Annotated in this window: 92 protein-coding genes, 1 tRNA gene and 1 pseudogene (1 of these 94 only partly in view); 59 read left to right on the forward strand and 35 right to left on the reverse strand. The window is 39.1% G+C overall.

The features are described 5' to 3' along the window. Positions 1-786, forward strand: the 3' end of a protein-coding gene (locus I6F47_RS12045; protein ID WP_197183931.1) for a beta-ketoacyl synthase. Its footprint begins 1,122 nt before the window's first position; only the last 786 of its 1,908 coding nucleotides appear in the window; its start codon lies beyond the left edge, outside the window; its stop codon occupies positions 784-786. Positions 787-967: 181 nt separating this feature from the next. After that, positions 968-1,993 carry an energy transducer TonB gene (locus tag I6F47_RS12050; protein ID WP_101164037.1) on the forward strand — a complete coding sequence of 342 codons (1,026 nt, stop codon included), beginning with the start codon at positions 968-970 and terminating at the stop codon, positions 1,991-1,993. A gap of 107 nt (positions 1,994-2,100) precedes the next feature. Here the strand turns inward: I6F47_RS12050 and I6F47_RS12055 are convergent, their stop codons facing one another. Beyond that, positions 2,101-2,517, reverse strand: a complete 417-nt coding sequence (locus tag I6F47_RS12055) for an MgtC/SapB family protein (protein ID WP_024590122.1) — start codon at positions 2,515-2,517, stop codon at positions 2,101-2,103. 213 nt (positions 2,518-2,730) lie between these two features. Between I6F47_RS12055 and I6F47_RS12060 the strand changes: the two genes are divergently transcribed. Further along, positions 2,731-4,254 carry a BCCT family transporter gene (locus I6F47_RS12060; RefSeq protein ID WP_331458554.1) on the forward strand — a complete coding sequence of 508 codons (1,524 nt, stop codon included), beginning with the start codon at positions 2,731-2,733 and terminating at the stop codon, positions 4,252-4,254. A 105-nt stretch (positions 4,255-4,359) separates the two neighbouring features. Next, positions 4,360-4,698 (forward strand): hypothetical protein, encoded by a 339-nt coding sequence (locus I6F47_RS12065; protein ID WP_121954833.1) that lies wholly within the window; start codon positions 4,360-4,362, stop codon positions 4,696-4,698. Here the strand turns inward: I6F47_RS12065 and fghA are convergent. Continuing rightward, on the reverse strand, positions 4,652-5,494 hold the full coding sequence (gene fghA, locus I6F47_RS12070) for an S-formylglutathione hydrolase (protein WP_197183932.1): 843 nt from the start codon (positions 5,492-5,494) through the stop codon (positions 4,652-4,654). The genes I6F47_RS12065 and fghA overlap by 47 nt on opposite strands. Positions 5,495-5,566: 72 nt before the next feature. After that, on the reverse strand, positions 5,567-6,688 hold the full coding sequence (locus tag I6F47_RS12075; protein WP_007375333.1) for an S-(hydroxymethyl)glutathione dehydrogenase/class III alcohol dehydrogenase: 1,122 nt from the start codon (positions 6,686-6,688) through the stop codon (positions 5,567-5,569). A 134-nt stretch (positions 6,689-6,822) separates the two neighbouring features. Between I6F47_RS12075 and I6F47_RS12080 the strand changes: the two genes are divergently transcribed. From I6F47_RS12080 to hflX, 7 genes are all read left to right on the forward strand, one after another. Beyond that, a complete protein-coding gene (locus I6F47_RS12080) occupies positions 6,823-7,695 on the forward strand; it encodes a LysR family transcriptional regulator (protein ID WP_197183933.1) in 873 nt (290 codons plus the stop codon). Between the two features lie 147 nt (positions 7,696-7,842). Continuing rightward, a complete protein-coding gene (locus I6F47_RS12085) occupies positions 7,843-9,060 on the forward strand; it encodes a lipoprotein-releasing ABC transporter permease subunit (protein ID WP_039490161.1) in 1,218 nt (405 codons plus the stop codon). Then, a complete protein-coding gene (gene lolD, locus I6F47_RS12090; RefSeq protein ID WP_182195546.1) occupies positions 9,053-9,751 on the forward strand; it encodes a lipoprotein-releasing ABC transporter ATP-binding protein LolD in 699 nt (232 codons plus the stop codon). Before I6F47_RS12085 ends, lolD begins: the two co-directional genes overlap by 8 nt. Beyond that, positions 9,741-10,985 (forward strand): lipoprotein-releasing ABC transporter permease subunit, encoded by a 1,245-nt coding sequence (locus I6F47_RS12095; RefSeq protein ID WP_165735013.1) that lies wholly within the window; start codon positions 9,741-9,743, stop codon positions 10,983-10,985. Before lolD ends, I6F47_RS12095 begins: the two co-directional genes overlap by 11 nt. Positions 10,986-11,102: 117 nt before the next feature. After that, positions 11,103-11,576 (forward strand): DUF1456 family protein, encoded by a 474-nt coding sequence (locus I6F47_RS12100; RefSeq protein ID WP_002960721.1) that lies wholly within the window; start codon positions 11,103-11,105, stop codon positions 11,574-11,576. Between the two features lie 373 nt (positions 11,577-11,949). Continuing rightward, positions 11,950-13,302, forward strand: coding sequence for an NADP-specific glutamate dehydrogenase (gdhA, locus tag I6F47_RS12105; protein ID WP_197183934.1), 1,353 nt, complete (start codon positions 11,950-11,952; stop codon positions 13,300-13,302). A 198-nt stretch (positions 13,303-13,500) separates the two neighbouring features. Next, positions 13,501-14,850, forward strand: a complete 1,350-nt coding sequence (gene hflX, locus I6F47_RS12110) for a GTPase HflX (protein ID WP_024592374.1) — start codon at positions 13,501-13,503, stop codon at positions 14,848-14,850. A 100-nt stretch (positions 14,851-14,950) separates the two neighbouring features. On the opposite strand, the gene I6F47_RS12115 is transcribed toward hflX, so the two are convergent. Together I6F47_RS12115 and I6F47_RS12120 are read right to left on the reverse strand one after the other, a co-directional pair. After that, a complete protein-coding gene (locus tag I6F47_RS12115) occupies positions 14,951-16,684 on the reverse strand; it encodes an AMP-binding protein (protein ID WP_197183935.1) in 1,734 nt (577 codons plus the stop codon). 185 nt (positions 16,685-16,869) lie between these two features. Continuing rightward, a complete protein-coding gene (locus I6F47_RS12120; RefSeq protein ID WP_007582681.1) occupies positions 16,870-17,316 on the reverse strand; it encodes a DUF3010 family protein in 447 nt (148 codons plus the stop codon). A 355-nt stretch (positions 17,317-17,671) separates the two neighbouring features. Between I6F47_RS12120 and thrS the strand changes: the two genes are divergently transcribed. From thrS to I6F47_RS12170, 10 genes are all read left to right on the forward strand, one after another. After that, entirely contained in the window at positions 17,672-19,582 is a 1,911-nt protein-coding gene (gene thrS, locus I6F47_RS12125; protein ID WP_007582683.1) for a threonine--tRNA ligase, read from the forward strand. A gap of 59 nt (positions 19,583-19,641) precedes the next feature. Further along, positions 19,642-20,202: a translation initiation factor IF-3 gene (infC, locus tag I6F47_RS12130; protein WP_002960714.1), complete on the forward strand. Its 561-nt coding sequence runs from the start codon at positions 19,642-19,644 to the stop codon at positions 20,200-20,202. A gap of 212 nt (positions 20,203-20,414) precedes the next feature. Continuing rightward, positions 20,415-20,615 carry a 50S ribosomal protein L35 gene (gene rpmI, locus I6F47_RS12135; RefSeq protein ID WP_002960713.1) on the forward strand — a complete coding sequence of 67 codons (201 nt, stop codon included), beginning with the start codon at positions 20,415-20,417 and terminating at the stop codon, positions 20,613-20,615. Between the two features lie 15 nt (positions 20,616-20,630). Continuing rightward, the gene (gene rplT / locus I6F47_RS12140; protein ID WP_002960711.1) at positions 20,631-20,990 is read left to right on the forward strand and encodes a 50S ribosomal protein L20; all 360 of its coding nucleotides are present in this window, start codon (positions 20,631-20,633) and stop codon (positions 20,988-20,990) included. Between the two features lie 505 nt (positions 20,991-21,495). Next, a complete protein-coding gene (locus tag I6F47_RS12145; RefSeq protein ID WP_197183936.1) occupies positions 21,496-23,313 on the forward strand; it encodes a M14 family metallopeptidase in 1,818 nt (605 codons plus the stop codon). Position 23,314: 1 nt separating this feature from the next. Beyond that, positions 23,315-23,956, forward strand: a complete 642-nt coding sequence (locus I6F47_RS12150) for an MBL fold metallo-hydrolase (protein WP_197110842.1) — start codon at positions 23,315-23,317, stop codon at positions 23,954-23,956. A 107-nt stretch (positions 23,957-24,063) separates the two neighbouring features. Then, entirely contained in the window at positions 24,064-24,522 is a 459-nt protein-coding gene (locus tag I6F47_RS12155) for an Lrp/AsnC family transcriptional regulator (protein ID WP_007375323.1), read from the forward strand. A gap of 129 nt (positions 24,523-24,651) precedes the next feature. Further along, positions 24,652-26,208: a SulP family inorganic anion transporter gene (locus I6F47_RS12160; RefSeq protein WP_010554472.1), complete on the forward strand. Its 1,557-nt coding sequence runs from the start codon at positions 24,652-24,654 to the stop codon at positions 26,206-26,208. A gap of 251 nt (positions 26,209-26,459) precedes the next feature. Then, the gene (locus I6F47_RS12165; protein WP_007582687.1) at positions 26,460-27,536 is read left to right on the forward strand and encodes a sensor histidine kinase; all 1,077 of its coding nucleotides are present in this window, start codon (positions 26,460-26,462) and stop codon (positions 27,534-27,536) included. Continuing rightward, entirely contained in the window at positions 27,529-28,353 is an 825-nt protein-coding gene (locus I6F47_RS12170; RefSeq protein WP_007582688.1) for a LytR/AlgR family response regulator transcription factor, read from the forward strand. The genes I6F47_RS12165 and I6F47_RS12170 overlap by 8 nt, the downstream gene beginning before the upstream one ends. Positions 28,354-28,421: 68 nt before the next feature. Here I6F47_RS12170 and pyk read toward each other — a convergent pair whose 3' ends face one another. Continuing rightward, a complete protein-coding gene (gene pyk / locus I6F47_RS12175) occupies positions 28,422-29,858 on the reverse strand; it encodes a pyruvate kinase (protein WP_007582689.1) in 1,437 nt (478 codons plus the stop codon). A gap of 377 nt (positions 29,859-30,235) precedes the next feature. Here pyk and gndA point away from each other — a divergent pair, with 377 nt between their 5' ends. Beyond that, positions 30,236-31,609 carry an NADP-dependent phosphogluconate dehydrogenase gene (gene gndA / locus I6F47_RS12180; RefSeq protein ID WP_010554474.1) on the forward strand — a complete coding sequence of 458 codons (1,374 nt, stop codon included), beginning with the start codon at positions 30,236-30,238 and terminating at the stop codon, positions 31,607-31,609. A 69-nt stretch (positions 31,610-31,678) separates the two neighbouring features. Here the strand turns inward: gndA and ansA are convergent, their stop codons facing one another. Together ansA and sppA are read right to left on the reverse strand one after the other, a co-directional pair. Continuing rightward, the gene (gene ansA, locus I6F47_RS12185; protein WP_007582693.1) at positions 31,679-32,689 is read right to left on the reverse strand and encodes an asparaginase; all 1,011 of its coding nucleotides are present in this window, start codon (positions 32,687-32,689) and stop codon (positions 31,679-31,681) included. Positions 32,690-32,771: 82 nt separating this feature from the next. Beyond that, complete coding sequence (sppA, locus tag I6F47_RS12190) at positions 32,772-34,637, reverse strand: signal peptide peptidase SppA (RefSeq protein WP_197183937.1); 1,866 nt, start codon at positions 34,635-34,637, stop codon at positions 32,772-32,774. A gap of 219 nt (positions 34,638-34,856) precedes the next feature. On the opposite strand from sppA, the gene I6F47_RS12195 reads away from it, so the two are divergent. The 7 genes from I6F47_RS12195 (at position 34,857) to I6F47_RS12225 (ending at position 40,233) form a co-directional block, all read left to right on the forward strand. After that, the gene (locus I6F47_RS12195) at positions 34,857-36,818 is read left to right on the forward strand and encodes an oxidoreductase (protein WP_197183938.1); all 1,962 of its coding nucleotides are present in this window, start codon (positions 34,857-34,859) and stop codon (positions 36,816-36,818) included. Between the two features lie 93 nt (positions 36,819-36,911). Next, positions 36,912-37,595, forward strand: coding sequence for an HvfX family Cu-binding RiPP maturation protein (locus I6F47_RS12200; RefSeq protein WP_197183939.1), 684 nt, complete (start codon positions 36,912-36,914; stop codon positions 37,593-37,595). Positions 37,596-37,725: 130 nt separating this feature from the next. After that, positions 37,726-38,274, forward strand: a complete 549-nt coding sequence (locus I6F47_RS12205) for an NAD(P)H nitroreductase (protein ID WP_007582703.1) — start codon at positions 37,726-37,728, stop codon at positions 38,272-38,274. Between the two features lie 203 nt (positions 38,275-38,477). Beyond that, the gene (locus I6F47_RS12210; protein WP_007582705.1) at positions 38,478-38,855 is read left to right on the forward strand and encodes a hypothetical protein; all 378 of its coding nucleotides are present in this window, start codon (positions 38,478-38,480) and stop codon (positions 38,853-38,855) included. A gap of 158 nt (positions 38,856-39,013) precedes the next feature. Further along, positions 39,014-39,104: transfer RNA gene (locus I6F47_RS12215), tRNA-Ser, on the forward strand. 52 nt (positions 39,105-39,156) lie between these two features. After that, the gene (locus I6F47_RS12220; protein ID WP_010554477.1) at positions 39,157-39,543 is read left to right on the forward strand and encodes a hypothetical protein; all 387 of its coding nucleotides are present in this window, start codon (positions 39,157-39,159) and stop codon (positions 39,541-39,543) included. 69 nt (positions 39,544-39,612) lie between these two features. After that, entirely contained in the window at positions 39,613-40,233 is a 621-nt protein-coding gene (locus I6F47_RS12225; RefSeq protein WP_007586200.1) for an FKBP-type peptidyl-prolyl cis-trans isomerase, read from the forward strand. A 370-nt stretch (positions 40,234-40,603) separates the two neighbouring features. Here I6F47_RS12225 and I6F47_RS12230 read toward each other — a convergent pair whose 3' ends face one another. Further along, the gene (locus I6F47_RS12230) at positions 40,604-42,973 is read right to left on the reverse strand and encodes a TonB-dependent receptor (protein WP_197183940.1); all 2,370 of its coding nucleotides are present in this window, start codon (positions 42,971-42,973) and stop codon (positions 40,604-40,606) included. A gap of 215 nt (positions 42,974-43,188) precedes the next feature. Further along, on the reverse strand, positions 43,189-43,578 hold the full coding sequence (locus I6F47_RS12235) for a YkgJ family cysteine cluster protein (protein ID WP_024590141.1): 390 nt from the start codon (positions 43,576-43,578) through the stop codon (positions 43,189-43,191). 284 nt (positions 43,579-43,862) lie between these two features. Between I6F47_RS12235 and I6F47_RS12240 the strand changes: the two genes are divergently transcribed. Continuing rightward, positions 43,863-44,042, forward strand: a complete 180-nt coding sequence (locus tag I6F47_RS12240; protein WP_197183941.1) for a hypothetical protein — start codon at positions 43,863-43,865, stop codon at positions 44,040-44,042. A 199-nt stretch (positions 44,043-44,241) separates the two neighbouring features. Then, entirely contained in the window at positions 44,242-44,670 is a 429-nt protein-coding gene (locus I6F47_RS12245) for a hypothetical protein (RefSeq protein WP_007586178.1), read from the forward strand. Positions 44,671-44,806: 136 nt separating this feature from the next. On the opposite strand, the gene I6F47_RS12250 is transcribed toward I6F47_RS12245, so the two are convergent. Next, entirely contained in the window at positions 44,807-45,802 is a 996-nt protein-coding gene (locus I6F47_RS12250; RefSeq protein ID WP_197183942.1) for an alpha/beta fold hydrolase, read from the reverse strand. Positions 45,803-46,086: 284 nt separating this feature from the next. On the opposite strand from I6F47_RS12250, the gene I6F47_RS12255 reads away from it, so the two are divergent. From I6F47_RS12255 to pbpC, 4 genes are all read left to right on the forward strand, one after another. Further along, complete coding sequence (locus tag I6F47_RS12255) at positions 46,087-46,560, forward strand: hypothetical protein (RefSeq protein WP_197183943.1); 474 nt, start codon at positions 46,087-46,089, stop codon at positions 46,558-46,560. A 27-nt stretch (positions 46,561-46,587) separates the two neighbouring features. Then, entirely contained in the window at positions 46,588-47,181 is a 594-nt protein-coding gene (locus I6F47_RS12260) for a DUF1287 domain-containing protein (protein ID WP_165743582.1), read from the forward strand. 65 nt (positions 47,182-47,246) lie between these two features. Continuing rightward, positions 47,247-53,171 carry an alpha-2-macroglobulin family protein gene (locus I6F47_RS12265; RefSeq protein ID WP_197183944.1) on the forward strand — a complete coding sequence of 1,975 codons (5,925 nt, stop codon included), beginning with the start codon at positions 47,247-47,249 and terminating at the stop codon, positions 53,169-53,171. 22 nt (positions 53,172-53,193) lie between these two features. Then, complete coding sequence (gene pbpC / locus I6F47_RS12270; RefSeq protein ID WP_231609219.1) at positions 53,194-55,533, forward strand: penicillin-binding protein 1C; 2,340 nt, start codon at positions 53,194-53,196, stop codon at positions 55,531-55,533. A gap of 79 nt (positions 55,534-55,612) precedes the next feature. Here the strand turns inward: pbpC and yfaE are convergent, their stop codons facing one another. The 5 genes from yfaE to ubiG form a co-directional block, all read right to left on the reverse strand. Continuing rightward, complete coding sequence (yfaE, locus tag I6F47_RS12275) at positions 55,613-55,885, reverse strand: class I ribonucleotide reductase maintenance protein YfaE (RefSeq protein WP_007583035.1); 273 nt, start codon at positions 55,883-55,885, stop codon at positions 55,613-55,615. Next, complete coding sequence (gene nrdB, locus I6F47_RS12280) at positions 55,885-57,015, reverse strand: class Ia ribonucleoside-diphosphate reductase subunit beta (protein WP_007583038.1); 1,131 nt, start codon at positions 57,013-57,015, stop codon at positions 55,885-55,887. The genes yfaE and nrdB overlap by 1 nt, the downstream gene beginning before the upstream one ends. 65 nt (positions 57,016-57,080) lie before the next feature. Next, a complete protein-coding gene (nrdA, locus tag I6F47_RS12285) occupies positions 57,081-59,363 on the reverse strand; it encodes a class 1a ribonucleoside-diphosphate reductase subunit alpha (protein WP_010552863.1) in 2,283 nt (760 codons plus the stop codon). A 408-nt stretch (positions 59,364-59,771) separates the two neighbouring features. After that, positions 59,772-60,452 (reverse strand): HAD family hydrolase, encoded by a 681-nt coding sequence (locus I6F47_RS12290; protein ID WP_165721554.1) that lies wholly within the window; start codon positions 60,450-60,452, stop codon positions 59,772-59,774. Continuing rightward, entirely contained in the window at positions 60,452-61,162 is a 711-nt protein-coding gene (ubiG, locus tag I6F47_RS12295) for a bifunctional 2-polyprenyl-6-hydroxyphenol methylase/3-demethylubiquinol 3-O-methyltransferase UbiG (protein WP_008171708.1), read from the reverse strand. Before ubiG ends, I6F47_RS12290 begins: the two co-directional genes overlap by 1 nt. A gap of 176 nt (positions 61,163-61,338) precedes the next feature. On the opposite strand from ubiG, the gene gyrA reads away from it, so the two are divergent. The 10 genes from gyrA (at position 61,339) to I6F47_RS12345 (ending at position 72,619) form a co-directional block, all read left to right on the forward strand. Further along, complete coding sequence (gene gyrA / locus I6F47_RS12300; RefSeq protein ID WP_121954985.1) at positions 61,339-64,038, forward strand: DNA topoisomerase (ATP-hydrolyzing) subunit A; 2,700 nt, start codon at positions 61,339-61,341, stop codon at positions 64,036-64,038. 321 nt (positions 64,039-64,359) lie between these two features. After that, the gene (serC, locus tag I6F47_RS12305) at positions 64,360-65,442 is read left to right on the forward strand and encodes a 3-phosphoserine/phosphohydroxythreonine transaminase (RefSeq protein ID WP_010552860.1); all 1,083 of its coding nucleotides are present in this window, start codon (positions 64,360-64,362) and stop codon (positions 65,440-65,442) included. Beyond that, the gene (gene aroA / locus I6F47_RS12310; protein ID WP_197103362.1) at positions 65,442-66,719 is read left to right on the forward strand and encodes a 3-phosphoshikimate 1-carboxyvinyltransferase; all 1,278 of its coding nucleotides are present in this window, start codon (positions 65,442-65,444) and stop codon (positions 66,717-66,719) included. The genes serC and aroA overlap by 1 nt, the downstream gene beginning before the upstream one ends. A gap of 106 nt (positions 66,720-66,825) precedes the next feature. Then, the gene (gene cmk, locus I6F47_RS12315; RefSeq protein ID WP_007583052.1) at positions 66,826-67,536 is read left to right on the forward strand and encodes a (d)CMP kinase; all 711 of its coding nucleotides are present in this window, start codon (positions 66,826-66,828) and stop codon (positions 67,534-67,536) included. 95 nt (positions 67,537-67,631) lie between these two features. Beyond that, positions 67,632-69,299: a 30S ribosomal protein S1 gene (gene rpsA / locus I6F47_RS12320; RefSeq protein ID WP_002961176.1), complete on the forward strand. Its 1,668-nt coding sequence runs from the start codon at positions 67,632-67,634 to the stop codon at positions 69,297-69,299. A gap of 67 nt (positions 69,300-69,366) precedes the next feature. Continuing rightward, positions 69,367-69,654, forward strand: a complete 288-nt coding sequence (ihfB, locus tag I6F47_RS12325; RefSeq protein ID WP_007583054.1) for an integration host factor subunit beta — start codon at positions 69,367-69,369, stop codon at positions 69,652-69,654. Between the two features lie 21 nt (positions 69,655-69,675). After that, positions 69,676-69,957, forward strand: a complete 282-nt coding sequence (locus I6F47_RS12330; protein WP_007583056.1) for a lipopolysaccharide assembly protein LapA domain-containing protein — start codon at positions 69,676-69,678, stop codon at positions 69,955-69,957. A gap of 2 nt (positions 69,958-69,959) precedes the next feature. Next, positions 69,960-71,096 (forward strand): lipopolysaccharide assembly protein LapB, encoded by a 1,137-nt coding sequence (gene lapB / locus I6F47_RS12335; RefSeq protein WP_010552858.1) that lies wholly within the window; start codon positions 69,960-69,962, stop codon positions 71,094-71,096. 350 nt (positions 71,097-71,446) lie between these two features. Continuing rightward, positions 71,447-72,151 (forward strand): orotidine-5'-phosphate decarboxylase, encoded by a 705-nt coding sequence (gene pyrF, locus I6F47_RS12340; RefSeq protein ID WP_197103360.1) that lies wholly within the window; start codon positions 71,447-71,449, stop codon positions 72,149-72,151. A gap of 93 nt (positions 72,152-72,244) precedes the next feature. Then, positions 72,245-72,619 (forward strand): hypothetical protein, encoded by a 375-nt coding sequence (locus I6F47_RS12345; RefSeq protein ID WP_007583062.1) that lies wholly within the window; start codon positions 72,245-72,247, stop codon positions 72,617-72,619. Positions 72,620-72,662: 43 nt separating this feature from the next. Here I6F47_RS12345 and I6F47_RS12350 read toward each other — a convergent pair whose 3' ends face one another. Both I6F47_RS12350 and I6F47_RS12355 read right to left on the reverse strand, forming a co-directional pair. Then, a complete protein-coding gene (locus I6F47_RS12350; RefSeq protein ID WP_024590152.1) occupies positions 72,663-73,496 on the reverse strand; it encodes a CvfB family protein in 834 nt (277 codons plus the stop codon). 2 nt (positions 73,497-73,498) lie between these two features. Beyond that, on the reverse strand, positions 73,499-74,827 hold the full coding sequence (locus I6F47_RS12355) for a DEAD/DEAH box helicase (protein ID WP_007583068.1): 1,329 nt from the start codon (positions 74,825-74,827) through the stop codon (positions 73,499-73,501). Positions 74,828-75,035: 208 nt separating this feature from the next. Here I6F47_RS12355 and trhO point away from each other — a divergent pair, with 208 nt between their 5' ends. The 3 genes from trhO (at position 75,036) to I6F47_RS12370 (ending at position 78,801) form a co-directional block, all read left to right on the forward strand. Beyond that, positions 75,036-76,043, forward strand: coding sequence for an oxygen-dependent tRNA uridine(34) hydroxylase TrhO (gene trhO, locus I6F47_RS12360; RefSeq protein ID WP_007583069.1), 1,008 nt, complete (start codon positions 75,036-75,038; stop codon positions 76,041-76,043). A 148-nt stretch (positions 76,044-76,191) separates the two neighbouring features. Then, a complete protein-coding gene (locus I6F47_RS12365) occupies positions 76,192-78,087 on the forward strand; it encodes a DUF294 nucleotidyltransferase-like domain-containing protein (RefSeq protein WP_197183946.1) in 1,896 nt (631 codons plus the stop codon). Positions 78,088-78,090: 3 nt separating this feature from the next. Further along, positions 78,091-78,801 carry a 3'-5' exonuclease gene (locus I6F47_RS12370; protein ID WP_165721556.1) on the forward strand — a complete coding sequence of 237 codons (711 nt, stop codon included), beginning with the start codon at positions 78,091-78,093 and terminating at the stop codon, positions 78,799-78,801. A gap of 242 nt (positions 78,802-79,043) precedes the next feature. On the opposite strand, the gene I6F47_RS12375 is transcribed toward I6F47_RS12370, so the two are convergent. Next, a complete protein-coding gene (locus I6F47_RS12375) occupies positions 79,044-80,624 on the reverse strand; it encodes a BCCT family transporter (protein WP_024590156.1) in 1,581 nt (526 codons plus the stop codon). Between the two features lie 895 nt (positions 80,625-81,519). On the opposite strand from I6F47_RS12375, the gene egtB reads away from it, so the two are divergent. Both egtB and egtD read left to right on the forward strand, forming a co-directional pair. After that, the gene (gene egtB, locus I6F47_RS12380; protein WP_197183947.1) at positions 81,520-82,791 is read left to right on the forward strand and encodes an ergothioneine biosynthesis protein EgtB; all 1,272 of its coding nucleotides are present in this window, start codon (positions 81,520-81,522) and stop codon (positions 82,789-82,791) included. After that, entirely contained in the window at positions 82,788-83,762 is a 975-nt protein-coding gene (gene egtD, locus I6F47_RS12385) for an L-histidine N(alpha)-methyltransferase (protein ID WP_165721558.1), read from the forward strand. The genes egtB and egtD overlap by 4 nt, the downstream gene beginning before the upstream one ends. Before the next feature lie 279 nt (positions 83,763-84,041). Here egtD and I6F47_RS12390 read toward each other — a convergent pair whose 3' ends face one another. From I6F47_RS12390 to pxpB, 6 genes and pseudogenes are all read right to left on the reverse strand, one after another. Further along, positions 84,042-84,929 carry a PhzF family phenazine biosynthesis protein gene (locus I6F47_RS12390; protein ID WP_197183948.1) on the reverse strand — a complete coding sequence of 296 codons (888 nt, stop codon included), beginning with the start codon at positions 84,927-84,929 and terminating at the stop codon, positions 84,042-84,044. Continuing rightward, positions 84,913-86,586: an asparagine synthase B gene (gene asnB / locus I6F47_RS12395; protein WP_007583083.1), complete on the reverse strand. Its 1,674-nt coding sequence runs from the start codon at positions 86,584-86,586 to the stop codon at positions 84,913-84,915. Before asnB ends, I6F47_RS12390 begins: the two co-directional genes overlap by 17 nt. 153 nt (positions 86,587-86,739) lie before the next feature. After that, positions 86,740-87,408, reverse strand: coding sequence for a pyroglutamyl-peptidase I (pcp, locus tag I6F47_RS12400; RefSeq protein ID WP_080670012.1), 669 nt, complete (start codon positions 87,406-87,408; stop codon positions 86,740-86,742). After that, positions 87,401-87,496, reverse strand: a pseudogene (locus I6F47_RS20775) (5-oxoproline transporter, DUF979 family subunit); the annotation flags it as partial. The gene pcp and the pseudogene I6F47_RS20775, both read right to left, overlap by 8 nt. A gap of 34 nt (positions 87,497-87,530) precedes the next feature. After that, positions 87,531-88,457: a biotin-dependent carboxyltransferase family protein gene (locus tag I6F47_RS12410; protein WP_197183949.1), complete on the reverse strand. Its 927-nt coding sequence runs from the start codon at positions 88,455-88,457 to the stop codon at positions 87,531-87,533. Beyond that, positions 88,450-89,115, reverse strand: coding sequence for a 5-oxoprolinase subunit PxpB (gene pxpB, locus I6F47_RS12415; protein ID WP_197183950.1), 666 nt, complete (start codon positions 89,113-89,115; stop codon positions 88,450-88,452). The genes I6F47_RS12410 and pxpB overlap by 8 nt, the downstream gene beginning before the upstream one ends. A gap of 256 nt (positions 89,116-89,371) precedes the next feature. On the opposite strand from pxpB, the gene msrA reads away from it, so the two are divergent. Together msrA and I6F47_RS12425 are read left to right on the forward strand one after the other, a co-directional pair. Further along, positions 89,372-90,661: a peptide-methionine (S)-S-oxide reductase MsrA gene (msrA, locus tag I6F47_RS12420; protein ID WP_165721562.1), complete on the forward strand. Its 1,290-nt coding sequence runs from the start codon at positions 89,372-89,374 to the stop codon at positions 90,659-90,661. A 134-nt stretch (positions 90,662-90,795) separates the two neighbouring features. After that, entirely contained in the window at positions 90,796-91,572 is a 777-nt protein-coding gene (locus I6F47_RS12425) for an amino acid ABC transporter substrate-binding protein (protein ID WP_024590164.1), read from the forward strand. Positions 91,573-92,611: 1,039 nt separating this feature from the next. Here I6F47_RS12425 and I6F47_RS12430 read toward each other — a convergent pair. The 9 genes from I6F47_RS12430 to I6F47_RS12470 all read right to left on the reverse strand — a co-directional run bounded on the left by I6F47_RS12430 (position 92,612) and on the right by I6F47_RS12470 (position 102,435). After that, positions 92,612-93,493, reverse strand: coding sequence for a LysR family transcriptional regulator (locus I6F47_RS12430; protein ID WP_024590165.1), 882 nt, complete (start codon positions 93,491-93,493; stop codon positions 92,612-92,614). 334 nt (positions 93,494-93,827) lie between these two features. Next, positions 93,828-94,484, reverse strand: coding sequence for a CoA transferase subunit B (locus tag I6F47_RS12435; protein WP_077537942.1), 657 nt, complete (start codon positions 94,482-94,484; stop codon positions 93,828-93,830). 14 nt (positions 94,485-94,498) lie between these two features. Further along, positions 94,499-95,197 carry a CoA transferase subunit A gene (locus I6F47_RS12440; protein ID WP_007580250.1) on the reverse strand — a complete coding sequence of 233 codons (699 nt, stop codon included), beginning with the start codon at positions 95,195-95,197 and terminating at the stop codon, positions 94,499-94,501. Positions 95,198-95,459: 262 nt separating this feature from the next. Further along, positions 95,460-96,356 (reverse strand): hydroxymethylglutaryl-CoA lyase, encoded by an 897-nt coding sequence (locus I6F47_RS12445; protein WP_121954423.1) that lies wholly within the window; start codon positions 96,354-96,356, stop codon positions 95,460-95,462. Next, positions 96,356-98,359, reverse strand: coding sequence for an acetyl/propionyl/methylcrotonyl-CoA carboxylase subunit alpha (locus I6F47_RS12450; protein ID WP_121954424.1), 2,004 nt, complete (start codon positions 98,357-98,359; stop codon positions 96,356-96,358). Before I6F47_RS12450 ends, I6F47_RS12445 begins: the two co-directional genes overlap by 1 nt. Positions 98,360-98,367: 8 nt before the next feature. Next, positions 98,368-99,138, reverse strand: coding sequence for an enoyl-CoA hydratase/isomerase family protein (locus I6F47_RS12455; protein WP_121954425.1), 771 nt, complete (start codon positions 99,136-99,138; stop codon positions 98,368-98,370). Positions 99,139-99,150: 12 nt separating this feature from the next. Beyond that, entirely contained in the window at positions 99,151-100,758 is a 1,608-nt protein-coding gene (locus I6F47_RS12460; protein ID WP_197183951.1) for a carboxyl transferase domain-containing protein, read from the reverse strand. Positions 100,759-100,768: 10 nt separating this feature from the next. Beyond that, the gene (locus tag I6F47_RS12465; RefSeq protein WP_197183952.1) at positions 100,769-101,944 is read right to left on the reverse strand and encodes an isovaleryl-CoA dehydrogenase; all 1,176 of its coding nucleotides are present in this window, start codon (positions 101,942-101,944) and stop codon (positions 100,769-100,771) included. Between the two features lie 56 nt (positions 101,945-102,000). Next, positions 102,001-102,435 carry a MerR family transcriptional regulator gene (locus tag I6F47_RS12470; RefSeq protein ID WP_008135264.1) on the reverse strand — a complete coding sequence of 145 codons (435 nt, stop codon included), beginning with the start codon at positions 102,433-102,435 and terminating at the stop codon, positions 102,001-102,003. Positions 102,436-102,765: 330 nt separating this feature from the next. Between I6F47_RS12470 and I6F47_RS12475 the strand changes: the two genes are divergently transcribed. From I6F47_RS12475 to I6F47_RS12505, 7 genes are all read left to right on the forward strand, one after another. After that, positions 102,766-103,947 carry a thiolase family protein gene (locus I6F47_RS12475; protein WP_197183953.1) on the forward strand — a complete coding sequence of 394 codons (1,182 nt, stop codon included), beginning with the start codon at positions 102,766-102,768 and terminating at the stop codon, positions 103,945-103,947. Positions 103,948-104,076: 129 nt separating this feature from the next. Next, positions 104,077-105,567 carry a CoA-acylating methylmalonate-semialdehyde dehydrogenase gene (locus I6F47_RS12480; RefSeq protein WP_165721568.1) on the forward strand — a complete coding sequence of 497 codons (1,491 nt, stop codon included), beginning with the start codon at positions 104,077-104,079 and terminating at the stop codon, positions 105,565-105,567. Between the two features lie 158 nt (positions 105,568-105,725). Beyond that, on the forward strand, positions 105,726-106,883 hold the full coding sequence (locus I6F47_RS12485) for an acyl-CoA dehydrogenase family protein (protein ID WP_010552837.1): 1,158 nt from the start codon (positions 105,726-105,728) through the stop codon (positions 106,881-106,883). Positions 106,884-106,893: 10 nt separating this feature from the next. Next, a complete protein-coding gene (locus I6F47_RS12490) occupies positions 106,894-107,685 on the forward strand; it encodes an enoyl-CoA hydratase (RefSeq protein ID WP_197183954.1) in 792 nt (263 codons plus the stop codon). Then, on the forward strand, positions 107,685-108,836 hold the full coding sequence (locus I6F47_RS12495; protein WP_197183955.1) for an enoyl-CoA hydratase/isomerase family protein: 1,152 nt from the start codon (positions 107,685-107,687) through the stop codon (positions 108,834-108,836). Before I6F47_RS12490 ends, I6F47_RS12495 begins: the two co-directional genes overlap by 1 nt. 10 nt (positions 108,837-108,846) lie before the next feature. Next, complete coding sequence (gene mmsB, locus I6F47_RS12500; protein WP_165721572.1) at positions 108,847-109,746, forward strand: 3-hydroxyisobutyrate dehydrogenase; 900 nt, start codon at positions 108,847-108,849, stop codon at positions 109,744-109,746. A gap of 9 nt (positions 109,747-109,755) precedes the next feature. Beyond that, complete coding sequence (locus I6F47_RS12505) at positions 109,756-110,535, forward strand: SDR family oxidoreductase (RefSeq protein WP_165721573.1); 780 nt, start codon at positions 109,756-109,758, stop codon at positions 110,533-110,535. A gap of 243 nt (positions 110,536-110,778) precedes the next feature. Here I6F47_RS12505 and I6F47_RS12510 read toward each other — a convergent pair whose 3' ends face one another. Further along, entirely contained in the window at positions 110,779-111,747 is a 969-nt protein-coding gene (locus I6F47_RS12510) for an integron integrase (RefSeq protein WP_197183956.1), read from the reverse strand. Between the last annotated feature and the right edge of the window lie 338 nt (positions 111,748-112,085).

The following is a 112,085-nucleotide window of genomic DNA, read 5'->3' on the forward strand; positions in this document are numbered from 1 at the left end:
TTAGCCCTTGAACTAGGCGCTGACATTATGGGCTGCGTACCAGATGTATTTGTAAATGCAGATGGCATAAAAAAATCAATCACGTCACCTGGCCCTGGTAACTATATTACCATGGCTAAATCGGCTGCTTTAGCAACGAGCCTTTTAGGCAAAGAAGCTTTGCAAGAACGTAGCTTTATTTTAGCGCATGGCTCAAGTACACCACTAAACCGCGTAACAGAGTCGCTGATATATCACAAAGTGGCACAAACGTTCGCTATTGATAATTGGAAAGTGACAGCGCCAAAAGCCTATGTTGGTCATACTATAGCTCCTGCAAGTGGCGACCAATTAGCGGTAGCTCTAGGTGTATTTAGCCATAATATTATGCCGGGTATTACCACAATTGATAAAGTGGCTGATGATGTTTACACCGATCATCTTGATATTCGTAATAGCCATTACGAATGCGCCGATATGGATATTGCTTTTATAAATTCAAAAGGCTTTGGCGGTAATAATGCAACAGCAACCTTACTTTCACCAAAAGTAACAATACAAATGCTCGCTAAGCGCCATGGCAATGAAGTTATGAGTAGTTACATACAGAAAAACGTGGCAGTTAAAGCCGCGCAACAAACATATCAAACTCAAGCTGATTTAGGCCAGTATGAGCTTATTTATCGCTTTGGCGACGGACTTATTGATGACAACGATATTGTAATAGACGAGCAAAGTATTCAGTTGCCTGGCTTTGAAAAAGCAATTACGTTTAGCACAACAAACTATTATCAAGATATGTTTTAAGCACACATACTTGTTAGCAAGGCGCTTTTTAAGCGCCTTTTTTAATGCCTCAAATATATTTATCTATTAAGTTTTTTCTAAGTGAAGCTCATTAAATGAACTAATTTTTTGTATTTACACTTGCTTTTATGTTGATCGTTTGTTTCTATTATATAAACACTATCTAGGATGGATAAAACTGATGAAAAAACTCATATTAGCGCTTTCTTTAACTTGTACTTTTACTCAACTCTCTGTTTTTGCAGATGACTTTGTTCCTGCAGAAGTGATTAATAAAAACTACGATCAGCTCACTAATACTTCTTCGCGCGCTTCGAGGTTAGAGGGGATTAATTTGAGCAGTTACGTGGTTGATAAAAGCGGGCAGGTTAGTGATATAGAAATTGTAGCTACGGTTGGGCAAAAAAAGTACCAAAGAGAAGTAATGGATTACGTGTCTAAGCTCAACTACAAAAGTGCAAAATTAAATGGTGAGACTATACCTGTAGCAAAAACCATTACTGTAAGTTCGCAAAATTTGCATATTAATTTTTCAAACGATAAAGCGTCTCGCGGCTTTTTTAATGATTATGAGCAAGCTAGTAAATTAATCGACGAAAAGAAATACGATGAAGCTAAAAGCCGTATCGATGAATTAGAAAATGAACATACAAAAAATACGGTTGAGATTGTTTTGCTTGCATGGCTTAAAAGCCAGCACAGTTATTTTGTGCAAGATTGGAAGAGCTTTGATCAGCATATCTACGAAGCGTTTTTATTTAGAGATAATCTACCAGATCAAATTCAAAAACGTGTGATTAAAAACGCTTTACAGTGGTTTATATCAAAACAAGATTATGTACGTGCTTATGATGCAATAGATGCACTAGGCAATATTGAATCCATAACCTTTACAGAGCAAAACAGGGAACAGTTGTTAACTCAAGTGAACGATATTTATAAAAACTCGGGAGATATTAAGCAACAATTTAGTTTAGCTTCAGAACAAGCTGTAATGCCTATGATGTCGAAGTCTGAAGTTAAATTAGAATCAGAATTACCACTGAGCAAAGTGCAACTTAGATGCGAAAACAAAGTCGTTGACTATGACACTAATACAATTGATAAAATTGTTATTTCGAAAAATGATTTGCGTTGTGGATTATTAATAAAAAGCGCTCAAGCACAAACAATTACACTTAAGCAAAGCGGTGAAAGCTTTTTATAAAAATTGTAACTCCCCACATATAAATTATGGGGAGTTATTGCATTAATAAGTTTTGGCTATTCAAATAATGCATTGGAATTTTGCTGCAATACTTATTAAAAAAACTGTTACTTAAACTTTTTTACATACCTAAGCGTTATAAAATTAATAATGGCAAGTAAAATGGCTATTTCGTAACGGCTGTAGGCTACAGCTATACCAATTAAGCCCATATTCCAAATACTGGCTGCGGTTGCTGTGCCGGAGGTTGATTTGTTATTTTTCAAAATTGCGCCACCGCCAATAAAACCAATACCAGTAATGATGCCTTGCAACATTTTTGATTGAGCTTCTGCGCCATCTAAAACCGACATAGCAATTAATGCATACCCACACGATGCAACAGCAACAAGAGGAAAGGTACGAAGGCCTGCGCCATCATTACTACGCTCTCTGTCGTAAGCCATGGGTAGTGCAAGTAGGTATGCAATACCTAAGTGTATTAAGTTATCGATGATTTCATTCCACTGTAAATCAATTTCCATTATTGAGCCTGTGCTGGTTAACTTTGTTAATAATAAGCAAACAGTAAGCCATGGCATAAATGACTATTAATCAATGAGTTATTGTTAATACCTGTATTTAACAAGAATTATTGAGGAAACTTTTACATGTTTTTATTACTATTTTACGCAATAGTTAATTTGATCTGAGTTTTAAAGCCCCGTATTCTTTTATCCAGACTAAAAGACACCTATGTGAATCTCTTGCCTTTAAATAAAACATTAAGCACACCCACTAAGCTTGAAAAAACAGCCTTACTATTTTGCGTTGGGTTATCTGTTATTGCTTTTTTATTTCCTGAATTACTCACAGAGCACTTACAACCCGCTATTAATAAAATTTTAGGTTATTTAGGGTCGCCATTTTTTATATTGGTAAACTTGTTACTTTTTTCTGTGATAGCTATTGCTATAAGCCCATTAGGGCAACGAAAAATAGGAGGAACGCAAGCACTTGTTGAGTTTAGTACCTTTGGTTGGCTTTCTATGTTGTTTGCAGCAGGAATGGGCTCAGGACTTATATTTTGGGGAGTAGCAGAGCCTGCACTACACACAGTTAACTCGCCTTTAAAGCAAAGCTTGTATCCCAACCACCAAACAAGTGGTTTGGCACTTACACTAGTTAATTGGGGCGCACATGCATGGGCGCTCTATGCAGTATTTGGCTTGGTATTAGGTGGGCTTACTCGTAATAGTGGTACAGCGGGCGATATTAGTGCTCCTGTGATCAGTGCAACTAAAGGCGTTATTAATCGGGCTTGGCAGTTACAGTTGAGCTTTAGCATTAAATTAATTGCCATACTTGCAATATTTTTTGGTGTCGTGGGCACAATTGCTAATTCAACTTTATTACTGCGTAAGGGGCTCGAGCTTGAGCTAGGGGTTGAATCGGCTTTATTTTCGGGGTTTATTATAATTTGTTTAATTGCGCTGCTTTATACTATCTCTGCAAAGTTGGGGCTTAAAAAAGGAATTCAAACTCTTAGTAAATTTAATGTGTTTTTAGCATTTGCACTTATAGCATGGCTATTAATTTTTGTGCCTATAGAGCCAATTATAGACATAGCAATAGGCGGTACATGGGGTTACATTCAGCTCATAACCACAGGAACATGGCAGTTTGAAAGCGTACTTAATGACCCAGCATGGGCAACAGGTTGGACATACAATTACTATTTTTGGTGGTTAGCTTGGGGCCCGTTTGTTGGTGTGTTTTTGGCAAAAATTAGCCAAGGACGGCCGGTTTGGCAATACATTTTAGGTGTTGTATTTGTACCAACTTTTGTGACAATTATTTGGTTTAGTGTGTTTTCTGGCTCTGCAATTGCGTGGGATCAAACGCACAATGCAGGAATTTTAGCGGCTATTAAAGCCGATTATACGCAAGGGCTGTTTGTATTCTTCGAGCAATTAGGGTGGCAAGGCGGTTTATTAATTTGGTCAAGTTTATTGCTGTTACTCATTTTTGTAGCCACATCAGCAGACTCTGCTGTTTTGGTTATTCGCCAATTAAGTGGTGCAAGTGAAGCTCAGACATGGAGCTTGTATGCTTGGTCGTTTGCACTAGGTTTATGCGCTTTTGTTTTGTTAGTACAAAACAATGAACCATTAAACAGAAGCGTTGCTATTATTGGAGCGCTTCCTTTTTTAATTATATTTATATTGCAATTAATTGGTTTTATTAAAGAGTTTACAAATGAACTAATCAATGAAGAATAAGTATTCATTTAAATATGCCATTACCCTTAACACATTTTTACAGAGTTATTTTAAAAAAAGGCTAAAATTAAGGTATTAGCCAGTAGTTAGCATTCAAGATGAATTATGCGTATTTTAGTTATTGTTGTTTTTTTACAAAGTCTACTCGGTTGTACCGCTGTAGGTGTATTGCTTGATAATTCAGCACGCTCGAGTAGTAGCTCAACGAACTCTGGTACTTTTGTAAAAGACGAAGAGAGCTTGAGTTTCTCAAAAATGGGATATGCAGTTGACTCCGCTATAGTGGAATTTGTAAAAGACGAGAGCAATCCAAAACAAACATGTAGGCAAGTAACAAAGAGTTTAAAAGAGTGTGTAGATGTTGATAAATCTAATCTACACACTAACGAATCTCATTCTAAGCTGTTAAAAACTGATGATGAAATAATAAGTGTTGGTCAATAAAGCTGCTTATAAAAAAGTAGCTATGATCGTAGCCTGCTTGCATTTCAAGTGTAAGCGGGTAGCCTTTTTTATCAGCAATAGCGACTAAGTTTTCTGGCTTAAGTTGCTCTTGTAAAAAGCCATCAGCATCACCTTGACTCACTAACATGGGTAAGTAATGAGCTTGCTCTGCGTTTTTCATCAGCTCGCAGCTATCATACTGTGCCCAAAGCGCCTTATCATTTCCTAAATAGCCAGTAAATGCTTTTAGACCCCAAGGACATTCAATCGGATTTACAATAGGGCTAAAAGCCGAGGCACTTACAAACGCAGTCGGGTTTTTAAGTGCAACCATTAATGCACCGTGCCCGCCCATAGAGTGACCACTAATTGCTTTTGTGCTTGTTATCGGAAAATGTTGTTCAATAAGTGCTGGTAACTCACTAACAACATAATCGTACATATTAAAATGAGTGTTGTAAGGAGCTTGCGTGGCATTTACGTAAAAGCCTGCGCCTTGTGCAAAGTCGTAACTGTCTTCATTGGGTACGTTTTCGCCGCGCGGGCTAGTGTCAGGCGCTACAATAGCAATACCCAGCTCAGCTGCTTTTTTAAATGCGCCTGCTTTTTGCATAAAATTTTCGTCAGTACAGGTTAAACCTGATAACCAATAAAGTACCGGTACTTTATTTGCTTCACTTGCGCCAGGTGGTAAAAATACGGCAAAGCGCATAGTGCAATGTGTACTTTGCGAGCTGTGAGTATATTGTTTATGCCAACCGCCAGACACTTTTACACTTGAGATATTTTCTAACATACTTAATCCTTAAAAGCCGTAAACTTAAAAGTATTACGGCTTATTAATAAGCTATTTTACGAATGCAGTTTATTAGTAATGAATGACTGTACGAATACTTTTGCCTTCGTGCATTAAATCAAACGCTTCATTAATATCTTCAAGGCCCATTGTATGAGTAATAAAGTCGCTAAGAGCAAATTCACCTGCCATGTAACGCTCAACAATTTCAGGAAGTTGTGAACGGCCTTTAACGCCACCAAATGCACTACCACGCCATACACGCCCAGTTACTAGTTGAAACGGGCGGGTTGATATTTCTTGGCCTGCACCCGCCACACCAATAATTACCGACTCACCCCAACCTTTATGGCAACACTCAAGTGCTGAGCGCATAACGTCAACATTACCGATACATTCAAACGAGTAGTCAACGCCGCCGTCTGTCATTTCAACAATAACTTCTTGAATTGGCTTGTCGAAATCTTTTGGATTAATTAAATCAGTTGCACCTAGTTTTGTAGCTAAATCGAATTTAGTGGTGTTTATATCAACACCAATAATACGACCCGCACCAGCCATTTTTGCGCCAATAATCGCAGACAAACCAATACCGCCTAAGCCAAATATAGCAACAGTGTCGCCAGGCTTTACTTTAGCTGTGTTGGTAACTGCGCCCATGCCTGTTGTTACACCACAGCCTAGTAAGCAAATCTCCTCTAGTGATGCTTCTTTATTTACTTTAGCGAGTGAAATTTCTGGCAATACAGTGTACTCAGAGAACGTTGATGTACCCATGTAGTGATAAATTGGTTGGCCATCTTTAAAAAAGCGTGTAGTGCCGTCTGGCATTAGGCCTTTACCTTGTGTTTCGCGCACGGCTGAACACAGGTTAGTTTTACCTGAAGTACACATTTTACATACGCCACATTCTGCAGTGTATAAAGGAATAACATGATCCCCAACTTCAACACTCGTTACGCCTTCGCCAACAGCATAGACAACACCAGCGCCTTCGTGACCTAAAATAGCAGGAAATATGCCTTCAGGATCTTGGCCTGATAATGTAAATGCATCGGTATGACACACACCTGTAGCGGTAATTTTTACCATTACTTCGCCTTTTTTAGGCATCATCACATCAACTTCTTCAACACTAAGTGGTTGATTAGGACCCCAAGCAATGGCAGCTTTTGATTTAATAAATTCAGACATGTGTTTTATTTCCTTTAACTGGCTATTAAAAAATAATTGTAGACCCAATTTGCTTGGGTGATGTGCTTATTGTATTTGTTTCTCAAATAATGATAATCTCAATTTTATTAAAACACTTTTACAGTATGGTAATAATGGCGCGTTGGAATGGAATAGATGAGTTTATAGCTGTAGGGGAGGAGGGCAGCTTTACTGCGGCTGCAAAAACGCTTGGGCTTTCGGTTGCGCATATTAGCCGCCATGTAACAGCGCTTGAGCAACGTTTAAATACACAACTATTAACTCGTACAACCCGTAAAGTGGTTTTAACCAAAGAAGGCGAAGTGTATTTACATCAAATAAAACACTTACAACACGCTATGGACGAGGCAACTCAAGGTCTTGCCACGCACCAAACTACACCAAAGGGTAAAATTAAGCTCACAGCACCAGTTATGTACGGAGAGAGCTTTATTATGCCCATAGTGCATAACTTTATGAAGGATCATCCCGAGGTAGAAGTTGTTGCCACACTAAGTAACGAGCAAGAAAACTTATTAGAAGGCGGATTTGATTTAGCAATAAGGCTTGGGCATTTAAAAGATTCGAGCTTAAAAGCGCGTAGGTTAAGTGCGCGGCGGTTTATTATGTGCGCGGCACCACAGTATTTAACTCGATTTGGTGAACCGCATACTTTAGGCGAGCTAAACAGACATGAATGTTTAATTGGGAATAGTAGCTACTGGCGCGTAAACGAAAATGGGCGCGATAAACACATTAAAATTGCGGGGCGGCTACAGTGTAATAGTGGTTGGGCGCTGGTGGATGGCGCAAAAAAGGGGCTCGGTATTGTACAGCTCCCAGACTACTACATTGAAAACGAAATTAACTCAGGGCAATTGGTGCCTATTTTAACACCCTATCAACCACAGCAAGAAGGGGTATGGGGCGTATATCCACCAAGGCAGTTTGTGGCCACTAATGTACGGGTATTGCTCGATTATTTAGTCAGCGGGCTTAAAGCTTAACCGCGAATTAATGGTTAAATACATATTGCTGTAAATATAGCCAAGTATCAGATTTTTAAATTATTTCTTACATTTTACGCCATACCCAAAGGCACTTTTTTCGTGCTACTATTGCTCAATACTTTTACGATAAGTGTTAAAAATAATATGTTTCAACCGGTTAGCTTATTTATAGGGCTTAGATATAGTCGCTCCTCTAAAGGAAATGCGTTTATATCGTTTATTTCATTTTTTTCTATTGCCGGTATCGCTATTGGTTTAATGGCATTATTTACGGTAAGCAGTGTAATGAACGGGTTTGAAAATAGCCTAAAAACTAATATGCTTGGACTTATTCCGCATGTTGAAGTTAGCGCAGGTAAACACACTGCCACCCAAATGAACACCCTAAAAACCGACCTCGAACAATCTCCTTATGTTGATCATGTAAGCTTATATCGCCACGGTGAAGCTATTTTGCAAACGAATAAAGACTTGCACGGCGTTTTATTACAAGGCCTTTATAACGATAGTGGTTCTTTGTATAAAATTACCGATAAAATAGTGCAAGGCGATTGGAAAACTGTATTAAACAAAAATTACAACATTGCTATAAGTCGTTATTTGAGTCGTAAATTAGGCGTTAGCGTGGGTGATAAGCTTCGCGTTATTATGCCTAATGCTTCAACGTATACACCTCTTGGGCGAGTACCCAGCCAGCGTTTATTTAAAGTTGCCGCAATATATGAAACCGGATCTGAGATAGATATGGCACTTGCGTTTACGAGTGGCGCTTCACTACAGCGGGTGTTAAAGCTGGATAAAAACACTGCACCAAATTTAAGTGTTTCATTGCACGAACCTTTTGAACTAGATGAATTTATTGAAGCAAGCCAACGTATTTTACAAGATCATAATTATAGTGATTGGCGCAGCACCCAAGGTACTCTATTTGCAGCCGTTGCTATGGAAAAGCGCATTATGTCTATGTTGCTTGCCCTCATTGTATTGGTGGCTGTATTTAATATTGTATCGGCATTAACCATGATGGTAAGCGAAAAACAAGGTGAAGTAGCCATACTACAAACGTTAGGTTTAACACCTTCGCAAGTGCAAAAAGTGTTTATGGTGCAAGGCTTATATAATGGCGTAATTGGTACCGCAATAGGCGCATTTTTAGGTGTAATATTTAGTTTATATATAAATGAGCTACTTGCATTAGTGGGCTTAAACTTATTGGCGGGTATAGAGCTTCCGGTAAAATTTGATATTTTGAGTTTAGTAATAATAGCGTTTGCCAGTATTGCTATGAGCTTTTTAGCTACCTTATATCCTGCGCGTAAAGCCGCAAAAGTAAAACCAGCAGAGGTATTACGTTATGAATGATTTAGTAATTAGTTGTGAAAATTTAAGTAAGGTTTATCAAGATGGCAGCAACCAAGTTGAAGTATTAAAAGGCGTTGATTTAGCGCTGCAGCAAGGCGAAATGCTCGCTATAGTGGGGAGTTCTGGCTCTGGTAAAAGTACGCTTTTACACATACTTGGCACATTAGATACCGCAAGCTCAGGTAGCGCTAAAATTAAAAACCAAGAAGTTGCAAAGCTTTCGCGAACAGAGCAAGCCGCATTTAGAAACAAAAATTTGGGCTTTATCTATCAATTTCATCACTTATTAATGGAGTTTAGCGCAGTTGAAAACGTGGCTATGCCATTATTAATTAAAGGCTTGAGTGCAAAAGAAGCCAAAGCTCAAGCGCTCGATATGCTCGAAAAAGTAGGCCTTGCACATCGCAGCTCGCATAAACCGTCTGCGCTTTCTGGTGGAGAGCGCCAACGCGTGGCTATTGCCCGTGCACTGGTTACAAAACCTGCGCTTGTGCTTGCTGATGAACCAACCGGTAATTTAGATAAACAAAATGCGATTAAAATTTACGATTTAATTAATGAGCTTAACCAAAGCTTAAACACCAGTTTTGTGGTAGTTACACACGATTTAGAACTTGCCGATAAGCTAGGCAAAATAGCTTATTTAGACGATGGAAAACTAGCTATTAAAGAGTCGCAGCATGTTGCTTAGTGCATTTTTAAGTAAACGTTTTAGAGCCTATTCAGGCCACAAAGATGAAAAAAACGGCTTTGTTAGTTTTATCGCTAAAGCGTCGACTATTGGTATTTTATTAGGTGTCGCGGTTTTAATTGTGGCGCTGTCGGTAATTAATGGTTTTGAGCAACAACTAGTACATAGATTGCTAAGCGTTGTGCCGCAGGTTGAATATGTAGCACCAAGTAGACCCATCGCGAATTGGTCGCAAAAAGTTGAGGATTTACAAACACAACCGCATGTAACAGGGGCTGCGCCATTTATTGCAGTGAATGGGATGGCGCAATATAAAAGCCAGCTAAAAGCGATAGAAATTCGAGGTGTTGAGCCATCGCTCGAGAGTAATGTATCGGCAGTAAATCAGTTTACCAGTGGTAAATTAGTGAGTCAGTTAGGCCTTGATGATGTAATTTTAGGTAAGCAAATAGTAAAACAGTTAGATGCAAAAGTAGGCGACAACATTACGTTACTTATTCCGCAAATAGGCCAAAAAGGTCAGTCATTATTAGCGCCTAAACGCGTAACACTTAACCTTGCAGGTGTTATAGAAATGGGCGGCCCCATTGATAGTACCGCTGCGTTTATACATCTTAATAAAGCTCAGCAAACATTGGGTTACGATGAAACTCAAGTAACAGGGCTGCGGTTAAGTGTTGATGATGTGTTTACGGCGCACCAAATAGCGCTAAAAGTGGGCCAAACTATTGACGACTACGTGTATGTTTCCAGTTGGTTTAGAACCCAAGGCAGCCTTTATCAAGATATTCAAATGGTACGTACCATTGTTTATATTGTGGTGTTTTTAATTATAGCGGTAGCCAGTTTTAATATTGTGTCCTCTTTAGTGATGGAAGTACGCGAAAAACAAGGCAATATCGCAATTTTAAAAACCATGGGCGCGAAAGACAGTACTATTTTAGCCACCTTTGTAATGCAAGGCTTAATGCAAGCATTTGTAGGCGTGGCACTAGGAACACTAATTGGTGTGGTATTAGCGCTTAATATAAGTGAACTTTTTACGTGGATAAGCCAATTATTTGGAGCTAATCCACTTGAGGGCGTTTATTTTATAGAGTTTTTACCAAGTAAATTAGTACTTGAAGACATTGGTATTACAGTGATTGTTACGTTTGTGCTTGCGATACTTGCCACTATTTATCCTGCATGGCAAGCAACGCGCGTAGATCCTGCCAAGGTGCTTGGTAACTAGGTATAAGAAGCTCAGATAAAAATTAATAGGGTGGTATTAGTAAACCTGTTAAACTAGGTGCTTATTTAAAATTAAGCAATAACTGCTTGGTTGCTATACCTCACTTTGGGATTTACTTTGACTAATAACGATATTTTACGCCGCATTCGCTACACTTTTAACTTAACTGATACTGCTATGGTCAATGTTTTTGCATCAGCAGAGCATACGGTCACCAAAGAGCAAGTAATTGCATGGTTAACTAAAGAAGGTGAAGAGGCTTTTACCCCAATAAGTGATACTGAGTTTGCTAGCTTTTTAAATGGGTTTATTAATACCCAACGTGGCAAACGCGAAGGTGAGCAACCAGAGCCTGAGAAAAAGCTAAACAACAATATTATCTTTATGAAGCTACGTATTGCTTTAAATATGAAAGCAGAAGATGTTATAGCAACACTTGCACTTGTTGATTTTGATTTAAGTAAACATGAGTTAAGCGCATTTTCTCGAAAAGTAGATAACAAACATTACCGTGTTTGTAACGATCAAATATTACGTTTGTTTTTAACTGGCGTACAAAAGCAGCACCGTCCAGAAGAGTCTGCTGAGTAACTGGTTTTAGCTAATTAGTTTTTAGTTAGTGGGTTTTTTGCGAGCGCAATGCAGTATAAAACCCATTAATTGTTATATTTTTAAACAAACCCACACCTAACCTAATACTTCTAAAATTCCCTTTTGAAAATATAAAAACTCACTTGGCACTGTTTTAATTTTAAATCTGTGAATTTAAATTCATCTTTAATAAATAAAAATCAAACTTCCAATCAAAAATAATTCACGTAGCTCGCGTTAAATATCTCAATTTTTCATGCTAAGGTAATAGTTAATTATATTAAATTAAGACCTTAAAGCATGAATCATAAACTTGATCACGTTTACTTTAACATCTGATAAATACTTTTATTATTAACACGGAAGAATAATTATGAATTATATCCATAGCACAATCGCACAATTAAAAAATAGTAGCCCTGCACAATGCGAGTTTTATCAAGCTGTTGAAGAAGTACTTGAATCACTCGAACCTATCTTAGAAAACTCAGAAAAATACAAAAAAAATGCCATTATACAACGCTTAGTTGAGCCCGAACGCCAAATTATGTTTAGAGTTCCCTGGGTTGATGACGAAGGCAATATTCAGGTCAATAAAGGCTACAGAATTGAGTTTAACTCTGCACTTGGCCCCTATAAAGGTGGCTTACGTTTTCACCCAAGTGTGAATGCCAGCATAATTAAATTTTTAGGGTTTGAGCAAATATTTAAAAATGCTTTAACAGGTTTACCGATCGGTGGTGGTAAAGGCGGGGCAAACTTTGATCCAAAAGGGCGCTCAGATGCTGAAATAATGCGTTTTTGCCAATCATTTATGAGCGAGCTCTATCGCCATATTGGCCCTACAACCGACGTACCCGCTGGAGACATTGGAGTCGGGGCGAGAGAAATAGGTTACTTGTTTGGTCAATATAAGCGTTTGACTGGGCGCTATGAAGGTGTTTTAACAGGTAAAAGCTTATTGTGGGGTGGATCGCTTGTACGAAAAGAAGCCACTGGATACGGCGCTGTTTATTTTGCTGACTACATGCTGCAAGCGCGCGGCGATAGCCTACAAGGTAAGCGCTGCTTGGTCTCGGGCGCAGGTAATGTTGCTATTTATGCCATGGAAAAGCTTTATCAAATGGGGGCAACACCAGTAAGTTGCAGCGACTCTCGTGGCACTGTGTATCATGAGTCGGGTATAGATTTAAATCTTATTAAATGTTTGAAAGAGCAATCGCGTGATTGCTTGAGCGTATATAAACAAACTCACCCCGATGCTATTTATATTCCTGTAAATGACTACCCTAAAGATGGGCATGCTGTTTGGCGCTTTAATGCTGCCGCTGCTTTTCCGTGCGCCACACAAAATGAATTAACACAGGCAGACGCTAACGCATTATTATCCGGCGGTTGTTTATTAGTAAGTGAAGGCGCAAACATGCCTTCAACAAAAGAGGCTATTGATTGCTTTATTGCTGCAAAAATTGCGTATGGGCCAGGTAAGGCCGCCAATGCTGGCGGCGTTGCAACAAGCCAATTAGAAATGGCGCAAAATGCGAGTATGCAAAGTTGGACCTTTGAAGAAGTTGATGAAAAGCTAAAACAAATTATGAAAAATATATTTGTTACCGCTAACGACACCGCTATAGAATTTGGTGAGCCTGGAAACCTTTTATTAGGCGCTAACATTGCAGGCTTTAGGCGCGTTGCAGATGCAATGATTGAGCAGGGTGTCGTTTAATATTAAAGCTGAACAATAAGGCTTTAATATAATGTGATTTTAAAACTAGCCATAAAATTGAGTATATTATGGTTAGTTTTAAATATTAACGCCATTAGTGAACTATAACCCTATAAAGCTGGGCTATAACAGCGTAGGATCAAGTTACTTTCGAATGAAAATTAGGTTTGCACTTTAGGTGCATTAAGACAAAAAATTATGCAACTAACTGCAAAACCATCACTTCCTAATGCGTTACTTATTTCTATTAGTACACCACAATTTAAAGGTGACGAAGCAACAGAATCGCTTGCAGAGCTTGCTCGTTTGGTAACTACGTTAGGCTTTAAAGTAGTAGGTACACAATCGCAAAAGCAAAGTTCTACCCAAAAAGTTAATGTACTGGGCTCAGGAAAACTAGCTGAAATAGCACACCTTACCGGCAATAAAGGGATGGTTGAAAACGAGCAAGAAGATGATTTACTTGATGAAGACCCTTTAACCGAAATATCGTCAGAAATTCCATCAGACGAACTTGATTTTGCATGTGCTGATGTAGTGGTATTTGACTGTGATTTAACGCCTTCTCAACTACGTAATGTTGAGAACCAGCTGGGTGTAGAAGTATTTGATCGCACCGGTATTATCATTGAAATATTTAGCCGTCATGCGCGTACTAAAACAGCAAAATTACAAGTTGAAATTGCTCGCCTTAATTATGTAGCGCCACGGCTTCGTGAAACATCAACAGGTGATAAAGAACGCCAAATGGGTAAAGGTGCGGGTGAAACCACACTTGAGCTAAATCGCCGTAAGGTGCGCGATCAATTAGCGGAATTAAAGCGTGAGCTTGTTAGTGTTCAAGATGTAATGATGGACAGACGTACGCAGCGCTCTGAGCTATTCTCAGTGGCTTTAATTGGTTACACCAATGCGGGCAAGTCATCAATGATGCGCGCAATTACAGGTAGTGATGTAGAAGGCGAAAATAAGCTCTTTGCAACGCTAGATACCACTGTTCGCGCGCTGTATCCGATTACGCAGCCACGTATATTGGTTTCAGATACGGTTGGTTTTATTAAAAAATTACCTCATGATTTGGTGGCTTCATTTCATTCAACGCTCGCTGAGGCACATGATGCATCGTTATTGTTGTATGTTGTAGATGCTTCAGATCCTTCTTTTCGTTCACAACTTGAAGTAGTACATAAAGTACTGGCAGAAGTTGGGGTGGAAGGCAGCAAAAAATTATTAGTACTGAATAAGTCAGACCAATTAAGTACTGAGCAGCAGCAGTCGCTAATGGATGAGTTTCCTGATGCGATGATGACCTCTACGCGTAATCCAGATGATATTAGTAAATTGCACAAATATATTATTGGCATTGCTCAAGAGGACATGATTGAAGAAGAGATTGTTATACCGTACACAGCCAAAGGTATCGTGGGCGAAATCCGATCGAGTATGAGTGTTGTTAAAGAAGAATATGAATACAGCCATATTAAATTAACAGTGCGCTCGAGTGCGATTGATTTAGAACGTTTAAAAAAGAGAATGTTAGATTTATAATAAATTTAGTATACAAAAAGCACAGCCAATTGGCTGTGCTTTTTAATCGTTACTTGAGGTAGATTTATTATTCAGAGTTCAGATTTTTTGTAGAGAAAAATTAGGAGAAGGCTTTGTCGCTTAGCTCTTCTTGCATTTGCTCACGCATTTTAAATTTTTGCAGTTTACCTGTTACTGTCATTGGATAGTTTTCTACAAAACGGATATGTCGTGGCATTTTAAAATAGGCTAGTTTGTCTTTTAAAAACTCACGAATTGCTTGCTCATCAAGCACAGCGTCTTCTTTTGGTTGGATCCAAGCGCACACTTCCTCGCCATATCTTTCATCTGTTATACCAAATATGGCAGCATCTTGAATGCCCGGGTAGGTGTAAAGTACTTCTTCTATTTCTCGAGGGTAAATGTTTTCGCCGCCACGAATAATCATATCTTTAATACGGCCAACAATAGTGACAAACCCTTCTGTATCCATGACACCTAAATCGCCAGAGTGTAGCCAACCGTTGTCATCTATTGTGGCTTTTGTTTTAGCATCGTCATTCCAATAGCAGCGCATTATACCTGCACCTTTACTACACACTTCGCCAGGTTGACCAATTTGTTGAATGTTACCCAACTCGTCAATAATTTTAACCTCGGTATGGGCAAGTGCGCGGCCAACCGTCGTTACTTGCCGCTCTATTGAAGAGTCTGTTTCGGTAATGTTGTTTATGGGGCTGCACTCAGTTTGCCCGTAAGCAATCAGTACTTGATGCATGTTCATTTGTGTTTGTACTTTGCGCATTACTTGCTCTGGGCATGTAGAGCCTGCCATTACACCCGTGCGTAAAGTACTTAATTCATAATCGTTAAAATTACTTAGCTCAAGCTCACTAATAAACATGGTAGGTACACCGTGCAGCGCTGTACATCCTTCTTGTTGAACTACATCTAGTGTGGTTTTTGCATCGAACGAATCACCTGGGTAAATGGCTGCTGCACCTTTACTAACACACAATAAGCTACCCAATACCATTGCAAAGCAATGATATAACGGGATAGGGATACATAACTTGTCATCGCTCGTAAAGTGCATAGATTCGGCGACGAATAGCGCATTATTTAAAATGTTTTTATGAGTGAGCGTTGCGCCTTTTGGGTTGCCTGTTGTGCCTGATGTAAATTGTATATTGATGTCTTGCTCAGCATTTAAGTTTGCACCTATTGCTTTTAATTCAAGCTCATGTGCTGGTGTTGGCAAGTTAATAACATCATTAAAAGAGTACATACCAGGAGATGCTTCATTGCCAATGCGGATTATATTTTTAAGAGTGGGCAGTGCTTTTAAATTAAGTGTGTCTTTATCGCAAGTTGCAAGTTCTGGAGCCAAACCATTGAGCATTTCTAAATAATCACTGCCTTTGAAGTTTGATGCTGTGATTAGAGTAGAGCATTCAACACTATTTAAGGCATATTGTAATTCGTTAGGGCGATATGCAGGGTTGATGCAAACCATTATTGCGCCAATTTTTGCCGTTGCAAATTGGGTTAAGCACCACTCAATATTATTAGGAGACCAAATACCAACACGCTCGCCTGTTTTCACGCCAAGTGCCAGCAACCCCATAGCAAGTTGATTAACTTCTTTTTGAAATTCTTTATACGTTAAGCGAATACCCTGGTGATGAACTACAACAGCTAACGCCTCTGGATTTTTGTCGACAATAAAGTCAAAGTACTCCCCGATAGTCGAATTTGTTAAAGGTGTGCTTTGTATACCTTTAAAATAGCTTTGCGATAACGGTAAGTGATTTATTTGTTCTACTTCTTTTACCGCAATAGTGTGTGTGTGCATTGCTCTCTCCATGAAAATGTGTGTGAGTTATGTAAACTACAAAGTTAAAATAAACACATATTGTCGACAAAGAGAAGTGCAGTTAGACTAATGTATAATTAGATTAATAAAATCTAATTATGTTTTTTAGATACAAAAAAACGCGTCTTACACTGTAAGTACGCGTTTTTAAACGAGCAATAACTTTACATTTCGTCGCTGCGGTATGTTTTTTTCATTATGTAAACGTAAGCGTTTACAAATGCATTTTCTTGGTACTTTTTAAGGCCTGTTTCTTCAAAATCAATAGGAATAGGATTACGCTTTACCTGTTCTTTAATTTCAGTTGTGGTAAATAAACGTACATCTAAATTGTCGATTAATTGAATCGCAGTTTCCATTTTGAATCCTTTTGCGCTGCCAGCAAATTTACCTTTAGGCTGACGCTCACGGATTGCAACAGAATCAATTTGGTAATCTTGCATTAGTTTTGCAAAATCGAATTGAAATTTACGCATTACTTCAGTGTCGTTACCGTTACCTAAGGTAAAGCGTGTTTGGCGCACATCGCGAATATCAAATACGTCATTATCTTTACTTAAAATACAAAGTAGTACATCACTACCGGTAATTTCTACACCACATGTTCTCATGTCTATTCTCTAAAATAACTTAATTACGCAGTATTATACGCAACACACATTAAAATGCGAGTGTAGGTATAGTTGTAGGTGCGTAATTAGTGCGTTGATGCTTTTATATTTTAATGAAATTATTTTTTTTGCTCTAAAAGTTACATTTTGTGCTCAAAACGGGTGGATTTCACCCCTTAAAACTTGTAATTAAATGCGCAGCACGCGACAATATATCTTTGTAGTTGAATAGACTCTGCATCTACATTTATTAGTCAATGCTTATTCGTAAAAGCGTTGTCGAGTCATTCTCATTTAATTTATTAAAAATACACGTGATACATTGTAGGTGTCACCACTGTAGCAAGGATTTATAATGCCAGTTATTACTCTTCCAGACGGAAGTCAACGTAGTTTTGAAAACCCTGTAAGCACGCTTGATGTTGCAAACGATATTGGCCCTGGTTTAGCTAAAGCGACCATTGCGGGTCGTGTTAATGGCGACCGTGTTGATGCATGTGATTTAATTAGTGAAGACTCTCGTCTTGAGATCATTACCGCTAAAGACGATGACGGCCTTGAAATCATTCGTCACTCTTGTGCTCACTTAATTGGTCATGCAGTTAAGCAACTTTTCCCAGACGCAAAAATGGCAATAGGTCCTACCATTGATAACGGTTTTTACTACGATATCGATATGGAACATTCATTATCACAAGATGATCTTGAAGCAATTGAAAAGCGTATGTTGCAACTTGCAAAAACCAACTACGACGTAGTGAAAAAAACAGTAAGCTGGCAAGAAGCACGCGATACATTTGAAGCGCGTGGCGAAACATACAAAATAGAAATTCTGGACGAAAACATCGCTAAAGATGACCGCCCAGGGTTATATCATCACGAAGAATATGTAGACATGTGTCGTGGACCTCACGTTCCTAACATGAAATTTTGCCAAAACTTCAAAATAATGAAAGTTGCGGGTGCATATTGGCGTGGTGATTCAGAAAACAAAATGCTACAACGCATTTACGGCACAGCGTGGGGCGATAAAAAGCAACTTAAAGCGTATTTAAAACGCCTTGAAGAAGCTGAAAAACGCGATCACCGCCGTATTGGTAAAGCGCTTGATTTATGGCATTGGCAAGAAGAAGCGCCAGGCATGGTATTTTGGCACAACGATGGTTGGAGCATTTACCGCGAGCTTGAAGAATTTGTACGTGAAAAGTTACGCGAATATGAGTACGAAGAAGTAAAAGGTCCAATGATGATGGACCGTTCACTTTGGGAAAAATCAGGTCACTGGGAAAAATATTCAGAAGCAATGTTTACCACTGAGTCTGAAAAGCGTGAATACGCGATTAAACCAATGAACTGCCCAGGACACGTGCAGATCTTTAACCAGGGTTTAAAATCGTACCGTGATTTACCACTTCGTATGGCTGAATTTGGTTGTTGTCATCGTAATGAACCATCAGGTGCACTACACGGTTTAATGCGTGTACGTGGCTTTACACAAGATGATGCTCACATTTTCTGTACCGAAGAGCAGATAATGGACGAAGTTTCAGCGTGTATTAAGATGGTTTATGATACATATGAAACATTCGGATTTGAGAAGATTGTAGTTAAGCTATCTACTCGCCCAGAACAACGCATTGGTGAAGACCATATGTGGGATAAAGCAGAGCTTGCTTTAGCCGAAGCACTTAAGCTAAACGATATTGAATTTGATTATCTTCCGGGTGAAGGCGCGTTTTATGGTCCAAAGATTGAATTTACTTTATACGATTGTTTAGACAGAGCGTGGCAGTGTGGTACAGTGCAATTAGACTTTGCATTACCGGGTCGTTTAGGCGCTACTTATGTAGCAGAAAATAACGAACGTCGTACACCTGTAATGATACATCGTGCTATTTTAGGTTCTATTGAACGCTTTATTGGCATTTTAACTGAAGAGTACGCTGGTTTATTCCCGACGTGGCTTGCGCCAAAGCAAGTGGTAATTATGAATATTACCGATAAACAGGCTCCTTATGTTAAAGAAGTTGTACAAAAATTAAATAAACTTGGAATTAGAGCCGCTGCTGACTTGAGAAATGAGAAGATTGGCTTTAAAATCCGTGAGCATACACTGAAGCGTATTCCATACTTGCTTGTTGTTGGCGATAAAGAAGTTGAACAACAAGAAGTAGCAGTGCGTACTCGCACAGGTGAAGACCTAGGCAAATTTAATGTCGATGATTTTGTAGCTAAAATTAGCGAAGAAATTAAAAATCGACAGTAAAAATCGAGCGTGTAAGGCATTAACAAACAGCCAATTACACGCTTATATTATTGATATTCTTGGAGGAACGTACTATTAGAGGCGGCAAGAAAGGGCAACAAACAGCTCAAAAAAATCGTATTAACGAAGAAATTACAGCGCAAGAAGTTCGTTTAATTGACATTGAAGGCGAACAAGCTGGAATTCAGTCATTACAAGACGCGCAAACTATGGCCGATGCAGCGGGTGTTGATCTTGTTGAGATCAGTCCAAACGCTGAGCCGCCTGTTTGTAGAATCATGGATTACGGTAAGTTCATCTTTGAAAAAAGCAAAGAACTAAAAGAGCAGAAGAAGAAGCAAAAGCAAATCCAGATAAAAGAAATCAAATTCCGTCCTGGTACGGATGAAGGTGATTATCAGGTTAAGCTTCGCAACTTACGTAAGTTCTTAGAAGCTGGCGATAAAGCTAAGATTACTATCCGCTTCCGTGGTCGTGAAATGGCTCACCAAGAAATTGGTATAGAATTATTAAACCGTATCAAAGCCGATTTAGAAGAACTTGCAGTAGTTGAGTCTTTCCCAAATCGTGTTGAAGGTCGCCAAATGGTTATGATGATGGCGCCTGTTGCTAAAAAATAATTTTTAAGCGATAATACGCACCGAAATTAGCTCAGGTCTGCAAGTAATATGCGAATATTCACCTGAGTTAACCGGTATTAAAGTAAGATTGCGGCATTTATGCTGGGTCTTCACCGGAACATGGCAGTAAGTTAGGCCTAAAAGTGGAGCTATAGAAATATATCTCACGCCTGCTTACTAATTTAAAAGCAATACAATTTGGAGTTATTGCAATGGCTTATAAGCTAAAAAGTCACAGTGGCGCTGCTAAGCGTTTCAAGAAGACTGCTTCTGGCGGTTTCAAGCGTAAACAAGCGCATCTTCGTCATATTCTGACTAAGAAAACTTCTAAGCGTAAGTTACACCTACGTCCTAAGATGATGGTTCATAAAAATGACCATGGTCTAGTTTCACGTATGTTACCGTTCGCTTAATAGGGGTTTTTAGAAATGGCAAGAGTTAAACGCGGCGTTGTCGCACGTGCACGTCACAAAAAAGTTTTAAAACAAGCAAAAGGTTACTACGGAGCACGTTCACGTGTTTACCGCGTAGCTTTCCAGGCTGTTACTAAAGCGGGTCAATACGCTTACCGTGACCGTCGTGCGAAGAAACGTACTTTCCGTCAATTATGGATTGCACGTATCAATGCTGCTTCACGTCAAAATGGTCTGTCTTACAGCCGTTTTATCAATGGTCTTAAAAAGACATCTGTAGAAATCGATCGTAAGATCCTTGCAGATATCGCTGTTTATGATCAAGTTGCATTCGCAGCGCTTGTAGAAAAAGCAAAAGAAGGCCTAGCCGCTTAAGCTTTTTCATATAAGTATTAAAAAGGAGCCTATGGCTCCTTTTTTTGTGCCTGTAATTTAATAACTTACACTTTTTTAATAACTTACACTTTTTTTATAGCTGAGCTAAATTAGTTTTCTCAAATTAATACCTATTTGCTTATATGAGCTCTATTTATCGATAAAAAAATACGTTAGAGCAGGGCTAAATTCACTATTTAGTTGTTCTTGGCAATTGCTCCATCATTGCTCACTCTCCTGGATCCATGCTGACGTATATCAGACATTTTTGACGCTGTTAGCGTCAGATGTAATCCTTTAAATTGATTAAGTATTTTTACGAGTTGGTATAAATAGTAATGTAATGAATTACTGTACATTAATAATGTTGTATAGCCTTAAAAGACAGGTGTGAATGAGTGACATGTAATTGGCTGCATTTTTTTGTTGAATCACCGCAGTTTCCTCATTATAAAAAATTTAGTTGATATAATTTATATAATTAAGGCGTTTGTTAGAGAATTTTATGTTTGCAAGTTTACTAGTTTTATCTGCAAGTGTGGCGTATGACGCACACTTACCTCCATTAATTGAGTGGCAGGGGAAAAGCGTAGAGCTTTTACAAAAACAAGGGCCGTTAACTACTGATTTTGAGTTGTCAGAAGGGGAAGCGTCGCCCGATTATGCAAATACAATGGCATTTGTAGATAGGTTAGTTGCTGCAAACCCTACTCAGTTTCAATCTCAAACCATTGGCTATAGTAATAGCAAGCGTGCAATAAAAATGTTGATTGCCAGTGAACAAGGTTTTTTTGAAGCAAGGCAAATGGCTAATAGCACTAAGCCAACTATTTTTATCCAGGCAGGAATACATTCTGGTGAAATAGACGGTAAAGATGCCATGTTTATGTTACTCAGAGATATAGCGACTGGTAAGCGCCGTGACATTTTAAAAAAGGTAAACATATTATTTATTCCTATTTTAAATGTAGATGGACACGAACGTAGCAGTGCATTCAATCGCATCAATCAACGGGGCCCTACAAAAATGGGCTTTAGAACAAATGCTAATAACCTTAATTTAAATCGTGATTTTACTAAATTAGATACCCCAGAAGTTAGAAGTGTTCTAAAGGTTATTAACGACTACAACCCAAATTTATACATTGATGTACACGTAACCGACGGCGCAGATTACCAATACGATGTGACTTATGGCTACAATCCGGTATTTTCAAGCGAGTCGCCTGCGGTATCTGATGCACTAAACCAGTTTTTTAAACCTCTGATTGACGATACGCTAGCTAAGCAAGGGCACATGCCAGGGCCACTTGTTTTTGTTATGGACAAGCGCGACTTTAAAAAAGGATTAGCGGGATGGGTTGCTACGCCGCGCTTTTCAAATGGTTGGGGTGATTTAAAGTCATTACCGACTATTTTAGTTGAAAATCATTCATTGAAGCCTTACAAGCAACGTGTATTAGGAACTTACGTATTTTTAGATGGTGCTATTACTGCGCTATCAAAGCACAGTCATGAATTAGCTAATGCAGTAAAAAAAGAACAGGAATTTGTTCCTAAACAGTTAATAGTAAAGCGTGGCTATTCCAAGCAAGCTGATACGATTGCGCAGTTTAAAGGTATTGAGTATTCATCAAGCATGAATGCGCTCTCAGGCCAAAATGAAGTGAAGTATTTGGGTAAAGTACATACATATACCGACTTACCTATTTATTGGCAAAAAGATGTACAACATACAGTTGAAGTACCTAAAGCTTTTTTTATTCCGCCTGTATATAGCAATATTATTAAGAAACTAAAGTTACATGGTGTCTCTATTAATAAACTTGAAGGGGCAAACACACAGCCTTTAAAAGTAGCAAAGGTGGCAGACTACACGTTTGATAAAGCACCATTTGAAGGCCGTTTTAGAGTGTCAGCAAGTTTTGATTATGTCCCTGCTATAAATGTAGATTTAGATGGTTGGTATCAAGTCAATACTCAACAAAAAGCAGGTGAGCTTGCTGTGCATTTATTGCACCCTGAAGCACCAGATTCGTTTTTTGCATGGGGGGAATTTAATACTATTTTTCAGCGTACTGAGTACATGGAAAACTATGCACTAATTCCGTTTGCACGCCAAATGCTAAAGGACAATCCAAAGCTAGCGCTTAAGTTTGATGAAAAGCTTAAAGATAAATCGTTCGCAAGCGACGCTGATGCGAGATTAAACTGGTTATATGAGCAAAGTCCATTTTATGATCAAGCGTACTTAAAGTACCCAATATTGATGTCATTTGAAGAAGAAGTTGTTATCCCGGATCAAAAAAGTAAAGAAATCTAATATGCAAATTATAACCATACCCGTCACTGCATTTGCACAAAATAGTCGTATTATTTGGTGTAGTGAAACTAAACAAGCCGTAGTCATAGACCCAGGTGGCGACCCTGATAAAATAGTAGCCGCCCTTAATGAGCATAAACTAGAATTAAGTGCTATTTGGTTAACGCACGGGCATTTAGATCATGTGGGTGGGGCTGATATTTTACGTAATCAATTTAACGTACAAATTATTGGCCCACAAAAAGATGAGTACTTCTGGTTTGAAAACTTACCTATGCAAGCACAAATGTTCGGGTTTAAACCCATTGAGCCTTTTTATCCGGATATTTGGCTAAACCATAACGACACCGTGAGCGTAGGTAAACTTAGCTTTTTAGTGAAGCATTGCCCAGGGCATACACCTGGTCATATTGTGTTTTATCAACAAGACAATGAATGCGTTATTGTAGGTGATGTTATTTTTAAAGGCTCAGTAGGGCGAACTGATTTCCCTAAGGGGAACAGAGAACAACTTATAGAGTCGATTAAGACGCATATTCTAACCTTACCTGATAATACTAAAATATTGGCAGGGCATGGGAGCGACACTACGGTTGGATTTGAAAAACAAACAAATCCTTTTGTGAGTGGTAAGTTTGGTTAAGTTACTTATTTGAAGTTTGGCAAACTGCATAAAAATTAAAAATAAGCAGACTGAGTTTTAAAATGGTTGTATAATTTAACCAGTTTATTTGATAAATAAGAAATAAAATGTCTCTAAATCACGTAGATCGCCAAATATTGGCACTTTTACAACAAGATGCTAGTTTATCAACCGCAGAAATTGCTGATAAAGTAGGCTTGTCTCAATCTCCATGCTGGCGTCGAATTGCCAAGCTAGAGCAAGATGGTTATATAAAAAGCAAAGTGGCTCTTTTAGATGAGAAAAAACTTGGCTTTGATATGCTTGTATATGCACATGTGCGTTTATCAAATCACGGTAAAAAGAACCTTGCTGAATTTGAAAAACTTATAATGAGTTATGATCAAGTAACAGAGTGTTACACCATGGCTGGAACAATGGACTTTATGCTACGCATAATTTCACAAGGCATAGAAGGGTATGAGCACTTTGTACGCGATAATTTACTAAGCTTAGAATATGTACAAGAAGTACATTCTAATGTAACAATGACATGTGTAAAACGTAGTACTTCCCTCCCTTTATAAAAGCACTTCTTTTAAAAGCTAAACCTCTTTTAGTTTAGTTTAACCACATAATGACAATTGTTAACTGAGCGCTAATTTGGTAGAATTTAGCGCTTTTTTTGATACCCATTACACCATTTGAGGAACTCAATGTTTAACTTACTCAGTAGGGCGCCTAGCTCTGCTAAAAACGATATTCTATCTGGATTAACTGTGGCGCTAGCCTTGGTGCCAGAAGCTGTTGCGTTTGCCTTTGTTGCAAATGTAGAACCTTTAGTTGGTCTATATGCCGCGTTTATCGTTGGTTTAATCACGGCTATATTTGGTGGCCGCCCTGGTATGATTTCAGGTGCAACCGGTGCATTAGCTGTTGTTATGGTAAGTTTAGTGCTTGATCATGGTGTTGAGTATTTATTTGCGACCGTATTGCTCATGGGCATACTGCAGATACTCGCGGGTGTATTTAAACTCGGTAAGTTTATCCGCATGGTTCCTCATCCGGTAATGCTTGGTTTTGTAAACGGCTTAGCTATTGTTATTTTTCTTGCTCAGTTAGGACAATTTAAAGTGCCTGATGGTATGGGCGGACAAGAATGGATGACGGGTAACCCGTTATATATTATGCTTGGTTTAGTGGCTTTAACCATGGCTATTATTCAGTTTTTACCTAAACTAACAACGGCTGTACCCTCTACATTAGTCGCTATTATTACAGTGACCGCTTTAGTCATTGGTTTGGATTTAGAAGCGCATACTGTAGTTGATTTCTTAAAAGGAATGACAGGCGACGAAGCTGCAACAATTGCAGGCGGTTTACCTCAGTTTCATATTCCTATGGTGCCGTTTACTTTTGAAACGCTACAAATTATTTTTCCTTATGCACTTATTTTAGCGGCTATTGGTTTAATTGAATCATTATTAACGCTTAGCTTAATTGACGAGATTACAGAAACTCGCGGTCATAGTAATAAAGAGTGTATAGGCCAAGGCGCTGCAAATATTACTTGTGGTATGTTTGGTGCTATGGGTGGTTGTGCAATGATTGGTCAATCAATGATCAACATTAACTCAGGTGGTCGTTCTCGCTTATCGGGTATAAGTGCTGCATTGATGTTGCTTGCGTTCATCATATTCGCTTCAAGCTTAATTGAGATGATCCCACTAGCTGCACTTGTTGGTGTTATGTTTATGGTTGTATTAGGTACGTTTGAATGGGCCAGCTTTAAAATGATGAAGCGTGTGCCTCTATCTGACGCTTTCGTAATAGTACTTGTATCGGGTGTGACGGTTATTACCGATTTAGCGATTGCAGTATGTGTAGGTGTTATTGTATCTGCATTAGTATTTGCTTGGCAGCATGCTAAGCACATATACACAACTAACTATATTGATGAAGAAGGCGCTAAAGTATATGAGTTACATGGCCCGCTTTTCTTTGGTTCAGTTAAAAACTTTGCAGAGTTATTTGATGTTAAAAATGACCCTAAAAATGTAATTGTTGAATTTAAGCATAGCCGCGTATCTGATCACAGTGCAATAGAAGCAATTGACACACTTGCTGATAAGTACACAAAAGCAGGTAAACAACTTCACTTACGTCACTTAAGTAAAGACTGTACGCAGTTGTTGCATAAAGCACGCGATTTGGTTGAAGTGAATGTGATTGAAGATCCAACATACAAAGTAGCATCAGACAAACTAGCTTAATTTACACAAAGCTATTTATATTTAAAAAGCGAAAGGTGAATAACCTTTCGCTTTTTTAGTGTATCTACTATTTGTTTGCGGTAAGACTATTAAAAAGCAAGGTAGGCTGTAGTGCTATGCAAACTCATAAATCTATATAATAAGACTATCTAATTTTATTAAAATTAGCCCTACATAGGTAAAAATAATAAAGAATAACAAGCGCCTATTTTATGGAATTAGTCTTTAACTATACGGAGTAAACATCTATTTTGAACTGGCAATCTTTAGTCGATAACAGACAGCGCTTTTTTTGGCTTTTGCAAATTGCAGGCTGGATTGGTTATGCGTTAGTAAATTATATTGGCTCTAAAGTATTTGAAATGCGTGATATATACGTATTTGTTATTTTATTAAATGCTTACGCTGGTTGCTTAATGACAGTACCGCTTAGGTATATTTACCGTAAAATTTGGAATGCCTCGCCTTGGGTATTAATGATTGTGGTATTTGGTGCCTCTTATGTAACAGGTACTTTATGGGCTGTCGTTCAAAAATTTAATTTGTGGGAAATATACCGCCATGGTTATAGACCAGAGGAGTGGTTTTATTACCTGCAGCAAGGCTTAGATTCTGTATATATTATTTTATGTTGGAGTGGTTTGTACTTTGGCGTTAAATATTATCAGTTATTACAAAGTGAGCGACAAAAAGCACTAAAAGCCACAACTATGGCACACGAAGCGCAATTAAAAATGCTTAGGTATCAGCTTAATCCCCATTTTTTATTCAATACACTTAACGCTATTTCTACTTTAATTTTGGTTAAAGAAAACAAAGATGCTAACTTAATGGTAGCAAGGCTAAGTGACTTTCTACGTTATACATTAAATACCGATCCAATAAAAAAAGTACCGTTAGAGCAAGAGTTGCATGCGCTCATGCTTTACTTAGAAATAGAACGTGTACGTTTTGATGAGCGATTAAAGGTAAATGTAGATATAAGCGAGCAAGCTAAAGAGGCTTTAGTACCGAGCTTAATCTTGCAACCTATTATAGAAAACGCGATTAAATATGCTATTGCCCATCTAACAGAAGGTGGAGTAATTGATATAAAAGCACAGGTATTTGCGAATGAGTTATTACTAGAAGTGGGCGACAACGGCCCAGGTACTGACATACTCGATGGCCAATTAGTTAACGCTCAAGGCGTAGGTGTCGCTAATACCAAAGATAGATTAAAAACGTTGTATGAAAATAATTATTCGTTTGTATTATCACATAATACGCCAAGTGGATTAAAAGTTAATCTGCGAGTACCTTTTGAGAAGGCTGTGAAAAATGACTAAAATAAAAACACTCATTGTTGATGATGAACCGTTAGCACGAAAAGGTTTAGCGGTAAGGCTCGAAGAATACTCTGATATTGAAGTAATTAAATTGTGTAGTTCAGGGGCTGATGCAATTGAAATGTGTCAAAGCGAGAAAATTGACTTGGTTTTTTTAGATATTCAAATGCCAGGTATGAATGGCTTTGAAGTAGCAAGAGCCCTTAGCGAAAGCTCAAAAGCATTACCAGCGATTGTATTTGTAACGGCCTTTGACCAGTTTGCTGTAAAAGCGTTTGAAATTCATGCTCTCGATTATATTTTAAAACCCGTTGATGATAACAGACTAAAACAGGCGGTAGAAAAAGTGCATACCTACTTAAAAACGCAGCAAGACAACGCCCATAAGAAAAAACTAGCGAGTTTTGTAGCCGGTATTACTGGTAACAATTGCGAAGAAATACTTAAAAAATTAGCCACTGGCGATATGCTAACAGACAGACGTTACCCAGAATCGCTTGCTGTAAAAGAGCAGGGTGAAATTATTCGAGTACCAGTAGCGACTATCCAATGGGTTGATGCAGCAGGTGACTATATGTGTTTACACTGTGAAGACGGACAAACGCATATTCTACGTAAAACAATGAAAGAGCTTGAGCAAGAGCTCGACCCTCAGTTATTTGTGCGTGTACATCGCAGCGCAATAGTAAATACAAAACAAATTAGTAAACTGGTTACACAAGTAAGTGGTGAGTATTTATTAGTACTTGAAAATGGCCAAGAATTAAAAGTGAGCCGTAGCTACCGAGATAAGGTTAAAGCGGCATTAGCAAGTTAAAGCCAACGCTTTTATTACAGACACAAAAAATGCGAGCTAAGCTCGCATTTTTTATATTCGGCGTTTAATTACGCAACAGTTACAATTTTCATTGTGTTAGTTGCACCCACAGTTTCCATTGAGTCACCGTGAGTAATAATTACTGTATCGCCAGACTGTAAAGACCCTTGAGAAACTAAAGTATCAAGCGCGGCTTTTACCATACCGTCTTTTTCAGTTTTTGTAGAATCAAAAAATACTGGGTAAACACCACGATAAAGTGCTGTTTGACCTAATGTACTGGCATGACGTGAAAGCGAGTAGATTGGTAAGCCTGAGCTGATACGCGACATTAATTTAGCCGTACTACCAGATTCAGTAAGTGTGATAATTGCTTTAACAGAATCTAAGTGATTAGCTGCATACATAGCAGAAAGCGCAATTGATTCAGCATTGTTAGAAAAGCGACTATCTAAACGGTGTTTAGAAACGTGCGTTTCTTTTTGCGATTCAGCACCTAAACAAACGCGTGCCATAGTCGCAACTGTTTCTTCAGGATAATCACCTGCAGCTGTTTCAGCTGAAAGCATTACAGCATCTGTTCCATCAAGAACAGCATTTGCAACATCCATAACTTCTGCACGTGTAGGCATAGGGTTATCGATCATCGATTCCATCATTTGCGTTGCTGTTACTACAGTACGGTTTAATGAACGAGCACGACGAATAATTAGTTTTTGCTTGCCCATAAGAGCAGCATCACCAATTTCAACACCTAAATCACCACGAGCAACCATTACAGCGTCAGACGCTAAAATGATGTCATCAACAGCTTCTTGGGTTTCAACGGCTTCAGCACGTTCAATTTTAGCAAGTAACTGTGCTTTTGAACCAGCCGCTTCAGCAAGTGAGCGTACGTAGCGCATATCGTCGCCACTACGTGGGAATGATACGGCAATGTAATCTACGTCAATTTCAGCGGCAGTTATTAAATCTTCTTTGTCTTTTTCAGTAAATGCTGGAGCAGTTAAGCCACCACCTAAACGGTTAATACCTTTATTGTTAGATAAAACACCGCCAACAGTGACTGTACAATGCACTAAATGCCCAGCTACTTCATCAACACTTAATTGAATAAGGCCGTCATTTAGAAGTAGTAAATCGTTAGGGCTTACATCGTTAGGTAATTCTTTATAATCGATACCTACAGAGTTTATGTCGCCTTCGCCTTTTTCCATTTTTGCATCAAGGGTAAATTTTGCACCCACAGCAAGCGTTACTTTACCTTCTTTAAAAGTAGAAACGCGGATTTTAGGGCCTTGAAGGTCAGCAAGGATAGCAATATGCTTGCCTAATCTTTTTGCAATATCGCGTACAGCTTGTGCACGGTCTTTATGATCTTGGGCAACACCATGTGAGAAGTTTAAACGTACTACATTAGCCCCAGCGATAATAATTTTTTCTAAGTTGTTATCTCTATCGGTAGCAGGTCCAAGGGTAGCGACTATTTTCGTGCGTCTTAGCATCAATTTCTCCTGTTTGCTTGGTGAAAGCATGTTGACGTTATTTTGTTGACTTAAAATATCTATATTAGAATAAAATATTTTAGTTATGTGCAAACTTCAAAGGTTTGCCACTATTTTATACAAAACTATTGTGTCATCATTATGACACCGGTGTCAGAATGCGTCAATGATCTTAATTTCAATTAGCTTTGCTTTTAGTCACCCCGAGACCATTGATGTTTGATATAATTACGTAGCTTATTTATCTGTAATAAAAAAGCATGTTGTATTGACTCATAATTAGTATTTTATGACTGTATGGGTATAATGCACGCGGTATTATTTAATTTATACACTGAATTTTCTAACCAAATAGTTGTTACCGAGGAGGACACTAGATGCAAGTTGCATTAGTAGGGTTAGGCGTTATGGGAAAAAATCTTGCCCTAAACTTGATTGAAAAAGGGATAACGCTAGTCGCTTATGACAAAAACCCACATGCGGGTGAAGAGTTACTAAGTTGTGCTAAATCTCAAGGCATGGCTGATAGGCTTCACATTGTCTCTGATTTAAGAGACATGGTAAGGCGTTTAGAGGCACCTCGTTCTATTTTATTACTTGTTCCTGCTGGTGAGTTAGTTGATACAGTTTGTAATGAACTTGTAGAGGCCGGCGTTAACTGTGACGATATGATTGTCGATTGCGGTAATAGTAATTATAAAGACGGTATAACGCGTAAACTTAAATACCAAAATAAATTTGAATTTGCCACTATGGGAATTTCTGGCGGTGCAGAAGGCGCTCGCCATGGTCCTGCAATGATGGCAAGTGGTTCTGAGGGTGGTTGGGAACGTATTGAGCCATGGTTTGAAAAAGTAGCTGCTAGCTATAATGGCGACTCGTGTTTTGCACGTGTTGGTCAATCAGCAAGTGGTCATTTTGTAAAAATGGTTCACAACGGTATTGAATACGCACTTATGCAACTTATTGCAGAAGTGTACCAATTACTTCGTTTAGGCACTAATCGTTCTCCAAAAGAAGTGGCTGAGATATTTAATGACTGGTCAGAAGGTCAATTAAATAGCTACTTACTGTCTATTTCTAGCCACATATTGTCACTTGAAAATCATAATAATGTACCGCTTGCGGACTTAATTGATAATAAAGTTGGCGCTAAAGGTACTGGTCTTTGGACTGCGCAAAATGCACTAGAACTTGGTATTGCAGTTCCTTCACTTGTTGCTGCTGTACAAGCTCGTCATTTAACTAATGCATGTAATACAACGGCTGCACAAGAGATGACGTATGCATCTAAATCAACTAACAATGTTGAAATTGATTTAGAAGAGCTAAAAGAAGCGTTCTTACTTGCAAGTTTACTAGCGTATCGCCAAGGTTTAGCGTTAATTAAAGGTGCATCACGTACTCATCAGTGGAAAGTTGATTTATCTAAAACGCTTCAAACGTGGCGTGCTGGTTGTATTATTCGTGCTGACTACCTTGATAGCGTTGCACAAGGTGTTGAATTTATTGATACCCTTGAGAAAGAGTCTAACTCTTTGCGCAAAATTACCGGACAAGCAATAATGACTGGTTTAGCATTCCCTGTATTGGGTGCTACACAAACGTATTTAGCAACATTAACCACACCGAGTAATGGGCATTTAGTTCAAGCCCAGCGTGATTACTTTGGTGAGCACGGCGTTAAAACCCATAGCGGTGAAACATGCCATTTAACTGACTTAGTAGATATCGACGCTAAAGTTAGGTAATAAACAGTTGTTTAAAACGATAAAGGCACGCTATTTAGCGTGCCTTTTGTATTTTAGGCGCTGTGAGATTTAACGGCTTAACTCACCACGTAAATTGTCTTGCATTAAATGACGAATCGTCTCTACTTCTAGCTTTTGGCTAAATAAATAATGTAATTTAGTTAAACACGCTTCAAGGGTCATATCGTATCCACTAATAACACCAATATTTAACAGTGCATTACCCGTTGCATAGCCGCCCATATTTACATGGCCTTTTAAGCACTGGGTTAAATTAACAATAACGACGCCACGTTTACTTGCTTCTTCAAGTATTGATAAAAAGTTAGGATCTTGCGGTGCATTACCTACACCAAAACTAAGCAACACCAAGGCTTTAATATTGCCATTAACTAAGCTTTTAACCACTTCTTGACTAATACCAGGATATAAATAAAGCACACCAATGGGTTGAGGTGTAATAGGGGTAACTTGCAGCTCATTTTCAACATAAGGACTAAGTTGGCCTTTAATAAGTTGAATACTAATACCCGATAACGCTAAGGGATCAAGATTAGGTGACGCAAATGCATTAAATCCATCGGCGTGGGCTTTAGTTGCTCTGTTACCTCTAAACAGTTGGTTATTAAAAAATAGACTTACTTCTGCAATTGGATAATTTGCCGCTAGATACATTGCATTCAGAAGGTTTACTTGGCCATCTGAGCGTAATTGAGAAAGCGGAATTTGTGAGCCAGTTACAATCACAGGTTTAGTTAGGTTTTCGAACATAAACGATAGTGCTGAGGCTGTATACGCCATTGTATCGGTGCCATGAAGCACAACAAAACCATCATAATCTTGGTATTTGTCTTTAATGTCATCAGCAATAAGTTGCCAATGCTCAGGAGACATATCTGAAGAATCTATAAGAGGGCAGTATTCGTGAATATCAAACAAAGGCATTTCATCACGGTTAAACTCTGCGTTGTTCACTACGGTTTCTGTTAAAAAACCTTCAGCAGGAATATAACCTCGACTCGATTTTTTCATACCTATAGTACCGCCAGTATAAGCGATATAAATGCGTTTACGTTTCATAAAAAAAGCCCAGTAAAAAAACTGGGCTTAGTATAACGTTAAGTAACTTTAAATACAGCTGATTAGGTAAAGCTATGCACTTTTATTGTGCAACGTTACACACTAAACAGCGTGCATATACACCTTGTGGATCGTTGTAATCTTTAAGGTTTTCAACTTCAGTACTTAATTGGTTAATAACGCTTTGCAAGTTAGCTTGCGTTGCTAACACAGATGTTTTTTGTGTTTGTAAACCAAGCATCGATTTAATAGACGCGTTACCAAAAATGTTTTGAATCATTTTTTCTTGCGAGCTTAAATCTTGCTTAATGGTTTTAACTTCATAATGATTAAGTTTCGCAAGTGCTGCTGCTGCTTTTATAGCATCTTGTTTATCACCAAGTTTGTCTACTAAACCTAGCTCAAGTGCTTGAGATGCAATCCATACTCGGCCTTGGGCAATTTTATCAACTTGCTCAGGCGTCATATTACGGGCATCAGCGACAACATTCAAAAAGCGACCGTATGCTTCTTCAACGCTCATCTGAATTACTTGACCCATTTTTTCGTTTAGGGGACGAGTGATAGAAAAACCAGCCATTTCGGTTGTTGCAACGCCATCGGAATAAACACCAATTTTAGATAAGGTTTTTTCAAATGTCATAAACGTACCAAACACACCAATTGAACCTGTAATAGTGCTCGGTGCTGCCCAAATTTCGTTTGCAGCAGAGGCAATCCAATAACCACCTGATGCAGCTACAGAGCTCATAGAGGCAATAACAGGCTTACCTGCAGCTTTAAGCGCTAATACTTCTGCACGAATAACTTCAGAGGCAAACATACTACCGCCACCTGAATCAATGCGCAGTACAACCGCTTTAACTTTGTCATCAAGGCGTGCTTTACGAAGTAGGGCTGCTGTAGAGTCGCCACCAATTTCGCCAGCTTTACGCTCACCATCAACAATTGTACCTTTAGCAACTACAACGGCGACTTTTTCGGTAATAGGGTTATCAAATTCAATCGGTGGTTTAACCAAGCTTAAGTATTCACGAAATGAAACTTGCTTAAATGTTTTGCCATCTTCTTGTGCGCCAACTAAATCAATTAATTGTTTGCGAACTTGTTGATTTGTTTTTAAAGAATCAACCCACTGGTGGTCAAGTGCATATTTACCTGCATCGCCATCTGCAGCTTTCATTTTTTCAAGATATACGTCCATTGTCTCGTCGAAATTTGACTCATCAAATGGGCGAACCGCAGCAACGTCTTGTTTGTATTCGCTCCAAAGAGCGCCTAACCAAACACGGTTAGCTTCTTTGGCTGCTTCAGACATGTCGTTACGAATGAAAGGTTCTACTGCTGACTTAAATGTACCAACACGGAAAATATGCTGCGTTACTTCAAGCTTTTCAAGTGCATCTTTAAAGTAAAGCGGATACATGCCGTAACCTTCAATACCTACGCTACCGTATGGGTGCATAGCTATTTCATCAGCATGTGATGCAATATAGTATTGTGCTTGGGTATAGTAATAACCCGATGCAATCACTTTTTTGCCAGCTTGTTTAAATGCATCAATAGCATTGGTAATTTGCTTAAGTTTGTTTAAATGCGCTTTAGGCATTTCTTGTAAATCAAGCAGCATCACCGTAATGCGATCGTCTTTAGTCGCTTCGTTTATTACTTCAACAATATCGTCGAGTAATATTTCGCTTGGCGCTTCAGAACCAGAAGTTGCATCACTAATTGCAGCTTCGACCGGATCTATGTATGTTTTTTCTTCAACAATAGGGCCATTTAGGTTAAGCCTAAGCACAGAGCCATTTTCAACTATTATTTTATTGTCGTCACTTGAGAGTGACACTAAGAAAACAATTACCAGTAATAAAAACAGAATGTTGAGTATTAAACGACGAGAAAAGTTAATTCCAGTCCAAATACCTTTAAATACCTTTGCTATCAAAATAGCTCCTTAATTTGGTACAGTTAATACATTAGTTCCATCTTAGCCTAGAATAAAAATAAATTTAACTGCTAAATCGTAACGAAGTGTTTATGAGGTGCTATTAATACATGTTTTTATGGCTTTTTTTAATTAAATGAAGGCACATATTGCTTATTACTTGCCATTAAAGCAGAATTAGCTAATGTATACAGGTTAGACCAGTTAACGGGGCACAAGATGTTAGAACAACAATTACAATTAAAACACACACAATTACGTAACCGCTTAGTGATGGGCTCAATGCATACAGGCCTTGAAGAGGGATGGCATAACCGCAAACGCTTACGTGCATTTTACGAAGCACGTGCAAAAGGCGGCACTGCAATGTTAATTACGGGCGGATACAGCCCTAATTTACGTGGCAAATTAACACCTATTTCATCTTCATTTAATAGTTATTACGATGTATTTAAGCACCGCGCTTACACAGATGCTGTGCATAAACACGGCGGAAAAATTTGTTTGCAATTATTACATGCTGGACGTTATGCGTACCATCCATTCAATCAAGCACCAAGTGCAATAAAAGCACCTATTAATCCTTATAAACCTAAAGCGATGTCGCTTGGTTCGATTAAGAAAACAATTAAAGACTTTGCGCACTCTGCCTATATGGCTGAAAAAGCTGGCTACGATGGCGTTGAAGTTATGGGTTCTGAAGGGTATTTGATTAATGAGTTTATGGCGCCGCACACCAATAAACGTGAAGATGAATTTGGTGGCAGCCTAGAAAATAGAATGCGACTTGCGCTTGAAATAGTTAAAGCTGTAAGAGAAAAAGTATCTGAGCAATTCTTAATTATTTTTAGATTGTCGGTTATTGATTTAATCCCAAACGGTTCAACACCAGAGGAAGTTGTCATTCAAGCTACCGAGCTTGAAAAAGCGGGTGTTGATATATTTAACACAGGTATTGGTTGGCACGAAGCGCGTGTACCGACTATTGCGAGTATGGTGCCGCCAGGTGCATTTAAAGAAGCATCAAAACGTTTAAAAGACGTGGTGAGCGTGCCAGTTATTGCTGTTAACCGAATTAATACTCCAGAAATAGCTAACGATATTTTAAATGCAGGCGAGGCTGATTTAATTTCGATGGCAAGGCCGCTACTTGCCGATCCAGAGTTTTTTAATAAATACGCAAATAATCAATCTAAGCAAATTAATATTTGTATAGGGTGTAACCAAGGTTGTCTAGATCACGTATTTAAAAATAAACGTGCTACGTGTTTAGTTAATCCACAAGCTGCATTTGAGCTAGATTACCCGTTAGAGCAAGCAACCAAAGCTAAAAACGTATTAGTAGTCGGCGCAGGCCCTGCTGGTTTATCAGCAAGTTGTTACTTGGCTCAAAAAGGGCATAACGTCACGTTAATTGATCAAAAACCGCAAATGGGTGGCCAATTTAATTTAGCTATGCAAATACCGGGCAAAGAAGACTTTAACCATACTCTTACTTACTTCACTAATGAGCTTGAGCGATTAAAAGTAACTGTAGAGCTTGGTAAAGCTTATGACGATTCAATGCTTAAAAGCTATGATGACATCGTATTTGCAACTGGCGTTAGGCCGCGTGAAGCCTCTATTAAGTGTAGCGATGATAAGCGTGTGTTTGCTTATGACGAAGTTATACGCGGCGAAGTAGAGCTGGGTAAATCAATTGCTATTTTAGGTGCCGGTGGTATAGGTTTTGATATGGTTGCGTTTTTAAGCGAACATAAATCGCAAACTATTAGCGAGTTTAAAACGCAATGGGGGATTGAGTGTGAAGCCCAACCTCATAAAGATGAACGTCAATTGTATATGTTAAAACGCAGTGCGGGTCGTTTTGGTAGCGAGCTTGGTAAAACAACGGGTTGGATACATCGCCAAGTTGCTAAGCAGCATGGCGTTAAGCAAATTGCTGATTGCCAATACCAAAGCTTTGATAAAAGCGGACTAACTATTAATGTTGCTGGTGAAACTCAAGTACTGCCAGTAGACACTGTTATTGCCTGTATTGGCCAGGTTTCTAATAACGAAGTGCTAGAAAATTACACAGATAACGCAAAGGTACATGTTATAGGCGGAGCTAAACTAGCTGCAGCTATTGATGCTAAACGCGCTATTTTTGAAGCACTTCAGGTCGCTAGAAGTATTTAACCTTTGTAAATAAATTGAAATAGTTTATCAATTCATGCGGTCTTTGCTGTTTATAGTCTATAACTTAATAAACAGTGAACACACAGGATACGCATGAACAAACTAACCAATCTTTATGATGCAATATTGGGTAAACTATCATTTTTAGATGGTTTACCTGCATTGCTATTTCGCTTGATTTTAGCCCCTGTTATGATCATTGCAGGTTATAACAAACTTGCTATAAGCGGTGAGACAGAAGGTTTCTTTGATAACTTTTTAGCATCTCCAGATGTAGTTCAATGGTTTGGTAATAATGAATGGGGTTTAGGATTACCGTTTCCTGACTTACTAGCTTTTTTAGCTGGCTGGAGTGAATTTTTAGGAGGTTGGTTTTTATTACTTGGCCTTTTAACTCGCTTGGTCAGTATCCCACTTATGTTCACAATGGTTGTCGCTGCAACCTCAGTGCATTGGCATAATGGTTGGTTTGCAATAGCACCAACTAATCCAGAAACAAGTGCTGCGCAAGTGCTCGATTGGTTATCAATTCCGGGCGCTAAAGAAAGCCTTGAAAACTCACTAGAAGTACAAGACCGAATAGGTAAAATTCGTGACTTAGTTGAAGAACACGGTTTTCCTGATTATCTATACGAAAAGGGCAAGCCGTCTATTTTAAACAACGGTATAGAATTTTCGGCAATTTATTTTGCTATGCTTCTTAGCTTGTTTTTTATGGGCGGTGGGCGTTTTGTTAGTATAGATTACTGGTTAAGGCGAAATATTGTAAAAGAATAACGTATTTAATCTACTTTACTAACGGCCGCATAGCTTAACCCTTTGCGGCCGTTTTGCATTTTAATTTCTCGGTATTTATTTTTTAAGGGTTTAAATGTTACTCTAGCGTTTTGAATTTTGAGGAATCGTTATGAACGCTATCGAGCTTTTACTTACCCGCCAATCAGACTCTAAACTAACAGAGCCGGGCCCTACGCCTGAGCAGCTCGACATAATTAAGCAAGCAGCATTACGTGTTCCTGATCATGGCTGTATAGCACCGTGGCAGTTCATTGTTGCTCAAGGTGATGCACGCAATAAACTGGGTGAAATTTACCATCAAAGTGCAGTGGCAGAGCAACAAGAAGAAAAAGTAATTAACCGTGCTAAAGAGCTTCCCCTTCGTGCGCCTATGATTGTAATAGCAATTGCTAAATATCAAGAACACCCAAAAGTTCCTCGAATAGAACAAGTACAAAGCGCAGGCTGTAGTGTATTAGCGATGCAACAAGCTGCATTTGCCCAAGGGTTAGGCGGTGTTTGGCGCACAGGCTACTTTGCACAAAGTAGCGCGGTTAAAAAAGCGCTTAACTTACATGAGCAAGATGAAATAGTAGGGTATTTATATATAGGTACACCCGAAGTCGATTGTAAAAAGTCGCCTCGCCATAAGCCAGAAAACTATTTTAGTAATTTGTGAAATAGTATGAACTTTGCGCAACTTACATAGTCATAATTCATTAAGGTTACAAAGAGTATTATTTAAAAGTTAATGACTTGGCTGTAAGAAGCGCTTGGAAGCACTAAATTTACTAAATCTTCTTCAGTTTGTTTTTTAATCGGTTGTTTTTTGATACATTATGGAAAGTCTTAATAAAAATAACGATAAAGAAGACGAAAACTATGGGAAATTTATTTTTACGTGAAAAAGAGAATTGGCTAGCATGGTCAATTTGGGGAATCATTGGTGCTTTTGTAACACTGTATGTTGCAATGAGCACAAATGCATCACACTTTATAGCCGGTTCAGCAATGGGTATGCTTGTGTTGTTAACATGGTGGATGCACCAGTCCAAACGTTTCGACTTTGGGCGTGCATTTAAAGTATGTTGCTACGTTTTATCGCTTAGTGTGCTACCTGCTTTTATGTTTGTTGTAGTACCAAGTGATGATTTAAATCGATTCGATTTAATTTTTCAAGGCGTTACCTTTACCGCACTGAGTATATTGGCTTGTTTAATCTGCTCTTGGATTGCACGTAGACCTAAACAATATTATTAATGTGTTTAACTTTAGTCCATTAACTACACTTTTATTAAAGTGAAGAGCTTAACAAAAGAACAAAGTGGGTCTATTTTATCCAATATGTTAATATTTTATATTAATTTCTATTTAGCTCTTTACAAGTTATGTATTTAGCCATATTATTCGCGCCGTGCGGAGAGATGGCAGAGTGGTCGAATGCACCGGTCTTGAAAACCGGCATGGGTTTATAGCCCATCTAGGGTTCAAATCCCTATCTCTCCACCATTATTTAAAAAAACCGCCTTATGGGCGGTTTTTTGCTTTGTGGAGTTTCTAAATGACTAAGGCAACAAACCTACCAACCTCGCAGAAATTAATAAAACATCTTTTATTATGGACGGTATTTGGTTACTGCTATCAAAGTGCTATTAGCTTATTAGTAAAAATGGCTATAGATGCTCAACCAGAGTATCCATTAATTACCGCTTTAATTTATGGTGTTGGTTTTAATGTTTTAGCTGCCCATCTTATTACCAAATACGATAAGCATTGGCCAGTTATTGGCTCTGTTTTTATTGGTTGTATAGGGCTGCTTGTAGTGCCATTTTTACTGTTTGGCGAATCAGGATTACTAACAATGCCTCTACTTGTTGGAATTTTATTCAGTTTACCGCTTTGTAGTTATATTGTTGGCCTAATTAAGCTAAAACTCAGCAAAAACTAGCCCCAAACGCGGTTTATTTTGTGATAGCATAGTCGCGTCTTTTAACTAACAAAACGTGAAAAACACATTATGTCAGATAATTTTACTACAGATGCTGAAAAAGCAAGTTACGGTATTGGCTTACAAATGGGTGAGCAACTTAAGTCTAATCCTTTTGAAGGCTTAAACCTAAATTCAGTATTTGAAGGCATGAAAGATGCGTACGCTGGTAGCGCATTTCAAGTTGAGATCCCTGAGATCCAAGCTGCATTTGAAAAAATAAACGAAGAGATTCAAGCTCGTCGTGAAGAAGAGTCTAAAGTACTTTCTGCTGAAGGTATTTCATTCTTAGAAGAAAACGCAAAACGTCCTGAAATCACAGTAACTGAGTCTGGTCTTCAATACGAAGTACTAGCAACTGGCGAAGGCGAAAAGCCAACAGCTGAGTCTACAGTACGTGTTGATTACCACGGTACACTTATTAACGGTACTGTGTTTGATAGCTCATACGAGCGCGGTCAACCAGCTGAATTTCCAGTTGGTGGCGTGATCAAAGGCTGGACTGAAGCATTACAAATGATGCCTGTAGGTACTAAATGGCGTATCTACGTTCCTCATGAGCTTGCTTATGGTGAACGTGGCGCAGGTGCTGCAATCGCACCTTTCTCAACGCTTGTATTTGACGTTGAGCTACACGAAATCATTTCTTAAATTAAATAAATTTTAATTTAAGAATTTAAAAAGCCGTATTCAATTTGAATACGGCTTTTTTGTGTTTGTAATTTAAGAGTTTTATACCAATTAGCTTAATTAAGTGATCTATTTTTCGCTAAGAAAATTGTGTCGATAACAAGGCAAAAATTTCGTTGTTTAGTTGTTACCACTAATTGCTCTTGCATTGCTCTACCTCCAGCATCCATGCAGTCGTATATCAGAAATTCTTAACGCAGTTAGCATCAGGTTTAATCCTTCAAATCGATTAAGTATTACTGCGTGTTGATATTATATATTCTAAAAATAAAAAAACCGCATTAATAAAATGCGGTTTGTAAATATATAAACTAAAAACTATCTTTAATTATTAAAAATAACCACGAACACCAAAGCGGAAGTTTCTGCCAGGTAGTGGGGCTTTATCTTTAATAAATGAGCTATGCACAAAGCCTAACTCATCAGTAATGTTATCCACGTTTATATAAAGCTGTGCATCTACACCGCCTAAACCTAATTGGTAATTCGCTTGTGCATCAAATAAAGTATAGCCGTCCGTTTTTGTTTCAAATGCAGTTACATCGTTTTGATCAAAGTAATGAGTACCCGTCAGTGTTAGTTGTAAGTCACCTAAATCGTACTGTAACTCAGAGCCTAATTTATTGGCAGGGATGCGCGGTAAGTTGCCTTCGTCGTCTTTTAGTTTTGCACGAGTTGAGTCACCAAATACTTTAACCATAGCGCTTGGGGTTACTTGGTAATGTGCGTCAAACTCAATTCCATAAAGCTCTGCGTCTTTACTTGTAAACTGATAAACCGCAACAGCATCGTCATGTGCACCAATAGCTGATTCTAAACCATCTTCTTCATCGTAAACTAAACCCGTATTTTCTTGGAAATAAAAGTTTTTAATATCGTTATAGAAAAAGTTAACGGTGTAACCAAAATCACCGCTAAAACGTCTAAAGCTTAAATCTAGGTTTGTTGAGGTTTCTTGCTTGATATTCTCTGGCTCAAAATGCGCTTCATTATCTTCAATGTTGTAACCAAGACCTAGCTCATAAGTGCCAGTTGCAATGTGTAAACCATTTGATAAAAGCTCTGCCGAAAGTGGTGCTCGTTCTGAGTGAGAAATACTTGTCGCAATACTATGACCGGGCTTGTACTGCCAAATGGCACCGGCAGAGGCACTTAAATTGGTAAAGCTTTTATTGTATCCAATAGTTTCTTCGTCGCTATGATCTATTTCTACTTCATCGTGGCTATGTTCGTGTGCCGTGATTTGGCTTTCAATTTTGTAATCTTCTACACGTGCACCAAGCTCTATTGTCACGTCGCCAAATTCACGCTCTTCAAGTAAATATAATGCGTTAGTTGTAGTTACACTCGCGGGTGTAAATGCTTCTTCACCAATTGCGTCGTAGTCAGAATCGCTGTAGTGATAGCCCATCATTCCGTGCCAATCAGCAAACTTATGCTCTACATTTAAACGTGCTTCAGTCGTTTTATTTTTAAAAGTAGTACCAATTTCGCCATCTTCAATTTCGCTGTGTGAATAATCTGTATAGCCAACACGTAGGTTGATGGTTTCAATCCAGTTATTATGAAGAGCGTAACTTACAAGCCCTTGCCAGCGGTCTTGCTCTAAATGTGCGTAAACTGGCTCTTCAGCAGCTTCATCTTCATGTTCTGCATGCTCTTCTTCAGTTTCACCTTCGTGATCGTGATGATGCTCATGCCCAGGAATACCGTAATCAGTATCAATGCTACCGTAAGAAAAACCAATCGTTAAGTGATCGCCAACATAGCTGGTACCAAAGTTGAGTGTTTCGCTATCAATAAAAGTATTTTCTACCGAGCTTTCGGTTTCAACATCGCCATCATCGTCGGCAATAGTAAAGGTCGGTGTTTGGTAATCATCGCCGCTGCGCTTAGTACCATCAAAATGAAAGTTAAAGCCTTCATTACCTGTTTCAAGTTTTGCAGCTACGGTGTTTGAATTTGACACCGTATCGTGGCTGTATTCAGCAGCGCCTGTAAGCTCATCGATATTGCTAGTAGGAATACGGTTATCAACCACGTTTACAACGCCACCAATTGCACCAGAGCCATAAAGTAGGGTGCTTGGACCGCGCAACACTTCAATTTGCTCTGCCGCTAGGCTGTCGCTTGATGTTGCGTGGTCTGGGCCAATACGCGACGCATCGCTGGCATCTAATCCATTTTGTGTGATTTTAACGCGAGGGCCATCTAAACCACGAATAATTGGGCTTGATGATACAGGGCCAAAGTAACTTGCATTTACGCCTGGTAAACCTTTAAGAGTTTCGCCAAGTGTTGGTTTAGATTTATTTCTTAATTCATCACCTGAGAGCACGCTTACTGGCGATATCATTTCTAGGCTGTTCTTATGAAGTGCAGAGGCATAAACAACCACTGTTTCAACCGATGTTGGTTTAAGTGACACAGACAGATTATTTGAAGATTCGGTAACAGCAATACGAGAGTCTATGTAGTTGTCTTTACTGATATGTAATTGGCTGTTTGCATCTATATCGATAGCAAACTCGCCTAAATCATTACTTTTAACGCTTTGGTTTTTGCCATGGACATGGATAGAAGCATTTTTAATTGGTTGATTTTTATCATCCATTACTTTACCAGTAACGGTTGCAGCCAAAGCTGATTGAGAACATAAAACAGAAAAAATAGCAGAGGAGATTAATGTTAACTTTGTCATGGATATATTGGTTCGTGGTTATTATGTTGTGATATAATATAACACCGCAAAATTAACGAATCAACAATGTTATAGTATAACTTTGAATTTTGCGATGAATAATCTAAAAATGACGATTAAGCCAATATTATAAAAATTCAAATAATAGGTTTGTGAATAGGAAACTTATCTATTTGACCTAAGAACTCATAGCGCTAGTCGGTAAATCTATGTATTTAATAGCGGCTATCTATCATTATCGCATCTAGTTTATGCTGCGCTCTTGTCTGATTTGTTATATCTACAGATTCAATCATTTCGCATTCGTCGCGGATCATCTCTGAAATAAGACTAGGGTAGTGGCGGCAGTCTTCTGGGCGGTCGAGGTAAATACTGCAGGTATACATATTTTTAGCGAGAGGATCTTTTTTGGGCGCAATTTCTAAAAATGGGCACACTTGAAGTCTTAAGCCTGTTTTTGGGTCAAACCAAATTTCGTTGTTTTTAACGTATTCATAAATTTCGGGGTTAAATAGCTCCCATAAATCTATTTCCTCTTTCGTTGCGCTTAAATCGCCGCCGCCATATTTAATACAGCATTTACCACACTGGTTGCATTCTTTCATAATTGGCTAATTTAGTTGGCTGTTAACGAATTTAAGTTAGTTATTAGTGTAGCACCAAATTTATTATTAACGCTCTACTGAATTTACCCATCCTTTAATTTTTGAGTGTGTAAACAATAGTTAGATACAATAACTTAAGTTAAAACCCCTTGTTACATTTTATATAGTACAGGCTTTATTTAATGGTTTACTCTAAAGGTAGCGAAAAATGTTACAAACCCCGCTTGAGCAACTGCGTGATTGTTAAATGTTGCTGAGCGCAGATACCTAAGCAGGGCGTTATTATGAAAGAGGCTGTCACTAAGTTAAAAACAGAATTTAATGCAAAGTTATTGTATTGGAACAATCTTAAAAGTAGCAAAGCTAAAGCGGCAATCATCCTATTATTTTTAGTTGTCATTGCACTTAAAGTCTTTACGACCATTTTTTCGTTGGATTGGGTTGCAAGTTTATTCAGCGTGTAAGTTTACCAAGAGTAATTGCGATAAAGTTTAATCACAGAGTGTTTAACGCCTACGCGATGTTCATTATTAATGTATTATTACGCTATACACCAAATTAAATAAATCAGTTGTTTAAATACGTTTTATAATGACTGTAATGATACATTTTAGCTAAATTGAGTGAGTAAATGAGTTTAGCTGCATTAAAGGATAACCAGTGATGATGAATACAAAAGTATATAAAGCGGTACACGACCTTGCAGAAGATTTAATGGCGGCGGCTAACAAAAATAACCGTGAAAAGTTTGAGTCGTTATTTGCTCAATTAAAAGCTATTTGTATTGAAAACGAAAACACCTCAAAAGATCACCCTGTACAATGGGAAACTTTAGCTGATTTTACCGAAGAGTTAGAAGAGGCAATTACTACTTACGAAAAAGCATTAGAAAAGTCGATTGCGATTAATAACAAAGATCACATGTCGTCGGTTTCTTTTTCAATGGCTACATTACAGCTTGAGCTTGGCCAAAAAGATGAAGCTATTAAAAACCTTCAAAATGCTAAAGTCAGCGCCAATAAAATTGAAGACAAAGAGCTTAAAGCTGAAATACACGACCTACTAGAGTCGCTTATTGAAGAAGAAGGTTAAATACATAAAAGTATAACTTATCCATATTAAATGTGATTTTTGTGGATTTAGCTTGAGCTTAATAAAGCGCTGATGGTTTATACCCTCAGCGTTTTTTTATGTTCGCTATAAATACTAAACCAAAAGAAAAGGCTTACTATTGAGCTATCTTATTCATAAAATCGACAATGTACTTTGCAATTTCTACTGGTTTTTCTTCAACGCTAAAGTGCCCTGAATCGAGTAAATGCAGTTCAGCGTTCGGTACATCTTTTAAGTATGCTTTAGCGCCTTCGGCTATAAACGCAGGGTCGTTTTTACCCCATACAATTAACGTTGGTGGTTGGTACTTGCGTAAATAAGCTTGCCACTTTGGATAGTCGAGAAGGTTGTTGTAGTAATCTTGTAGCAATTGCACTTGAATTACTCTATCGGCTTTGGTTTGTAAAAAGTGAAGATCATGCGTCCAGCTATCTGGGCTCATCACTTCTGGGTTACTTTGTACGTCTCGTAAATACTGATTATTAATAATGGCTTTATCAGATGTGAACGAATAAATTTTATCACTCTGCGCTTTCGAACTATCTTCATTCGCGGCTTTAAAAAATGCTTGCCTCGGTAGGGTTAGCCCCTCTAAATACGCATTACCATTTTGTACAATAAGTGCATCAAGTTTATTAGGGTTATTTAACAACATTCTAAAGCCTACAGGTGCCCCAAAATCTTGTATATATAGGCTGTAGCGCTTTACTTTAAGCGTTGTTAGTAAGCCTTCAACGTATTGAGCTAGTAATTCAAAAGTATATTTTTGAGTTTCTGGGTTTGGGCGTTCGCTGTATCCTGAGCCTAAATAATCGGGTGCAATTACATGATAACGACCTGATAAAAGCGGGATCAATTCTCGGTAGCTGTGTGAAGACGACGGATAGCCATGTAAAAGCACAATGGTTTGCTTATGCTGGATGCCAGCTTCTCGGTAAAATATCTTTTTACCGTTTACATTTGCATATTTGTAAGCGGTTTTTGAAGGCCATACAGCATCAGCGGCATATACCTGAGCGGTAAGCGTAGACATTGAAACTAATAAAAACACAATAAATGAGACGATGTGAGCAGGTTTTACTTTAAGATTTTTTTGTATATCTGGGTGCATAAGTAAACTCGTTATTTTTGGTAATGACGCTTTATTAATTTACCAGACCCGTTATTTACACAATTGTATTCAGTTAATAATTACAAGTTACTACTAATAAGGACACAGTAACAATACCTGTGTTTTTAAAGCACATTACCAAATATATAGTTGATTAGAGGGTAAGTGGTTTTTTAGCAGCTTTTTGTACTTTAAAAAGAGATTCGTTAATTTACTTTTGTTACAATTGAGTTGTTGGCTTACAACATTTATACAATGTTAAGTGAGTATTTTGGAGGAAGGACGTGCTCGAACAAATAGAACAATGGATTGATGCAACAAATATTAAATATAAAACCCAAAGAATTAGCTGTGAGAAATTTGCTAGTGAGTTTGCAGGGTTTTATCCTGTCGAATTTTTAAAAAATGCCTTTTACGTTATTGTCGATGAAATACCCAAACCTAACTTTCCTTTTTTGCGTGAAATGGGATTAGACGATTTTATTGACATGGATGCCGCAGGTACTACATACAAAAACACTTATTACATGCTTCCTTACGTAGCTGATAATTTAGCTGTGCATTTTCATGAACTTGTTCACGTAGCCCAATGGAGTGAACTTGGTGCAGGGGCTTTTATGTTGCGTTACATAACCGAAATTCAGCAGGTTGGTTATGCAGCTGCGCCACTTGAAGTCATGGCGTATGGTCTTGATAAGCACTTTACAAATAATGGCAAGAAAATAAACGTGCCTGAACTCGTGGTTCAAGCGTTGTAGTTAATTAACATTTTCAAAGGATTGCATATGACACGCTTTACTGTTTTTTTACTGAGCTTACTTAGTGTAAATGCCTATGCGGCATCGTTTGATGACGATATTGTGGCTGCGTTACTTGAAAGAACAACACATAACGTTACCTACGATGGGTCTTATCGCTCTATTACTTATCCGGGTGGCGATGTGCCCGCTAATGTAGGGGTGTGTACCGATGTAGTTATTCGATCATATCGACTTTTAGGTATTGATTTGCAAAAGCTTGTGCATGAGGACATGTTAAAAAGCTTTGAGCTATATCCCTCTAAGCGTATTTGGGGTTTAACCAAACCGGATAAAAATATAGACCACCGCCGTGTGCCAAACTTACAGGCTTACTTTAAAAATCATGGCCAAGTGCTCGCTAAATCAAGTAACGTGAACGACTATAAAACGGGTGACATTGTAACGTGGATGCTGCCAGGTAATTTGCCGCACATTGGTATGGTTGTGAATGAGTTAGCAAAAGACACAGGGAATCCATTAATTGTTCATAATATTGGTCGAGGACCTGAAAAAAGCGACATGCTTTTCGATTTTAAAATTACGGGGCATTACCGTTTCGTCCCACAAGAATATAAATAACCAGATTATAAGTATGAGTTCTCTCATTTATTGATATTGCAGTATAAAGAAAAAGGATTTTGAACGTGAATACAAAAACCGATTCAAAAGAGGCTAGCCCAAAAGAGGTTAATCTTAAACAAAGTAAACTCGCTCCCAAAATAGCTAGCTTATTTATGAGTATTGCTTTTTCAGCCATAGGAACGGGTTTGTTTAGTTTGGTTGCAAGCTTACTTGGCAACGTAAATGTAACCGAAAAAACAGTTGGCAGTGTGTGGGTTTTACTGACCACATTTTTTGTTATTTTAAATGTATTTGGTGTCATTATTTGGCATAAACCGAAATGGTTAATTACTGCTATAAATAATGTGCTTAGGTTTGCTAAAGAGCGCAAAACAGCATTTTTTAGCGCCGTGCTAATGTTGATATTAATTATAGCAGGCTATTGTTTTTTTCTTTCCTTACCACAGCCAATTAGTTACAAAGCAACTCACTCTACACCTGCTGTTACCACTTTATCTGATGTTTTAAACCCTGAACCGCTTTATATTGATTTTACTCCCGTTTTAGATGATGTAGAAAACACGGATACAGTGTCTTACTCTGTCGCAAAGCTTGCGCTTGTTGGCAAAGTGATTCCCACAGGTATAAAAGTCACGCCTGAGCTAATTGGACAGTGGTCTTGGAATAGTGAAAGCCAGCTTAAATTTGTCCCAAAACAAGATTGGTCAGCAGGGCAAGAATATAAGGTGCGTTTTGATTCATCTATTTTTAAAAGTGATATACATCTAAGCGATAATGAGCATGTATTTAAAACTCCCAACTTTGAATTAACACTAAGCTCGCTCGCTTTTTATCAAGATCCTAACGTTAAAAAAAGTCACAAGGTGGTTGCAACATTAAAAGCGACTCACCCAACAGATATAAGCACCATAAAAAATAATTTAAAGCTGACTCAATCACTTGAGCAAGATGGCAAGAACGAACTCGCACAATATAAATTTGATGTTACTTACGACAAGCATCAACGAGAGATTTACATTACTTCAGAGCAAATACGTATTCAAGATACCGAAAGCTATCTGTATTTTGTTCTTAATAACGGTGTAAAGCCGGTTATGGGTCCTTCTCAAACAACAGTAGAGATTAAAGACGCCGTGTTGATCCCAAGTGTAAATAGCTTTTTTAGAGTAAATACGGCCAATGTGTTGATGGTAAAAAATACGCAAGGGGAGCCCGAACAAACACTTGTTTTAGACTTCACAGATGATATTTCATCGCAAGATGTGGTTAGTAAAACGACTGCTTACGTATTACCGGCTAAAGATTCAAAAGGTAATTATAAGTACTTCGGTAGTCCACGAGAGGTTACTGATGCAGTGCTTAAGCAATCTCAAAAAGTTAAGTTAAATGCGATTCCTACCGCGCAAGATACAACTAAGTTACACAGTTTTACGTTTGACGCCCCTCAAAACCAGCAAGTTTATATCGCGATTGATAAGGGATTAAAGTCGACGGGTGAGTTTAGGATGGTGAATAAATACGACACTATTTTAGATACGCCGGCTTATCCGACACAAGTAAATATTATGTCTAAAGGGTCTATATTATCAAAAAATGGCGATCATAAATTGTCATTTTTGACCCGCGGTGTAAACGCACTTCAAGTTAAAGTAGGTAGGGTAGAAGCCAATCAAATTAACCACCTTATAAGTCAAACCAGTGGTGATATTTCTAATCCAGAATTTAATAATTATTACTTTACAGAAGAAAACATAAGTTCAATTTTTACCAGACAAGTTAATTTAAAATCGGAGCACCCTAAAAAAGCGGTCTATTCATCTATTGATTTGAGTAGTAAGTATAATGAGTCAGTTGGTTTAGGCTTATTTTTTATAAATGCTCAAGCGTTAAATACAGAAGATAATTACGTATATGGCCCCCAAGAAAAACGACTTATCCTTATTACTGATTTAGGTATTTTGGTAAAAAATAATGCAGATGGATCTCGCGATATATTTGTCCAATCTATTGAAACAGGAAAACCGGTAGCAAAAGCGAAGGTGTCGTTATTGGGTAAAAACGGATTAGTTATTTTAAATGCTAAAACAGATTCTGAGGGGCACGCATTTTTCGACAACACAACGTGGTTTACTGATGATCAAACTCCCGTTGCTTTTGTAGTCGAAACTAAAAGTGACATGTCTTTTATTCCTTATAATCGCTATGCTCGAATGGTTAACTACTCTCGGTTTGATACCGGCGGTGTAAGTTCTGGGCTCAGTGGTAGTAATAAAATAGATGCGTTTGTTTTTTCTGACCGTGGAATTTATCGACCAGGCGATAGTGTTAAACTTGCCACGATTGTGAAGCAACAAAACTTTGCAAAACTGGGCGATATACCGCTTGAACTTATAATTACCGATCCTAAAGGGACAACTGTTTATAATAAACGAGTGAGCTTAGATAAGTATGGATTGCTTGATTTTGACTTTAAAACACAAAATAGCGCCAATACCGGAACGTATTATGTATCGGTCCAACTTATTAAAAATAATAATAGCCGCGACCAATTAGGCAGTACTCAGTTTAAAGTTGAAGAGTTTGTACCCGATAGATTGAAAATTAGTAGTCAATTTTCTCAATCATCTGCAAAGGGGTGGGTAAACAGCTCAAAATTTAAAGCATTGGTGAGCCTTCAAAACTTATTTGGTACACCTGCTCAAAATAGACGTGTTACTGCTGATTTACATTTATCTCCAGCTGGTTTTTACTTTAATGAATACAAAGATTATGTGTTTTCTGATCCCCACAGTGAAGGAAAAAATATTAGACACAGTTATGAATCATTAACCGAAACCAAAACTGATGAACAAGGCAAGGCAGAATTTGATATTGACTTAACTCGCTATGAGGCAGGTACTTATCAGTTAAATTTTGCAGTACAAGGGTATGAAGAAGGCGGTGGTAAAAGTGTTCGTGCAAGCAGCTCGGTGCTTGTTTCACCCGTTGAGCAGTTAGTTGGTTATAAAGCCGATGGCGATTTAAGCTACATATCAAAAGAGTCAAAACGTGTTGTAAAATTTATTAATATTAATTCAGAAACTGAGCAAGTAGCTCGTGATGATTTATCGCTAAATTTAATAGAACAACAATATGTATCTACGTTGGTGCAACAAAATAACGGCACTTATAAGTACCAATCGGTTAGAAAAAACAAACAGATATCAAGCAACCCGTTTTACATTAAACAAGATGGCGCAAACTACGAATTACCCACTGCTGAACCAGGTGATTACTTAATAGAACTCGTTGATGGCAAAGGGAATACCGTCAGTAGGGTATCGTTTACGATAACCGGCACGGGTAACTTAGCGGGTAAGCTTGAAAAAAATGCTGAACTGCAAGTTCAATTAAATAAACCGGATTACAAACCTGGCGAAACAATCGAAATAAGTATTGTAGCGCCTTATGTTGGCTCGGGTTTAATTACAATTGAAACCAATAAAGTACACGCTTTTAAATGGTTTGAGAGTAAAACAACAAGTAGCATACAAACAATAACGTTACCTCAAGGGATAGAAGGCAATGCGTATGTTAATGTTTCATTTGTTCGAAGCCTCGAATCGAAAGAAATATTTACAAGCCCATTAAGCTACGCAGTTAAACCATTTGCGATTGATCGTAGTAAACGCGCAATAGATTTTGACGTAAACATACCTGATAAAGTAAAACCAGGTGACGATTTAGTCATTTCATATAGTGCCAAATCACCTTCACGTGTTCTGTTATTTGCTGTAGATGAAGGTATTTTACAAGTGGCGAATTATCGGACGCCAAAGCCGTTAAATCACTTCTTACAAAAACGTGCTTTAGAAGTTAGTACTATGCAAATTGTTGATCTTATTTTACCTGAATTTAAACTAGTGCAAGAGCTTGCAGCTGCGGGTGGTGGTTATGCTGACTCAATGGCAATGAACCGCAAGAGCAAGCAACTTAACCCGTTTTCTCGTAAGGTACAAAAACCAGTCGCATTTTGGTCTGGTATTTTATCGGCTGATGCTAAAACGAAAAAACATACGTTTACTATCCCAGATACTTTTGTGGGTCAGGTACGTGTAATTGCTATTGCCGTAAATGACGAGGGTGTTGGTGTTAAAGAAAGTACAACACTTGTGAAAGGGCCCTTTGTATTAACTCCTAATGTATTAACGACAGCAGCACCAGGCGATGAGTTTAATATTGTACTTGGTATTGCTAATGGCGTTGAGGATTCAGGTAAACAACTGCCAATTACGGTAGAAGCGCTTACTTCAAGCAACATTGAAATAATAAGCGATAAAAAATTAACGCTAAATATTGATGAAAAATCAGAAGACACATTAACGTTTAGAGTGAAAGTGCTTGATAAGCTTGGCGCTGCATCAATTACATTTACTGCGTTATCGGGTGATAATGTTAGCCAACGCACGGCAACGTTAAGTGTGCGCCCTGCGGTTGCATTTGTTAGTAGCTTTGAAAGTGGCTTTAGTGAATCAGGTAAAAAAGAAATAGCGGTTTCGAGACAGCTATATCCTAACTTATCACAAAATAATATTACCGCTTCACAAAGCCCGTTAGCGCTTGTTGATGGTCTTATTAATTATTTAGATAACTTTCCTCATATGTGTACCGAGCAAGTAGTGAGTAGTGTGTTTCCGGTGCTGAGTTATTTAGAACACCCAAGTTATATGGGCGATGTATCTTATAAACATGAGCGTATAAACAACTTAATAGATACCCTTCGTCAACGTCAGTTACCTGATGGCAGATTTATGTTATGGCCGGGTAATTCTAGTGCATCTATTTATTCTTCTCTTTATGTTATGCATTTTTTATTAGATGCAAAAGAAGCGGGCGTAGCAATACCTTATGATATGTGGAGCAGTGGTTTTGAAGGTGTGCGCAGTATAGCGAGCGGATCTTTAGAGACGAATGACAGAAACCGCGCTTATGCCATTTATTTGCTAACACGACAAGGTGAGGTAACAACTAATTACTTATCTGATTTAGAAAAAAGTGTAAATGCGAGTAATAGCAAAGTATGGCAACAAGATATAACGTCCGCGTTTATGGGCGCAACTTATCAGCTATTACGTGCAAGCGACAAAGCGCAAGCACTGATCAATAGCTATAAAATTGGGCAAGATACCCAACACGATAATTGGGGCGCTTACGACTCACGTTTAGCTCACGACGGACAGTATATTTATTTGTTATCAAAACATTTTCCTGCTCGCTTAAAGCAGTTAACTAAAGATGATTTGTTTAATGTCGTTGACCCTATTTTTAAAGGAGACTACAACACGTTGTCGTCTGCTTGGTCTGTACTTGCTATGACGGCATACTCAAAAGTTGCGTTATCACAAGCCCAGCCTGAAGATGTAAAAATAATGGCAACAACGACAATGGCAGAAAAAAAGGCATTAGACGTAACCTATACACCTTATCCTAAAGCCTCGTTTTTAAATGACGTTAAAACGCTTGATGTATTAGCGCCACCTCGCTCATTTTACATGATGAGCCAAGCTGGTTTTGATACAAACGTGCCACAAAAGTCATTAAGTAATGGTTTAGAAGTTGTCAGAGAATACCAAGACGATAAAGGTAATGTGATAACCACCGCTGTTCAAGGTCAAGAACTAAACGTTGTATTACGAGTGCGTAGTACAACGGGTAAAAATATTTCGGATGTTGCTGTTATTGATTTACTACCTGGTGGGTTTGAAGTACTCAGAGACAGCGTTCGCAATAGTTATAATCGCTGGACCTCTGATTATAAAGATATACGAGAGGATCGCGTTATATTGTATGGCAGCTTTGGCGATAGCATGACTGAGCTTACTTATAAGGTTAAGGCTACTGCATCTGGCAGCTTTGTAGTGCCATCGGCTTATGCTGAATCTATGTATGATTTAAGTATTAAAGCGCACTCAAAATCGGGTCGTTTTGATGTTACCGCCGCTAAATAAAAAGCTTAGTTTTATAATAAAAATGGCTTTTTTTACAACAGCACTGCTTGCAGTGCTGTTGTATTTGTTTACTCCAAAGCCTGATATTACCCAGCCCAATGCTTACTCAACGGCTTTTTACGATAGCAGTGATAAATTACTTCGTTTAAATTTAGCCGCAGACGATAGATATAGATTATGGACGCCAATAGATAAAATCCCTTTGAGCGTTCAACAAGCTACTTTATTGTATGAAGACCAAGACTTTTATGAGCATATTGGTATCGATTTTATTGCTTTAATAAATGCGTTTTATACTAGCTATATTAAAAGAAGTCACCGAGTCGGTGCGTCAACAATAACAATGCAAGTAGCTCGGTTGCACTTGGGGATGAACACGCATGTTATTTTTGGAAAAGTAGAACAAATACTTCGAGCGTTACAAATTGAGAGACACTACAGTAAAAACCAAATACTCGAGGCGTATTTTAACTTAGCGCCTTATGGATCAAATATTGAAGGTGTTGGTGCAGCCAGTTTAATTTATTTTAAGAAACCAGCTATTGATCTTAATTTACCTGAGTCATTATTACTTAGCTTAATCCCGCAAAACCCAACCAAACGAAATCCCATTAAAAAATCGGCTAAACTGGTATTGCTAGAAACAAGAAAAAAACTGTTTACTCGTTGGCTTGAAACCCACCCAGACGATAAACACTGGCTAGCAGCTATGCAATTACCGATAAAGGTATATGCCTCTTCAGACTTGCCTTTTGAAGCTCCACATTTTATTGATAATTTACAAAGCGAGTACCCGCACCTAAAGCCTGGAGAATATAAAACGTCGATAGACCTTAATTTACAAAACTTACTTCAGCGCCATGCAAGAAATTACATTAATCGCAGGCATAGAGACGGGCTTAGTAATACGTCTGCTATTTTACTAAATTATAAAACTATGGAAGTAGTTGCTGAATTAGGCTCTGTGGATTTTTTTAATAATGACATTAGCGGTCAAGTAAATGGTGTAAGAGCTAAACGTTCACCAGGTTCAACCCTTAAACCATTTATTTATGCGCTTGCTATAGACGAAGGGTTAATTCATCCATTAACGCTTGTAAAAGATGCCCCCAAACGCTTTGGAGGATATACACCAGAGAATTACGATCAGCAGTTTTTAGGGCCTATATCGGCTACTGAATCGCTAGTGCTGAGCCGTAATGTGCCTGCTGTTAATTTGATGTATCGCTTACAAAAAGTTGGGCTATACGATTTACTCGTTGCAGCCGATATTAAAAAGCTTCAGCCCAAAGAGTTTTATGGTTTAGCGCTTGCGCTGGGCGGCAGTGAAGTAACGATGCTAGAGCTCGTTAAGTTATACGCCATGTTAGCTAATTTAGGGGTGTATAAGGATGAAGTTATATTAAAAAAAGACGCCACTGTTATTAACGAAAACAACCCAAATAATCAAAACAATCATATCAAGCAACTCATCAGCCCAGAGGCAGCCTACCTGACTTTACAAATGCTAAGTGAAAATAGTGCAGTTGATGAAATCTCATTTCAAAAAGAAAGAAGACAATCATACCCTGTATATTGGAAAACAGGTACTTCATTTGCTTTTCGCGATGCATGGTCAGTAGGTATTGTTGGTCCGTATGTTTTAGCTACATGGGTGGGTAATTTCTCAGGAGAAGGGCACCCATCTTTTATTGGGCGACAAGCAGCCGCGCCTGTATTTTTTGAAATAATACGTTCATTAGATAGTTACGGCTTAATCAAAGGCAATATAAAACCAGGTGGTTTAAATATTACAGAAGTAGATATTTGTTCAACAACAGGTGATTTACCTAATGTGCATTGCCCTAAAACAGAAAAAGGGCTTTTTATTCCAGGTAAGTCGCCAATTAAAGTGTCCGATGTACATCGTGAAATTTATATTGATAAAGTATCGGGATTACGTGCTTGTCAGTATGTTGAATCTACAACTACAAAGGCAGTTTATGAATTTTGGCCATCTGACTTAGTCAGATTATTTAAACAAGCAGGCATTGTTAAACGCCAGCCTCCACCTTATTTAGATTCATGCTTAATTAATGACACGAGTACACGAGGCTCAGCACCGAGTATTACATCCCCGAGTAATTTAATTAGCTACACGATAAGAGCCAGTAAATTGAAGCAAGAAGGCCTGCCTTTTAGCGCAATCACAGATACAGATTCACGTATTTTATATTGGTTTGTAGATAACAGCTTTGTTGGTAAAGTAGAGCGAGATACGCCTTTTTTCTGGCACCCGCAAGTAGGCGAATTTGACGTAAGAGTGGTTGATAATTTAGGGCGTAGCGCATCAGTTTCAATGCGTGTAAAGCTCGTTCAGTGATACGTAAATAAGCTAAAGAGCTAGTCATCGGGTATTAAGCAATTAGATTGGCGTTTATAAACTGTATTTAGCGTTTAGACTACTTTAAATTAATACTTACATTGCCATTGGGTTTACAGCAGCACAGGAGTATTTCGCCTTCGCGCACAAACGCAAGTGGCTCTTCGTTATATTCAACACTACCTGACACTAACGTTGCTCTACAAGCGCCGCAGTAACCTTCACGGCATTGGAATGCGACGTCTATTTTCATGGACTCTAAGCACTGTAAAAGAGAAGGGCAGCCAGCGGTAAATTCTATACACTGGCTGTTTTCTGCAAGCGTTATGCTTGCAGTAGACTTGTCACTCATTATAAATCAAAATCACCAAATTCTGATGCATCAACTTGAGAGTCTATTTGACCAACAAGGTATGAGCTAATTTCTGCTTCTTGAGGCGCTACTTGCACGTTATCAGACACTAACCACGAGTTTATCCATGGGATAGGGTTACTGTTGTTTTCAAACTGTGCTGGCAAGCCAATGGCAGTCATACGTGCATTAGTAATGTATTCAACGTACTGACATAAAATATGCTTATTTAAGCCAATCATTGAACCATCTTTAAATAAATACTCAGCCCACTCTTTTTCTTGCTCTGCAGCATCAACAAACATTTTAATCGCTTCGTCGCGGCACTGGGCTGCAACAATCGCCATTTCTGGGTCGTCTTTACCGTCTTGCATAATGTTTAAAATATGCTGAGTACCCGAAAGGTGAAGTGCTTCATCGCGCGCAATAAGTTTGATGATTTTAGCGTTACCTTCCATCAATTCACGCTCAGCAAACGCAAACGAACATGCAAAGCTTACGTAAAAGCGAATCGCTTCAAGAATATTTACCGACATCATAGCCAGATAAAGTTTCTTTTTAAGCTCAAACAAATTCACGATAACAGTTTTACCGTTAATCTCGTGTTTGCCTTCACCATATAAATTGTAAAGCGATACAGAGTTGATTAAGTCGTCGTAGTATTTAGTTACGGCATCGGCACGTTCGCTAATTTTATCGTTGCTAACAATATCATCAAAAATAAGTTCAGGCGCTTGTGTTACGTTACGGATAATATGCGTGTATGAGCGGCTGTGAATCGTCTCACTAAATGCCCACGTTTCTATCCATGTTTCAAGCTCTGGTAGCGATACAATAGGGAGTAGGGCAACGTTTGGCGAGCGACCTTGCACACTATCAAGCAAAGTTTGGTATTTTAGGTTACTTAAAAATATATGCTTTTCGTGATCGGGTAACGCTTGAAAGTCTAAACGGTCTTTACTTACATCTACTTCCTCAGGACGCCAAAAGAAAGACAGTTGCTTCTCGATTAATTTTTCAAAAATAGGGTATTTTTGTTGGTCGTAACGAGATACGTTTACAGTTTGGCCAAAAAACATTGGCTCTTGCATTTGGTTATTGTGGTTTCGGCTAAAAGTAGTATAAGACATGTTTATCACTCAAAAAACTATCAGAAAAAGCGGGCTAAATGCCCGCTTAAAATAAAAATCAGCAGTTATATTTTACACGCGCCGCCTTCACAATCATCATCTTCCACTTCTGGAGTATCTTCTTGCATATCTGAGGCACCATCACGAGTATTGTGGTAGTACAAGGTTTTAACACCTAGTTTGTACGCGCTTAGTAAGTCTTTTAATAAGACTTGCATAGGTACTTTACCGCCTTCGAACTTATTTGGATCATAATTTGTATTTGCAGAAATTGTTTGGTCTACAAATTTTTGCATTATACCAACAAGCTGCAAGTAACCATCGTTTGATGGAATGTCCCACAGTAGCTCGTATTGATCTTTTAAACGCTCATACTCAGGAACAACTTGCTTTAAAATACCGTCTTTACTTGCTTTAACGCTAATATGTCCACGTGGTGGCTCAATACCATTTGTTGCATTAGAGATTTGCGACGATGTTTCTGATGGCATTAACGCACTTAGTGTTGAGTTACGCATACCGTGCTCTTTAATATTTGCACGTAGTGTATCCCAATCAAGATGAAGTGGCTCATCACAAATTTTATCTAAATCACGTTTGTACGTATCTGTTGGCATAATGCCTTGTGAATACGTTGTTTCGTTAAACTTAGGACAGGCGCCACGCTCTTTAGCAAGCTCGTTTGATGCTTTCATCAAGTAGTATTGAATAGCTTCAAAAGTTTTATGTGTTAATGCATTTGCGCTGCCATCTGAATAACGCTTACCGTTTTTAGCTAGGTAGTATGCGTAGTTAATCACGCCTATACCAAGTGTACGACGACCCATAGTTGCATTTTTAGCAGCCGGTACTGGGTAGTCTTGGAAATCAAGTAAGTTATCAAGGGCGCGTACTGCAAGTTCAGCTAGCTCTTCAAGCTCATCAAGTGATTCTATTGCACCTAAGTTAAACGCAGACAGTGTACAAAGGGCAATTTCGCCTTCTTCGTCATTTACGTTATTAAGTGGCTTAGTTGGCAATGCAATTTCTAAACATAAGTTAGATTGGCGAATAGGCGCAACTTTAGCAATGAACGGGCTGTGTGTATTACAGTGATCCACATTTTGTAAATAAATACGACCTGTACTTGCACGCTCTTGCGCAAACATAGAGAAAAGCTCAATCGCTTTAATGCGTTTTTTACGAATAGACTCATCTTGTTCGTATTTTACGTAAAGCGCGTCAAACTCAGCTTGATCTTCAAAAAATGCATCGTAAAGGCCAGGCACATCTGATGGGCTAAATAACGTAATGTAGTCGTCTTTAATTAAACGAGAGTACATTAGTTTATTAAACTGTACGCCGTAATCTAGGTGACGAACACGGTTGTCGTCTACACCACGGTTATTTTTAAGCACAAGTAGGTTCTCTACCTCTAAATGCCAAAGCGGGTAAAACAATGTTGCAGCGCCGCCACGTACACCACCTTGCGAACAACTTTTAACAGCTGTTTGAAAGTGCTTATAAAAAGGAATACAACCTGTGTGGTACGCTTCGCCGTTACGAATATGGCTACCTAGCGCACGAATTCGACCAGCATTAATACCAATACCTGCGCGTTGTGAAACGTATTTAACAATAGCTGACGACGTTGCATTGATTGAATCAAGGCTATCGCCACATTCAATTAATACACACGAGCTAAACTGGCGAGTAGGTGTACGTACACCCGACATAATTGGCGTTGGTAGAGATATTTTAAATAACGATACTGCGTCGTAAAAGCGCTTAATGTAAGAAACGCGTGTTTCACGTGGGTAGTCAGAGAATAAGCTCGCTGCTACTAAAATATATAAAAACTGTGCACTTTCGTAGATTTCACCCGATACACGGTTTTGAACGAGATACTTACCTTCAAGCTGTTTTACAGCCGCGTAGCTAAAGTTAAGATCGCGAGAATGATCAAGATATGCATCAAGCTCGTCTAATTCTTGCTCTGTGTAATCTACTAATAAGTGAGCATCGTAGCGTTTATCGCCAACCATTTTTGTTACGTGGTCAAATAAACGTGGTGGCTCAAATTGACCGTACGCTTTTTTACGTAAATGGAATACAGCTAAACGTGCAGCTAAGTATTGATAATCAGGCGATTCTTTTGAAATCTGATCCGCTGCTGCTTTAATGATGGTTTCGTGAATGTCTTTAGTACGAATACCGTCGTAAAACTGAATGTGCGATTTTAATTCAACTTGCGAAACCGAAACGTTGCTTAAACCTTCGGCGGCCCATTCAATGACGCGATGGATCTTATCCAGATCAAGAGGCTCTTTGCGCCCGTCACGTTTGCTTACAGATAACTGTTGGTTCATTTGCCTGTATTCCTTGGGAATTATGTATTTTGACCAATGCTTTATGCCTCGCCGAAGCAAGGTACATACTCATTTATTATAGGTTTCACCGTATTGGCGAATTTAATTGAATAACATTTGGCCACAATATCTGGTGTTGTTCAATTTAGAGATCACAAGATAGTGTGGTCTGAGTTGTTTTGCAAGGGACATAATTGCCCCTGTTTGTGGATAACTTTGGGATAACGCATTTGTGTTAGTAGACACTCACCTTCGAACAATCATTTAAGTTGAAATATGCAAAAATCAACTAATGATCTGCTAAATTTACTCATTTTAAAAATAAATTTTGACTGCTTTTTTTATCAGCAAGCTTTGTGTGAAAACTAACACAATCACAATATATAGTGTTTAATAATTAACATAGCACTATATATGGTTAAAACCATCAATTGGGCTTTGCCAGTTAAAATCAGCATTCCAGCTGTTGGCTTCATCAATACTTGGAATGTAACCCCAAAGTGCCGTTGCGGTATGCATACCTGCCGCTTTGCCTGCTTGTATGTCACGCTGTGCATCACCAATGTATAAACAACGGCTTGGTTCTACCTGCATAAGCTTTGCACAATGTAGCAGTGGTAAAGGTGATGGCTTAGCTTCAGCTAATGTGTCGCCACTTATTACTACACTGGCATTTTTTAATGCGGGAATAGCTGCCACTAAAGGATCGGTTAAAAACCCTGGTTTATTAGTCATGATCCCCCATTTGATCTTTTTCTGATCAAGGGCGATAAGTAACGATTCAACTCCGCTGAAGCAACGTGTGTGATTTGCTATGTTTGTGGCGTACTCGTCAACTAATTGCTTTATAAGCTCGCTTTGGGGTTGTTTAGCCCATAATTCTTTAAAACCAGCCTCTAATAATGCACCTGCGCCGTTAGATGCGGCAGGACGGTATATATCACTACTAACAGGTTCTATTTTATTGCTAATAAGGACTGTGTTTAAAGCGGCACCTAAATCATCAGCGGTGTCGAGTAGGGTGCCGTCTAAATCAAATAAAAATGCATCGTACTCAATAAGGGGTAGGGGGGCTTGAGAGTTAGCCATTAAGCTAACTTCTCAAAATAAAGTATGTAATTTACGCTAACGTCACTATTGAGCGTATATTGCTTTGATAGTGGGTTATAAGAAAGCCCTGTACTTGCACGAACTTTTAAACCGGCTTGCTCTGCCCATGCAATAAGCTGTGCAGGCTTTATAAACTTTTTATGGTCGTGTGTACCTTCAGGCACCATTTTTAAGAGTTTTTCAGCGCCAACAATAGCGTATAAATATGCTTTAGGTGTTTTGTTCAGGGTTGAAAAAAACACGTCCGCGCCTGGTTTGGCAAGTGCGGCTACGGCATGAATGATAGATGCTGGGTCGGGAACGTGTTCAAGCATTTCCATACACGTTATTACATCAAAGCGCTCAGGGTACTGTGTTGCAAACTCTTCTGCAGGCACTTTTATATAATCTACATTTACGCCAGTTTCTAAACTGTGCAACTTAGCAACGGTTAGAGGCTCTTGGCCCATATCGATGCCAGTTACTTTTGCACCCATACGCGCCATGCTTTGGCTTAAAATACCGCCGCCACAGCCAACGTCGAGTGTTTCTTTATCGAATAAGCCTTGCGTTTTGTTTGCTATAAAGTCTAAACGTAACGGGTTAATTTCGTGAAGAGGTTTGAATTCTCCGTCTAGGTCCCACCAACGCTCAGCGATGGCTTCAAATTTTGCTATTTCTGCGTGATCTACATTTTGATGTTCGGTCATAAAATACTTCCTCGTCAATCTGAGGCCATTATATAGGGCTAAATTGATAAATCGCAAAGTTTTGCGCCTGTAAATTAAAATTAATTGTGATAGCATGGCTGTTAGAAATAATAACAATACTCTTAATACCCAATACCGGGTTGTTGAGAGCTGATACTGAAGGAATGTGATATCAAATGACTGATCTCGCCAATGAAATTCTGCCAGTCAATATTGAAGACGAGTTAAAAAACTCCTACTTAGATTACGCAATGAGCGTAATAGTAGGACGTGCATTACCAGACGTACGTGACGGCTTAAAACCTGTTCATCGCCGCGTTTTGTTTGCAATGAACGAGCTTAGTAATGACTGGAACAAGCCTTACAAAAAATCGGCCCGTGTGGTCGGTGACGTAATCGGTAAATACCATCCACACGGCGACAGTGCAGTTTATGACACGATAGTTCGTATGGCTCAGCCATTCTCACTACGTTATATGCTTGTAGATGGCCAAGGTAACTTCGGTTCGGTTGATGGTGATTCAGCAGCGGCAATGCGTTATACAGAAGTACGTATGGCAAAAATGTCGCATGAGTTATTAGCCGATCTTGAAAAAGAAACGGTTGATTTCGTTCCTAACTACGACGGCACTGAGTTCATCCCTGACGTGTTACCTACGAAAGTCCCTAATTTATTAGTGAATGGTTCGTCGGGTATTGCAGTAGGTATGGCTACAAATATACCACCACATAACTTAACTGAAGTTGTGAACGGTTGTTTGGCACTTATTCAAAATCCTGATTTAACTATTTTAGAGTTAATGGATTATATTCCTGGTCCTGATTTCCCAACGGCTGCAATTATCAACGGTAAAAAAGGCATTGAACAAGCCTATTTAACTGGCCGTGGTAAAGTGTACATGCGTGCACGCGCCGACGTCGAAACCGATGAAAAAACAGGCCGTGAAACAATCATCGTTCACGAAATTCCTTATCAAGTTAATAAAGCCCGTTTAATTGAAAAAATTGCTGAGCTTGTTAAAGATAAGAAAATTGAAGGTATTAGTGCACTACGTGATGAATCAGATAAAGACGGTATGCGTATCGTTATTGAGATTAAACGTGGTGACGTAGGCGAAGTTATTTTAAACAACTTGTATTCACAAACTCAGTTACAAACTGTGTTTGGTATGAATATGGTTGCATTAATTAATAACCAACCTAAGTGTTTTAATCTAAAAGAAATGCTTGAAGAGTTTATTATTCACCGCCGTGAAGTAGTAACTCGTCGTACCGTGTTTGATTTACGCAAAGCGCGTGACCGTGCTCATACGCTTGAAGGTTTAGCAATTGCGCTTGCAAACATTGACCCAATTATCGAGCTTATTCGTAAATCCCCTACACCTGCTGAAGCTAAAGTTGCTTTAACTGCACGTCCGTGGGAATTAGGTCATGTACAAGGTATGCTTGAAAAAGCAGGCGAAGATAATGTAGCCCGTCCAGATTGGCTTGCTGATGATTTAGGTATTCGCGACGGTCAATACTATATTTCTGAGCAACAAGCTCAAGCAATTCTAGATTTGCGTTTACACAAGTTGACTGGTCTTGAACACGAAAAAATCTTAACTGAATATCAAGCGTTATTAGAGTTAATTGCTGAGCTACTTTATATTTTGGCAACACCTGAGCGTTTAATGGAAGTTATTCGTGACGAACTAGTTGAAATTAAAGCGCAGTATGGCGACGAACGTCGTACTGAGATTAATGCAGCGGCTCACGATATCAGCCTTGAAGACTTAATTACTGAAGAAAACGTTGTTGTAACGCTTTCTCACGAAGGGTATGTGAAGTATCAGGCATTGTCTGATTACGAAGCACAACGTCGTGGTGGTAAAGGTAAGTCAGCAACGAAGATGAAAGATGAAGATTTCATTGAACGTCTGTTAGTTGCAAATACACACGATACTATTTTATGTTTCTCTACGGCCGGTCGTTTATATTGGCTTAAAGTGTATCAGTTACCACTAGCAAGTCGTGCAGCGCGCGGTAAGCCAATTGTTAACTTGTTACCACTTGAAGCTGATGAACGTATAACTGCTATATTGCCAGTACGCGAGTACGCAGAAGATAAATATATCTTTATGGCAACTGCATTCGGTACAGTTAAGAAAACACCATTAACGGCTTACAGTCGTCAACGTGCAAGCGGTATTATTGCTGTTAACTTAAATGATGGCGATAGCTTGATTGGTGTTGATATTACCGATGGTAGCAACGAAATTATGTTGTTCACTGATGCAGGTAAAGTTGTACGCTTCAAAGAAGCTGAAGAAACAACAGTTGTTGATGAAAACGGCAACCCAGTATTAGACGAAGAAGGTAACCCTGAGATTCGCTTCAAAGGTGTTCGCCCAATGGGTCGTACTGCTACAGGTGTTCGTGGTATTAAAATGCCAGACGAGCAACGCGTAGTATCGTTAATTGTACCAAAAACTGACGGTGCCATTCTAACGGTAACTGAAAATGGTTACGGTAAGCGTACACAACTTGAAGATTACCCATCTAAGAGCCGCGCAACACAAGGTGTTGTATCAATTAAGGTGAGTGAACGTAACGGTGCTGTTGTTGGTGCTGTGCAAGTTGATGACAACGATGAAATAATGATTATTTCGAATCGTGGTACCTTAGTACGAACTCGCGTTAATGAAGTTTCAACGGTTGGACGTAACACACAAGGTGTTATTTTGATCAGAACTATTGACGGAGAGCAAGTAGTTGGTTTACAACGTATAGAAGAGATTGAAGTTACAGAAAGTGACTTAATTGATATTGAAGACGTTGAAACAGTAGATACGGTTATTGATGAAGTAGCGGATGATAATCCTCCTTCAGAATAATTGATATTGAAAAAGCGGCCTTGGCCGCTTTTTTTAATGTTGTTGAAAAAAATTAATAGGGTGTGAAATTATACTCATACCAATTCGCTTAATTAAGAGATCTATTTTGAGGGTGGAAAAACGTGTTGATAGCTAGGCAAAAAATTCGCTATTTAGTTGTTCTAAATGAGAATTTTTTAACGCAAGTAGCGACACGTTTAGCCCCGCAAAATGATTAAGTATTATTGCGGATTGGTATTATTCATTAAATTTTAAAGGTTTAGCGGATTGGTATTAAATGTTCATGCTTAATAGTTAAATTACTGGAATGAGGCAAAGGTAATGAGTAAATATAATTTTTGTGCGGGGCCAGCTATGCTTCCGCAAGCGGTTATGAAAAAAGCGCAAAAAGAGTTTCTAGATTGGCAAGACCTAGGTGTGTCTGTGATGGAGATTAGCCATCGTAGTAAAGAGTTTTTAGCGCTTACAGCTAAATGTGAAGCTAGCCTTCGTCGCCTAATGAATATTAGTGATGAATTTGAAGTGCTGTTTATGCATGGTGGTGGTCGTGGCCAGTTTAGTGCTGTGCCATTAAACTTACACCAAGAAGGCAAAACAGCGTTTTATTGTGAGAATGGCGTTTGGTCGAAAAGCGCCAGAGATGAAGCGAATAAGTTTACTCAAACGTCTTTTACGGATGTCCGTAATGATGCTGATGGTGAGTTTTCAATTAAAGACGTTGCTGACTGGGAATTACCAGAAGACGCTGCGTACATCCACTATTGCCCTAATGAAACTGTCGATGGCTTAGAGATTTTTGATGTACCAAGCCACCCAACAGCTCCGATTATTGCTGATATGTCTTCAACTATTTTATCGCGTGAGATAGACGTTAATAAATTTGATTTGATTTACGCTGGTGCGCAAAAAAATATCGGTCCATCGGGCATATCAATTGTTATTGTTCGTAAAACATTACTTGAGCGCGAAGGTTTGCCAAAGCCCGGTATTTTAGATTACGCACTTGAAGCAAAGCAGGGCAGTATGTTTAATACCCCACCTACCTTTGCTTGGTATTTAGCGGCTGAAGTATTTGAATGGCTTGAAAGCAATGGTGGGGTAAAAGCCATGGAAGCACAAAATATTGCTAAAGCAAATTTACTGTATGATTTTATCGATAACTCAGATTTTTATTCAAATATAGTCGCTAAACATTGCCGCTCACGCATGAATGTTCCATTTTGGTTAAACGATGAAAGCTTAAATAGCAAATTTGTTGCTCAATCAAACGAGGCCGGTTTACTTGCACTTGAAGGTCACAGAATTGTGGGCGGTATGCGCGCAAGTATTTATAACGCTATGCCTCTTGAAGGTGTTCAAGCACTTGTAGATTTTATGGCTGCATTTGCAAAGGAGCACAGCTAATGGAGCAGCTCCGTTTAGAACCTATTTCTAAAGTAAATGGCACGGTAACCCTACCAGGTTCAAAGAGTCTATCGAACAGAATTTTATTATTAGCAGCACTGGCAAACGGTACCACCGTTGTAGAAAACTTACTTGATAGTGACGATATACGCCATATGCTGGGTGCTTTAAAGTTATTAGGTGTAAATGTAACTTTAAATGATGAACACACTGTAGCGACCGTAGAGGGAGTTGGTGGTGTGTTTAATACACCTACTGAGCCCTTGTTTTTAGGTAATGCAGGTACTGCTTACAGACCTTTAACGGCTGTACTTGCTGCCGTTAAAGGTGAGTATGAGCTAATAGGCGAACCACGTATGGAAGAGCGTCCGATAGGGCACTTAGTTGATGCTCTACAAGCGCTTGGTGGTGATGTTACCTATACAAAACACAAAGACTATCCACCACTTAAAATTGTAGGTGGTCAAATAAAAGGTGGTGAGGTTGAAATTGACGGTAGTATTTCAAGTCAATTTTTAACGGCTCTATTAATGGCAGCGCCATTATTTAGCGGTGATACTACGATAACGATTAAAGGTACTTTAGTATCTAAACCTTATATTGATATTACGCTTGATGTAATGGCACGTTTTGGTGTTAATGTTGAACACAGTGATTATGCAACTTTTAAAGTTAAAGGTGGTCAACAGTATCAATCACTCGAACGAATTATGGTTGAAGGCGATGCATCTTCTGCTTCTTACTTTGTTGCTGCGGCTGCAATTGCTGGCGGCGAGATTGAAATTAAAGGCGTGGGTGCTAAATCAGTTCAAGGTGATATAGGCTTTGCTAAAGTAATGGAGCAAGTAGGCGCAAAAATCGATTGGTATGATGAGCGTTTAGTTGTTCGCAAAGGCGAATTAAAAGGCGTAGATATTGACGCTAATGCAATTCCTGATGCTGCTATGACCCTTGCAACTGTTGCTCTTTTCGCTAAAGGCCCAACTGCCATTCGTAACATTTATAACTGGCGAGTAAAAGAAACAGACCGTTTATATGCGATGGCAACTGAGCTTAGAAAAGTAGGTGCAGAAGTGGTAGAAGGGCATGACTTTATAGAAATTACACCGCCTAAACACTTCAACGATGTAGCAATAGACACTTACGACGATCACCGTATAGCCATGTGTTTTGCAATGGTTGCCGTTGGTGGAAAGCCAATAACGATTAATGATCCAAAGTGTACCTATAAAACATTTCCTACATTTTTCAATGTTTTAGCGTCAGTCAGTGAATAAGCTAATTAGAAGTAATTACAAAAGTTACACACTAATAGCAGATATATTTTAATAACTGACGTATAATGTCGCGGTTTATTTAGGTGTGCATTGCAGGAGGTTTTAAATGCAGGCGTTATTAATGCCCGTGATCACCGTTGATGGCCCAAGTGGTTCAGGTAAAGGAACTGTTTGTCGCTTGTTAGCCGACAAGTTAGGGTGGGATGTATTAGATAGCGGTGCGATTTATCGCGTTTTATCTTTAGCTGCACTTCATCACCAAATTGCATTAGACAATGAAGAAGGGCTTGTCCCTCTTGCTGCAAATTTAGATGTGCAGTTTTTGGTAGATAGCCAAACTAATGCAGGAAAAGTTATTTTAGAAGGCGAAGATGTAACCACTACTATTCGTAATGAAGAAGTAGGCGCTGCAGCATCAAAAGTTGCAGCATTACCTCGCGTTCGTGAAGCGTTATTACGTCGCCAGCGTGCATTTCGCACTGAAAACGGCTTAATTGCCGATGGCCGTGATATGGGCACTGTGGTTTTTCAAGATGCGCCGTTAAAAATATATTTAACAGCAAGTGCAGAAGAGCGTGCTCGTAGACGCTTTGTTGAGTTGAATACGCGCGGTCTTGATGTTACACTAAGTGGTCTATTACAGGACATTCAAGCTCGTGACGAGCGCGATATGAATCGTGCCGTTGCTCCGCTTGTACCTGCAGATGATGCTATTGAGCTTGATACTAGCGAACTCAATGCACAGCAAGTGTTTGATAAGGTAATAACTTTATTGGATATTGCAATCTCTGAAGGTAAGCTTCCTAAACGAAGCTAAACACATTTTATGCGCCAGCAGGATGCCAGTGCTATTTTAACAACCCCATGCAGCATGGTTGCTTATTGGTATTAATATATGAGACGTATATTCGTATGTCAGAAAATTTTGCGCAGTTATTTGAAGAAAGCTTAAAGGGTTTTGAAGCAGAGCAAGGCTCTATCGTTAAAGGTACAGTAATCTCTATCGAGAATAACATTGTACTTGTAGATGCTGGTCTTAAATCAGAAAGTGCTATCCCTGCTGAGCAGTTCAAAAATGCTGCTGGTGAACTTGAAGTTGCTGTAGGCGACGAAGTAGATGTTGCACTAGATGCAATTGAAGACGGTTTCGGTGAAACTATTCTTTCTCGTGAGAAAGCTAAGCGTCACGAAGCATGGATCCGTCTTGAGAAAGCATGTGAAGAGCAAGAGACTGTTACTGGTGTTATCAACGGTAAAGTTAAAGGCGGTTTCACAGTTGAAGTTGATTCAATCCGTGCTTTCCTACCTGGTTCACTTGTTGATGTTCGTCCAGTACGTGACACAACTCACCTTGAAGGCAAAGAGCTTGAATTTAAAGTAATCAAGCTTGACCAAAAACGTAACAACGTTGTTGTTTCACGTCGTGCAGTTATCGAATCTGAAAACTCACAAGAACGTGAAGAGCTTCTTGCTAACCTTGTTGAAGGCCAAGAAGTTAAAGGTATCGTTAAGAACCTTACTGACTACGGTGCATTCGTTGACCTTGGTGGTGTTGATGGTCTACTACACATTACTGATATGGCTTGGAAGCGTGTTAAGCACCCTTCAGAAATCGTTAATGTTGGCGACGAAATCGCAGTTAAAGTTCTAAAATTCGACAAAGATAAAACTCGTGTATCTCTAGGCCTTAAACAGCTTGGTGAAGATCCATGGGCAGCTATCGCTGGTCGTTACCCAGAAGGTTCTAAACTTTCTGGTCGTGTTACTAACCTTACAGATTACGGCTGTTTCGTGGAAATCGAAGAAGGCGTTGAAGGTTTAGTACACGTTTCTGAAATGGATTGGACTAACAAAAACATCCATCCTTCAAAAGTTGTTAGCTTAGGCGACACTGTTGAAGTTATGGTTTTAGAAATTGACGAAGAACGTCGTCGTATTTCTCTTGGTCTTAAGCAATGTATTGCTAATCCTTGGCAGGAATTTGCTCGTCTACAAAACAAAGGCGATCAAGTTACTGGTAAGATCAAATCAATCACTGACTTCGGTATCTTTATCGGTCTTGACGGTGGTATTGACGGTCTTGTACACCTTTCAGACATTTCTTGGAATACACCTGGCGAAGAAGCTGTACGTGAATTCAAGAAAGGCGACGAAATCACTGCTATCGTATTGCAAGTTGACCCAGAGCGTGAACGTATCTCTCTAGGTGTTAAGCAAATCGAAGCTGACCCATTCAATAACTACCTTGATGCAAACAAAAAAGGTGCTATTGTTAAAGGTAAAGTGACTGAAGTTGATGCGAAAGGCGCAACTGTTGAACTTATCGAAGGCGTTGAAGGTTACATCCGTGTAGCTGATATCGCTCAAGAACGCGTTGAAGATGCAACTACTGTTGTTTCTGTAGGCGACGAGATTGAAGTTAAATACGTTGGTGTTGATCGTAAGAACCGCACTTTAAGCTTATCTGTAAAAGCTCTTTTCGAAGCAGAAGAGAAAGAAGTACTAGAGAAGCTTAAGAAAGAAGAGCCAGTGTTTGAAAACGCAATGGCAGCTGCTTTCGCAAATGCACAAAAAGACTAATATATAATTAGTTTTTAGTTGGAAGGGCATTTTTTGCCCTTCCTATATCTCTTTTTAAGGAAACGCTATGACTAAGTCAGAACTGATAGAAACACTTGCGGAACAACACGCACACGTTCCAGTGAAAGATGTTGAGAATGCTGTAAAAGAAATTCTTGAACAAATGGCCGGCTCATTATCTACTTCAGATCGTATTGAGATCAGAGGTTTTGGTAGTTTCTCTTTGCATTTCCGCGCTCCTCGCACAGGTCGTAATCCTAAGACTGGCGATACAGTTGAGCTTGAAGGAAAGCATGTACCTCATTTTAAACCAGGCAAAGAATTACGCGACCGCGTAAATGAAAGCATTGCCTAGTTAACTTAGTGGAGTAGTTACTTGTTCAAGGTATTAAAAATTATTCTGGTTGCGCTATGCCTCATCAGTGCATTTGTATTAGGGTCACAAAACCCACAGTTAGTACAAATAAATTATATTATAGCCAGTAATACACTACCTTTAGCTGTAATAATAAGTATCTGCTTTTTATTAGGTGTTTTAGTGGGTTGTTTTATTAGCTTTAAATTGTTTTCACAATTAAAGTGGCAAAACTACCGCTTAAAAAAGCAATTAGCGCCTGAAAAAGATAAAAAAAAGCTTGCCGCGAATAAAGACACCTAACTATGATTGAGCTTTTGTTTTTACTATTACCTGTTGCCGCCGGTTACGGCTGGATTATGGGTAAAAACAGTGCTAAAAACCAAGCTCATCAACTAAATCGTCAGATCACTTCTGAATACAGCAAAGGCTTAAAGTTTCTACTCGACAGAGAAGAAGACCAAGGCTTAGAGCACTTGATTAATTTGCTTGAAGTTTCAGCTGACTCTGTTGAACACTATTCTACACTTGCCACCATGTTTCGCCGTAGAGGTGAATTAGACCGCGCAATTAAAATTCATGAACTTCTATTAAAACACCCAGGCTTAAATGAACAACAAGCTGCAACTAGCCGTTTAGAACTTGCCGAAGATTATATAATGGCTGGTCTACTAGATAGTGCAGAAGAGCACTTAGTTTGGTTAGTTAAGGCTGGCCATGTAGAAGCGCTAGACCCTATTATTACTTTATATTCGCAAACCCGTGAATGGGAAAAAGGCATCAACATGTTTGAAGCCCACAGCGAACTATTTTCAAAAGAACAACAATTTAAAGCGATTGCTAATTTTTATTGTGAATCAGCTTTAAGTGATAACACACCCCAACTAATGAGAAAAGCGATTAGCTTAAATTATAAAGCCGTACGTCCGCTTTACGAGTTAGGATTAGTTGCTTACGCGAAAGAAGATTACGTTAAAGCTATTTATTACTGGCGTGAGCTTGTATCACAATTCACTTTGTTTGCGCCGTTGTTTATTGATGAGCTAGCTCACAGCTATAAACAATTAAATTTAACGCATCAATTTCATGAATTAGTCAGTGACTTGTTAGAAAAGGGCGGTGTATTAATTAAAATAAAACATTGCCAAGCATTGCTTGAGCAAGGACACACTAAACAAGCCTTTGAATTTCTAACTGATAGCTTAAAACGTCAACCTACTATTCGTGGTTTCAGTTTTTTACTGCAATTAATGGGTGACCAAAATAAAAATACTAAAGAAGTACTTAATGAAATTGATAAGCTTGTAACCTCTTATATTGCTACAAAACCTGATTTCCAATGTCAGCATTGCGGTTTTACAAGCTACACCATATATTGGAATTGCCCTTCTTGTAAGCATTGGGAAACCATTGTTCCAAGTCGAGGCTTAGACGGATTTTAATAACCCCTTAAATAATATCGGATTTAACTATGATAATTTTAGCAAATTAAACTGAGAGTTTACTGGGTTGGAATTTTTTGATGTTGTGTCTATATAAATTTCTCTACACCTTCTCTCAAATTACCAGCTAGCACTATTGCATTAAATCTACTTATACAATTACTTTATATCAATTCGCTTAATTAAGTGGTCTGTTTTGAGGTAAGAAAATTGTGTCGATAACAAGGCAAAAATTTCGTAATATTATTGTTCTATATAAGAAATTTTTAACGCAGTTAGCGTCAGATTTGGTCCTCAAATTGATTAAGTATTATTGCGGATTGGTATTATAGCCATACATTAGGATAGTCATGTCTTTCGAACAGTCAAAAAAAATTCTTATAGCATTAGATTACGATGATCAAGAGGTTGCTTTAAACTTTGTTAAACAACTTTCTCCTGATACATGTCGTCTTAAAGTAGGCAAAGAGATGTTTACTTATTTTGGACCTGCATTTGTTAAAGAGTTAATTGATTTAGGTTTTGATGTTTTTCTAGATTTAAAATTTCATGACATCCCTAATACAGTAGCTAAAGCTGTTACTGCAGCTGCGAAAATGGGTGTGTGGATGGTAAACGTTCATGCTTCTGGTGGTTTTGAAATGATGAGCAAAGCTAAATCGGCTCTAGAACAATTTGGCGATAAAGCGCCATTACTTATCGCGGTTACTGTATTAACAAGCATGGATGAAACAGAACTAAAGCGTTTAGGCGTTGATAAATCTGCTCAAGAGCAAGTTATATATTTAGCTAAGCTTGCAAAGGAAGCAGGGCTTGATGGCGTTGTGTGTTCTGCACAAGAAGCAAAAGCTTTAAAAGCAGAGTTAGGTGAGAACTTTAAACTTGTAACACCAGGTATACGTCCTGAAGGCAGTGATGCTGGCGATCAAAAGCGTATTATGACTCCTAAGCAAGCAATAGATGCAGGAAGTGATTATTTAGTTATAGGACGACCTATTACTCAGGCGGATGATCCCGTAAAAGTGCTTAGTGATGTTAATAGATCTATAGAATAATTTAACAAAAAGCAGCAATATAGTGCTAAAAGCCCTTACCTCATGGGTATTTTATGTTACATTATTAGGATTGAAATGTAGTAGGGGTTTGTTTTGAAGTTATTATTAGGTTTTATAATTATTATTGTTGCGGGTTTTTCAGTAAATAAAAATCTTTTTTCTAATAAAGCATATGATGATGTTACATCAGTAACAGATATAATCACGAATTACCCTGTCAATATGTTCGATTTTAAACAAACAATGCAAGATTATGCACACCACCTGTGTTACAAAAATGAGGATACACTTACATCTCAGCATATAACAGTAACTGATTGCATATCTAAGCTTGATGATAAAAAAATAGAATGCGAAAAGAAGGTTTTTCGTTTGGCACCGCTTAACCTAGAGTCAAAAGGTGAAGTGCTTGATTATTCAAGGCAATATACGCAATGTACATTGCCTTATAAGTATATTTTAGGTTAATTACAAACAGATAATATTAGTAATTACAGCCTATTATTTATAATTAAGATCTTAAGCGAATGGATTTCGCTTCAATATCTATCAACTCTTGTTTGAATAATCCACCAATTGCTTTTTTATAGTTAGCTTTACTAGTAGAAAACATCTTTTTTATTGCTTCAGGTTCAGATTTATCACCTAATGGGATAACACCACCTTCATTTTTTAGTTTTTGCATAATAGTTTCACCAAGGTCACTTACTTTTCCCATACCTGGTTTTTCTAATACAACATCAATTTTTCCATCTTCACGTACTTTCTGAATGAAGCCTTTAAGCTTTTGACCCACAAATAAGCTTTTAAATACCATATTATAAAAAACAACACCGAAATGCGATTCTTCAATTAATACCTTGTAGCCAATATCTGTTTTGCCAGCAACAATTAAATCCACTTCTTGTAAGTGAGTATATTGCGGCTCATCTTTAGATAGGAAGCGATTAAAGTTGTTTGATGCACAAATACGTTGGCTTGCATTATCAAGGTACAAACGAACTAAATATGAGTGACCTTCTTGCATGCGTGGTTTTTGTTCGTTAAACGGGGTTAGTACATCTTTCTCAAGACCCCAATCTAAAAATGCACCAATACTATTAATTTCTTTAACGCGAAGCAGGGCATATTCACCTACTTGTGCGTGTGGCTTTTTAGTTGTGGCAGTTGCTAAGTTAGCGTTGTCTAAAAAGATAAATACACTAATGCTATCGCCCGCTTCAAGCTCATGTTTAATTTCTTGTTTTGGTAAAAACACTTCACCTAAATCATGACCATCTAAGTAAGCACCTTCGTTACTCACTTCTTTTACAAATAATGTTTGTGTGGTTCCTAGGTAACTCATAATTATTCCTGCTCAGTCTTTTTTTTACGGCGCATTGGTGTATCGCCATCAATGTTCATTGGTGCTTTAATTGGTGCTGTTGGCTTTTTAGGTTTGGCTTTGCGTTTAAATACAGGCTTTTTAACAGCGGCGGATTTTTCTTTAGATTTATCCCACGTTGCCTCAGGCTTTTTCTCTTTTAAACCTTTAAACTTAGCTTTTAAGCCCTCTACGCTCGCAAATTTTAACTCATCATTTAAAAATGCTTTAATAGCTAAATAACTTGCCCAATCTTTTGGGCCAACTAATGAAATTGCGTTACCTTTAAAGCCAGCTCGTCCTGTACGACCTATGCGGTGTACATACTCTTCAGCGTGTTTTGGTAAATCAAAGTTAATAACATGCGTTACACTTAGTAAATCTAAACCACGAGATGCAACATCGGTGGTGATTAATATTTTAAAGTTTTCGCGACTAAACGAATCCATTATATCTAAACGTTTATTTTGTGTTAAATCACCAGCAAGCGCTACAGACTTGAAGCCTTTAGCATTAAGCGCTTCACTCAAGCGACTCGTGTCAGAACGTGTTGCTGTGAAGATAATGCATTGACCAACATCATCTTGATTCAAAAAGTGCTCTAATAGCGCTTCTTTGTGATCAAGGTGATCGGCTAGATATAAAGTTTGTTTAATATCGCTATGTTGCTCGTTCGCTGCACTTAGCGTAATTTGCTTTGGTTTTTTTAATAGGTTACGTGATAGAGCATCTACTTGAGCATGGTCAAGTGTTGCAGAAAACAATAACGTTTGACGTAAACGGTGATTAGCTTGCTCGTTAATCATTTTTAACTGCTCGGTAAAGCCTAAATCTAAAATACGATCGGCTTCATCAAAAATAAGCAGTTCTAGTCCACTCAATTGTAATGAACGTTTTGTAATGTGATCAGCTAAACGCCCTGGTGTAGCAACTACGAATTGTGGGTCGTTTCTAAGTGCTTTTATTTGGTCATTAAAGTTTTCGCCACCAAGTATTTTTACGGCCTTAATGGCTGTGCCTGCAATTAATAAACGCAGCTGGGTAAATACTTGCGTAGCAAGCTCACGAGTAGGAGCAACAATAAGTACACGAGGATCGCGTTTACTGAGTGCTTTTTGTTTCATAACCCTTTGTACAGCAGGTAATAAAAACGCCAAGGTTTTGCCCGACCCAGTTTTAGACTGAGCGAAAATGTCATGCCCTGCAAGTGCGGTAGGCACTGCATGCGCTTGAATATCGGTGGGCTGGGTGATCCCTTGATGTGCTAACTGTGTTTCAAGGCGTGTATCAATCCCAAGATCAGTAAACTGCAATGTGTGTTTCTCCAAAATGAGCAAATTAAGTCTATAAATTTATCAGCGCATTATAGCTTACACAGATAGGTCGCTAACAGTAAAAACCAATCTATAGCGCTATTTTTTGCAATTAAACTAAAAAAGCGTAAAATACGCGCCCCATATGCGCCGGATTTACGATTCGGTAAACGCCAATACTGGCTAATAAGGCAAAATAGGAAATAGAATGACTGTTGTTCATAAAGATAATGTAACGGGCGATCACTTTGTAGTATGTGCGCTGTATAAATTTGTTGGTTTACCTGAATTTGAAGCTATCCGTAAGCCGTTGCTTGAAGTGATGGAAGCAAATGAAGTACGCGGTACTTTACTACTCGCTGCCGAAGGTATAAACGGCACTGTTTCTGCAAAACGTGAAGGGATAGACAACTTATTAGCCTGGCTTGATGAGCAACCAAATTTAAAAAACATCGTAACAAAAGAATCTTACGATGATGAATGCCCGTTTTACCGCACTAAAGTAAAACTAAAAAAAGAAATTGTAACGATGGGCGTTGAAGGCGTAGATCCGCTTAAAGTTGTGGGTAGCTATGTAAAGCCAAATGAGTGGAACGCACTTATATCTGATCCAGAAGTAATTTTAATTGATACACGTAATGATTACGAAATTGAAATTGGTACATTTCAAAATGCAGTCGATCCAAATACTAAAACCTTTCGCGAATTTCCACAGTGGGCTAAAGAAAACTTAGACCCTGAAAAACATAAAAAAGTAGCGATGTTTTGTACAGGTGGTATCCGCTGCGAAAAATCGACGGCCTACATGAAAGAGCAAGGTTTTGATGAAGTTTATCATCTTGAAGGCGGCATTTTAAAATATCTAGAAGAAGTGCCAAAAGAAGAAACCATGTGGGAAGGCGAATGTTTTGTATTTGATAATCGCGTTGCGGTTGATCACGACTTACAAAAGGGCTCTTATGATCAATGCCACGCGTGCCGTATGCCAATTACAGAAGACGAAAAGTTAAAGCCTGAATACATGGAAGGTGTATCTTGTCACCATTGTATTGAAGAAGTGACAGACGAGCAGCGGACACGTTTTGCGGAGCGCCAAAAGCAAATAGAATTAGCGCAAGCCCGTGGCGAAGGCCATATTGGTAATGAGGCACAAGCTGTTTTACAGCAACGTAAAGAAGCCAAAAAAGCCCAAAAAGACGCTCAGCGCGGTAAATAAATTTTTACAATAAGTATTATATTTAAAGAGTCTATTTAGGCTCTTTTTTTGTGCCCAAAATTGTGCAGTAATTGTTTTCACACTCCGATGATAGTGTTAATCTGCAAAACAGATTTAGTCATTTTAATGCGCATATAGGAAGGGATTTATGCAAGCCGAACAAGTTGAAATCGCACAATTTTTAGCACAACATCCTCCTTTTGATGACTTACCTCAAAAAGCGCTTAATGAGCTAGCTCAACAAGTAGAAGTTGCTTATTTTAGAGCAAAAACAGACATTTTAAGTTTTGGACAAGACATATCTGATTTGTATGTGATTAGAAGTGGTTCTGTAGAAATGTATCGCCGAAATGGTGAGCTATACAATCGTTTGGCCATCGCAGGAATATTTGGTCAAATGGGTTTATTGATGAACCGTAAGGTGCGTTTTCCTGCAACTGCCCTTGAAGATACGTTAGTTTATTGTATAAATGTCGAGCTATTTAATCGTTACTGTGATGAGTTTGATGCGTTTGCTGATTACTTTGAAACAGATGGTAACGTGCGTTTACATCAAGCTATTGTTGAACAAGCCGATGGCAATGACCTTACAACCGCTAAAGTAAAATCATTAATTCACAGAGATGTAGTCACCGTAGATGCAACATCTACAATACAAGATATCGCTAAATTAATGACCGAAGAGGCGGTATCGTCAGTTTTGGTAACCGATGTAAATAAACCAATAAACGACGATCCTGAGGAAGATGATGGACAAGTCGTTGGCATAATAACCGATAGGGATTTACGCTCAAAAGTAGTGGCTAAAGGGCTTGCTTTTAACACACAAGCAAAAGAGATTATGTCTACTAACTTAGTGCTTTTAGACGCTAATGACTATATTTTTGAAGCAGTACTGGCCATGCTCAGAGATAATCTCCATCATTTACCTGTAGTACAAAAAAGACGTCCTATAGGAGTTATCTCCCTCTCTGATATTTTACGTTACGAATCGCAAAGCAGCTTATTACTTGTACGCGGCATACTTGCTCAACAAACAATTGAGGATTTAGCGCATTATGCACGCCAATTACCCAATGTTTTTGTGCGTATGGTTAATGAAGATGCAAATTCACACATGATTGGCACTGCCATGGCCGTTATTGGGCGTACATTTAAACAAAGATTACTGGTATTAGCTGAAGAAAAGTTTGGTCCACCTCCCGTTCCTTATTGTTTTATTGCACTGGGCTCCATGGCTCGCGACGAGCAACTTATTGTAACTGATCAAGATAACGCACTAATTTTAGATGACAGTTACGACGATGAAAAACATAACGCGTACTTTCAAAATATTGCCGATTTTGTGTGTGATGGCTTAGCGCAGTGTGGTTACACTTATTGTGATGGCGAAATAATGGCGTCGTTTAAAAAATGGCGTAAAACTCGCTCAGAGTGGTTCGATCAATTTGCTGATTGGATAGCCCAGCCAAAACCACAAGCACTGCTTAATAGCTCTATATTTTTTGATTTAGACGGTGTGTGGGGCAAAACCAAGTGGGCCGACGAGCTTAAAATATTTATAGCGAAACAAAGTAAAGTGAATCGCGTGTTTCTAGCAAATATGGCGGCAAATGCTCGAAATAGGACACCACCTCTTGGCTTTTTTAAAGGCTTTGTTATGGAGCATAACGGCCAACATAAGCGTTCAATGAACTTAAAACGAAGAGGTACTGCACCACTTTCTGATGTTATACGTGTACACGCATTAGCTATTGGTTCGCGTAAACAAAACTCGTTTGAGCGATTAGAAGATATTATTGAAGCTAAGCTATTACCGCAGGGTAAAGCGCAAGATTTACGTGATTCACTTGAGTATATTGCTATGATGCGAATTCGCCATCAAGCGTGGCAAATAGAGAAGGGCGAAGAGCCTGATAACAACTTAGACCCACATTTACTGTCTCCTTTTGAACAGCGAAACTTGAAAGAGGCATTCGCTATTTTAGAAAAAGCACAAAGCTATTTAAAATTTAGCTACACAGCAAACTCTGGTGTGAAGTAGCCTATGAATCCGCGCAATTATAAAGCAGTTGATTGGCAAGCTAGATACAACGAGCTTGCTAACAACACCGAAAATAAACTTCTAAAACACTTTTATGCAGGTGCTTATAACCAAGATAAAGCCGCAGTAGAAGATGTGCCTTTTGTAGCAATGGACTTTGAAACAACAGGTTTAAATAGCCAGAACGACGATATAGTGAGTGTTGGCTTAGTGCCGTTTAATTTAAAGCGTATTTATTGCAAACACAGTCGGCATTGGGTTGTTCAACCAAGACGTAACCTGCATGAAGAGTCTATTTTAATCCATGGAATAACGCACTCTGAGGTGGATGACGCCCCTGATTTTAACCGAATTATTGAACCTTTACTTGAAGCGCTAAGTGGCAAAGTTGTCGTGGTGCATTACGCTGCAATAGAGCGCCATTTTTTAAATAATGCGTTATTACTGAGGCTTAAAGAAGGTATTGAGTTTGCTCTTGTTGACACAATGGAGCTAGAAAAAAGAGCACTAAAAGAGAGGCAAGGTTTATTAGGCCGATTATTTAATACAAAACTAGGCTCGCTCAGATTAACAGATTGCCGTGCGCGTTATTCCCTACCTGCGTACCAAAATCATAATGCGTTAACGGATGCACTTGCCACAGCTGAGCTTTTACAAGCGCAACTGAGTCATCATTACCGTGTAGATACTCCAATCTCAGAGTTGTGGGTATAATACTAATACGCAATAATACTTTAATCATATTGAGGGTTAAACCTGACGCTAGCTGCGTTAAAAATTTCTCATTTAGAGCAATTAAATAAAGAAATTTTGCCTTACTATCGAGAAGTTTTTCCTGCCACAAAATAGATCACTTTATTAAGCGAATGGATATAACCTTAAATAGTTAAATAAAAAAGCGCCGCAAAAATTGCGGCGCTTTCGTTACTAATTAAAAGTATTGCTTACTAAAAGTATTATTTAACTGGGCGAGGCTCAGTTCGTAAACCTAAAACTAAGCTTAAACACATAAACAACAATACAATAGTAAATGGCAAGCCTGTAGAAACAGCACCTGCTTGTAGTGCTTCGATTGCTTGTGTACCACCAATCCAAAGTAAGGCCGCTGCAATTGCGCCCTCTACCGTTGCCCAAAATATACGTTGTGGCACCGGTGCGTCAATTTTACCGCCAGCTGTAATTGAATCAATGACTAATGAGCCTGAGTCAGATGACGTAATAAAAAATACTAACACTAATATAATCGCAATAAATGATAAGATATTAGATAGAGGTAATGCATCAAACATCTGGAACATAGCTAAAGGGACATCAGTTAAACCATTAGTGCCTAGTGCACCAACACCATTAACTACTTGATCAATAGCAATACCGCCGTATATAGACATCCATAAAATAGTGACAGCAGTAGGGACGAGTAATACCGCAATTAAGAACTCACGAATTGTACGACCACGTGATACACGCGCGATAAACATACCTACGAACGGTGACCAAGAAATCCACCAAGCCCAGTAAAATACAGTCCAGCCATGCATCCATGTTTCGTCTTCACGGCCGTGAGGATTACTCAATGGAATAATGTTTTCTACATAGCCCATCACGGTAGTCGGTACATTACCCATTGCTACAGCAAAGCCCACTAAACAAACAAACAATAATAATGAGAAAGCAATTAACATGTTTACATTACTTAGCAGTTTCACACCACCGTCAATACCGCGAACCACAGAAACAATGGCTAAAAGTGTTACACCCGCAATAACTAGAATTTGAGAGCCAATGCCACCTTCTGTACCAAATACATGGTTAATACCTGCAGAGGCTTGTTGAGCACCTAAACCTAAAGATGTTGCAAGGCCAAATAACGTAGCAAGTACAGCTAAGATATCAATGATATGACCAGGCCAACCCCATGCTCTATCACCTAATATAGGATAAAAAATAGAACGAATAGAAAGCGGTAAACCTTTGTTATACGTAAAAAATGCAAGAGATAAACCAACAACAGCGTAAATAGCCCAAGGATGAAGACCCCAATGGAACATAGTTGCGCCCATTGCTAATTTTGCAGCTTCTGGTGTATTAGCGGCTACATTAAGTGGTGTTTCGTACCAACCAGTAAAGTAAGCAACCGGTTCAGCAACGCCCCAAAACATAAGGCCGATACCCATACCTGCAGCAAATAACATAGCAAGCCATGAAACTCGAGAGTGAGAAGGTTTAGCATCATCACCACCAAGGCGAATATTCCCGTAAGGAGAAACAATAAGTGCTAAACAAAAGAGTACAAAGAAGTTAGCAGCCCACATAAATAGGGCATCAAAATTATTAATAATATCGGTCTTGATACTATCAAGCGCTGTTTTTGCAGTTTGTGGGTCGGTAACAAGTATGGCGATTAAAAAGATGACAATCAGGCCCGCACTAGTTCCAAAAACAGGGTTGTGTATATCAAACCCCCACTTTTGTACGTTGTCCTGACCTACGGTGTAGTCCGTATTGTCAATACTATATTTGTCATGATTTTCCTTCATGCAATACCTCTTTAGTTGTCCTAACAAGCCAAAATAAATTCGGCGTCATATCGAATTACATTAGCCTTTAAATATTAAGTAAAAAGTAATACCGTAATTATTTGAAGACTAACTAATTTGAAGAGTGATCATACAGCTAGTAGTGTATGAGTTAAATATTAAATGTAAATGAATTTGTATTTAAAACGCTGTTTATATAGCCAAATTAATGATTCTTTTATTTAAAAAGCCCTAAAATTATAAATTCAGTGAACGTTAAAATTTAGTTTGCTATTAAAAGTATTAATTTACTTAGTTAAGTAAAAAAAGATCACTTTTAAGCAACTTAATTAATGCTTAAATACTAGGGCTTGTTGATCTTTTAGGATTAAAATTTGTTCAATTTAGGAGCTGTTTAATCGATCCTAGGTTTGTAACCTAACGGTTCGATAACTGCTCCTGCGTTATTCTGCATGCTTACATACACGTGAGAATAATTAAAAGCTGAGCAGCAAAGAGCAAATTTCCCTTTAGGGCTAGTATAAATTTATAAGCTGATAAGCATCTTTAATCAAGTTGTAATATGAATATGATTTAACACAACATTAGGGCATGTTGAATTTTGGCGATTGAATTTACAGTAGTATGTTTGGTTTTTAGGCAAGGCAGAGCCTATGTAGTGTGGTCATTCCCCATAAATAGGCGATAACGCAGCATAAATACCAAACATACACTGCCCTTTGGGTTCTTTCTAGGGACGATTAACTCTTTGTTACTCGGTTTTTACTTAGCCCACTAGGTTACAAACCTCGTGCCGCGATTTAATCGCCCCTAGATTGAACAAATTTCAATCCAAAAAGCTCAGCATGCCCTAAGCTATATTTTATAAATAGATAGGCAAAGGATTAATACTATTATGCGTGAATGCGTTACAAACAATACCAATCAAAACGAACTTGTTAAACGCTTTTGCAGCGTTAGAGGCGAAAGCCTGGCTATTATTGAACCACTCACTGTAGAAGATTGCCAATTACAAGCTATGGCAGATACCAGCCCAAGCAAATGGCATTTAGCGCACACCACGTGGTTTTTTGAAACGTTTTTACTTAGTGTTTACTGTAAACAGTACACTGTGTTTAACTCTCACTACCGAATGCTTTTTAATTCTTACTACAATGGGATTGGAGAGCAATTTAAACGGGCAAACCGAGGTAGTTTATCTAGACCTAGTTTAGATGAAGTTTTAGCTTATAGAGAGCATGTAGATAGCTGTGTGGTTGAATTACTTAAAACTGAAGTTAGTCCACAAATTAAAGATATTATTGAACTTGGGTTACACCACGAGCAACAGCATCAAGAACTAATGCTTATGGACATCAAATATAACTTTTCAGTAAATCCGTTATTTCCGCAATATAAAACATCGCCTTTAAACAGCCAAAACAAATCAGCAGATATTAAGCCTCTCAATTTTATAAATTTTGAGCAAGGTATTATTAATATAGGTACAAATGCCGACGATGAATTTGCATATGATAACGAGCGCCCCAAACACCAAGTATTAATTCATCCATTCAGTTTTGCTAATAGATTGGTCACTAATGGGGAGTATTTAGACTTTATAAATGCAGGTGGATACAGCAATCCACAGTATTGGTTAAGTGACGGTTGGGCAAATATACAAAACAACGCTCTAACGCAACCATTATATTGGCATTGTATAGATAACGAGTGGTTTGAGTTTACACACTATGGATTAGAGCCTCTCAATTTAAATGCCCCGATCTGTCATGTTAGTTATTTTGAGGCCAGTGCCTATGCTAATTTTGTAAAGGCTCGCTTGCCTACAGAGTTCGAATGGGAATATGCAGCTAAAAATGCACCTTCAACAGAGATTAATAATCACTACCTAACACCACAGCAAGCAAAAGGTGATGCTGAAATAAATCAGTTAACTGATTCGTGTTGGCAATGGACGAACAGTGCATATTTACCATACCCCGGTTTTAAGCCTATTGAAGGAATAGCAGGGGAATACAATGGTAAATTTATGAATAACCAAATGGTGTTACGTGGTGGGTGTGTGTTTACCCCTCAAAACCATTTACGACAAACATACCGTAATTTTTATTACCCGCATCAAGCGTGGATGTGCAGCGGGATAAGACTAGCTAAGGATATAGTATGAGCCAAGTAACAGCGATTAAGCAAAGCAACATAACCGACACTGAATTTCTAAACGACGTGATAAGCGGATTAACTCAACAACAAAAAACGCTTCCGTGTAAATATTTTTATGATGATAAAGGCGCTGCATTATTTGAGCAAATAACAGCCTTACAAGAGTATTATGTTACACGTACTGAGCTTTCTATATTAGAGCAACACTCAAAGTCGATTGCTCAAATGCTACCTGAAAACCTCTCTATTATAGAGCCCGGCTGTGGCTCGGGTAAAAAGGTAGCCTATTTATTAGCGCATATGGCAAACGTTAAAACCTTTGTACCGTTTGAAATATCTGAGGAGATGCTCAGTTATTCACTTGCACATTTGTCACCATTATTTCCAGATTTGGCAATTTCGCCATTATTAGGAGACTTTACACATAGCCAAATGGTCAAACAGCTAACCAAAGACACCGCTTTAGACAGTCAAACTAATTTGGTGTACTTTCCGGGCTCTACTCTTGGTAATTTTGCCCCAGTTAAAGCCATAGAAATTATGAATAATTTCCATCGCTTATGCGGTGTAAATGGTTATGTATTAATTGGGGTTGATTTAGTAAAAGAGCGCCAAGTGTTACTTGATGCATATAACGATAAGGCGGGAGTTACCGCTGCTTTTAATAAAAATTTACTACAACGTATTAATAACGAGCTAAACGGCACATTTAATATAGATAACTTTAGCCACGAGTCACGCTTTAACGAGCAACATAGCCGTATCGAAATGCATTTAGTAAGTAATCGTACTCAAAGCGTGATTATAAATGATCAGCAAATAGACTTTATAGAAGGCGAAAGTATCCATACAGAAAACTCTCACAAGTACACGCTCGAGTCGTTTAAGCAGCTTGCAGCGCAAGCTAATTTAAAGTTAGAGCAAACATGGCAAGACGATAGTAACTATTTTGCCTTGTGCTTATTAAGACCGCTTTAAACGTTACTTAAGTTTAGGGCGTGTTGATCTTTGATAGTTGAATTTGCAGCAATATGTTTGGTTTTTAGGCAAGGCAGAGCCTATGAAGTGTGGTTATTCCACATAAATAGGCGATAACGCAGCATAAATGCCAAACATGTGCTGCCCTTCGGGTTCTGCCTAGGGGCGATAAACTCTTTGTTGCTCGATTTTTACTTAGCCCACTAGGTTACAAACCTCGCGCCGCGATTTAATCGCCCCTAGATTGAACAAATTTCAATTCGCAAAGATCAACACGCCCTAGTAAATGACAACTTGGGCATTGTTAAACTCATAGTTTAGCAATGCGCCATTATTTGACTGCTGTACAAGCATAGCTTTATTTAAACCGTGTAGTCTAAATAGCAGGGGTGCAATAACAGATACCGCAGAGCCTGTAGCACTGTCTTCATTTACACCAAACTGGGGTGCAAAGTATCTAAAATGCGCTATAGCATTTATTTTTTCTATATTTTTTATACTAAGCGCTATAACAGCATTTTTATGGAGTTTATTCAACGCGTTAAAATCAACGTGTAAGCTTTTTAAATCGTCTTTTTCAACTTCTTTATCGAATTCTTTAATAAAGAATTTATTAAATTCTTTATTAAATAATACAACCGTATAACCGTTTTTGTCGCCGGTACTGTAGGCTGCTTTTATTGCTGATGAAAACACACTTTTTAACTCACCTATAGCTAACTCACTTTTTTTTGGCTCTATGCTTTTTAGTAACAGCTGAGCGCGTTGTTTTTTTACTCTTATAGTAAAGCGCTCATTACTCATTGAAGTAAATACTTCAGGGCAATAACCCAAATGGTCTATTAAAAAATTAGCGGCTGCTAAAGTACCATGTCCACAGCGTTTAATTTCACTCGTTTGATTAAACCAGCGAATTTTACAATGGCGTTTAGCTATCTCATTTTGATTTAAAAATACGGTAGCAGGGTAAGTTGATTGTGATGCAATATATTGCATTATTTTTGATGTTAACCCATTTTTATAAATAACAATTAAAGCGCTTGAGCCTTTTAAGTTATGTGCAGAGCTATAAAAAACAGATTCGGTGGAAATGAGCTCTATAAAGCGAAGCGTAAGCCATTTAGGCTTACGCTTCGCTAAACAAAGAGTATTAACCTTTGCTTGCATATGCGTCGTTATGAACGCCTGCAGCACGACCTGATGGATCAGCATTGTTTTGGAACGATGCGTCCCATGCAAGTGCTTCAGGAGTCGAACACGCTACCGATTTACCATGAGGTACACATTTAGCTGATGCATCACCAGGGAAATGCGATTCAAAAATAGTACGGTAGTAGTAAGCTTCTTTTGAATCTGGCGTATTAATAGGGTATTTAAATTTCGCATTTTCAAGCTCTTGATCGCTCACTTGCTCATTTACAAACTCTTTTAAGGTATCAATCCAGCTGTAGCCTACACCGTCTGAAAACTGCTCTTTTTGACGCCATAGCACTTCATCAGGTAAGTAACCTTCAAAGCCTTCACGTAAAATGTGTTTTTCAATTTTTCCATCTTTACACATTTTAGCTTCAGGGTTGATACGCATAGCAACATCAACAAATTCTTTATCAAGAAACGGTACACGTGCTTCTACGCCCCATGCCGCCATTGATTTATTAGCACGTAAACAGTCAAACATATGCAGTTTTGATACTTTACGGTTTAGCTCTTCATGAAACTCTTGTGCGTTAGGGGCTTTATGGAAGTATAAGTAACCACCAAATAGCTCATCAGCACCTTCGCCAGATAACACCATTTTAATGCCCATTGCTTTAATTTGGCGAGCCATTAGGTACATAGGTGTAGAGGCACGAATTGTTGTTACGTCGTAGGTTTCTATGTGGTAAATCACTTCACGTAATGCATCAATACCTTCTTGAATGGTAAAAATGATAGGGTGGTGAATAGTACCAATCATGTCAGCTACTTTTTGTGCAGCCGCTAAATCAGGTGAGCCTTCAAGACCTACTGAAAAAGAATGCAGCTTAGGCCACCATGCATCGCTTTCGTCGTTATCTTCAATACGTTTTGCAGCAAAGCGCTGGGTAATAGCAGAGATAACCGATGAGTCTAAACCACCAGAAAGTAATACACCGTAAGGCACGTCACACATTAATTGACGTTTAACGGCCGCTTCTAATGCATCTTTAACGTCTTGCGCTTCTGCGCTGTTATCTTTAACTGCATCAAATGTTTCCCAATCACGTTTGTAATAAGGCGTCATTTTACCATCTTTGCTGTACAGGTAATGCCCTGGTGGAAATTCTTCAATATGCTTACAAATTGGAGAAAGTGCTTTTAGCTCAGAAGCAACGTAAAAGTTACCGTGCTCGTCGTGACCGGTGTAAAGCGGGATAATACCAATATGGTCACGGCCAATTAAGTAAGCGTCATTTTCTTCATCGTATAAACAAAATGCAAAAATGCCATTTAGATCATCTAAAAAGTCAGGCCCTTTTTGTTTATACAGCGCTAAAATAACTTCACAGTCTGATTGAGTTTGAAAAGTAAAATCAACATCTAGCTCTGCTGCAAGTTCTTTATGATTATAAATCTCGCCGTTAACCGCTAAAATATTTGTTTTCTCAGGATTGTATAAAGGCTGTGCACCGCTTGATACACCAACAATAGCTAAACGCTCATGTACTAAAATAGCTTTTTCAGATGCATATACACCAGACCAATCTGGGCCACGGTGTCTAAGCAGCTTTGACATTTCAATTGCTTGGGTACGCAATTGAGTGGGATCAGATTTAATATCTAATACCCCAAAAATTGAACACATAGTAACTCCTCATTCCTATTATGTGTGCAGCAGAGCCAATTTGCTGTGCTGCGAAACCTTGTTTTATCAGAAAAAATTACTCAAGTCACATAGCTTTTACAATTAATTAAGAATAATTTATGCACCAAGCTAGATGTAATTGCACCAAAGTGGTTAATGCGTAGTTCCTGCTGCTATTTTTACGTCGCTATTATTGTTTAAAGCTTGTGCAATCATAACTCTCAGGGCATTAATAACGGTTTCTTCGCTCATGCTTGGTGCGCCATTGTGGTGCACAGCTTGGCTTGGTAAATAAGGAATATGCACAAAGCCACCTTTCATTACAGCGCAGTGATCATTTATGTAATGCATAAGACCATACATAACGTGATTACACACATAAGTACCTGCTGTATTGGAAATGGCAGCAGGTATATTGCTGTTGTGCAATGCTTGTAACATGCGCTTTATTGGTAAGTTTGTGAAATAGGCATCAGGGCCATTTTTTTCTATTGGTGTATCGATAGGCTGCTTACCTGCATTGTCTTTAATGCGTGCATCGTCAACGTTTATTGCAATACGCTCAATTGATATTTCGCTGCGCCCACCAGCTTGGCCTATACATAAAACAACCGCCGGATTGTGCGACTCAATGGCGTTTATAAGCTGACTGATAGACGTATTAAATTCACAGGCAAGTTCTAGTGTGCATATTTTGTGTTTCATGATGATAGTTTCATCAAGTTTTTGCACTGCTTGCCAAGAAGGGTTTATAGCTTCGCCACCAAAAGGAGCAAAGCCAGTTATTAATACACACGGCATAGTAGAAGTTGATTTAGTCATTAAACACCAAGCTATACATTAAAATAATATTAACGGCGAGTAAGGTAACGGCCGTCGGAATTTGAACCTTTATTACATGGTACCTATTTTTAAAATCTAGGGCGTGTTGATTCTAGAATATTTTATAGGTTATTTTTAAGTGCAAGGCTCAATTGATGTAGGTGCCCGTTAAGTTTCTGCTTCGCCTTTGCTGCTTCTTCAAACGTTACATATTTAAATTCAACAGTATCTAAAGGTCTAAATTGTGCAAATTGATGTAAGTCGGCTTCAATTACAGTCCCTAAAAGAGGGTAACCCCCGATTGTTTGACCATCGTTAAGTAGCACAATAGGCTCACCATTCGGTGGCAGTTGAATACTCCCAGGACTCACCCCTAGTGATGGCAAAGAGTGCGAATGTGCCAAATTATTTTTATGCTCAAGCCTTACGCCCATTCGGTTGCTGTTACTACTAACTTTAAATGGGGTAGATACAAAGTTGTTAAGTAAAGGCTCGCCTAACAAATTAGCATGAGGGCTTGGGTGCAGTCGTATAAGCTTGCGCTGGGCGGGAGCAATTGCGCCTACTTTTATAAACTCTCCATAATAAGGAGTAATAGGTATTTCATCACCAGTGGCGAGAGCTCTACCTTCAATACCACCAAAACATGCGTTTAAATCTGTAGATTTAGAGCCCATAACTTCAGTATTTTGTATACCGTCTTTCACTGCTAAATAAGCTCTTAAGCCGGCTCTACCAGTAGCAAAGCTCAGTAATTGTTTGTTTTTTACTGCGTATGTCCAACCAGGGTAAATTGCTTGTCCATCAAGGGTTGCTTGCAAATCTGCACCATGAAGCGCAATTACTGTGTCGCAGGTGAATTCCAGCTCGCACAAACCAACGGTTATTTCTAAAACGGCATCATTGTCGTTATTGTTAAGTAATCTATTAGCAATTATTTGTGCAAAGGGGTCTAAGCTACCCGCTTTGCTTACACCTAAATGGCGGTAGCCTTCACGGCCAAAATCTTGAATTGTAAGTAATACACCACTTTTGAGTACTTTAATCATGAGTTGCTCCTTTATTAACTAGCGGAACAAATTCAAGCGTATCGCCTGGTTGAATTAAACAAGGTTGCTCCGAGGTCGAATCAAACAAAGCAGTATCTGTATGGCCTATTATGTGCCAACCACCAGGGGTATCTGCGGGGTAAATTCCGGTTTGTTCAGCACCTATCGCAACAGAGCCTTTAGGAACTTTAATGCGTGGCTCATCACGCCTTGGCGTATGTAATTGCTCTTCTAAACCATGTAGGTAAGCAAAACCGGGCTGAAAGCCTAAAAATAAAACGTGGTATTTGGTTTTACTATGAATATTAATAACCTCATCAGCGCTTAAATTGTGATAACGAGCCACGTAATTAATATCCTCACCCTTGTATATGGTTTCGATTAAGTGATGCTGCCCCTTAAAAGTACTCGTTTTAATATCATTCCACAGCGAAGGTAGCACTTGTAACCACTTATTTAAGTGTTTACCTGATTTTAAATAGAGAGTGAGCGAGTTCATGGCCGGCACCAAATCGGTAAATTCATCAGTGCATTTACAGTGGCTGGTTAAAGCCCAAATTTTCTTTTGAATAGAGAGTCTATCTGTAGCGTCTAAATGCGATGCATCAAGTAGTAAACTACTGTTTGTTAATGCATAAATATGGGGAGCTGGCTTCATTAAATAAACCTATTTGTACAACATAATTTAAACGTAACACAGTTTTATTAATTTATTTACACCATTGCGACTAAGTGGTTATGTTTAGTGTTTATTTACCCAGCTTACTTTAAGAGTGTTTTTATATTCAATTAATCGTATTTAACTTATTGAGGACTAAAACTTAATACATTTCGTACTAAATAAGTAATTAGGTTGAAATGAAAATTAAGATAAGGAGGTCTTAATTAGCACGCACTTGTTTATGAGGTACTTTATGAAACACCAGCATTTATTATATTTATCAGGCGCTGCTATTATATTTAGCGCAGGCAGCTTTGCTTTATCTATGGAAAAGGTAGAACACAGTAATGTAGAAGCCACCATGCATGTAGAAACCATCGTACTGGGGTCTGGTTGTTTTTGGGGAGCCGAAAAACGCTACGAAGCGCTTAATGGCGTTATTGATGCTGAGTCGGGTTATGCTGACGGTAATGGGTTTAAAGCAACGTACAGAAATATCACCGATCAGTCTCGTCGTTTTGACGAGAATAATTATGCTGAGGTTGTACAGGTTATGTATAACAGCAATATAATTTCAGCAGAAGATCTCTTAAAAAATTATTTTGAAAGTCACGATCCTACGCAAAAAAATCGCCAAGGTAACGACATCGGTACGCAATATCGTTCAATCGTATTAACGACTACTGATGCACAAGCTAAAGTAGCTGAGCAAGTTAAATCGCAATATCAGCAGCTTTTAACTGATGCGAGCTACGGCGAAATCGAAACGGTTATTAAACCGCTTACAGGTTTTGTATCGGCAGAAGAATATCACCAAAATTATCTAGAAAAGAACCCTAATGGCTATTGCCCCGATCATTCTACAGGCGTAGTTTTTAATAAAACACCCGTAGAAAAAGCAGACAACAGTGCTCTACTCGCAGGTAAGCAAATAGTGGTACTTGATTCTCGTGATTACTGCCCGTACTGTGAAAAATTTAAAAAAGCAGTCGCAAATGATTACAAAGGCACAATACCTATGACATTTCGTCATGCTGACCAACTTAATGATTTAACTATTAAGTCAGCCACGTGGGCAACGCCGACTATTTTGTTTCTAGAAAATGGCGTTGAGGTATATGGCCGTCAAGGCTATGCAACACCTGAAGAGTTTTATAAAGCATTAGGCGCTTTTAAATTAGGTAACAGTGATGCTTATAAAGTTGCATTCGATGCACGAACAGATAGACCTTATTGTAAAGAGTACAAAGAGTTTAAAAATACACCTGATGGTACTTTTGTTGATAAATTAAGTGGAGAGCCACTATTTGATACAAGCGATAGGTTTAACTCCGGTACTGGTTGGTTGTCGTTTAAGCACCCAGTAAAAAGTAGTGTAACGCAGCATGACGATAGCAGCTGGGGAATAACACGTATTGAGCTACGTTCTAAAAGTACAGGTATTCATCTTGGTCATTTATTCCCAGGAGAAGGCCCTAGAGGCACAGACCGCTACTGTATAAACGCAACAGTACTCGATTTTGTACCAAGAGATAAAAGTTAAACCTTTTACTTTGTAAAGCCTGATTTTAATCAGGCTTTTTTTTGCATAAAATAAAATAGATTTATCATATTCTTTGCAAATTTGTTAAAATTAAAGCGTTGAGCTACACATCAATTATATTACTTAGGTTGTAAATGAATCAATTTATAAAAATAACAACGCAGTTAATGTATTTGCCTTTAGCTTTATTAATTTTTATTACCGATGCTAAGTCGGCAACGCACTATGTCGTCGGTGTAGAGAATATAGAGTATCTACCTTACTTTGATGGTAGTGGAACAAATGGTGCAGATTATTATGGCTTCAGTGAAGAGTTGCTGACTTTATTTGCACAGCAGCACGATTTTGAATTTGAGTTTTACACGCTGCCAATTAATCGTCTCTATAAAGAATTCATTGATCACCATCATGTTGATTTTAAATACCCAGATAACCCTCAATGGAAACCAAGTTATAAAGCTTCCTTTGGTGATTTAAATGAAATTATTTATTCGCAGCCAACCGTTGTGACTAAAACGGGTATTGCGAGTTTAAATAAAAATATCACCATTGATGAATGCGTTAGTTTTGCAACGGTGAGAGGGTTTACGTCTCAAAGCTTTAAACCTTTAATGAATAACGAAAACGTTGAGCTAATTGAAACCGCTAATGTAATGGAATTAATAGAGATGCTTTTAAAAGAGCGAGTTGAGTGTATTTACATATCTAACGATGTATTAAACTATAATATTGTTAAATATTTCAAATTAACCCGACCCGTTTATTTTCAAAACGAATTGCCGACAGATTTACAAGCCTTTTTATTATCGTCGATTGACTATCCTGAGGTAGTTAAGCAATTTGATACATTTTTGCTTTCACATAAAGTGCAAATAAGTAAATTAAAAAAAGAGTATCAAATAAAAAATTAACTAAAAAAGCCCCGTAAGTTATAACTTACGGGGCTTTTTAAAAGGTATTAACCTGTATATAACTATATTATGTATGCGCTTAATAATAAAAACAGTTCAAGCCAAGTCACCACCTAACTTGAACCGCTTTTTCACACTGACAACATCTTCACACACAATATAAAGATTCTGTTTACTACGCTTACGTAGCCTTGTAATGCATATCATGTGATTGAGCCAAGAATAAAAACAGTTCAAGCCAAGTCACCACCTAACTTGAACCGCTTTTTCACACTGACAACATCTTCACACACAATATAAAGATTCTGTTTGCTACGCTTTAGTAGCCTGGTAATGCATATCATGTGATTGAGCCAAGAATAAAAACAGTTCAAGCCAAGTCACCACCTAACTTGAACCGCTTTTCACACTGACAACATCTTCACACACAATATAAAGATTCGGTTTGCTACGCTTTAGTAGCTTTGTAATGCATATCATGTGGTTGAGCCAAGAATAAAAACAGTTCAAGCCAAGTCACCACCTAACTTGAACCGCTTTTTCACACTGACAACATCTTACACACACAATATAAGATTCTTTTAACTGCTAAGTTTGAGTTACTAAAACTCAAAAGGTTGCATTTATTGCTCTTAAAAAACAAATTAACTAAGTTGTTTTGAGCTGATGAAGTAACTTTAATATTTAACTTTATTTTCGACAAACGATAAAAATGAAACCAATGAGTGAAAAAAATTAAACTATAGACTTTAGTCTAATGCTCGACGTTAAGTTTATGTATTTAAATAAAAAATATTATTCAAATTTGCAGGGAGTTATACCAATCTTCTTATATATGGGGTCTATTTAACGTTAAGAAAATTACGCTAGAACTAGGCAAAAATTTTTGTATCTAGTTGTTCTAAATAAAAAATTTTTAACGACGTAATAGTGCAATTTAATTCGTTAAATTGATCAAAGATTTATGCAGGTTGGTATTAGACGAGTTCAGTAATAAAACACAGAGTGGGTTGTATTACTGAACTCGTCTAATAGGGAATTATTCTTGGATTTTTCTAAACGTATTTACAACCCACTTCGCAAATAAATCAAGCGGGTGATTAGGCGTGCTTGATTCGTGCTGCACTAAATAGTATTTATCTTTAGTTGTTAAAGGCTGTTCGAATAATTTATAAAGCCATTGCTCATCTAACCAGCTTTGGCTAATAGGCAGTGGGATAAGCGCAATGCCCATGCCTTGCTGCGCTGCACGCGCTACACCAAACATGCTATCTATTTGAATAATCTGCGAAGGAGAAAAGTCATCAATACCCGCTTTTTCGGCCCACTGGTGCCATGCCCAAGGGCGAGCTTTGTGGAGGATGAGGGGAACTTGGTTAAGCGCTTGACGATGATCGTCCCTCCATTGATCGAGCAATTTTTTATTACATGCAGGAATATATTCAAGGTTAAACAACTCAGTTGCTAATCCTTCAGTAGGTTTACCAGAGGACAATACAATAGATAAATCGCTATGACGCGTTAACTCTTTGCGTGTTTTAAGCGTGTCCATTTGCAGGTTTATATTAGGGTGCTCTGACGTCCACTCACTTAATTTAGGCATGAGTAGCTCGCTGGCAAAAAACTCAGGTAACGTAATCGTCAAATTTGTATTTTGCTGCATCTGGCTAAACTCGTTAATGGTGCCCTCTAACATTGTGATGATAGGAGACACTGCATCAAAAAAGTTTTTACCCGCTGTGGTTAAGCTGATTGAACGCGTTTTACGTTGAAAAAGTTCAATACCAAGTTGTTCTTCAAGTTGTTTTATTTGATGGCTCACCGCAGACGGCGTTAAGTACAGCTCATTAGCTGCATGCTTAAAACTTAGGCTTCTTGCGGCAAAGCAAAAAGAGCGAAGGCCACGAATAGGAGTTTGCATGTTTTCCAGAATTATTTAATTTATTAAGACGCCTTACTTAGGCAAAATTTGAACCAACTATTTAATATATAAATATCAGTAGGTTAAAAATAAATTTAACGCTAGTTCACAAAAAAGGTGCAGACTATCCACAAAATAGTGCAAAGAATCTAAGCGCTTACATTTAATTTATATTTGTATTATAGATAAAATTTACTACAGATGTATGAATGACGGTAAAAATAATGGCAAAAGATAAAAAAAATCCCTCGTGAGAGGGATTTTGGGTAACTCAGCGCCATTGGCACTGGGAATGAGGTCGGTACAGGGGAAAGCGTTATTTTTAAGCTAAAACCTAAAAAACCATTTCTGGTACTTCACCGTCAACAAGTAATTTACCTGCTGTTTTACTAATGATTTCATCAACAGTAACGCCCGGAGCGCGTTCTAATAAATGAAATGCGCCGTCTTTAACTTCTAATACGGCTAAATCTGTTACTATTTTTTTTACGCAATTAACGCCAGTAAGCGGTAAAGAGCAGGACTCTAATAGTTTAGAGTCACCATGCTTACTTGCATGGGTCATAGTAACAATAATATTTTTCGCGCCAGCGACTAAATCCATCGCGCCACCCATGCCTTTAATCAGCTTTTTAGGGATCATCCACGATGCGATGTTGCCGTTCTGGTCAACTTCAAATGCACCCAGAACAGTTAAGTCTACATGACCACCCCGTATCATGGCAAAACTATCTGCACTATTAAATATGGCTGCACCTTTAGCTGCTGTCACGGTTTCTTTACCCGCGTTAATCATATCGGCATCTAGCTCTGCTTTAGTAGGGTACGGACCCATGCCTAAAAGGCCATTTTCGGACTGTAACATAACTTCAATATCATCCGGTACATAGTTTGCGACGAGTGTCGGAATTCCTATGCCCAAATTTACGTAGTAACCGTCTTGAAGTTCTTGTGCAACGCGCATTGCAACTTGTTCACGTGATAATGCCATAATTATGCTCCTGCTTAATCTCGTGTTGTTACACGTTCAATGCGTTTTTCAAAGTTGCCTTTAATAACGCGATTTACAAAAATACCCGGTGTATGAATTTGGCTTGGTTCAAGCTCACCCGGCTCTACAATTTCTTCTACTTCGGCAACGGTAATTTTGCCAGCCGTTGCTGCCATTGGATTAAAGTTCATGGCGGTGTGTCTAAACACTAAATTACCGTAACGATCGGCTTTCCATGCTTTTACTATGGCAAATTCACCTGTTATAGACTCTTCTAAAATATACGGGCGACCATTAAATTCTTTTACGTCTTTGCCTTCAGCCACAGGAGTACCGTAACCGGTAGCGGTGTAAAACGCAGGTATACCCGCGCCACCAGCACGCATTTTTTCAGCAAGTGTACCTTGAGGTGTAAGCTCTACATCAATTTCGCCACTCAATAACTGCTGCTCGAATAGGGCGTTTTCGCCAACGTACGAGGCAATTACTTTTTTAATTTGTTTGTCTTGTAATAAAATACCTAAACCAAAGTCATCAACACCACAGTTATTAGATACTACAGTTAAGTTTTTTGTTTGCATGTGCTTAATTTGTTTAATTAAGCCCTCAGGAATACCACATAAACCAAAACCACCGGCAATAATGGTATCGCCGTCTTTTAATCCTTCCATTGCAGCTTCGTAGCTATATACTACCTTATCAAAACCGGCCATGGGTCTCTCCTCATTGTGTGCTATTTGTTGTTAACTATCTTTAATCATCATTTTATGAGATAGCTATTTAACCTGAACTCTGGTTAAGAGATTTACTAACATATTGAATTAGCGTGATATTTAAATTTATTTTCTCTAGCCAGAGATTTTCAGTGAAAATAAGGCGAATTTACGCGTCAATAGCTGGCCTATTGCAAGTAAATTCAACGCAGTTAGCGCTGAAAATAGCTGCTCGAGATAGATTTATTATCCAGAGCTCAGGTTATTTAGTGTGTAGTGCCACAGATACTTTGCTCACAGGTTGCTTACCAAGTGCTTTGGTTATCTCCCATCCAGCGTCACTTAACCTTTGTAAATCAATTCCGTGTTCAATGCCAAGCCCTTGCAGCAAGTAAACTACATCTTCGGTGGCAACATTTCCTGACGCACCCTTAGCATAAGGACAGCCACCAAGGCCTGCAACTGCCGCGTCAACCGTTGCTATACCTAGGCTCAAGGCTGCGTAAATATTTGTAAGCGCTTGACCGTAAGTATCATGAAAATGCACGGCCAGCTTGGTTTTATCAATGTGCGTTAAAAGTAACTCGATTAACTGCGTTACTTTTTTAGCGGTGCCAACACCAATGGTATCGCCAAGACTTACTTCGTAACATCCTAAATCTAACAGCTTTTGCGATACACTAAGTACTGCTTGTGGGTCAATCTCACCCTCATAGGGGCAACCTAGCACACAGCTTACATAACCACGTACGCGAATATTATTCGCTTTAGCAAACGCCATTACTTCGCTAAAACGTTCAATACTTTCATCTATTGAGCAATTTATGTTTTTTTGACAAAACGACTCACTCGCAGCGGTAAATATAGCAAACTCTTTAATGCCAACAGCATGCGCTGCTTGTGCACCTTTTAAGTTAGGTGTAAGGGCACTTAAATTTACGTCAGGTAAATCTAGCGCTGATATTACATCAGCTGAGTCTGCCATTTGTGGCACCCATTTAGGGGAGACAAACGCGCCAGCTTCAATATTTTTTAAACCTGCAGCGCTTAGGGCGTTAATAAGCGCTACTTTATCGGCTGTGCTTACTGTTTTTTCGTTTTGTAGGCCGTCTCGCGCGCCAACTTCAACAATACGTACTTTACTTGGAAAGGCACTCATTATGCACCTTCCTCAGTTGTATCTTCTACTATCGCAAGCAGAGCGCCATGCGTTACTAATTCGCCTTCACCAAAACAGTAGCTTTTTAAAATGCCGTCGTGTGGTGCGTTAAGCGTGTATTCCATTTTCATGGCTTCGATAATAACAACCGCATCGCCTTTGGTGATTGTGCTACCAATGTCGATTAAATGCTTTACTACCGTGCCATTAAGCGGCGCGGCAAGTGGCAGTGCTTCACTTTCGTGCGAACTAATGTAATGTTTATCAACTAGCTCAAACTTAGTTTGCAGTGCTTTATTCATCACTGTCACACTATTGCCAACAGTATTATTACCTACCGTAGTTACGTGCGCGCTATGTTTTTTGCCGTTAATAAATACACTACACAGATTATTATTTAATGTGCCTTGTAGATTAAAAACGTGCTCGTTATGCGTAATACTATAGCCCGCTGTGGTTTTTATAGCGCTTAGCTGTAAATCGGCAAAAGGGATTTTAATTGCTTGCGGAGCATTGAGTGTAAAACCGCTTAGTTGTTGCCAAGGGCTTGCACTGTTTGGCGCATTTTGGGTGTTAGTTAACGATTCTAAATATGCAAAAGCACCAATAAGTTGGCTTGCTTGTAATAACGATTTATCAACCGCAACTAACGAGTCGCCTTGCTCTGCAATAAAGTGTGTACTTGGCGCACCTTGTTTAAACGTAGGGTGGCTTACTAAGTTATGTAAAAAGCCAATGTTAGTGCTAAAACCCGCTAAATGAAATTGCTCAAGGGCGTGTTGTAAACGGCTCAAGGCTTGTTCGCGATTGTCGTCGTGCACAATAAGTTTTGCAATCATCGGATCGTAAAACGGGCTGATTTCGTCGCCTTGTGCAATGCCTGTATCAATGCGTACAAATTCGCTGTTAAGGGGGGTATGTAGTGCTTCAATAGTGCCCGAACACGGAATAAAGTCGTTGGCTGGATCTTCTGCGTATATACGCGCTTCAAAGCTATGGCCCTGCAATTGAATATCACTTTGTGTCAGTGGCAGTGTTTGCCCACCCGCAATATTAATTTGCCAATTGACTAAATCTACACCGGTTACCATTTCGGTCACTGGGTGTTCTACTTGAAGGCGCGTATTCATTTCCATAAAGAAAAATTCATCGCCACACAGTAAAAACTCAACCGTACCTGCGCCTCTATAATTTATAGCCAGTGCACAACGTACAGCCGCTTCGCCCATTTCTTTGCGTAGTTCGTCAGATAAACCCGGAGCAGGGGCTTCTTCAATTACTTTTTGATGACGACGTTGCAAAGAACAATCACGATCGCCTAAATAAACACAGTTACCGTAGTTATCTGCAAATACTTGCACTTCAACATGGCGAGGTTGGTTTACGTAGCGCTCAAGCAATACTAAATCGTTACCAAAACCGGCAATTGCTTCACGTTGCGCGCCCTCAAGTGCACTCACAAATTGTTTGGCGTTTTGTACAACGCGCATACCTTTACCACCGCCACCAAAGGCGGCTTTAATTAGTACAGGGTAGCCAATTTTTTCAGCTTCACTTTGTAAAAAAGCAGGATCTTGTTTATCACCGTAATAACCAGGTACTAACGGCACGTTAGCAGCTGCCATTATTTCTTTAGCGCGAGTTTTAGACCCCATTGCTTCAATGCTACTTGCTGGTGGCCCTACAAAAGCAATGTTGTTAGCTTCGCAGGCTTTAGCAAATTCGCTGTTCTCAGATAAAAAACCATAGCCCGGGTGAATACAATCAGCGCCGCAATCTTTGGCAACTTGCAAAATTTTGTCTGCTACTAAATACGAATCTTTACTTGGCGCAGCGCCAATATGGTAAGCCTCGTCAGCCATTTTTACGTGCCCGGCATGTTTGTCTGCATCAGAATAAACCGCGACCGTGGTTAAGCCCATTTGTTTTGCACTGCGCATTACACGGCACGCAATTTCTCCACGATTGGCAATCAGTATTTTTTGTAATCGTTGTGTGTTCATAATTAATCCTACAGTTGCCATTGTGGTGGGCGTTTATCAAAAAAGGCACTTAGCCCTTCTTGACCTTCTTCAGATACGCGAATTTTTGCAATACGCTCAGCAGTAAGCTCAATGAGTTCATCGGTAATTTCTTTATTTGCTACATCGTTAATTAATGCTTTTGCGGCTTTTACTGCAATAGGTCCGTTATCAATCAGTGTTTGCAGCATATTATCGAGCGCACAGTCTAAATTACCGGTTACTTGATGAATTAAACCAAGTTGCTTAGCAGTATGTGCATCAAACACTTCAGCCGTTAAAAAGTACCTGCGAGCAGCGCGCTCACCGATAGCTTTAATGACGTATGGACTAATAACCGCCGGAATAAGACCCAGCTTTACTTCGCTTAAACAAAATTGTGCATCGTCTTTACTTAGGGCTATGTCGCAACAGGCTATTAAGCCCAGAGCACCACCAAAAGCAGCACCTTGCACAGCGCAAATTGTAGGGTGTGGCGAGCTTGCTAATACCTGCATTAATTTAGCTAATTGCATTGAATCAGCTAGGTTATCGGCGTAGTTATTATCCGCCATTGATTTCATCCAAGCTAAATCGGCACCGGCTGAAAAGTGTTTACCTTCTGTTTTTAAAACCAAAGCGCGAATATCAAGCGTATTTGCATGTTCAATACACTGGATCAGCTCATGTATTACTTCACTGTTAAATGCGTTTCTTTTTTCTGGGCGACTTAACACAAGTACAGCCACATTAGATTTTGTTATTTGTAGTGTTACTGACATTTTGCGCTCCGGTTACATTCTAAATACGCCAAATTTCGAATCACGTTTTGGTGCGTTATTCGCAGCTGTTAACGCAAGACCTAATACATTACGCGTATCGGCAGGGTCTATAATGCCGTCATCCCACAAGCGTGCACTTGCGTAATACGGATGACCTTGCTCTTCGTATTGTTCAATAATTGGCTTTTTAAAATCACTGATTTCTTGCTCGCTCATGCTTTGACCTTTGCGTGCTAAACCATCTTGTTTAACTTGCGCCATTACACCGGCTGCTTGCTCGCCGCCCATTACCGAAATACGGGCATTAGGCCACATCCACATCATGGTTGGTTCAAATGCGCGGCCACACATACCGTAGTTACCTGCGCCGTAAGAGCCGCCAATAAGTACTGTGAATTTAGGCACATCAGCACACGAAACAGCCATCACCATTTTAGCGCCGTGCTTAGCAATACCTTCGGCTTCGTATTTTTTACCCACCATAAAGCCGGTAATATTTTGTAAAAACACTAAAGGAATATTGCGCTGAGCACACAGTTGAATAAAGTGCGCGCCTTTTTGCGCCGACTCACTAAATAAAATACCGTTATTAGCCACTATGCCAACGGGGTTGCCGTAAATACGGGCAAAACCGGTGACCAGCGTTTCACCAAAGTAGCGTTTAAATTCATCAAATGATGAGTCATCTACAGTGCGCGCTATTACTTCGCGTACATCAAATGGCTTTTTAAGGTCGGTGCCCACAATGCCGTAAAGCTCGTTAATGTCGTAACGTGGTGGCTTTACATCCTCTAGAAGAGGGGCTGTAGGGCGTGTGTAATTAATGCGCTCAATACATTGGCGCGCAATAGACAGCGCATGAGCATCGTTTTCAGCGTAGTGATCGGCAACACCCGACACTTTACAGTGCACATCGGCGCCGCCTAGTTCTTCAGCGGTTACTTCTTCGCCCGTTGCTGCTTTTACAAGGGGCGGACCTGCTAAAAATATAGTGCCTTGCTCTTTTACAATAATGCTTTCATCGGCCATTGCAGGTACGTACGCACCACCAGCGGTACATAAACCCATTACTACAGCAATTTGTGGAATGCCTTTGCCCGACATACGGGCTTGATTGTAAAAAATACGACCAAAATGCAGCTTATCCGGAAATACATCATCTTGCTCTGGCAGATTTGCACCGCCCGAATCGACCAAATAAATACACGGTAAGTGGCAGCGCTCTGCGATGTCTTGTGCGCGTAAATGCTTTTTAACGGTAAGCGGAAAATACGTACCGCCTTTAACCGTGGCATCGTTTGCAATAATCATGCATTCAATGCCTTTTACACGGCCAATACCGGCTACAACGCCTGCACAAGGTATTGCTTGTTCGTACACACCAAAGGCAGCAAATTGCGAAATTTCTAAAAACGGTGAGCCTTCGTCAATTAAGGTACTTATACGATCGCGTACAAATAATTTACCACGGCCTTCGTGGCGCTCTTTTAATGCAGCGCCTCCGCCTTGGCTAATTGTTGCTACCTTACTGCGTAAATCATCCACCAGCGCTGACATATTTTTATGGTTTTGTACAAACGTTGGATCGTGAGGATTAACGCTCGATTTTAAAATAGTCATGGTTTAATCCTTAACGGCTTTCAGTGAAAAGTTCGCGGCCAATAAGCATGCGGCGTATTTCTGATGTACCCGCGCCAATTTCGTATAATTTAGCGTCACGAAGAAGGCGACCCGTTGCGTATTCGTTTATGTAGCCATTGCCACCTAAAATTTGAATCGCATCTAGTGCCATTTTAGTTGCAAGCTCTGCTGCGTATAAAATGGCACCGGCTGCATCTTTACGGGTTGTTTCACCACGGTCACACGCTTTAGCTACCGTATATACGTATGAGCGCGCAGCATTCATTTGTGTATACATGTCGGCTACTTTTCCTTGAATTAACTGAAATTGGCCAATAGGGGTATCAAACTGTTTACGCTCATGAATGTACGGTACCACTATGTCCATACACGCTTGCATTATGCCAAGCGGGCCCGCTGCAAGTACTACGCGTTCGTAATCAAGGCCACTCATAAGTACTTTAACGCCTTCGTTTAAGTTACCTAAAATGTTTTCCTCGGGTACTTCGCAGTTTTCAAATACCAGCTCACAGGTGTTTGAGCCGCGCATGCCCAGTTTGTCGAGCTTTTGCGCTGTTGAAAAACCAGGGAAGTCACTTTCAACAATAAATGCTGTTATACCTTTAGTGCCGGCGTTTAAATCTGTTTTAGCGTAAATTACTAACGTGTGCGCGTCCGGGCCATTGGTGATCCACATTTTATTGCCGTTTAAAATGTACTTATCGCCTTTTTTTTCGGCTTTGAGTTTCATCGATACAACGTCAGAGCCCGCATTAGGTTCGCTCATTGCAAGGGCACCAATGTGCTCACCACTAATAAGCTTTGGTAAGTATTTTTCTTTTTGAGCTTGTGTGCCGTTACGGTTAATTTGATTAACACACAGGTTAGAATGTGCGCCATAGCTTAAACCTATAGAGGCACTGGCACGGCTAATTTCTTCCATAGCAATAACATGTTCTAAGTAACCTAAACCGGCGCCGCCAAGTTCTTCAGATACAGTCATACCCAGTACGCCCATTTCGCCCATTTGAGTCCAAAGTTGATTTGGAAAAGCGTTATCTAAGTCCGTTTTTTCAGCAAGCGGGGCAATCTCCTGACTCGCAAAGCTGTTTACGTGGTCGCGGATCATATCGGCGGTTTCGCCAAGGCCAAAGTTCATTTCTTTATATAGTGAAATAGTGCTCATGATTCATTCCTGTGTGACGTGTGTGTTGTCAGTGTGTTTTTATTTTAAAAATAAACTTACTCGTCTATTTTATTAAGCGTGTCTCTGCAGCGGCGCTCGGCCGTCACCAACTCCATAAGAACAACTTTAATGTCGTCCATTTGTTGAGATAGGTCTGCTTTTTTTTCTGATATAAGGTCAAGCATAGTAACCAACTGCTTAGCGCTTGATTTATCTGCGTCGTACAGTTCAAACAAACGGCCGGTTTCGGCCAATGTAAAGCCAAGGCGCTTACCACGTAATATTAGTTTTAAACGCACTTTGTCGCGTTTTGAATAAATACGGGTTTGACCATTACGTTCTGGAGTTATTAACCCTTGATCTTCGTAAAAGCGAATAGAGCGGGTTGTAATGTCAAATTCTTTAGCGAGTTCGCTAATGCTAAATGTTTGTTCATTACTAGCCGGCATTTTGGCTGAGCTTGCAAAGTTTGTTTGATTATCTGGTTTCATAATTGTATTTACCTCATTCGAATAACTCCAATATAAGTGAAGTTTACGTAAAGGTAAAGCTTGGTGTGTTTTGAAACTATTTATAAAGGAGTGTTGGCGCGAAGAGTTGACTTATTTTATTAATTTTCAGTAGGTTAATTTTATTTCCTCAGTGTGGCCTAACAGCTGGAAAATAATGCTTACACTTATAAAACTAAAAATTAAGCTGTTTTTAGTTGACGTTGGCGTAAACGTTAGTATTGTGTGTAGGTATTAAATAATAAATGAATACTAAATTAATAGAGCAAATATACTAACAATTATTTGCATTAAATTACAACGGAGTTAGTTATGACTTTAGAATCAGTGGTAATTGTAGCAGCAAAACGCACCCCAATGGGTGGATTTATGGGAGCGTTAAGTGATGCGCAGTCTACCGAACTTGGCGCAACTGCCATTGCCAGTGCACTTGCACAAACTGGTTTAGCTAATGATGCAATAGATGAAGTAATTATGGGCTGTGTATTACCAGCAGGGCTTGGGCAAGCGCCCGCACGCCAAGCAATGTTAAAAGCAGGTCTGGCACTTAGCACCGGTGCTACAACAATTAACAAAGTATGTGGCTCTGGTTTAAAAGCCGCCATGCTGGCAAACGATTTAATTAAAGCGGGCTCTATTCAATCTGCTATTGCCGGTGGCATGGAAAGCATGACAAACGCACCGTACTTTATTCCAAAAGCGCGTGGCGGAATGCGCATGGGGCATGGCGAAATAAAAGATCACATGATGAGCGATGGCCTTGAAGATGCTTACGATAACAAAGCAATGGGTTGTTTTGCACAAGACACCGCCGACGAGTACGGCATTGGTCGTGAGCAAATGGATGCGTTTGCATTAGGCTCATTAAGTAAAGCTAAAGCCGCGATACAAAATGGTAGCTTTGATAACGAAGTTGCACCGCACACGATGCAAACACGCAAAGGCGATGTAACAGTTTCGATTGACGAGCAACCAGGTAACGCCCGCCCAGAAAAAATTCCAAGCCTACGTGCAGCCTTTAAAAAAGACGGCACTATTACAGCGGCTAATTCATCGTCAATTTCAGACGGTGGCGCAGCGCTTATATTAATGAGCGAATCAAAAGCAAAAGAGCAGGGCTTAACACCGCTTTGTAAAATTGTGGCGCACAGTACTCACTCTCAAAAACCAAGTGAATTTACTGTAGCACCAGTAGGCGCTATGAACAGCGTGCTTGAAAAAGCAGGCTGGGCTGTAAACGACGTTGACCTTTGGGAAATTAACGAAGCATTTGCCATGGTAACCATGCTGGCTATTAATGAGTTAAAACTTGATGAAAGCAAAGTAAACGTTAACGGCGGTGCATGTGCATTGGGTCATCCAATTGGTGCAAGCGGCGCGCGTATTTTAGTAACGCTTATTCATGCCCTTAAAAACCGAGGCCTCAAAAAAGGCATTGCATCTTTATGTATTGGCGGCGGTGAAGCGGTTGCTATGGCCGTAGAAGCTTACTAATTAAGGTTACATGAATAGCTAGGCGAATGCTTTAACGAATAACTATAAAGGCGCTGCACTCATAATACTAACAAAGCGGCGCTACCAATTTTAAAAGAGAACACACAACTCACACACTAGGATTTAATCATGCACCAAGTACCACTACTTATTAATGGCGAATTTATTCAATCAGCGTCAAAAGAGCTTATCGATGTTATAAACCCAGCAACTCAAGAAGTACTTGCACAAGTGCCATGTACCACAGAATCAGAAATGGACGCGGCAATTGCCTCAGCCTCAGAGACGTTTAAAACATGGAAAGACGTACCCATTACTGAACGTGCTCGCATTATGATGAAGTACGCAGCGCTATTAAAAGAACATCACGATGAGCTTGCTACCATTATTTGCCACGAATTGGGTAAAACGTTTGAAGATGCAAAAGGCGATGTTTGGCGTGGTATTGAAGTAGTAGAACAAGCCGCTAACGCACCATCATTAATGATGGGTGAAACAATGGAAAACGTAGCGCGCAAAATCGATACGTATTCTTACATGCAGCCACTTGGCGTGTGTGCCGGCGTTACCCCGTTTAACTTCCCTGCAATGATCCCACTTTGGATGTTCCCGCTGGCTATTGTGTGTGGTAACACCTTTATTTTAAAACCGTCTGAACAAGATCCACTTACACCAATGCGCTTAGCAGAGCTATTTATTGAAGCCGGCGCACCAAAAGGCGTATTACAAGTTGTTCACGGTACAAAACCACAAGTAGACCGCTTACTAGAAGATAAAGCAGTGCGCGCTATTTCGTTTGTTGGCTCGTGTGGTGTAGGTGCTTATATTTATTCTAAAGGCACACAAAATCTTAAACGCGTGCAAGCGTGTGTTGGCGCTAAAAACCACATGGTTATTATGCCAGATGCAAGTAAATCGCATGTCGTAAACAACCTAGTAGGCGCATCGGTAGGTGCTGCTGGTCAGCGTTGTATGGGTATTTCGGTTGCTGTATTTGTAGGTCAAGCAAGTCAGTGGGTAGATGAAATTAAAGCAGGCTTTGAAAATGTACGCCCAGGCGTGTGGGATGATGCAAACGCGGCATACGGACCACAAACATCAAAAGCAGCAAAATCGCGTATTTTATCGCTTATTGCTGGTGGTAAAGAGCAAGGCGCTACCTGTTTAATTGATGGTTCTAACTTTACGGTTGAAGGCTTTGAGCAAGGTAACTGGGTTGGCCCAACGTTATTTACTGACGTAACCAAAGAGATGGATTTATACAAAGAAGAAATATTTGGCCCAGTACTAGCGTGTATGTTTGTAGACACGCTTGATGAAGCAATCGCACTTATTAACGACAGCCCTTACGGTAACGGTACCTCGTTATTTACCTCAAGCGGCGCAGTAGCTCGTAAATTCCAACACGAAATTGAAGTAGGGCAAGTAGGTATTAATGTACCAATTCCGGTGCCACTTCCGTTCTTTTCGTTCACTGGTTGGAAAGGCTCGTTTTACGGCGATACGCACACGTACGGTAAGCAAGGTATTCGTTTTTACACAGAAACTAAAACGATTACCTCACGTTGGTTTGAAGATGATATTGCTTCGGGTCCAAACATGAGCATTAACTTAAAATAATTTTTATTAAAACGAATAACTAAATAACTAATAATAAAGATGGGCGCGAAGGCTACTTCACACACAACACACATAAGTCTTCGCCGCTCATCACTAACTATTCCTGTAATGGGAAAACGACACACAACAACAAACACACAACTAAAGAGGTCTCTACCATGGACTTTAATTTATCAGAAGATCAACAAGCCTTTGCGCAAACAGCACGACAATTTGCCGAGTCAGAACTCGCACCTTATGCAGCAAAGTGGGACCGCGAACATATTTTTCCTAAAGACACGATTAAAGCAGCAGGCGAGCTTGGTTTTTGCGGTTTATACACGCCAGAGGAAGCCGGCGGCCTTGGCTTATCTCGTTTAGATTCGAGCATTATTTTTGAACAGCTTGCTATGGGCTGTACAGCAACCACGGCCATGTTGACCATTCATAATATGGCCACGTGGATGGTAGCAAGTTTTGGTACCGATGCAGTTAAAGACAAATACGTAGAGCAATTAGTAATGGGCGAGCTACTTGCCTCTTACTGTTTAACAGAGCCAGGCTCTGGCTCAGATGCCGCATCACTTAAAACAAAAGCTGTGCTTGAGGGCGATGAGTACGTTATTAACGGCTCAAAAATGTTTATATCGGGCGCTGGCGAAACCGAAGTATTAGTGGTAATGGCACGTACAGGCGGCGAAGGCGCAGCGGGTATTTCGGCATTTGTAGTGCCTGCCGACGCAAAAGGCGTTGAATACGGCAAAGCTGAGGAAAAAATGGGTTGGAACGCACAACCTACACGCCTAATTAGCTTTGAAGATGTGCGCATTCCGGCGCATAACTTATTAGGCGCAGAGGGCGAAGGCTTTAAATTTGCGATGCAAGGCCTTGATGGCGGTCGAATTAACATTGCCACATGTTCAATTGGTACAGCGCAAGCGGCGCTTAATACCGCCCGTGAATATTTAAAAGAACGCACGCAATTTGGTAAACCATTGGCTGCGTTTCAAGCGTTGCAATTTAAAATTGCCGATATGAACACCGAACTTGTAGCCGCACGCCAAATGGTTAGGCTTGCTGCATTTAAACTTGATAATAACGACGTTGAAAAAACCACTTACTGCGCCATGGCTAAGCGTTTTGCTACCGATGTTGGCTTTACCGTGTGTAACGACGCACTGCAAATTCATGGTGGTTACGGTTACATAAAAGAATACCCGCTTGAGCGCCATGTACGCGATGTACGCGTTCATCAAATTTTAGAAGGCACTAACGAAATTATGCGTGTAATTATTGCGCGTCGAATTTTAGCTGAGTCAGCAAGTGACGTTTTATAAGGAGCAATGTATGTCAGAATCTAAATCTAATCCGTGTATTGAACTAACAACCGAAGGTCATGTTGCTATTTTAACTATGTCTAACCCGCCAGCAAACACCTGGACAAAAGACACCTTAGTTGATTTAAAAAATACCGTTAACGCGCTTAATAATAATAAAAATATTTATGCATTAGTACTGACTGGTGAAGGCGAGAAGTTTTTTAGCGCGGGTGCCGACCTAAACGTATTTGCTGGTGGCGATAAAGGCGTAGCCGCTGATATGTCGCGTGTATTTGGTGAAGCATTTGAAGCGCTTAGTAATTTTAGAGGCGTGTCGGTTGCAGCCATAAACGGCTATGCAATGGGCGGCGGGCTAGAAGTCGCTCTTGCGTGCGATATACGTATTGCGGAAGAGCAAGCACAAATGGCGCTCCCTGAAGCTAAAGTTGGGTTATTACCGTGTGCGGGTGGCACACAAAATTTAGCATGGCTAGTTGGCGAAGGCTGGGCAAAACGCATGATTTTATGCGGCGAGCGCTTAAAAGCTGATAAAGCCCTGCAAATTGGATTAGTGGAAGAAGTAGTACCACAAGGTGAAAGCTTTGCGGCGGCATTAAAACTTGCCAACCAAGTGGCCGATCAAAGCCCTACCTCGGTAGCTGCGTGTAAAACATTGATTCAAAAAGGGCGCCATCAACCAATGGCAAGTGTATTGCCTCTTGAGCGCGAGTTATTTGTTGGTTTATTTGATACCGAAGATCAACAAGAAGGTGTAAATGCCTTTTTAGAAAAACGCCGCGCTAACTGGGTAAACGGCTAATGAGTGCTTTAACAGTATTAAATAGCGCTGATGAGCCCGTAGTATTTGAAACTGCAACCGCAGAAAATGGCAGTTTAATAGGGCTTATTACACTTAACGCACCAAAAGCATTAAATGCGCTTAATTTTGAGATGATCAAATTACTTGAACCGCAATTGCGAGCTTGGCAAGACGATGATGCTATTGCAATGGTGTTGTTAAAAGGCGCAGGCGATAAAGCATTTTGTGCCGGTGGCGATGTTGTGAGCCTTCATCGTGCGATGGCGCAAGGTAAATCAACAAGCCTAGTTGAAGAGTTTTTTACTCTAGAGTACACGCTTGATTACCTTATTCATACCTTTGATAAACCAATCCTTGTTTGGGGTAACGGCATAGTGATGGGCGGCGGTTTAGGGCTAATGGCCGGTGCTAGCCACCGCGTTGTAACCGAAACATCTCGCATTGCCATGCCAGAGCAAACCATAGGTTTATACCCAGATGTAGGCGGGAGTTACTTTTTACATAAAATGCCACAAAACGTCGGGTTATTTTTAGGGCTAACGTCGGCCTCTATTAATTGCGACGACGCACGTTTTGTATCACTTGCCGATCACTTCATCGATAGTAATAAATTTGATTCCATGCTTGGACAAATTTTAACTGCTAAGTGGGGCAAAACTGCAAGCTTAAATCATGAGCGTTTAACCGATTTACTCACCGATTTAGATAACCAGTCGGCGCGTATGCCTAAAGGCAACGTAAAAGCTAACCTAAAAACGATTCAAAAGCTGGGTGAGTTTAAAACCTTACAGGAGCAGGTTAATTATATTTTAGGGCTAACCACTGACGATAAATGGCTACAACGCGCCCAAAAGTCACTTAAACACGGATGCCCACTAAGTTGCGCACTTGTAAGTGAGCAATTAAAAACAAGTAAAGGCAAAAGCTTATTAACGTGTTTTAAAATGGAGCTGGGTATGTCGGTTCGCGCTGGCGAAGTAGGCGAGTTTCAAGAAGGCGTAAGAGCGCTATTAATAGATAAAGACGGCGCGCCAAATTGGCAATACAAAACACTTAGTGATGTCCCACAAACAATAATAGAGAGCTTTTTTGTTAACCGCTTTGGCGAAAACCATCCACTCGATGGCTTAGACACGCCAATACACAAATAAAGGAAAGACGATGACTAAACTCAATATCGGTTTTATTGGCTTAGGCAATATGGGCGGCCCAATGGCGGCTAACTTAATTAAAGCTGGACATACTGTGAGTGTGTTCGATTTAAACCAGTCGGTCGTAAATGAACTTGCAAGCAAAGGCGCAAAAGCAGCAGTTGATGCAAAGCAGTGCGCAACCAATGCTGACGTACTTATTAGTATGTTACCAGCGGGCAAACATGTTAAGTCGCTTTACTTAGGTAATAATGACGACAGCGGTTTAATTAACGTGCTGAGCAACAATACATTAGTAATTGATTGCTCAACAATAGATGCAGAATCAGCACTTATTGTAGGCAGTACACTTGGCGAGCAGGGCATTAGCTTTGTAGATGCACCGGTATCGGGCGGCGTTGCAGGTGCAACAGCAGGCACACTTACTTTTATTGTTGGCGGCGAAAAAGCCGCGTTTGATAAAGCAAATACAGTGCTTAGTGATATGGGTAAAAACATATTTCATGCAGGCGATATTGGCGCAGGGCAAGTAGCAAAAATATGTAATAACATGCTACTCAGTATTTTAATGGCAGGCACCAGCGAAGCACTGCAAATGGGTATAAATAACGGCCTCGATCCTAAAGTACTTAGCGACATTATGACCGCAAGTTCGGGCCGTAACTGGACGCTTGAACTTTACAACCCTTGCCCAGGTGTAATGGATACAGCCCCTGCAAGTAACGATTACAAACCAGGCTTTATGGTTGATTTAATGGCTAAAGATTTAGGCCTTGCCATGGAAGCCGCGCAGCAAAGTAATTCATCAACCCCTATGGGGTCAATGGCTAAAAATTTATACACTATGCTACAACACCAAGGTGCGGGTAGTGATGACTTTAGTGCCATTTTTAAACTGTTTTCAAAGTAGGAGCAACGCGTGGAAATTAAAAATAACACGGTAGTAATAACCGGTGGCGCACAAGGCTTAGGCTTTGCAATGGCGCAAAAGTTCGCTCTTATGGGCGCTAACATTGCTTTAATAGATATGGCACAAGACTTATTAAACACCGTATGCGAGCAACTCATGCAATTAACACAGCTTGAAGGTGTAACTAGCAATATTAAAGGCTATGCCGCAAACGTAACAAATGAGAGCGAAGTAGAGAACGTATTTAATACTATTAACAGCGATTTTGGCCACATTGGTGTGCTTATAAACAACGCTGGTATTTTACGCGATGGCATGTTTATTAAGGCTAAAGACGGCAAAGTCGTTAAAAAAATGTCTCTTGAGCAATTTCAATCAGTGATTGATGTAAACCTGACCGGTGTGTTTTTAGCAGGGCGCGAAGCTGCAAGCCACATGATTGAATCAGGCAAAGGCGGCGTAATAGTTAATATGTCGAGCGTAGCGCGCGCAGGTAACATAGGCCAAACAAATTACGCTGCATCAAAAGCTGGCGTAGTGGCACTTACCACCACATGGGCTAAAGAACTTGGCCGCTTTGGTATACGTGTAGGCGCTATTGCACCAGGTGTTATAAGCACCGCCATGACCGACGCCATGAAGCCCGAAGCCAAACAGCGTATGCTCGCAGTAACGCCAGTAGGGCGCTTAGGCGAAAGCGACGAAATTGCCCATACTGCACAATACATAATCGAAAACGACTTTTTTACCGGTCGCGTGGTTGAAATAGACGGGGGTATTCGTTTGTAAACCGAGCTAGATTAAGGTTGATTTAAAAGCATAGCTCTTTGGGTTGTGCTTTTTTGTTTTAAATCGGGGAGATTTATAAACTTGAAAAAGGGCTGATGACGGCGTTGGCATTTTGTTGTAAAACATGGGTAGGATACCCTCTGGATTAAAACGTAGAACATTTTAGCGTTCTAATTAACTTCGTTAAAAACTTCTCATATAGACAAACAATATAACTAAATTTTTGCCTTGTTACTGAGATATTTATAATCTTGAAAAAGGGCTAATAACACCGTTGGCACCTTGTTGTAGTACATGGGTATATATTTGTGTAGTACGCACATCACTATGACCTAGCTGTGTTTGTACTGTGCGGATATCAGCGCCGCTTTGCAGCAAATGCGTAGCGAAAGAGTGGCGTAAAGTATGTGGTGTAACGTGTTTATTAATTCCAGCTTTTGTTGAAGACAGTTTAACTGCCTTTCTTACCCCTGAATGATCTAAGTGATGGCGTCTTATTTCTCCTGTTTCAGGGTCTGTACTTAATTTATGTGATGGGAACAGAAACTGCCATTGTAATGACTTATTAGCGCTTGGGTATTTTTTACTAAGTCGATAAGGCATCCATACACCGGCGTACGCATCATTTTTTAAATCTAACTGTAAATATTCATCAACTTGAATTATTTGATTTCTTAGCATTGGTATTAATTCTTCAGCAAGTGTCACAATACGATTTTTATTACCCTTTCCGTTCCAAATACGTATGTTTTTATAGTCGAAGTCAATATCATGAACTCTTATTTTTACTGCTTCCATCAGCCGTAAACCACTTCCATATAGCAGGCTTGCTATCAAATAATGTCGTTTATTTATATTTCTAAAAAATAGCGATACCTCAGTTTGTGTAAGTACGACAGGAAGTTTCTGCTGACGGTTACTTTTAATGAAATTTAAATCTAATGAAAGCTCATTCTTAATAATATGTTTATATAAAAAAGCAAGTGCGTTTAAAGCGGTTGCTTGTGTTCTCACTGCCACTTTTTTAGTAACTGTTAAGTGATTTAAAAATATTTCTACTTCATTGTTGCCCATACTGGTAGGGTGCCGCTTATTATGAAAATGGATATAGGCAGTAATCCAAAATACATAAGTTTCAATAGATTTTTTAGCATAGTGATGGCTATACATATAGTTGATAATACTATTAAGAAAAGGGGATTTAGTTTTCATTTTAAATCTCAATTAGCTGTATTTATATACAGTATTGGCGTTTTTCTTCCTAAGTCAAGAAATGAGGACGTTTTCCTCTTTTCTGCATTTTAATAAAAGAACAGCCTGACTTAAAGTTTAAAGCTGGCAATGTGTTACAGGATTTGTTATTAATATGAAAAACAATTAAGGGGACATACATTGCTCATAAAAAGAGGAAAGTGTCCTCTGATAAAGCTGTTGAACTAAGCCGCTACGCGGAGATCCTATTCTGACCATTTGAGCCACACTTACCTTGGGGTTATCCCATATTTGGAGGTAAGTAATGAATACACTCATTGAACAAGTCAAAACTGAAA

The organism is Pseudoalteromonas sp. NZS37 (assembly GCF_015864265.1).
GTDB lineage: Bacteria > Pseudomonadota > Gammaproteobacteria > Enterobacterales > Alteromonadaceae > Pseudoalteromonas > Pseudoalteromonas arctica.

Excerpts from the sequence above, each read along its gene's own strand:
- I6F47_RS12455 (WP_121954425.1), bottom strand. The coding sequence starts at position 99,138 with ATGTCAGTAACACTACAAATAACAAAATCTAATGTGGCTGTACTTGTG.
- pyk (WP_007582689.1), bottom strand. The coding sequence starts at position 29,858 with ATGCTAAGACGCACGAAAATAGTCGCTACCCTTGGACCTGCTACCGAT.
- pxpB (WP_197183950.1), bottom strand. The coding sequence starts at position 89,115 with ATGAAGCCAGCTCCCCATATTTATGCATTAACAAACAGTAGTTTACTA.
- I6F47_RS12435 (WP_077537942.1), bottom strand. The coding sequence starts at position 94,484 with ATGGCATTATCACGTGAACAAGTTGCAATGCGCGTTGCACAAGAACTT.
- I6F47_RS12210 (WP_007582705.1), top strand. The coding sequence starts at position 38,478 with ATGGGAAATTTATTTTTACGTGAAAAAGAGAATTGGCTAGCATGGTCA.
- I6F47_RS12450 (WP_121954424.1), bottom strand. The coding sequence starts at position 98,359 with ATGAACACACAACGATTACAAAAAATACTGATTGCCAATCGTGGAGAA.
- I6F47_RS12235 (WP_024590141.1), bottom strand. The coding sequence starts at position 43,578 with ATGAAAGAATGCAACCAGTGTGGTAAATGCTGTATTAAATATGGCGGC.
- nrdB (WP_007583038.1), bottom strand. The coding sequence starts at position 57,015 with ATGTCTTATACTACTTTTAGCCGAAACCACAATAACCAAATGCAAGAG.
- pyrF (WP_197103360.1), top strand. The coding sequence starts at position 71,447 with ATGTCTTTCGAACAGTCAAAAAAAATTCTTATAGCATTAGATTACGAT.
- I6F47_RS12475 (WP_197183953.1), top strand. The coding sequence starts at position 102,766 with ATGACTTTAGAATCAGTGGTAATTGTAGCAGCAAAACGCACCCCAATG.
- pcp (WP_080670012.1), bottom strand. The coding sequence starts at position 87,408 with ATGACTAAATCAACTTCTACTATGCCGTGTGTATTAATAACTGGCTTT.
- I6F47_RS12220 (WP_010554477.1), top strand. The coding sequence starts at position 39,157 with ATGACTAAGGCAACAAACCTACCAACCTCGCAGAAATTAATAAAACAT.
- I6F47_RS12485 (WP_010552837.1), top strand. The coding sequence starts at position 105,726 with ATGGACTTTAATTTATCAGAAGATCAACAAGCCTTTGCGCAAACAGCA.
- I6F47_RS12440 (WP_007580250.1), bottom strand. The coding sequence starts at position 95,197 with ATGGCCGGTTTTGATAAGGTAGTATATAGCTACGAAGCTGCAATGGAA.
- I6F47_RS12120 (WP_007582681.1), bottom strand. The coding sequence starts at position 17,316 with ATGAGAACATGTGGTGTAGAAATTACCGGTAGTGATGTACTACTTTGT.
- trhO (WP_007583069.1), top strand. The coding sequence starts at position 75,036 with ATGACTGTTGTTCATAAAGATAATGTAACGGGCGATCACTTTGTAGTA.
- I6F47_RS12365 (WP_197183946.1), top strand. The coding sequence starts at position 76,192 with ATGCAAGCCGAACAAGTTGAAATCGCACAATTTTTAGCACAACATCCT.
- rpsA (WP_002961176.1), top strand. The coding sequence starts at position 67,632 with ATGTCAGAAAATTTTGCGCAGTTATTTGAAGAAAGCTTAAAGGGTTTT.
- cmk (WP_007583052.1), top strand. The coding sequence starts at position 66,826 with ATGCAGGCGTTATTAATGCCCGTGATCACCGTTGATGGCCCAAGTGGT.
- I6F47_RS12115 (WP_197183935.1), bottom strand. The coding sequence starts at position 16,684 with ATGCACACACACACTATTGCGGTAAAAGAAGTAGAACAAATAAATCAC.
- asnB (WP_007583083.1), bottom strand. The coding sequence starts at position 86,586 with ATGTGTTCAATTTTTGGGGTATTAGATATTAAATCTGATCCCACTCAA.
- I6F47_RS12095 (WP_165735013.1), top strand. The coding sequence starts at position 9,741 with ATGTTGCTTAGTGCATTTTTAAGTAAACGTTTTAGAGCCTATTCAGGC.
- I6F47_RS12155 (WP_007375323.1), top strand. The coding sequence starts at position 24,064 with ATGTCTCTAAATCACGTAGATCGCCAAATATTGGCACTTTTACAACAA.
- msrA (WP_165721562.1), top strand. The coding sequence starts at position 89,372 with ATGAAACACCAGCATTTATTATATTTATCAGGCGCTGCTATTATATTT.
- thrS (WP_007582683.1), top strand. The coding sequence starts at position 17,672 with ATGCCAGTTATTACTCTTCCAGACGGAAGTCAACGTAGTTTTGAAAAC.
- I6F47_RS12145 (WP_197183936.1), top strand. The coding sequence starts at position 21,496 with ATGTTTGCAAGTTTACTAGTTTTATCTGCAAGTGTGGCGTATGACGCA.
- I6F47_RS12195 (WP_197183938.1), top strand. The coding sequence starts at position 34,857 with ATGTTAGAACAACAATTACAATTAAAACACACACAATTACGTAACCGC.
- I6F47_RS12495 (WP_197183955.1), top strand. The coding sequence starts at position 107,685 with ATGAGTGCTTTAACAGTATTAAATAGCGCTGATGAGCCCGTAGTATTT.
- serC (WP_010552860.1), top strand. The coding sequence starts at position 64,360 with ATGAGTAAATATAATTTTTGTGCGGGGCCAGCTATGCTTCCGCAAGCG.
- I6F47_RS12430 (WP_024590165.1), bottom strand. The coding sequence starts at position 93,493 with ATGCAAACTCCTATTCGTGGCCTTCGCTCTTTTTGCTTTGCCGCAAGA.
- yfaE (WP_007583035.1), bottom strand. The coding sequence starts at position 55,885 with ATGAGTGACAAGTCTACTGCAAGCATAACGCTTGCAGAAAACAGCCAG.
- I6F47_RS12150 (WP_197110842.1), top strand. The coding sequence starts at position 23,315 with ATGCAAATTATAACCATACCCGTCACTGCATTTGCACAAAATAGTCGT.
- gndA (WP_010554474.1), top strand. The coding sequence starts at position 30,236 with ATGCAAGTTGCATTAGTAGGGTTAGGCGTTATGGGAAAAAATCTTGCC.
- I6F47_RS12510 (WP_197183956.1), bottom strand. The coding sequence starts at position 111,747 with ATGAAAACTAAATCCCCTTTTCTTAATAGTATTATCAACTATATGTAT.
- I6F47_RS12055 (WP_024590122.1), bottom strand. The coding sequence starts at position 2,517 with ATGGAAATTGATTTACAGTGGAATGAAATCATCGATAACTTAATACAC.
- ansA (WP_007582693.1), bottom strand. The coding sequence starts at position 32,689 with ATGAAACGTAAACGCATTTATATCGCTTATACTGGCGGTACTATAGGT.
- I6F47_RS12480 (WP_165721568.1), top strand. The coding sequence starts at position 104,077 with ATGCACCAAGTACCACTACTTATTAATGGCGAATTTATTCAATCAGCG.
- I6F47_RS12170 (WP_007582688.1), top strand. The coding sequence starts at position 27,529 with ATGACTAAAATAAAAACACTCATTGTTGATGATGAACCGTTAGCACGA.
- I6F47_RS12410 (WP_197183949.1), bottom strand. The coding sequence starts at position 88,457 with ATGATTAAAGTACTCAAAAGTGGTGTATTACTTACAATTCAAGATTTT.
- ubiG (WP_008171708.1), bottom strand. The coding sequence starts at position 61,162 with ATGACCGAACATCAAAATGTAGATCACGCAGAAATAGCAAAATTTGAA.
- I6F47_RS12390 (WP_197183948.1), bottom strand. The coding sequence starts at position 84,929 with ATGCAAGCAAAGGTTAATACTCTTTGTTTAGCGAAGCGTAAGCCTAAA.
- I6F47_RS12465 (WP_197183952.1), bottom strand. The coding sequence starts at position 101,944 with ATGAGCACTATTTCACTATATAAAGAAATGAACTTTGGCCTTGGCGAA.
- rplT (WP_002960711.1), top strand. The coding sequence starts at position 20,631 with ATGGCAAGAGTTAAACGCGGCGTTGTCGCACGTGCACGTCACAAAAAA.
- hflX (WP_024592374.1), top strand. The coding sequence starts at position 13,501 with ATGCAACTAACTGCAAAACCATCACTTCCTAATGCGTTACTTATTTCT.
- I6F47_RS12375 (WP_024590156.1), bottom strand. The coding sequence starts at position 80,624 with ATGAAGGAAAATCATGACAAATATAGTATTGACAATACGGACTACACC.
- I6F47_RS12260 (WP_165743582.1), top strand. The coding sequence starts at position 46,588 with ATGACACGCTTTACTGTTTTTTTACTGAGCTTACTTAGTGTAAATGCC.
- I6F47_RS12370 (WP_165721556.1), top strand. The coding sequence starts at position 78,091 with ATGAATCCGCGCAATTATAAAGCAGTTGATTGGCAAGCTAGATACAAC.
- I6F47_RS12250 (WP_197183942.1), bottom strand. The coding sequence starts at position 45,802 with ATGCACCCAGATATACAAAAAAATCTTAAAGTAAAACCTGCTCACATC.
- gyrA (WP_121954985.1), top strand. The coding sequence starts at position 61,339 with ATGACTGATCTCGCCAATGAAATTCTGCCAGTCAATATTGAAGACGAG.
- I6F47_RS12080 (WP_197183933.1), top strand. The coding sequence starts at position 6,823 with ATGGCGCGTTGGAATGGAATAGATGAGTTTATAGCTGTAGGGGAGGAG.
- fghA (WP_197183932.1), bottom strand. The coding sequence starts at position 5,494 with ATGTTAGAAAATATCTCAAGTGTAAAAGTGTCTGGCGGTTGGCATAAA.
- I6F47_RS12085 (WP_039490161.1), top strand. The coding sequence starts at position 7,843 with ATGTTTCAACCGGTTAGCTTATTTATAGGGCTTAGATATAGTCGCTCC.
- I6F47_RS12425 (WP_024590164.1), top strand. The coding sequence starts at position 90,796 with ATGAATCAATTTATAAAAATAACAACGCAGTTAATGTATTTGCCTTTA.
- I6F47_RS12245 (WP_007586178.1), top strand. The coding sequence starts at position 44,242 with ATGATGAATACAAAAGTATATAAAGCGGTACACGACCTTGCAGAAGAT.
- egtD (WP_165721558.1), top strand. The coding sequence starts at position 82,788 with ATGAGCCAAGTAACAGCGATTAAGCAAAGCAACATAACCGACACTGAA.
- I6F47_RS12225 (WP_007586200.1), top strand. The coding sequence starts at position 39,613 with ATGTCAGATAATTTTACTACAGATGCTGAAAAAGCAAGTTACGGTATT.
- ihfB (WP_007583054.1), top strand. The coding sequence starts at position 69,367 with ATGACTAAGTCAGAACTGATAGAAACACTTGCGGAACAACACGCACAC.
- gdhA (WP_197183934.1), top strand. The coding sequence starts at position 11,950 with ATGAATTATATCCATAGCACAATCGCACAATTAAAAAATAGTAGCCCT.
- I6F47_RS12240 (WP_197183941.1), top strand. The coding sequence starts at position 43,863 with ATGAAAGAGGCTGTCACTAAGTTAAAAACAGAATTTAATGCAAAGTTA.
- mmsB (WP_165721572.1), top strand. The coding sequence starts at position 108,847 with ATGACTAAACTCAATATCGGTTTTATTGGCTTAGGCAATATGGGCGGC.
- nrdA (WP_010552863.1), bottom strand. The coding sequence starts at position 59,363 with ATGAACCAACAGTTATCTGTAAGCAAACGTGACGGGCGCAAAGAGCCT.
- I6F47_RS12470 (WP_008135264.1), bottom strand. The coding sequence starts at position 102,435 with ATGAAACCAGATAATCAAACAAACTTTGCAAGCTCAGCCAAAATGCCG.
- I6F47_RS12075 (WP_007375333.1), bottom strand. The coding sequence starts at position 6,688 with ATGTCTGAATTTATTAAATCAAAAGCTGCCATTGCTTGGGGTCCTAAT.
- I6F47_RS12445 (WP_121954423.1), bottom strand. The coding sequence starts at position 96,356 with ATGAGTGCCTTTCCAAGTAAAGTACGTATTGTTGAAGTTGGCGCGCGA.
- I6F47_RS12200 (WP_197183939.1), top strand. The coding sequence starts at position 36,912 with ATGAACAAACTAACCAATCTTTATGATGCAATATTGGGTAAACTATCA.
- I6F47_RS12460 (WP_197183951.1), bottom strand. The coding sequence starts at position 100,758 with ATGACTATTTTAAAATCGAGCGTTAATCCTCACGATCCAACGTTTGTA.
- I6F47_RS12065 (WP_121954833.1), top strand. The coding sequence starts at position 4,360 with ATGCGTATTTTAGTTATTGTTGTTTTTTTACAAAGTCTACTCGGTTGT.
- aroA (WP_197103362.1), top strand. The coding sequence starts at position 65,442 with ATGGAGCAGCTCCGTTTAGAACCTATTTCTAAAGTAAATGGCACGGTA.
- lolD (WP_182195546.1), top strand. The coding sequence starts at position 9,053 with ATGAATGATTTAGTAATTAGTTGTGAAAATTTAAGTAAGGTTTATCAA.
- egtB (WP_197183947.1), top strand. The coding sequence starts at position 81,520 with ATGCGTGAATGCGTTACAAACAATACCAATCAAAACGAACTTGTTAAA.
- I6F47_RS12160 (WP_010554472.1), top strand. The coding sequence starts at position 24,652 with ATGTTTAACTTACTCAGTAGGGCGCCTAGCTCTGCTAAAAACGATATT.
- rpmI (WP_002960713.1), top strand. The coding sequence starts at position 20,415 with ATGGCTTATAAGCTAAAAAGTCACAGTGGCGCTGCTAAGCGTTTCAAG.
- I6F47_RS12490 (WP_197183954.1), top strand. The coding sequence starts at position 106,894 with ATGTCAGAATCTAAATCTAATCCGTGTATTGAACTAACAACCGAAGGT.
- I6F47_RS12350 (WP_024590152.1), bottom strand. The coding sequence starts at position 73,496 with ATGAGTTACCTAGGAACCACACAAACATTATTTGTAAAAGAAGTGAGT.
- lapB (WP_010552858.1), top strand. The coding sequence starts at position 69,960 with ATGATTGAGCTTTTGTTTTTACTATTACCTGTTGCCGCCGGTTACGGC.
- I6F47_RS12205 (WP_007582703.1), top strand. The coding sequence starts at position 37,726 with ATGAACGCTATCGAGCTTTTACTTACCCGCCAATCAGACTCTAAACTA.
- pbpC (WP_231609219.1), top strand. The coding sequence starts at position 53,194 with ATGGCTTTTTTTACAACAGCACTGCTTGCAGTGCTGTTGTATTTGTTT.
- I6F47_RS12050 (WP_101164037.1), top strand. The coding sequence starts at position 968 with ATGAAAAAACTCATATTAGCGCTTTCTTTAACTTGTACTTTTACTCAA.
- I6F47_RS12290 (WP_165721554.1), bottom strand. The coding sequence starts at position 60,452 with ATGGCTAACTCTCAAGCCCCCCTACCCCTTATTGAGTACGATGCATTT.
- I6F47_RS12230 (WP_197183940.1), bottom strand. The coding sequence starts at position 42,973 with ATGACAAAGTTAACATTAATCTCCTCTGCTATTTTTTCTGTTTTATGT.